The sequence below is a fragment of the Mesorhizobium sp. WSM3873 genome (assembly GCF_001672445.1).
In the GTDB taxonomy this organism is placed as follows: domain Bacteria; phylum Pseudomonadota; class Alphaproteobacteria; order Rhizobiales; family Rhizobiaceae; genus Mesorhizobium.
Genome location: NZ_LYTM01000016.1, coordinates 1 through 110,726 on the forward strand (window position 1 = coordinate 1; position 110,726 = coordinate 110,726).

93 protein-coding genes are annotated in these 110,726 nt (G+C 64.7%); 53 read left to right on the forward strand and 40 right to left on the reverse strand.

What is annotated here, in order from left to right:
- Positions 1 to 95: 95 nt before the first annotated feature.
- The 4 genes from A9K71_RS13390 (at position 96) to A9K71_RS13405 (ending at position 5,684) form a co-directional block, all read left to right on the forward strand.
- On the forward strand, positions 96 to 1,472 hold the full coding sequence (locus A9K71_RS13390; RefSeq protein ID WP_066995924.1) for an aspartate aminotransferase family protein: 1,377 nt from the start codon (positions 96 to 98) through the stop codon (positions 1,470 to 1,472).
- 11 nt (positions 1,473 to 1,483) lie between these two features.
- Positions 1,484 to 2,890 (forward strand): glutamine synthetase family protein, encoded by a 1,407-nt coding sequence (locus tag A9K71_RS13395; RefSeq protein ID WP_082980505.1) that lies wholly within the window; start codon positions 1,484 to 1,486, stop codon positions 2,888 to 2,890.
- A gap of 89 nt (positions 2,891 to 2,979) precedes the next feature.
- Positions 2,980 to 4,215, forward strand: coding sequence for a putative DNA modification/repair radical SAM protein (locus A9K71_RS13400; protein WP_066995928.1), 1,236 nt, complete (start codon positions 2,980 to 2,982; stop codon positions 4,213 to 4,215).
- Positions 4,216 to 4,217: 2 nt separating this feature from the next.
- Positions 4,218 to 5,684, forward strand: coding sequence for a UdgX family uracil-DNA binding protein (locus tag A9K71_RS13405; protein WP_066995930.1), 1,467 nt, complete (start codon positions 4,218 to 4,220; stop codon positions 5,682 to 5,684).
- A gap of 291 nt (positions 5,685 to 5,975) precedes the next feature.
- On the opposite strand, the gene A9K71_RS13410 is transcribed toward A9K71_RS13405, so the two are convergent.
- From A9K71_RS13410 to A9K71_RS13425, 4 genes are all read right to left on the reverse strand, one after another.
- Positions 5,976 to 7,235, reverse strand: coding sequence for a glycerate kinase (locus A9K71_RS13410; RefSeq protein WP_066995932.1), 1,260 nt, complete (start codon positions 7,233 to 7,235; stop codon positions 5,976 to 5,978).
- The gene (locus tag A9K71_RS13415; protein WP_066995935.1) at positions 7,232 to 7,735 is read right to left on the reverse strand and encodes a heme-degrading domain-containing protein; all 504 of its coding nucleotides are present in this window, start codon (positions 7,733 to 7,735) and stop codon (positions 7,232 to 7,234) included. The genes A9K71_RS13410 and A9K71_RS13415 overlap by 4 nt, the downstream gene beginning before the upstream one ends.
- Before the next feature lie 75 nt (positions 7,736 to 7,810).
- Positions 7,811 to 9,124, reverse strand: coding sequence for a guanine deaminase (guaD, locus tag A9K71_RS13420; RefSeq protein WP_066995938.1), 1,314 nt, complete (start codon positions 9,122 to 9,124; stop codon positions 7,811 to 7,813).
- A gap of 2 nt (positions 9,125 to 9,126) precedes the next feature.
- Complete coding sequence (locus A9K71_RS13425; RefSeq protein WP_066995941.1) at positions 9,127 to 10,353, reverse strand: urate hydroxylase PuuD; 1,227 nt, start codon at positions 10,351 to 10,353, stop codon at positions 9,127 to 9,129.
- 151 nt (positions 10,354 to 10,504) lie between these two features.
- Here A9K71_RS13425 and A9K71_RS13430 point away from each other — a divergent pair, with 151 nt between their 5' ends.
- Positions 10,505 to 11,425, forward strand: coding sequence for a LysR family transcriptional regulator (locus A9K71_RS13430; protein ID WP_066995946.1), 921 nt, complete (start codon positions 10,505 to 10,507; stop codon positions 11,423 to 11,425).
- 36 nt (positions 11,426 to 11,461) lie between these two features.
- On the opposite strand, the gene A9K71_RS13435 is transcribed toward A9K71_RS13430, so the two are convergent.
- Positions 11,462 to 12,298: a PhzF family phenazine biosynthesis protein gene (locus A9K71_RS13435; protein ID WP_066996185.1), complete on the reverse strand. Its 837-nt coding sequence runs from the start codon at positions 12,296 to 12,298 to the stop codon at positions 11,462 to 11,464.
- 247 nt (positions 12,299 to 12,545) lie between these two features.
- Here A9K71_RS13435 and dps point away from each other — a divergent pair, with 247 nt between their 5' ends.
- Positions 12,546 to 13,034: a DNA starvation/stationary phase protection protein Dps gene (gene dps / locus A9K71_RS13440; protein WP_066995949.1), complete on the forward strand. Its 489-nt coding sequence runs from the start codon at positions 12,546 to 12,548 to the stop codon at positions 13,032 to 13,034.
- A 32-nt stretch (positions 13,035 to 13,066) separates the two neighbouring features.
- Here dps and xdhC read toward each other — a convergent pair whose 3' ends face one another.
- From xdhC to uraH, 4 genes are all read right to left on the reverse strand, one after another.
- Positions 13,067 to 14,062: a xanthine dehydrogenase accessory protein XdhC gene (gene xdhC / locus A9K71_RS13445; RefSeq protein WP_066996188.1), complete on the reverse strand. Its 996-nt coding sequence runs from the start codon at positions 14,060 to 14,062 to the stop codon at positions 13,067 to 13,069.
- 62 nt (positions 14,063 to 14,124) lie between these two features.
- Complete coding sequence (xdhB, locus tag A9K71_RS13450) at positions 14,125 to 16,488, reverse strand: xanthine dehydrogenase molybdopterin binding subunit (protein WP_066995952.1); 2,364 nt, start codon at positions 16,486 to 16,488, stop codon at positions 14,125 to 14,127.
- Positions 16,488 to 17,966 (reverse strand): xanthine dehydrogenase small subunit, encoded by a 1,479-nt coding sequence (gene xdhA / locus A9K71_RS13455; RefSeq protein ID WP_066995955.1) that lies wholly within the window; start codon positions 17,964 to 17,966, stop codon positions 16,488 to 16,490. The genes xdhB and xdhA overlap by 1 nt, the downstream gene beginning before the upstream one ends.
- A gap of 3 nt (positions 17,967 to 17,969) precedes the next feature.
- Entirely contained in the window at positions 17,970 to 18,344 is a 375-nt protein-coding gene (gene uraH / locus A9K71_RS13460) for a hydroxyisourate hydrolase (RefSeq protein WP_066995957.1), read from the reverse strand.
- 176 nt (positions 18,345 to 18,520) lie between these two features.
- Between uraH and puuE the strand changes: the two genes are divergently transcribed.
- The 14 genes from puuE to A9K71_RS13530 all read left to right on the forward strand — a co-directional run bounded on the left by puuE (position 18,521) and on the right by A9K71_RS13530 (position 33,721).
- Positions 18,521 to 19,945 carry an allantoinase PuuE gene (puuE, locus tag A9K71_RS13465; RefSeq protein WP_066995960.1) on the forward strand — a complete coding sequence of 475 codons (1,425 nt, stop codon included), beginning with the start codon at positions 18,521 to 18,523 and terminating at the stop codon, positions 19,943 to 19,945.
- 10 nt (positions 19,946 to 19,955) lie between these two features.
- Positions 19,956 to 20,816: a bifunctional allantoicase/(S)-ureidoglycine aminohydrolase gene (locus A9K71_RS13470; RefSeq protein WP_066995963.1), complete on the forward strand. Its 861-nt coding sequence runs from the start codon at positions 19,956 to 19,958 to the stop codon at positions 20,814 to 20,816.
- Complete coding sequence (locus tag A9K71_RS13475; protein WP_066995966.1) at positions 20,813 to 21,304, forward strand: ureidoglycolate lyase; 492 nt, start codon at positions 20,813 to 20,815, stop codon at positions 21,302 to 21,304. The genes A9K71_RS13470 and A9K71_RS13475 overlap by 4 nt, the downstream gene beginning before the upstream one ends.
- Before the next feature lie 19 nt (positions 21,305 to 21,323).
- Entirely contained in the window at positions 21,324 to 21,917 is a 594-nt protein-coding gene (locus tag A9K71_RS13480) for a nucleoside deaminase (RefSeq protein WP_066995970.1), read from the forward strand.
- Positions 21,918 to 22,000: 83 nt separating this feature from the next.
- Positions 22,001 to 23,986, forward strand: coding sequence for a CocE/NonD family hydrolase (locus A9K71_RS13485; RefSeq protein WP_066995973.1), 1,986 nt, complete (start codon positions 22,001 to 22,003; stop codon positions 23,984 to 23,986).
- Positions 23,987 to 24,135: 149 nt separating this feature from the next.
- Positions 24,136 to 25,722 (forward strand): ABC transporter substrate-binding protein, encoded by a 1,587-nt coding sequence (locus A9K71_RS13490; RefSeq protein WP_066995976.1) that lies wholly within the window; start codon positions 24,136 to 24,138, stop codon positions 25,720 to 25,722.
- Between the two features lie 17 nt (positions 25,723 to 25,739).
- On the forward strand, positions 25,740 to 26,699 hold the full coding sequence (locus A9K71_RS13495) for an ABC transporter permease (protein WP_066995979.1): 960 nt from the start codon (positions 25,740 to 25,742) through the stop codon (positions 26,697 to 26,699).
- Positions 26,700 to 26,710: 11 nt separating this feature from the next.
- On the forward strand, positions 26,711 to 27,538 hold the full coding sequence (locus tag A9K71_RS13500; RefSeq protein WP_066995982.1) for an ABC transporter permease: 828 nt from the start codon (positions 26,711 to 26,713) through the stop codon (positions 27,536 to 27,538).
- Positions 27,538 to 29,193, forward strand: a complete 1,656-nt coding sequence (locus A9K71_RS13505) for an ABC transporter ATP-binding protein (RefSeq protein ID WP_066995985.1) — start codon at positions 27,538 to 27,540, stop codon at positions 29,191 to 29,193. Before A9K71_RS13500 ends, A9K71_RS13505 begins: the two co-directional genes overlap by 1 nt.
- Positions 29,194 to 29,283: 90 nt before the next feature.
- Positions 29,284 to 30,123: an alkaline phosphatase family protein gene (locus tag A9K71_RS13510; protein ID WP_066995989.1), complete on the forward strand. Its 840-nt coding sequence runs from the start codon at positions 29,284 to 29,286 to the stop codon at positions 30,121 to 30,123.
- A gap of 270 nt (positions 30,124 to 30,393) precedes the next feature.
- Positions 30,394 to 30,960 carry a sigma-70 family RNA polymerase sigma factor gene (locus A9K71_RS13515; protein WP_066995992.1) on the forward strand — a complete coding sequence of 189 codons (567 nt, stop codon included), beginning with the start codon at positions 30,394 to 30,396 and terminating at the stop codon, positions 30,958 to 30,960.
- Entirely contained in the window at positions 30,957 to 31,625 is a 669-nt protein-coding gene (locus tag A9K71_RS13520; RefSeq protein WP_082980509.1) for an anti-sigma factor, read from the forward strand. The genes A9K71_RS13515 and A9K71_RS13520 overlap by 4 nt, the downstream gene beginning before the upstream one ends.
- Positions 31,615 to 33,054, forward strand: coding sequence for a S8 family serine peptidase (locus A9K71_RS13525; RefSeq protein WP_066995998.1), 1,440 nt, complete (start codon positions 31,615 to 31,617; stop codon positions 33,052 to 33,054). Before A9K71_RS13520 ends, A9K71_RS13525 begins: the two co-directional genes overlap by 11 nt.
- A gap of 127 nt (positions 33,055 to 33,181) precedes the next feature.
- Positions 33,182 to 33,721 (forward strand): GNAT family protein, encoded by a 540-nt coding sequence (locus tag A9K71_RS13530; RefSeq protein ID WP_066996000.1) that lies wholly within the window; start codon positions 33,182 to 33,184, stop codon positions 33,719 to 33,721.
- Positions 33,722 to 33,763: 42 nt separating this feature from the next.
- Here A9K71_RS13530 and A9K71_RS13535 read toward each other — a convergent pair whose 3' ends face one another.
- Entirely contained in the window at positions 33,764 to 34,786 is a 1,023-nt protein-coding gene (locus tag A9K71_RS13535; RefSeq protein ID WP_066996003.1) for a substrate-binding domain-containing protein, read from the reverse strand.
- Positions 34,787 to 35,144: 358 nt separating this feature from the next.
- Here A9K71_RS13535 and A9K71_RS13545 point away from each other — a divergent pair, with 358 nt between their 5' ends.
- The 5 genes from A9K71_RS13545 (at position 35,145) to ugpC (ending at position 41,658) form a co-directional block, all read left to right on the forward strand.
- Positions 35,145 to 36,500 carry an ABC transporter substrate-binding protein gene (locus A9K71_RS13545; RefSeq protein ID WP_066996009.1) on the forward strand — a complete coding sequence of 452 codons (1,356 nt, stop codon included), beginning with the start codon at positions 35,145 to 35,147 and terminating at the stop codon, positions 36,498 to 36,500.
- Between the two features lie 173 nt (positions 36,501 to 36,673).
- Positions 36,674 to 37,687, forward strand: coding sequence for a sugar ABC transporter permease (locus A9K71_RS13550; RefSeq protein ID WP_066996012.1), 1,014 nt, complete (start codon positions 36,674 to 36,676; stop codon positions 37,685 to 37,687).
- 1 nt (position 37,688) lies between these two features.
- Positions 37,689 to 38,843: a carbohydrate ABC transporter permease gene (locus A9K71_RS13555; RefSeq protein ID WP_066996015.1), complete on the forward strand. Its 1,155-nt coding sequence runs from the start codon at positions 37,689 to 37,691 to the stop codon at positions 38,841 to 38,843.
- 4 nt (positions 38,844 to 38,847) lie between these two features.
- Positions 38,848 to 40,512 (forward strand): alpha-glucosidase, encoded by a 1,665-nt coding sequence (locus A9K71_RS13560; RefSeq protein WP_066996017.1) that lies wholly within the window; start codon positions 38,848 to 38,850, stop codon positions 40,510 to 40,512.
- A 33-nt stretch (positions 40,513 to 40,545) separates the two neighbouring features.
- Positions 40,546 to 41,658: a sn-glycerol-3-phosphate ABC transporter ATP-binding protein UgpC gene (gene ugpC, locus A9K71_RS13565; RefSeq protein ID WP_066996021.1), complete on the forward strand. Its 1,113-nt coding sequence runs from the start codon at positions 40,546 to 40,548 to the stop codon at positions 41,656 to 41,658.
- 105 nt (positions 41,659 to 41,763) lie between these two features.
- Here ugpC and A9K71_RS13570 read toward each other — a convergent pair whose 3' ends face one another.
- From A9K71_RS13570 to A9K71_RS13600, 7 genes are all read right to left on the reverse strand, one after another.
- Positions 41,764 to 41,994 (reverse strand): DUF680 domain-containing protein, encoded by a 231-nt coding sequence (locus A9K71_RS13570; protein WP_066996024.1) that lies wholly within the window; start codon positions 41,992 to 41,994, stop codon positions 41,764 to 41,766.
- Positions 41,995 to 42,140: 146 nt separating this feature from the next.
- Positions 42,141 to 42,347: a DUF680 domain-containing protein gene (locus tag A9K71_RS13575; RefSeq protein ID WP_066996029.1), complete on the reverse strand. Its 207-nt coding sequence runs from the start codon at positions 42,345 to 42,347 to the stop codon at positions 42,141 to 42,143.
- A gap of 319 nt (positions 42,348 to 42,666) precedes the next feature.
- Positions 42,667 to 42,915, reverse strand: a complete 249-nt coding sequence (locus tag A9K71_RS32560; protein ID WP_066996032.1) for a hypothetical protein — start codon at positions 42,913 to 42,915, stop codon at positions 42,667 to 42,669.
- Positions 42,916 to 42,973: 58 nt separating this feature from the next.
- Positions 42,974 to 44,518, reverse strand: a complete 1,545-nt coding sequence (locus tag A9K71_RS13585; RefSeq protein ID WP_066996035.1) for a DegQ family serine endoprotease — start codon at positions 44,516 to 44,518, stop codon at positions 42,974 to 42,976.
- A gap of 191 nt (positions 44,519 to 44,709) precedes the next feature.
- Positions 44,710 to 45,456: an MBL fold metallo-hydrolase gene (locus tag A9K71_RS13590; protein WP_066996038.1), complete on the reverse strand. Its 747-nt coding sequence runs from the start codon at positions 45,454 to 45,456 to the stop codon at positions 44,710 to 44,712.
- Entirely contained in the window at positions 45,456 to 46,622 is a 1,167-nt protein-coding gene (locus A9K71_RS13595; RefSeq protein WP_066996041.1) for a diphosphate--fructose-6-phosphate 1-phosphotransferase, read from the reverse strand. Before A9K71_RS13595 ends, A9K71_RS13590 begins: the two co-directional genes overlap by 1 nt.
- A gap of 122 nt (positions 46,623 to 46,744) precedes the next feature.
- Complete coding sequence (locus A9K71_RS13600) at positions 46,745 to 47,512, reverse strand: L,D-transpeptidase (RefSeq protein ID WP_066996044.1); 768 nt, start codon at positions 47,510 to 47,512, stop codon at positions 46,745 to 46,747.
- 230 nt (positions 47,513 to 47,742) lie between these two features.
- Between A9K71_RS13600 and A9K71_RS13605 the strand changes: the two genes are divergently transcribed.
- From A9K71_RS13605 to xylB, 3 genes are all read left to right on the forward strand, one after another.
- The gene (locus tag A9K71_RS13605; RefSeq protein ID WP_066996047.1) at positions 47,743 to 48,366 is read left to right on the forward strand and encodes a LysE family translocator; all 624 of its coding nucleotides are present in this window, start codon (positions 47,743 to 47,745) and stop codon (positions 48,364 to 48,366) included.
- A 111-nt stretch (positions 48,367 to 48,477) separates the two neighbouring features.
- A complete protein-coding gene (locus tag A9K71_RS13610; RefSeq protein ID WP_066996051.1) occupies positions 48,478 to 49,803 on the forward strand; it encodes a tetratricopeptide repeat protein in 1,326 nt (441 codons plus the stop codon).
- 82 nt (positions 49,804 to 49,885) lie between these two features.
- Entirely contained in the window at positions 49,886 to 51,340 is a 1,455-nt protein-coding gene (gene xylB, locus A9K71_RS13615) for a xylulokinase (RefSeq protein ID WP_066996054.1), read from the forward strand.
- A 197-nt stretch (positions 51,341 to 51,537) separates the two neighbouring features.
- On the opposite strand, the gene A9K71_RS13620 is transcribed toward xylB, so the two are convergent.
- Positions 51,538 to 51,900 (reverse strand): nuclear transport factor 2 family protein, encoded by a 363-nt coding sequence (locus tag A9K71_RS13620; RefSeq protein WP_066996191.1) that lies wholly within the window; start codon positions 51,898 to 51,900, stop codon positions 51,538 to 51,540.
- A gap of 111 nt (positions 51,901 to 52,011) precedes the next feature.
- Here A9K71_RS13620 and xylA point away from each other — a divergent pair, with 111 nt between their 5' ends.
- The 3 genes from xylA to A9K71_RS13635 all read left to right on the forward strand — a co-directional run bounded on the left by xylA (position 52,012) and on the right by A9K71_RS13635 (position 54,598).
- Positions 52,012 to 53,337 (forward strand): xylose isomerase, encoded by a 1,326-nt coding sequence (gene xylA / locus A9K71_RS13625; protein WP_066996058.1) that lies wholly within the window; start codon positions 52,012 to 52,014, stop codon positions 53,335 to 53,337.
- A 185-nt stretch (positions 53,338 to 53,522) separates the two neighbouring features.
- Complete coding sequence (locus tag A9K71_RS13630; RefSeq protein ID WP_066996194.1) at positions 53,523 to 53,726, forward strand: hypothetical protein; 204 nt, start codon at positions 53,523 to 53,525, stop codon at positions 53,724 to 53,726.
- A 74-nt stretch (positions 53,727 to 53,800) separates the two neighbouring features.
- Positions 53,801 to 54,598, forward strand: a complete 798-nt coding sequence (locus A9K71_RS13635) for a TIGR01458 family HAD-type hydrolase (protein WP_066996061.1) — start codon at positions 53,801 to 53,803, stop codon at positions 54,596 to 54,598.
- A 59-nt stretch (positions 54,599 to 54,657) separates the two neighbouring features.
- Here the strand turns inward: A9K71_RS13635 and A9K71_RS13640 are convergent, their stop codons facing one another.
- Positions 54,658 to 55,638: a GlxA family transcriptional regulator gene (locus tag A9K71_RS13640; RefSeq protein ID WP_066996064.1), complete on the reverse strand. Its 981-nt coding sequence runs from the start codon at positions 55,636 to 55,638 to the stop codon at positions 54,658 to 54,660.
- Between the two features lie 128 nt (positions 55,639 to 55,766).
- Here A9K71_RS13640 and A9K71_RS13645 point away from each other — a divergent pair, with 128 nt between their 5' ends.
- The 12 genes from A9K71_RS13645 (at position 55,767) to A9K71_RS13700 (ending at position 73,524) form a co-directional block, all read left to right on the forward strand.
- Positions 55,767 to 56,684 carry a 3-keto-5-aminohexanoate cleavage protein gene (locus A9K71_RS13645; protein WP_066996067.1) on the forward strand — a complete coding sequence of 306 codons (918 nt, stop codon included), beginning with the start codon at positions 55,767 to 55,769 and terminating at the stop codon, positions 56,682 to 56,684.
- A 95-nt stretch (positions 56,685 to 56,779) separates the two neighbouring features.
- Positions 56,780 to 57,403, forward strand: coding sequence for an HD domain-containing protein (locus tag A9K71_RS13650; RefSeq protein WP_066996070.1), 624 nt, complete (start codon positions 56,780 to 56,782; stop codon positions 57,401 to 57,403).
- A gap of 2 nt (positions 57,404 to 57,405) precedes the next feature.
- The gene (locus A9K71_RS13655; RefSeq protein WP_066996073.1) at positions 57,406 to 58,533 is read left to right on the forward strand and encodes a carnitine 3-dehydrogenase; all 1,128 of its coding nucleotides are present in this window, start codon (positions 57,406 to 57,408) and stop codon (positions 58,531 to 58,533) included.
- A 4-nt stretch (positions 58,534 to 58,537) separates the two neighbouring features.
- Positions 58,538 to 59,701, forward strand: a complete 1,164-nt coding sequence (locus tag A9K71_RS13660; protein WP_066996076.1) for an acyl-CoA dehydrogenase — start codon at positions 58,538 to 58,540, stop codon at positions 59,699 to 59,701.
- A 64-nt stretch (positions 59,702 to 59,765) separates the two neighbouring features.
- Entirely contained in the window at positions 59,766 to 61,844 is a 2,079-nt protein-coding gene (locus tag A9K71_RS13665; protein WP_066996197.1) for an acetate--CoA ligase family protein, read from the forward strand.
- Positions 61,837 to 62,619, forward strand: coding sequence for a carnitinyl-CoA dehydratase (locus tag A9K71_RS13670; RefSeq protein ID WP_066996079.1), 783 nt, complete (start codon positions 61,837 to 61,839; stop codon positions 62,617 to 62,619). The genes A9K71_RS13665 and A9K71_RS13670 overlap by 8 nt, the downstream gene beginning before the upstream one ends.
- A 216-nt stretch (positions 62,620 to 62,835) precedes the next feature.
- Complete coding sequence (locus tag A9K71_RS13675) at positions 62,836 to 63,777, forward strand: alpha/beta hydrolase (RefSeq protein ID WP_066996082.1); 942 nt, start codon at positions 62,836 to 62,838, stop codon at positions 63,775 to 63,777.
- Positions 63,778 to 64,331: 554 nt separating this feature from the next.
- The gene (locus A9K71_RS13680) at positions 64,332 to 66,326 is read left to right on the forward strand and encodes a hypothetical protein (RefSeq protein ID WP_082980508.1); all 1,995 of its coding nucleotides are present in this window, start codon (positions 64,332 to 64,334) and stop codon (positions 66,324 to 66,326) included.
- A complete protein-coding gene (locus A9K71_RS13685; protein WP_066996089.1) occupies positions 66,323 to 70,051 on the forward strand; it encodes a hypothetical protein in 3,729 nt (1,242 codons plus the stop codon). The genes A9K71_RS13680 and A9K71_RS13685 overlap by 4 nt, the downstream gene beginning before the upstream one ends.
- Before the next feature lie 202 nt (positions 70,052 to 70,253).
- The gene (rpe, locus tag A9K71_RS13690) at positions 70,254 to 70,931 is read left to right on the forward strand and encodes a ribulose-phosphate 3-epimerase (protein WP_066996092.1); all 678 of its coding nucleotides are present in this window, start codon (positions 70,254 to 70,256) and stop codon (positions 70,929 to 70,931) included.
- Positions 70,932 to 71,192: 261 nt separating this feature from the next.
- Positions 71,193 to 71,936 carry a GntR family transcriptional regulator gene (locus A9K71_RS13695; RefSeq protein ID WP_066996094.1) on the forward strand — a complete coding sequence of 248 codons (744 nt, stop codon included), beginning with the start codon at positions 71,193 to 71,195 and terminating at the stop codon, positions 71,934 to 71,936.
- A 61-nt stretch (positions 71,937 to 71,997) separates the two neighbouring features.
- Positions 71,998 to 73,524 carry a malonyl-CoA synthase gene (locus tag A9K71_RS13700; protein WP_066996097.1) on the forward strand — a complete coding sequence of 509 codons (1,527 nt, stop codon included), beginning with the start codon at positions 71,998 to 72,000 and terminating at the stop codon, positions 73,522 to 73,524.
- 192 nt (positions 73,525 to 73,716) lie between these two features.
- Here A9K71_RS13700 and nagA read toward each other — a convergent pair whose 3' ends face one another.
- The 4 genes from nagA to A9K71_RS13720 all read right to left on the reverse strand — a co-directional run bounded on the left by nagA (position 73,717) and on the right by A9K71_RS13720 (position 77,700).
- Entirely contained in the window at positions 73,717 to 74,877 is a 1,161-nt protein-coding gene (gene nagA / locus A9K71_RS13705; RefSeq protein WP_066996100.1) for an N-acetylglucosamine-6-phosphate deacetylase, read from the reverse strand.
- Positions 74,874 to 75,905, reverse strand: coding sequence for an SIS domain-containing protein (locus A9K71_RS13710; protein ID WP_066996103.1), 1,032 nt, complete (start codon positions 75,903 to 75,905; stop codon positions 74,874 to 74,876). Before A9K71_RS13710 ends, nagA begins: the two co-directional genes overlap by 4 nt.
- A complete protein-coding gene (locus tag A9K71_RS13715; RefSeq protein ID WP_066996108.1) occupies positions 75,902 to 76,681 on the reverse strand; it encodes a GntR family transcriptional regulator in 780 nt (259 codons plus the stop codon). The genes A9K71_RS13710 and A9K71_RS13715 overlap by 4 nt, the downstream gene beginning before the upstream one ends.
- A gap of 137 nt (positions 76,682 to 76,818) precedes the next feature.
- Entirely contained in the window at positions 76,819 to 77,700 is an 882-nt protein-coding gene (locus tag A9K71_RS13720) for an N-acetylglucosamine kinase (protein ID WP_066996111.1), read from the reverse strand.
- Between the two features lie 201 nt (positions 77,701 to 77,901).
- Here A9K71_RS13720 and A9K71_RS13725 point away from each other — a divergent pair, with 201 nt between their 5' ends.
- The 6 genes from A9K71_RS13725 (at position 77,902) to A9K71_RS13750 (ending at position 84,200) form a co-directional block, all read left to right on the forward strand.
- Entirely contained in the window at positions 77,902 to 78,810 is a 909-nt protein-coding gene (locus tag A9K71_RS13725; protein WP_066996114.1) for an N-acetylmuramic acid 6-phosphate etherase, read from the forward strand.
- Positions 78,811 to 78,862: 52 nt separating this feature from the next.
- Complete coding sequence (locus A9K71_RS13730; RefSeq protein ID WP_066996117.1) at positions 78,863 to 80,122, forward strand: ABC transporter substrate-binding protein; 1,260 nt, start codon at positions 78,863 to 78,865, stop codon at positions 80,120 to 80,122.
- A gap of 228 nt (positions 80,123 to 80,350) precedes the next feature.
- Positions 80,351 to 81,280 carry a sugar ABC transporter permease gene (locus tag A9K71_RS13735; protein ID WP_066996121.1) on the forward strand — a complete coding sequence of 310 codons (930 nt, stop codon included), beginning with the start codon at positions 80,351 to 80,353 and terminating at the stop codon, positions 81,278 to 81,280.
- 8 nt (positions 81,281 to 81,288) lie between these two features.
- Positions 81,289 to 82,128 carry a carbohydrate ABC transporter permease gene (locus A9K71_RS13740; RefSeq protein ID WP_066996124.1) on the forward strand — a complete coding sequence of 280 codons (840 nt, stop codon included), beginning with the start codon at positions 81,289 to 81,291 and terminating at the stop codon, positions 82,126 to 82,128.
- A complete protein-coding gene (locus tag A9K71_RS13745) occupies positions 82,125 to 83,186 on the forward strand; it encodes a Gfo/Idh/MocA family oxidoreductase (protein ID WP_066996127.1) in 1,062 nt (353 codons plus the stop codon). The genes A9K71_RS13740 and A9K71_RS13745 overlap by 4 nt, the downstream gene beginning before the upstream one ends.
- Positions 83,187 to 83,201: 15 nt before the next feature.
- Positions 83,202 to 84,200, forward strand: a complete 999-nt coding sequence (locus A9K71_RS13750; protein WP_066996130.1) for an ABC transporter ATP-binding protein — start codon at positions 83,202 to 83,204, stop codon at positions 84,198 to 84,200.
- A 181-nt stretch (positions 84,201 to 84,381) separates the two neighbouring features.
- Here the strand turns inward: A9K71_RS13750 and A9K71_RS13755 are convergent, their stop codons facing one another.
- From A9K71_RS13755 to A9K71_RS13775, 5 genes are all read right to left on the reverse strand, one after another.
- On the reverse strand, positions 84,382 to 85,227 hold the full coding sequence (locus tag A9K71_RS13755; RefSeq protein ID WP_066996133.1) for a fumarylacetoacetate hydrolase family protein: 846 nt from the start codon (positions 85,225 to 85,227) through the stop codon (positions 84,382 to 84,384).
- Between the two features lie 240 nt (positions 85,228 to 85,467).
- Entirely contained in the window at positions 85,468 to 86,199 is a 732-nt protein-coding gene (locus A9K71_RS13760; protein WP_066996137.1) for an SDR family oxidoreductase, read from the reverse strand.
- A 201-nt stretch (positions 86,200 to 86,400) separates the two neighbouring features.
- Positions 86,401 to 88,776 carry an aldehyde dehydrogenase family protein gene (locus A9K71_RS13765; protein ID WP_066996140.1) on the reverse strand — a complete coding sequence of 792 codons (2,376 nt, stop codon included), beginning with the start codon at positions 88,774 to 88,776 and terminating at the stop codon, positions 86,401 to 86,403.
- A gap of 166 nt (positions 88,777 to 88,942) precedes the next feature.
- The gene (deoC, locus tag A9K71_RS13770) at positions 88,943 to 89,992 is read right to left on the reverse strand and encodes a deoxyribose-phosphate aldolase (RefSeq protein WP_066996200.1); all 1,050 of its coding nucleotides are present in this window, start codon (positions 89,990 to 89,992) and stop codon (positions 88,943 to 88,945) included.
- 140 nt (positions 89,993 to 90,132) lie between these two features.
- Positions 90,133 to 90,960 (reverse strand): ferredoxin--NADP reductase, encoded by an 828-nt coding sequence (locus tag A9K71_RS13775; protein ID WP_066996144.1) that lies wholly within the window; start codon positions 90,958 to 90,960, stop codon positions 90,133 to 90,135.
- A 220-nt stretch (positions 90,961 to 91,180) separates the two neighbouring features.
- On the opposite strand from A9K71_RS13775, the gene A9K71_RS13780 reads away from it, so the two are divergent.
- Entirely contained in the window at positions 91,181 to 93,253 is a 2,073-nt protein-coding gene (locus A9K71_RS13780; protein WP_066996147.1) for a hydantoinase/oxoprolinase family protein, read from the forward strand.
- Positions 93,254 to 93,255: 2 nt separating this feature from the next.
- On the forward strand, positions 93,256 to 94,962 hold the full coding sequence (locus A9K71_RS13785; protein ID WP_066996150.1) for a hydantoinase B/oxoprolinase family protein: 1,707 nt from the start codon (positions 93,256 to 93,258) through the stop codon (positions 94,960 to 94,962).
- On the opposite strand, the gene A9K71_RS13790 is transcribed toward A9K71_RS13785, so the two are convergent.
- Genes A9K71_RS13790 through A9K71_RS13815 form a run of 6 tightly spaced genes read right to left on the reverse strand, consistent with a single transcriptional unit; the run spans position 94,963 to position 102,024 of the window.
- Positions 94,963 to 95,424, reverse strand: a complete 462-nt coding sequence (locus A9K71_RS13790) for a MarR family transcriptional regulator (RefSeq protein WP_066996153.1) — start codon at positions 95,422 to 95,424, stop codon at positions 94,963 to 94,965.
- Positions 95,421 to 96,005, reverse strand: a complete 585-nt coding sequence (locus A9K71_RS13795) for an amino acid synthesis family protein (protein ID WP_066996156.1) — start codon at positions 96,003 to 96,005, stop codon at positions 95,421 to 95,423. The genes A9K71_RS13790 and A9K71_RS13795 overlap by 4 nt, the downstream gene beginning before the upstream one ends.
- Positions 95,998 to 96,879, reverse strand: a complete 882-nt coding sequence (locus A9K71_RS13800; protein ID WP_066996158.1) for a thiamine biosynthesis protein ApbE — start codon at positions 96,877 to 96,879, stop codon at positions 95,998 to 96,000. Before A9K71_RS13800 ends, A9K71_RS13795 begins: the two co-directional genes overlap by 8 nt.
- Positions 96,879 to 98,420, reverse strand: coding sequence for a 6-hydroxynicotinate reductase (locus A9K71_RS13805; protein WP_066996161.1), 1,542 nt, complete (start codon positions 98,418 to 98,420; stop codon positions 96,879 to 96,881). The genes A9K71_RS13800 and A9K71_RS13805 overlap by 1 nt, the downstream gene beginning before the upstream one ends.
- Positions 98,417 to 101,170 (reverse strand): molybdopterin-dependent oxidoreductase, encoded by a 2,754-nt coding sequence (locus A9K71_RS13810; protein ID WP_066996164.1) that lies wholly within the window; start codon positions 101,168 to 101,170, stop codon positions 98,417 to 98,419. The genes A9K71_RS13805 and A9K71_RS13810 overlap by 4 nt, the downstream gene beginning before the upstream one ends.
- Positions 101,167 to 102,024 carry a xanthine dehydrogenase family protein subunit M gene (locus A9K71_RS13815; RefSeq protein WP_066996167.1) on the reverse strand — a complete coding sequence of 286 codons (858 nt, stop codon included), beginning with the start codon at positions 102,022 to 102,024 and terminating at the stop codon, positions 101,167 to 101,169. The genes A9K71_RS13810 and A9K71_RS13815 overlap by 4 nt, the downstream gene beginning before the upstream one ends.
- A 224-nt stretch (positions 102,025 to 102,248) precedes the next feature.
- Here A9K71_RS13815 and pncA point away from each other — a divergent pair, with 224 nt between their 5' ends.
- Both pncA and A9K71_RS13825 read left to right on the forward strand, forming a co-directional pair.
- Positions 102,249 to 102,863 (forward strand): bifunctional nicotinamidase/pyrazinamidase, encoded by a 615-nt coding sequence (pncA, locus tag A9K71_RS13820; RefSeq protein WP_066996170.1) that lies wholly within the window; start codon positions 102,249 to 102,251, stop codon positions 102,861 to 102,863.
- 58 nt (positions 102,864 to 102,921) lie between these two features.
- Complete coding sequence (locus A9K71_RS13825; RefSeq protein ID WP_066996202.1) at positions 102,922 to 104,322, forward strand: sodium:proton antiporter; 1,401 nt, start codon at positions 102,922 to 102,924, stop codon at positions 104,320 to 104,322.
- A gap of 90 nt (positions 104,323 to 104,412) precedes the next feature.
- Here the strand turns inward: A9K71_RS13825 and A9K71_RS13830 are convergent, their stop codons facing one another.
- The 6 genes from A9K71_RS13830 to A9K71_RS13855 all read right to left on the reverse strand — a co-directional run.
- On the reverse strand, positions 104,413 to 105,141 hold the full coding sequence (locus A9K71_RS13830; RefSeq protein ID WP_066996172.1) for an ABC transporter ATP-binding protein: 729 nt from the start codon (positions 105,139 to 105,141) through the stop codon (positions 104,413 to 104,415).
- Positions 105,134 to 105,862, reverse strand: a complete 729-nt coding sequence (locus tag A9K71_RS13835) for an ABC transporter ATP-binding protein (protein WP_066996206.1) — start codon at positions 105,860 to 105,862, stop codon at positions 105,134 to 105,136. The genes A9K71_RS13830 and A9K71_RS13835 overlap by 8 nt, the downstream gene beginning before the upstream one ends.
- Entirely contained in the window at positions 105,859 to 106,821 is a 963-nt protein-coding gene (locus tag A9K71_RS13840) for a branched-chain amino acid ABC transporter permease (RefSeq protein ID WP_066996175.1), read from the reverse strand. The genes A9K71_RS13835 and A9K71_RS13840 overlap by 4 nt, the downstream gene beginning before the upstream one ends.
- Complete coding sequence (locus A9K71_RS13845; RefSeq protein WP_066996178.1) at positions 106,818 to 107,699, reverse strand: branched-chain amino acid ABC transporter permease; 882 nt, start codon at positions 107,697 to 107,699, stop codon at positions 106,818 to 106,820. Before A9K71_RS13845 ends, A9K71_RS13840 begins: the two co-directional genes overlap by 4 nt.
- Before the next feature lie 107 nt (positions 107,700 to 107,806).
- On the reverse strand, positions 107,807 to 109,111 hold the full coding sequence (locus A9K71_RS13850) for an ABC transporter substrate-binding protein (RefSeq protein WP_066996181.1): 1,305 nt from the start codon (positions 109,109 to 109,111) through the stop codon (positions 107,807 to 107,809).
- A gap of 254 nt (positions 109,112 to 109,365) precedes the next feature.
- Positions 109,366 to 110,726: hypothetical protein (locus A9K71_RS13855; protein WP_066996208.1), on the reverse strand; the 1,361-nt coding region annotated here is incomplete at its 5' end.

The window sequence follows — 110,726 nt, forward strand, 5'->3', positions numbered from 1 at the left end:
ATCCCCTACTGCCTGAGCCAACGCCCGCCCCCTGCGCGGCCAATTGCGGTTTTGCCGACCGGTTGGCAGAGTGCCGCGCGAGAAAGAGGGGCTTCATGCATTCAATCGACCGGACTTCCATCGGCGGCATCGCCGCCGCCCGCATAGCCGAGCTGCGCGAGGCCGAGGCGGCCGCCTTCCGCAAGGCGCGGCCGAAGTCCGAGGCCAAGGTTGGCAACGGCATGGCCGGCTTCCTCGGCGGCGTGCCGATGCATTGGATGACCGACTGGCCGACGCCATTTGCGATCCTGGTCGACAGCGCCAAGGGTGCCACGATTACCGATGTCGACGGCAACAAGCTCGACGATTTCTGCCTGGGCGACACCGGCTCGATGCTCGGCCATTCGCCGCCGGCGGTCGCCCGCGCCATCCGCCGGCAAGCAGCACGCGGCTTGACCTATATGCTGCCCAGCGAGGATGCGCTGGCGATCGGTCCGCTCTTGCAGCAGCGCTTCCGCCTGCCGTACTGGCAGATCGCCACCACCGCCACCGATGCCAACCGCTTCGCCTTGCGGGTCGCCCGCGCGGTGACTGGGCGCGAAAAGATCCTGGTCTTCAACGGCTGCTATCACGGCTCGGTCGACGAGACGATGGTGCGACTGATCGACGGCAAGCCGGTCAACCGGCCTGGGCTGGCAGGCGAGTTCCGCGATCTCAAACGGGCAACCAAGGTTATCGAATTCAACGATATTGCAGCATTGGAAGCGGCACTTGTCGACCGCGATGTCGCCTGCGTGATCACCGAACCGGTGCTGACCAATTCCTGCATGGTGCTGCCGGAGCCCGGCTTCCACGACGCGCTGCGGCGGCTCACCCGGGCCGCCGGCACGCTGCTTTTGGTCGACGAGACGCACACCATTTCAACCGGGCCCGGCGGTTACACGCGACGGCACGGGCTGGAGCCGGACCTGTTTGTGCTCGGCAAGCCGGTGGCCGGAGGCGTGCCGGCCAGCATCTGGGGCATGAGCGAGGAGATCGCGACGCGCTACGGCGCCTACAATCGCAGCAAGGAGCCCGGCTATTCCGGCATGGGCACCACGCTGTCGGCCAACCCGCTGCAATTCGCGGCGATGCGGGCGACGCTCGAAGAGGTAATGACCGAGGAAGCCTATGCGCATATGGACCGGCTGGCGCGCCGCCTCGACGCGGGGCTCTCCGACGTCATCGAGCGAAACAAGCTGCCTTGGCATGTCGCGCGCGTCGGCGCCCGCGTCGAGTTCATCTGCGCGCCCGGGCCGCTAAAGAACGGCGGCGAGGCGGAGAAGGCACATGCGCCGGAACTCGAAGCCGCCGTCCATGTCGCGCTGGTCAATCGCGGCGTGCTGATCGCGCCGTTCCACAATATGATGCTGATCTCGCCGGCGACGACCGCGGCGCAGGTAAGCCGCCTGATCGCGGCTTTCGCCGCGGTTGCCGCCAGGCTTACGGCATGAGACAAGCGGCTATGGACAATCCGAGCACAGTTGTGACCTCCCCTTCGGGCTCGACGCCGGCCGAGGCGAAAGCGTTTCTCGCCGCCCATCCCGACATCGAGGCCTTCGACATCGTGCTCACCGACGCCAACGGCATCGGCCGCGGCAAGATCGTGCGCCGGCACGAGCTGATGAGCATTTTCGAGGGCGGAAGGCATATGCCGATCTCGATCCTCGGCCTCGACATCACCGGTGAGGATGTTCACGAGACCGGGCTGATCTGGGACACCGGCGACGGCGACCTCAGGGCATGGCCGGTCCCAGGCACGCTGGTGCCGCTGCACGGCACCAAGCCGCCGCGCGGCCAGGTGCTGATGGCGATGTATCGTCTCGACGGCCAGCCGATGACCTCCGATCCGCGGCTGGTGCTGGCAAGGCAAGTCGAGCTCCTGGCGGCGCGCGGCCTGCATCCGGCCGGCGCCTTCGAGCTGGAATTTTTTCTGCTCGCCAATGAGCGCGACGCCGACGGCAAGGTGCAGGCGGCGCGCGCGGTGCTCGACGGCCGCCGCTCGGGCAAAACGGAAGTCTATTCGGTCGACCACCTGCACGGCATGGAGCCGCTGTTTTCCGACATCTACGCCGCCGCCAGGGCGCAAGGCATTCCGGCCGAGACGGTGATTTCCGAATATGCGCCCGGACAGTACGAGCTGACGCTCAACTACCGCAAGGACGTGATGCGGGCGGCCGACGACCTGGTCATGCTGAAGCGGCTGGTGAGGGCGCAGGCGCGCCGGCACGGCGTCACCGCCTGCTTCATGGCCAAGCCGATCGAGGCCTATGCCGGTTCGGGCATGCATTTCCACGTCTCGCTGCAGGACGATGCCGGCCGCAACGTCTTCACAGAATCTGCCGGCGAGAAATGGTCGCCCAGCCTGCTCAACGCGCTTGGCGGCCTGATCCACACCATGGCGGAATCGATGCTGGTGTTTGCGCCGCATGCCAATTCATGGCGGCGTTTCGTGGCGCAATCCTATGCGCCGGTGGCGCCGACCTGGGGCGTCAACAACCGCTCCGTGGCGTTGCGCGTGCCGGCGGGCGATGCGATGAACCGGCGTATCGAGCACCGGCCGTCCGGCGTCGACGCCAACCCTTATCTTGTGGCGGCGACGGTGCTGGCGGGCATCGTCAAGGGCCTCGACGAGGCCCTTGACCCCGGACCGGAAACGACCGGCAACGGTTACGAGCAGCCAACGGAAGCCTCCACCATGCCCACCGATTGGCGCGCCGCGATCGAGGCCGCACGTGGCTCCGAATTCCTGAAATCGGCGCTCGGTCCCGACCTGCACAGGACCTTCGTGGCGATCAAGCAGGCGGAATATCTGCGCGTCGCACGCACCGTCAGCGAACTCGACTACCACCTCTACCTCCACGAGGTCTGAGGACTTGGCCTCGCAGACGGAGTGATCACGTTTCGCCGCGACACTCAAAAGTTATAGCCAGGCGACTTTCTGGAACATATCATGAACACATGGCTGTGCTTTCCGTCCGCGAGAAACTGGCGATCCTGTCCGACGCCGCTAAATACGACGCCTCCTGCGCATCGTCCGGTTCGGCGAAACGCGATTCGCTGAAATCGGGCGGCATCGGTTCGACCGAGGGCTCGGGCATCTGCCATTCCTACGCGCCGGACGGGCGCTGCATTTCGCTGCTGAAGATCCTGCTCACCAATTTCTGCATTTACGACTGCAGCTATTGCATCAACCGCTCCTCCTCCAATGTGCGGCGAGCCCGCTTCAGCGTCGACGAGGTGGTGCGGCTCACCATGGATTTTTATCGCCGCAACTACATCGAGGGTCTGTTCCTGTCTTCCGGCGTCATCCGCTCGCCGGACGAGACGATGGGCGAGATGGTCGAGGTGGCGCGAAGGCTCAGGATCGAGGAGAAATTCGGCGGCTATATTCACCTCAAGACCATTCCCGAAGCGTCAGCCGAACTGATCGAAAAAGCAGGCCGTTATGCCGATCGCCTGTCGATCAATGTCGAGCTGCCGACCGACGAAGGGGTGAAGAAGCTGGCCCCGGAAAAGAAGCCGGAAACGATCCGGCTTTCCATGGCCAAGCTGCGCCGCAAGATCGAAGAGAAGGCCGAACCAACGTTGCAGAGCCGCAAACGCGAGCGCTTTGCGCCGGGCGGCCAGTCGACGCAGATGATTGTCGGCGCCGACAAAACGTCCGACGACGGCATCCTGCGCGCCAGCGCCCGGCTTTATGGCAGCTACCATCTGCGCCGCGTCTATTATTCCGCCTTCAGTCCGATCCCGGATTCGTCTGCGGCGCTGCCGTTGCAGAAGCCGCCCTTGATGCGCGAGCACCGGCTTTACCAGGCGGACTGGCTGATGCGCTTCTACGGCTTCTCGCAGCCTGAAATCCTGGCCGGCAGCAATGACGGCATGCTCGACCTTGCCATCGATCCCAAACTTGCCTGGGCGCTGCGCAACCGCGGCCGGTTCCCGGTCGACGTCAACCGCGCCGATCGGGAGGCGCTGCTGCGTGTCCCGGGGTTGGGCACGAAGGTCGTCGACAGGATTCTGCAGACGCGCCGCCATCGCCGGCTGCGTCTCGAAGATGTCGGACGGCTCTGCCATTCGGTCGCCAAGGTACGCCCCTTCATCACTGCGGAAGGCTGGTCGCCGGGCGCGCTCACCGACAAGTCGGGCCTGCGCCAGATCATCAGCCGCTCTTGCGAGCAGCTTTCGCTGTTTTGACCATGGCACGGACCCAGCTCAGCCTCGCATCTCATCTCGTCCGGCTTGAAAGCGAGACCGATTTCGCCGGTTGGCGCGATGCGGCGCGCCGGCTGGCCACGAATGATATTCCGCCGGAAGACGTGGCTTGGCAGGTTGGCCACGACGATGATGATCGCGCCAACGATTTGCCGGCTTGCCGACAAGATGCGCGGCTTGTCGTGCCGCGCGACTTCATCGAACGCGCAGAGACGGTCATCTGTCATTCGGACCCCGAGCGTTTCAACTTCCTCTATCGGCTGCTCTGGCGGTTGCGCGTCGAACCGAAGCTGCTGTTGATCGCTTCCGACCCGGATATCCGCAGGCTCGAGTTCATGGAAAAGGCGGTTCGGCGCGACATTCACAAGATGCGCGCCTTCGTGCGCTTCCGGAAGATCGGCGACGGCGCGGAGGAACGTTATGTCGCCTGGTTCGAGCCCGACCATTTCATCGTCGAGCGCAATGCCGATTTCTTCGTGCGCCGCTTCGCCGGCATGCGCTGGACGATTCTAACGCCGCACGCCTCGGCCGACTGGGACGGCGAGCGGCTGTCGATCGGCCCAGGCGCCGGCAAGCGCGACGCGCCGGCAGAAGACGACGCCGAGACGCTGTGGCGGACCTATTTCGAGAATGTCTTCAACCCGGCCCGCCTCAAGGTGAAGGCGATGCAGAAGGAGATGCCGAAGAAATATTGGCGGAACCTTCCCGAGGCCTCGCTCATTCCAGACCTGATAGCAGGAGCGGACAGAGCCGCGACAGCCATGATCGCCCGGATGCCAACCTCCCCAGCGCCGCACCACGCCAAAGTGAAGGCAAAACACTGGCCTTCGCCGGAGCCGGCGGATGTGGTGGCGCCCGAAAGTACGGATATTCCGGCATTGCGCGAAGAGGCGAGCGGTTGCCGGCGTTGCCCGCTCTGGCGCGATGCTACGCAAACCGTGTTCGGCGAGGGACCGGAGAATGCCGACGTGGTGTTTGTTGGAGAGCAGCCCGGCGACCAAGAGGACCTTGCCGGCAAGCCGTTCGTCGGGCCCGCGGGCAAGGTGTTCGACAGCATTTTGGACCAGGCCGAGATCGACCGCCGCAAGGTCTATGTGACCAATGCGGTGAAGCATTTCAAGTTCGAGCCGCGCGGCAAGAGGCGGATCCATTCAAAGCCCAATGCCGGCGAAATTCGTGCCTGCCGCTGGTGGCTCGACAAGGAACTTGACATCATCAAGCCAAATCTTGCGGTGGCGCTCGGCGCGACAGCAGCGCAGTCGCTGCTCGGCAAGGCGGTGCCGATCACCAGGATGCGCGGCGATGTCATCCAGCGCGAGGACGGCTTGCGCGTCTTTGTCACCATCCATCCCTCCTTCATCCTGCGCATCCGCGAGCACGAGGACAAGGAGGCCGAGAGGGAGCGGTTTCTCACCGATATGAAGAAGGTGAAGCAGCTGATGGCTGCTTGACCGATCTGCGCGCCTGAACGGGACTTGCGCGGACGGATGCTGTTGTACGAGTCGTGCGACTGGGGAGAATTGGGCGAGATGCCCGTCGCCTCGTCATCCACGGGCGAAGCAAGGAGCGGAGCGACGCGCGCGCAGACCCGAGGATCATTCCGTTACCTGCAGGCGTCGCAACGATGCACAATTCTGCTCCGCTGCATTCCATGCCCGAGGTCACGGAATGGATTCCAGGGTCTCCGCGACGGAGCTTCGCTCCTGCTTCGCCCTGGAATGACGACTTCAGCGTTTATTGCGCTACCGGACGAGTATCGCCCTTAGATCATTGACGTTGGTCCCGGTCGGACCGGGCACGAACAGATCGCCGACCGCGTTGAAGGCGGTCCAGGCATTGTTGCCGGCAAGCATAGCCTTGGCATCGACGCCTGCGGCACGCATGCGCGCCACGGTCGTGCCGTCGGCGAAGGCGCCGGCATTGTCCTCGGAGCCGTCGATGCCGTCGGTGTCCGCGGCTAAAGCATGGATGCCGCTGACCCCATCGATGCCGATGGCGAAGGCAAGCAGGAATTCGGAATTGCGGCCGCCCTTGCCTTTCGCCCGCAGCGTTACCGTCGTCTCGCCGCCGGAGAGAATCAGCATCGGCTTCTCGAAAGGCCGGTTACGGGTCGCCACCTCGCGGGCAACCGCGGCATGCACGCCGCCTACCTCGCGCGCCTCGCCCTCGATCGAATCCGACAGGATGACGGCCTCGATGCCTTGCCGCTTCGCTTCGGCGGCCGCGGCTTCCAGCGAGACGCCGGCCGAAGCGATGAGATGCACTTCATTGCCGGCAAAGCGCGGATCGTCGGAGTGTGGCGCATCGGCTGCGGGAGACTGAATATGCGCCATGACCGCATCCGGCAGGCTCATGCCGCAGGCGGCGATCGACGCCAGCGCATCCGCGCGGCTGCCGGTGTCGGGGACGGTCGGCCCTGAGGCCACCAGCGCCGGATTGTCGCCGGGAATGTCGGAGACGACCAGCGATACGACGCGGGCCGGATGTGCGGCGCCGGCCAGCCGTCCGCCCTTTATGGTCGAGACGTGCTTGCGGATGGTGTTCATCGCCGCGATCGGCGCGCCGGAAGCGAGCAGCGCCTCGTTGACGGCGATCTCGTCGGCAAGAGTCAGGCCGGGAGCGGGCGACGGCAGCAGCGCCGAGCCGCCGCCCGAAATCAGCGCCACGACCAGATCGTCCGCGGTCAATCCGCGCACCTTCTCGAGCAGCCGACGCGAGGCTTCGAGGCCGGCGGCGTCCGGCACCGGATGCGCCGCCTCGATGATCTCGATGCGCTCGGATTTTGCGCCATAGCCGTAGCGGGTCACGACCAGCCCATCGATCGGACCATCCCAGACCTTCTCGAAGGCCGCCGCCATCTGCGCCGAGCCCTTGCCGGCGCCGATAACGATGGTGCGGCCCTTCGGTTTTGCCGGCAAATGATTGCGGATCGTCTTTTCCGGATCGGCGGCGGCGACGGCAGCGTTGAAGATCGACGTAAGGAAAGTTTTTGGATCGGTCATTGCTCTTCCGGCGGCAACTTGAGCTTGCTCGCATCGACTCCGAGATGGGCGCAGAGCGCATCGACAACGACACCGTGGTCTTCTCGTTCGGGCAGACCGGAGACGGCGATGACACCGATCACGCCTGCACCCTTCACCGCGACGGGAAAGCCGCCGCCGGCCAGCACATAGTCGGCGATGTCGAGCGCTTCGCCGACCTTGAAGGTGCGGTCGGGTCGCTGCTGCTCCAGCACCATGCGATAGGTGCTTGTGAGATAGCGCTTGACGACATTGATCTTGCGCCGCGCCCAATCGGGGTTGGAGGCGTTGGAGCCCGGCATGGCGGCGTAGAATAGCGGACGGTCGAAGGTCCTGATGTCGACGATGATCGGCAAGTTTTCGTTGAGCGCCCGCTCCCTGATCGCCGCGCCTATCTGGAAGGCCACGGCCTCGTCGAAGGCCGGAAAGACCAGCGTGGCTTCCTGTTTCTTGATCAGAGCGATGTCGTCGGCGGCAGCCATGGCGTTTCCCCTGTCAATGTCGACGCACGCTTTGGCCGATGGCTGACGCGGGGTCAAGCGACGAGCACGTTTAATCTATGCGACAATCGCGCTCTTGGCCGGCCGGCCCGCCACATAGACCTCGGTCACGGCGCGGTCGTCGCCCAGCGTCTGCAGCAGGAAGAGCTCTTCCGCCAGGGTCTCCACCGTCTCCATCCTCAGCCGCATCGCCGGCGTGGCGTTGGCGTCGAGCACGACGATGTCGGCATCCGTGCCTTCTTCCAGCGTGCCGATTTTTTCGGCGACAGACAGCGCCTCGGCATTGCCGCGCGTCAGCTGCCAGAAGGACTGGAAGGGGTTGAGCTTCTCGCCATTCAGCGCGATGACTTTGTAGCCCTCGTCCATGGTCCGCAGCATCGAATAATTGGTGCCGCCGCCGACATCGCTGGCGGCAGCGATCCTGAGCGGCTTTTCGCGGCGGCGGTAGCGCTGGTAGTCGAACAGGCCGGAACCGAGGAAGAGGTTGGAGGTCGGGCAGAACACCGCAACCGAACCCGATTGCGACAGCGCATCGGCTTCGCGCTCGGAAAGATGAATGCAGTGGCCGAACAGGCTCTTTTTGCCCAGCAGGCCGTAATGCTCATAGACGTCGGTGTAGTCGCGCGACCAGGGGTAGAGCTCCTGGGTGAAGGCGATCTCGGCGTGGTTTTCCGACAGATGCGTCTGCATGTGGAGATCGGGATGCTCACGGCAGAGCGCGCCGGCCATCTCCATCTGCTCAGGCGAGGAGGTGATGGCGAAGCGCGGGGTGATGGCATAGAGCTGGCGGCCCTTGCCGTGCCATTCGGCAATCAGCGCCTTGCTGTCGTCATAGCCGGTCTGCGGCGTGTCGAGCACGCCCTCCGGCGCATTGCGGTCCATCATCACCTTGCCGGCGATGTTGAGCATATTGCGGTCGTGCGATTCGGCGAAGAAGGCTTCGGCCGAAGATTTGTGCACCGAGCAATAGGCGACGACCGTCGTCGTGCCCTGGCGCAGCATCTCGTCGAGGAAGAGCCTGGCGATGCGGCGGCCATGCTGCGCGTTCGCGAATTTCGACTCCTCCGGAAAGGTGTATTTGTTCAGCCAGTCGAGCAGCTCGGCGCCGTAGGACGCGATGATCTGCATCTGCGGCACATGCACATGTGCGTCGATGAAGCCCGGCAGGATGAGATGCGGGCGATGGTCGATCGTCTCGACGCCGGCGCCGGCACGCTTGGCGATCTCGGCATGCGGACCGGCGGCAATGATCTTGCCGTCGTCGATCAGCAGCCCGCCATCCTCCTCGTAGCGCCAGGCGGAATGGTCGTCGATTGCTTCGGGCCAGCGCAGGAAGGAGAGCGTGCGGCCGCGCAGGAGTTTCGAGGTCATGCTTACTTTCCGGCGCCTTCGAACCAGGCCACCAAAAGGGCCCGTTCCTGGTCGGTTATCTGAGTGACGTTGGCGGGCGGCATGGCATGCGCGCGGCCGGCCTGGAGGTAGATCTCCCGGGCATGCTCGGCGATGCGCGCGTCGGTGTCGAGCAACACGCCCTTCGGCGCATGGTAGATGCCTTCATAGGCCGGCTCTTCGGTATGGCACATCGAACAACGGCCGAGCACGGTGTCGCGCACGGCCGGGAAATGCGCCGAGGCGATGTAGACCTGGGCAGCAGCGGATGCGGCGGAGGTCTTGGGCTCCGCTGTCAGCACCTTGGGCACGGTCGACAGCCAGATGACGATCATGAACAGCACGGCGGCACCCAGCCAGGTCCAGGTCGGGTTGCCCTTCCTCGCGTGCACGGTGTTGAAATAGTGCCGGATCAGCACGCCGATGATGAAGACCAGCGAGGCGATGACCCAGTTGAACTGCGTGCCGAAGGCCAGCGGGTAGTGGTTCGACAGCATCAGAAACAGCACCGGCAAGGTCAGGTAGTTGTTGTGCAGCGAGCGCTGCTTGGCAATCTTGCCGTATTTCGGGTCTGGCTTGCGGCCGGCGATCAGGTCGGCGACGACGATCTTCTGGTTGGGGATGATGACCATGAAGACATTGGCCGACATGATCGTGGCGGTGATGGCGCCGAGATGCAGGAAAGCGGCGCGGCCGGTGAAGAGGTGGGTCAGCCCCCAGGCGATGAAGACGAGCACGCAGTAGAGCACCAGCATCAGGCCGGTATCGCTTTTGCCGAGCGGCGAGCGGCAGAGCAGGTCGTAGACGATCCAGCCGACGCCGATCGTTGCCAGCGACAAGAGGATGCCGACGGGCACCGAGATGTTGAGCACGTTGGGGTCGATCAGGAAGAGGTCGGCGCCGGCATAGTAGACCACGCAAAGCATGGCGAAGCCCGACAGCCAGGTGGCGTAGGATTCCCATTTGAACCAGGTCAGGTGCTCCGGCATTTCGGCCGGCGCCACGAGATATTTCTGGATGTGGTAGAAGCCGCCGCCATGCACCTGCCACTCCTCGCCGAAGGCGCCGGCGGGCAGGCCGGGACGCTGGCGCAGCCCGAGATCGAGGGCGACGAAATAGAAGGACGAGCCGATCCAGGCGATGCCGGTGATGACATGCAGCCAGCGGACGGCGAAGCTCAGCCAGTCCCAGAAAATCGCAAAATCCATCATCGAGTCGCCCCTGGGAAATCGTCCCTGCCGATCAGGCGACTTTACGGTCTGGAGCGCAAACGAAAAGAGGCGGGGCGCGCGATGACTTTCAAAAAAAAATGGAAAATACTAGGGTCGTCCCACGCAGCCATTTGAGAGCCACGACCGTCGCATGGCCTATCTCGACAATATCGCCGTCTTCGTCCGCGTCGTCGAGCTCGGCAATCTGTCGGCGGCCGGGCGCGACATGCGCATCTCGCCGGCGGTCGCCTCCAACCGCATCAAGGAGTTGGAGAAGCACCTCGGCGTGCGGCTGTTCAACCGCACCACGAGGCAGCTGATGCCGACCGAGCACGGCACGGTGTTCTACACCGGCGCCAAGCAGGTGCTGGACGCGATCACCGAGGCGGAGGCCGCGGTCGCAGCACTTTCCGGCCAGCCGCGCGGCACGATCAAGGTGACGGCGCCGCTCGGCCTCGGCCGGCGGCTGATCGCCTCGGGCATTCCGGATTTCCACGACAAATACCCCGATATCGAGGTGCGGCTGAGACTCTCCGACCACAATGTCGACATCATGAAGGAAGGCATCGACGTCGCCTTCCGGCTTGGCATCATCGAGGATTCCAGCCTTCGGATGCGCGGCATCATGGAATGCGAGCGCGTGCTGGTCGCGGCGCCGAAATACCTCGAGGCGCGCGGCGAGCCGGTCGAGCCGCAGGAACTGATCGGCAAGAAACATGATTGCCTGATGCTGCGCTATTCCGGCACGCGCGAATATGTCTGGACGCTGCAGACGCCGAACGGTCCGCAGAAATTCGAGGTGCATGGACCCTACGATACGGACGATGGCGATGTGCTGACAGGCTGGGCGCTGTCGGGGCGCGGCATCATCAACAAGCCGCGCTTCGAGGTCGAGCCGTTCATCCGCGACCAGCGGCTGAGAGTGATCCTGGCAAAGACGCCGCCGACGCCGGTCCAGTTCGCCGCCGTCTATCCGCACAAGAAGCTGCAGGATCCGAAGGTCCGCCTGCTGCTCGACTTCATGGCCGATCGCTGCCAGCGGCTGATCAAGGACATTCTTGCCGGCAAGTAGGCTGGCGGGCACGCGCCTTCGCGTGGGTGACCACACTCAGTCTTCGTCCATCAGGCGGGCTGTGCCGGATACCCGGATCGAGCTGCCCGGGGTGGGCGGAATATCGGCATGCAGCCGAGAGCGCATGCCCATATCCTCGCCCTGAACGATGTCGACCGCGCCGCCATGCGCCCAGCCAATGTCGCGCAGATAGCCGGCAAAGGCGGCGGTGGCAGCGCCGGTCGCCGCATCCTCATAGACGCCGCCGGAAGCGAAGGGATTGCGCGTGTGGAAGAGACGCGGCGTTTCGGCATAGGCGAGCAGGATCGTTACCAGTCCCTCGCGCCGCATCAGGGCCCGGCCCTGTTTCAGGTCATAGGCCATGGCGGCGAGCGCCTTGCGCGACTTCAAGGCCAGCACCAGATGGTCGGCGCCGCCATGAACCAGCGCGGGCGGAATGGCGGGATCGAGATCGCCCTCCTGGTAACCGAACATCGCCAGGGTTTCGCCGGCCAGCTCCGACGGGGCCGCCCGGCTGCGCGTCGGCGGCGACTGCAGGGCGGCGGCAAAATTGGCGCCGTCGCGAAACCCTTCGACGGTGATGGCGGCCTGGTTCAGGAGCAGCTTGAAAATTCCGTCGCCGAACCTTCTGACCAACGCCGCGCCCAGCGCGATGGTGGCGTGGCCGCAGAACGGCACTTCCGATTCGGGCGAAAAGTAGCGGACACGCCAGCCTTCCCCTTCACGTGCGGCAAAGGCGGTCTCGGAAAAGCCGACCTCTGCAGCGACGCGCTGCATGTCTGCGGCGTCGGGCAGAACCTCGCCAATCACCACGCCGGCCGGGTTGCCGCCACTGTTGCCGTCCGAAAACGCCGCTATGCGCAAAACATCCATGTCGCTCGTCCCGTGTTCGTCATTCGTGTTCGTCAGGCGTGCAGAAAACACGGTTCAATCCGGTTTGGGAAACGAAGAAAGCGACGAGCAGCTGTGAGCATCAGTCATACCTTCGCCAGTGTGCGCCCCTCGATCCGATGCGGAACGAAACCCGCTCCGTCCCCGTTCTGGCGATTGGCGGCTGCACGGCCGCCCTTCGAGACCAGTCCCCAGCTTTCGCAGCGACCCAACGCCACAGGAGCCGACCATGGACGCCATTGTCACCAAGAACGACCTCAAATCCGACGCCAAGAAGGAATCGATCGATCTTCTCAATGCCAGGCTTGCCGATGCCATCGACCTAGCGCTGGTCACCAAGCAGGCGCACTGGAACGTCAAGGGACCGCAGTTCATCGCCATCCATGAGATGCTCGACGAATTCCGCGAGGAGATCGACGGCCATGTCGACATCATCGCAGAACGCGCCGTGCAGCTCGGCGGCACCGCGCACGGCACCTCGCAGGACGTGTCGAGGGCAACGAAGCTCCAGCCCTATCCAACCGACATCCACAAGACCAAGGATCATCTGGCGGCGCTGATCGACCGTTATGCCACGGCTGCCAGGCTGGCGCGTGAGGCGATCGACGAGGCGGACGACGCCGGCGATGCCGACACCGCCGACATCTTTACCGCCTACTCGCGTTCGCTCGACAAATTGCTGTGGTTCCTCGAAGCGCATACGCAGGAAAAAGAATAGCCGGCTCAGCGTTCCTCCGATGGCCGGGTAAATCAGCCGGCCATCGCCTTTTCGGGCGCGGCCGAAGCCTGGGCCGCATGCGACACCAGCGCCGTCATGATTTCGGCGGCGGCGAGCGCGGCGATCACCGGCGGGCGCTTGTCCTTCACGGTATTGCCGCCGATCGGCGAGACGAGACGGTTGAACTGGGCCTCGCTGCCCTCGTCGGACTTCAGGAACCAGTTCTTGAACGTCGCCTTCTTGGTCTTCGAGCCGATCATGCCGACATAGGCGGCGTCGTCGCGCTTGAGCGCCTCGGCGACGATCAGGAAATCGAGCGCATGGTCATGGGTGAGGATGGCGAAGGCCGATCCGGCCCGGGCTTCGCGCACCACCGCTTCGGGCATCGGCGTCAGCCGCGTCTCAACCGTTTCCGGCATGCCTTCCAGCGCATCGGCCCGCGTCTCGACGACCTCCACATGAATGGGCAGCAGCGCCAACGACGCGGCCAGCGCCTGGCCCACATGGCCGCCGCCAAAGACATAGACATGCGGCAGATCCGCCTCCTCGGCCTCGGCCTTGGCGATCAGTTCCTGTTCGATCCTAGCGTCAACCAAGCGGATCAGAACCTCGACTCGGCCGCCGCAGCATTGGCCGATTTCAGGACCCAGTGGAACATCCAGGGTCGCGCAGGTTTCGTCGACCTCGATGCGGGCTTCCCTCCCCCTCCAGGGCAGGGTGGCGGCGGAGCCGCCAGGTCGGGTCACCGGGGCAGTGCGCGGCGCTCTCTTGCCTTCTGAGAGCCCCCCCTCTGGCCGCTTCGCGGCCATCTCGCCCTCAAGGGAGGAGAAAAGCATCTGCCGCGCCTTGTCTATCGCCATGAATTCAAGCTGGCCGCCGCCGATGGTGCCGAAAATCGCCGATGACGAGACAAGCATGAAGGCGCCGGCTTCGCGCGGGGTCGACCCCTTCGTGGCCGCGACCTCGACGAGCGCGGCCCGGCCTGCCTGGCCGAGAAACCCCTTCAGGCTTTGCACTTTCGAGTTCATCGTCTGCATTTCCACCCAGGAAATATAGCGTTTTGTGCCCCGAATTGCACGTTTTGGCCGGTTCAGGCCGGCTTTGCGGCTTCCCGCTTCAGCCTTTCGATCGCCATCAGCACCCGTTCCGGCGTCGCCGGGGCATCGAGGCGCGGGCAGATCTTGTGATCGGCGACACTCGCCACCGCGTCGGAGAGCGCATGCAGCACCGACATGCCGTGCGGCAGCGGCGGCTCGCCGACCGCCTTGGAGCGATGGATGGTCGGCTCGTAGGCCGACGACCAGTCGGTCAGCTTGACGTTGAAGATTTTTGGCCGGTCGGAAGCGAGCGGGATCTTGTAGGTCGACGGCGCATGCGTGCGCAGCCGGCCGCCGTTGTCCCACCAAAGCTCTTCCGTCGTCAGCCAGCCCATGCCCTGGATGAAGCCGCCCTCGACCTGGCCGAGGTCGATCGCGCTGTTCAGCGAGCGGCCGGCATCGTGCAGGATGTCGGTGCGCTCGACGACATATTCGCCCGTCAGCGTATCGACCGAGACTTCCGAGCAGGCCGCGCCATAGGCGTAGTAGTAGAAGGCATGGCCGCGGCCCTTGCTGCGGTCCCAATGGATCTTCGGCGTTTTGTAGAAGCCAGCCGCCGAGAGCTGGACGCGGTTCATGTAGGCTTGCTTGACCAGATCGTTGAAGACGATTTCCTGGTTGCCGATGCGCACCCGGTTGGGCAGGAACACGACCTGGTCGAGCGGCACCTGGTATTTTTCGGCCGCGAAATCGGTCAGCCGCTTGCGGATTTGCCGAGCGGCATCCTGCGCCGCCATGCCGTTGAGGTCGGCGCCGGAAGATGCCGCCGTCGGCGAGGTGTTCGGCACCTTGGCTGTGGTGGTGGCGGTGATCTTGACCCGATCGAGATCGATCTGGAATTCCTCGGCGACGACCTGCGCCACCTTGAGATGGAGGCCCTGGCCCATTTCGGTGCCGCCATGGTTCATATGCACCGAGCCGTCTGCATAGACATGCACCAGGGCGCCGGCCTGGTTGGCCTCGGTCTTTGTGAAGGAAATGCCGAACTTGACCGGAGTCAGCGCCAGGCCGCGCTTGATGAAGCGGCTGTTGTTGTTGAAGGCGCTGATCTCGCGCCGCCGCCGCGCGTAATTGGCGCTTTCCTCCAGCTCCGCGACGATGCGGTGGATGATGTTGTCCTCGACCTTCTGGTGATAGGGCGTGAGGCAGCGTTCGCCGATCGCATCCATCGGGTCATAGAAATTGAGCTTGCGGATTTCGAGCGGATCCTTGCCGACCGCGAAAGCCACTTCGTCGATGACGCGCTCCGCGCCGACCATGCCTTGCGGGCCGCCAAAGCCGCGGAAAGCGGTGTTCGAGACCGTGTTGGTGAAAAGCGGCGCCGATTTCGCGTGCACCGCCGGATAGAAATAAGCGTTGTCGCAATGGAAGAGCGCCCGGTCGCCGACCGGACCGGACAGGTCGGCGGAGAAGCCGCAGCGCAGGGCATAGGTGAAATCGACGCCGAGGATGTTGCCCTCGTCGTCGAAGCCGACCTCGTAGTCGATGGCGAAATCATGCCGCTTGCCTGTGGCGGTCATGTCCTCGTCGCGGTCGAGCCTGATCTTCACCGCGCGCCCCAGCTTCTTGGCCGCGATGGCGGCTATGGCCGCGCATTGGTTGGCCTGCGTCTCCTTGCCGCCGAAGCCGCCGCCCATGCGGCGCACTTCCACCGTCACCGCATGGCTCGGCACGCCGAGCGCATGCGCAACCAGATGCTGCGTCTCGCTCGGCCCCTGCGTCGAGCAATAGACGATCACCTCGTCGTCCTCACCGGGGATCGCCAGCGAGACCTGGCCCTCGAGGTAGAAATGGTCCTGGCCGCCAAGCCACATGCGGTTCTTGATGCGGCGGGGTGCCGCCGCAATCGCCGCGGCCGCATCGCCGCGCTTCAGGATCAGCGGCGTGGTGACCTGCTTGTCCTTGACCGGGTCGAGGTCCCAGATGTCGATCACAGCCGGAAGCTCGTCATATTCGATCCTAGCCAGGCGTGCCGCGCGGCGCGCCGCCTCGCGTGTCTCGGCTACCACGGCGAAGATCGGCTGGCCGTAGAATAGCACCTTGTGCTCGGCGAGCACCGGATCGTCATGCATGTTGCTCGGCGAGACGTCGTTCTCGCCGGGCACGTCGGCACAGGTCAGCACATCGACGACGCCTGGCGTTGCGCGCACCGCCGACAGATCGATGCTCTTCAGCGTGCCGTGCGCGACCTTGGCGAGGCCAAGGCCGACATGCAGCGTGCCGGCAGGCTCAGGCATGTCGTCGATATAGACGGCGGCGCCGCTGACATGCTTGTGCGCGGAATCGTGCCGCTGCTCGGTGGCGACGCCGCCGACGATTTTTTCGGCCTTGAGATTGGGAGTGGCGTGCTTGTTCATCAGGCCGCCTCGTTGCGGGTCACTTGGAACGGCGCCCTGGTGCCGGTGGTTTCGACATAAAAGCGCAGCAAAAGATTCTTCGCCGCCAGCGCCCGATACTCGGCGGTTGCACGCATATCGGTAATTGGCGTGAAGTCGCTGGCGTATTCGGCCATCGCGGACTCGACACTCGCTTCGCTCCAGACTTTGCCGATAAGGGCGGTTTCAACCGCAGTCGCCCGCTTCGGCGTCGGCGCCATGCCGCCATAGGCGATACGGATATCCGCCACGGTGCCGTCCTCGGCCTCGGTCAGGAAGAAGGCGCCGAGGGTAGCGGTAATGTCCTCGTCGCGGCGCTTGGTGACCTTGTAGACGGCAAATTTCGTGCCCTCTGCCGGCACGGGCACATGGACGGCCTCGACGAATTCGCCGGGCTGCCGATCCTGCTTGCCATAGGCAATGAAGAAGGTTTCGAGCGGGATCGTGCGCCGGGCATTTCCCTTGCGGAGCGTGAGCTGCGCGCCGAGCGCGATCAGCGGCGGCGGCGTGTCGCCGATCGGCGAGCCGTTGGCGATGTTGCCGCCGATGGTGCCCATGTTGCGCACCTGCTCGCCGCCGATGCGGTCGACCAGCGGTCCCAAGGCCGAGATGCGCCTGGAAAGCGTTGCGAAGGCTTCGCTGTAAGTCACGCCGGCGCCGATCGTAATCACGCCATCGGCCTCCGAGATCGTGCGCAAGCCGTCGAGGCCACCGATGAAGATAGCCGGCGAAATGTCGCGCATATGCTTGGTGACCCACAGCCCGACATCGGTCGAGCCGGCGACGATGGTGGCGCCAGGCTCCTTCTCGAGCACCATGGCGAAATCGTCGACGTCAGCCGGCACGATCAGCCGCTCCTTACCCGAACCGACCTCGACCCTGGCGCCGTCGCGAAGCGCTCCCAGCCGTGCAGTGATATCCTTGCGCTCCACTGCCAGCGGGTCCTTCGCCGCCTTGCCGTAGCTTGATATGGCGCGCGCGGCGCGCATGATCGCCTCGTAGCCGGTACAGCGGCAGAGATTGCCCTGCAGCGCCTTTTCGATCGCCGCGTCGGCCGGGTTGGGCGTCTTCATCCACAGCGCATAGAGCGACATGACGAAGCCAGGCGTGCAGAAGCCGCATTGCGAGCCATGGAAATCGACCATCGCCTGCTGCACGGGGTGAAGCTGTTCGCCATTGCCGCGCAGATGCTCGACGGTGACGACATGGGTGCCGTCGAGCGAGCCCATGAAGCGGATACAGGCATTGACGCTTTCATAGACCAGGCCCTCGACCGACAGCTTGCCGACCAGCACCGTGCAGGCGCCGCAATCGCCCTCGGCGCAGCCTTCCTTGGTGCCGCGCAGCGAGCGGTTCAACCGCAGCCAGTCGAGCAGGGTCGCGTCGGGAGCGATGTCGGTCAGCGCGACATCGGAGCCGTTCAGGATGAAGCGTATCTGGTTACGGGTCTTGTCGGCCATGTCTCAGCTCCCGCGATAGGTCGAGTAGCCGTACGGCGAGATCAAGAGCGGCACATGATAATGCCGCTCCTCCGCCATGCCGAAGCGGATCGGCACGGTGTCGAGGAAAGCCGGCTCCGGCAGGCTGGCGCCCTGCCCGCGCAGATAATCGCCGGCAGCGAAGACCAGCTCGTACTCGCCGGTGCGGAAGTCGGCGCCGGCAAGCAACGGCGCGTCGCAGCGGCCGTCATCATTGGTGGTGACGGTCTTCAAATGCGTGCGGGCCTGGCCTTCGAGGCGGAAAAGCCCGATCGAAAGGCCCTTTGCCGGCCTGCCGGTCGCGGTATCGAGGACATGGGTCGTCAGACGCCCGCCATCGGCTTTCGACGTTTCTGCCACTGGCCGCCTCCCATCCCAAGTAGTCGAACGTTTTCAGGTCAATTGTGCGCCAATTAAAGGCGATGCATAAGCCCCGGTCGAGCGGAGTGCGGCAAAAAGCACTTTCAAAAATTTTCGGGGGAATGCACGAGCACTCCTTTCGATATCTTCATCTCAACATTCGGGCAGGAGCGATCATGCGTTACGAACGGGACATGCGCGGTTACGGAGCCAATCCGCCGGACCCGAAATGGCCCGGCGGCGCCTATGTCGCGGTGCAGTTCGTCGTCAATTACGAGGAAGGCGGCGAGAACTGCGTGCTGCACGGCGACAAGGCTTCCGAAGCCTTCCTATCCGAGATTGTCGGCGCCGCCCCCTGGCTCGGCCAGCGCCATTGGAACATGGAATCGATCTATGAATACGGCGCCCGCGCCGGCTTCTGGCGGCTCTACCGGCTGTTCACGCAAGCTGAGGTGCCGGTGACCTGCTACGGCGTCGCCACGGCGCTGGCACGCTCCCCCGATCAGGTCGCGGCGATGCAGGAGGCCGGCTGGGAGATCGCCTCGCACGGGCTGAAATGGATCGACTACCGCGATCATAGCGCGGAGGACGAGCGACGCGACCTCGAAGAGACGATCCGTCTGCATTACGAAGTGACCGGCGCGCGGCCGACCGGCTGGTACACCGGCCGCACTTCCGTCAACACGGTGCGACTCGTCGCCGAGGAAGGCGGCTTCGATTACGTCTCCGACACCTATGACGACGAATTGCCCTACTGGTTCGACCGGGATGGTTTGGAGAAGCCGCAGCTCATCATCCCCTATACGCTCGACGCCAACGACATGCGCTTTGCCACGCCGCAGGGCTTCAATTCGGGCGACCAGTTCTTCGCCTATCTGAAGGACAGTTTCGACACGCTCTATGCGGAGGGCAAGGCGGGGCGGCCGCGCATGATGAACATCGGCCTGCATTGCCGGCTGATCGGCCGTCCGGGCCGCGTGGCGGCGCTGAAGCGCTTCGTCGACTATGTGAAGTCGCATGACAGGGTGTGGCTGACCCGGCGCATCGATATCGCAAAACACTGGCGCGAGACGCACCCCTACCAGGCGCCGGCGCTGCGCCCGTCTCGGATGGAATTCGAGGAATTCGTGCATGCCTTCGGCGGGGTGTTCGAGCATTCGCCGTGGATCGCCGAGCGGGCCTACGAACTGGAGCTCGGCCCGGCCCATGACAGCGCCGGCGGCCTGCACAACGCGCTCTGCCGCGTCTTCCGCGCGGCGACCGAGGCCGAGCGGCTTTCCGTGCTCAACGCCCATCCCGACCTTGCCGGCAAGCTGGCGGCGGCCAAGCGGCTGACGGCGGAATCAGCCAAAGAACAGGCCTCCGCCGGGCTCGACGCGCTGACCGACAAGGAGCGCGAGCTGTTTTCGAAGCTCAACGCCGCCTATGTCACGACCTTCGGCTTTCCCTTCATCATCGCGGTCAAGGGCAAGACGAAGGACCAGATCCTGGCGGAGTTCGAGGCGCGCATCGGCAACAGCCGCAGCAATGAATTCGACACCGCGTGCAAACAAGTCGAGCGCATCGCGCTGCTTCGGCTGAAAGACATGCTTCCAAAATAGGCTTCAACACATGGACAGGATGAACATGGCCGAGCGAACCTATTACGCGCCGCATGGCGGCCATCCCGGTCAGCACGAGCTGTTGACCGGCCGCGCCGTCTTCACCGAAGCCTATGCAGTCATCCCCAAGGGCGTGATGCAGGACATCGTCACCAGCCCGCTGCCGTTCTGGGACAAGACAAGGGCCTGGATCATCGCAAGACCGCTTTCGGGCTTCGCCGAGACCTTTTCGCAGTACATCGTCGAGGTCCTGCCCGGCGGCGGCAGCGACCGGCCTGAGCTCGACCCCGAAGCCGAGGGCGTGCTGTTCGTGGTCGAGAGCGAGCTTACGGTCTCGCTTGCCGGCAAGAACCATGTGCTTCGCCCAGGCGGCTTCGCCTTCCTGCCGCCGGGCAGCGGCTGGACGGTGCGCAATGAGAGCAGCGGTGCGGTCCGCTTCCACTGGGTCCGCAAGGCCTATGAGGCGGTCGACGGCCTCGACGTTCCGGAAGCCTTCTTCAGCAGCGACAAGGAGGTCGAGCCGAGCCCGATGCCCGGCACGGGAGGCCACTGGGCGACGACGCGCTTCGTCGACCCGGCCGACATGCGCCACGATATGCATGTCACCATCGTCACGCTCAAACCCGGCGCGGTCATCCCCTTCGCCGAGACCCATGTCATGGAGCATGGGCTCTATGTGCTCGAAGGCAAGGCAGTCTATCGCCTCAATCAGGACTGGGTCGAGGTCGAGGCCGGCGACTTCATGTGGCTGCGCGCCTTTTGCCCGCAGGCCTGCTACGCCGGCGGTCCCGGGAATTTCCGCTACCTGCTCTACAAGGACGTCAACCGGCACGCCAAGCTTGGCGGCGCCCTTGGGGCTCGCGCGCGGTGACCCAAATCGTGGCCCAGCCGCTGACACGCGAAAACTTCGCGCCGTTTGGCGACGTGATCGATATGGGCGGCGAGAACCGCTACCCGATCAATGGCGGCAAGGCGATGCGCTACCACGATCTCGCCACCGCCGAGGCCACCGGGCCGAATGCCAAGGTGCTGATCTCGATGGTGCGCGGCACCCCCTACGAGATGCCGCTGAAACTGACCATGGTCGAGCGCCATCCGCTCGGCAGCCAGGCTTTCATTCCGCTGTCGCCGCGGCCCTTTCTGGTTGTCGTCTGCCATGACACTCCGGACGGCCCAGGCGAGCCGCACGCCTTCATCACCGCGCCCGGGCAGGGCATCAACTACCGGCGCAACCTCTGGCACGGCGTGCTGACGCCGATCGGCGAGGAACAGGACTTCCTCATCGTCGACCGCGGCGGCGACGGCGCCAACCTCGAAGAGTGCCATTTCTCGCACCCTTACGAGATCCATCTTCCCTGAAAGCTGCCAGTTTTTCCCGATGACAGACATTTCGCTGATCGACCGCCTGCTCGACGTTATCGAGCACGATATCGTGCCGAAGACCGCTGAAGGCGTTGCCCATGGCAACAAACTCTTCGGCGCCGCCATCCTGCGGAAAGACGACCGCTCGCTGGTGCTCGCCGAAACCAACAACGAAATCGAAAATCCGCTCTGGCATGGCGAGATGCACTGCCTGAAGCGATTTTACGAAATGCCCAGGGCCCAGCGCGTCGACACCAGGGATGCGCTGTTCCTGGCCACGCACGAGCCCTGCTCGCTGTGCCTGTCGGCGATCACCTGGACCGGCTTCGACAATTTCTACTACCTCTTCAGCCACGAGGACTCGCGCGACAGCTTCGCCATCCCGCATGACCTGAAGATCCTGAAGGAGGTCTTCACACTCGATCCCGGCGGCTACAACGCCGAGAACGCCTATTGGAAGAGCTTTTCCATACGCCGGCTGGTGCGCGCTTTGCCCGAGGCGGAACGCAGGCGGCTGGAGGCGCGCATTGCCAAGATCTCCGCACGCTATGACGCGCTGTCCGGTACATACCAGGCGAGCAAGGCCGACAACGACATTCCGCTGAACTGACGCTTTGAACTGACGCTTATTGACCAGCCGATTTCGCCGGCTGGCCCACGACGCCTCAGCGACGGTTCCATCATGTGCCTTGCATGAAAACCGTCACAGAATTCCCTCGCAAGGTCGTCGAATTTCCCGATATGGGCATCGTCATGCCGGATGGCTGCCGGCTGTCGGCGCGTATATGGATGCCTGAGGATGCCGGCGACAACCCGGTGCCGGCGGTCCTCGAGCATTTGCCCTACCGCAAGCGCGACGGCACCATCTTCCGCGATCAGCTGACGCATCCCTATTTCGCCGGACACGGCTATGCCTCGATCCGCGTCGACATGCGCGGCAACGGCGATTCCGAAGGGCTGATGGACGACGAATATTCCGAGCAGGAATTGCAGGACGCCTGCGACGTCATCGCCTGGGCGGCCGCGCAGCCCTGGTGCAACGGCAATGTCGGCATGATGGGCATATCCTGGGGCGGCTTCAATTGCCTGCAGGTCGCGGCAAAGCAGCCGCCTGCGCTGAAGGCGGTGATCAGCCTGTGCTCGACCGTCGATCGCTATGCCGACGACATCCACTACAAGGGCGGCTGTCTGCTGCTCGAGAATTTCGGCTGGGCCTCGACGATGCTCTCCTACTCATCGCGGCCGCCGGATCCGGAAATCGCCGGCGGCAACCGCTGGCGCGATCTGTGGCTGAGCCGGCTGGAGAACCAGGCTTTTCTCGCGCCGCTATGGCTCAGCCACCAGCATCGCGATGCCTACTGGAAACGCGGCTCGATCTGCGAGGACTTTTCGGCCGTTAAGGCGGCAGTGCTGTCGATCGGCGGTTGGCATGACGGCTACCGCAACACGATCTCCAATCTCGTCACCAACATCCAGGCGCCGGTGAAGGGCATCGTCGGCCCCTGGATCCACAAATATCCGCATTACGCGGCACCCAATCCGGCCATCGGCTTCCTGCAGGAGGCGCTGCGCTGGTGGGACCGCTGGCTGAAGGGCGCGGCGACCGGCGTCGAGGCCGACCCGGACTACCGCGCCTATGTGATGGACAGCGTGCGTCCGGCCCGCTGGCATCCCGAACGGCCAGGCCGCTGGATTGCGGAACAGCAATGGCCCTCGCCCAACATCAAGATCAAGGCAACCGGGCTCATTCCCGAGGGCGCCGGGCCGGCAATCGTCGCCTCGCCGCAAAGTTGCGGGCTTGCGGGCGGCGAGTATTTTCCCTTCACCTTCGGTCCGGAACTGCCGGGCGACCAGCGCCCCGACGACGCGCTTTCGGTATGCTTCGACCAGGTCGAACTCGAGGAGGCGATCGACATCGTCGGCGCGCCGGAAGTCGAAGTACGGGTCGCCTCGGACCGCCGCCAGGCCAACATCGCGGTGCGTCTCTGTGACGTGCATCCGGACGGCGCCTCGGAGCTGATCTCCTATGGCGTGCTCAACCTCACCCACCGCAACTCGCACGAGTTCCCGGAAGCGCTGGTGCCAGGCGAGACGGTCTCGGCACGCGTCGTGCTCGATCAGTGCGCCTACCGGGTGCCGGCCGGGCACCGGCTGCGGGTCGCCGTCTCGACGGCCTACTGGCCGATGATCTGGCCGTCGCCGGAGCCGGCGACGCTCGAACTGTCGGCCGCGACGCTCAAGCTGCCGCTGCGCCCGCCGGCGACGGCCGACGAGGTGTCGTTCCTCGAACCGGAAGGGGCTACGCCCTGGGCGACCGAGACGATCAGGCCGACCAATTCCGAACGGCATATCCACCGCAACGAAAAGACCGGCGTCGTCACGCTTGCCGTAACGGACGATTTCGGCGAGGTGCGCGACCTGGAGCACGGGCTGGTCCACGGCAGCATGGTCAGGGAGACATGGGCGATCCAACCCGACGATCCCCTGTCGGCGACGGGCAGCACGCATTGGACGCAGACATTGTCGCGAAATGAATGGTCGGTGCGGACCGAGACCTTCGCCGAGATGCGCTCGGACGCGCAAGACTTCATCCTCAGCGCCAGAATCGAGGCCTATGAGGGCGAAACACTGGTGTTCGAGCGCGATTTCAAACAGACGATTCCCCGCGCTCTCGTGTGAGCGCTGACAAGATTGGTCCAAATGCGACGCGCCATTTACGCCACGGCATGTCGCATTCGGTCTTGCTTACAGCTTTCCGTTGCGCTCATTATCCCTCACAAGAACAAGAACCGACCACATGGTCGTACCATCAGAGTGAGGAACCCGTAATGACAAACGAACTCGACTATCTCAGCCGGCGCGTCGCTGCCGGAAAGCTCAGCCGCCGCGACTTCCTTGGCCGCGCCGCCGCGCTCGGCGTCACCGCGCCCTTCGCCAACTCGCTGCTTTCGAGCGCTGCCCGGGCTGCCGGCCCCGTCAAGGGCGGCACGTTGAAGGCCGGCCTGGTCGGCGGTGAATCCACCAACAGCCTCGACCCCGCGCTGATGATGACCCAGGTGCCCTTCGCCTTCGGCAAGTGCTGGGGCGAAATGATCGTCGAGCTGTCGCCCGACGGCAAGCTCGAGAACCGCATCGCCGAGGAAATCGGCTCTTCCGACGACGCCAAGGTCTGGACGCTGAAGATCCGCGACGGCATCGAATTCCACAACGGCAAGACGGTGACCGCCCAGGACGTGGCAGCCACGCTCGAGCGCCATTCGGACGAGAAGTCGAAGTCCGGCGCGCTCGGCTACATGAAGGGCATCGAGACCATCAAGGCCAACGGCAAGGAAGTGGTGCTGACCCTGAAGGAAGCCAACGCCGACCTTCCCTATCTGCTCAGCGACTATCACCTGATCGTCCAGCCGAATGGCGGCAAGGACAAACCCGATGCCGGCATCAGCGCCGGCCCTTACAAGGTCAAGGTCAACGAGCCCGGCGTGCGCCATGTCGGCGAACGCTTCGCCAACTACTGGCAGGGCGACAAGATGGGCCATGCCGACCAAGTCGAAGTCGTCGTCATCAACGACGCGACGGCGCGCACGGCGGCCCTGCAGGGCGGTCAGGTCAACATGATCAACCGCGTCGAGCCGAAGATCGTCGACCTGATCAAGCGCGTGCGGGGCGTCACCATCCGCAACCACTCCGGTCCCGGCCACTACGTGTTCATCATGCATTGCAACACGGCGCCGTTCGACAACAACGACCTCAGGATGGCGCTGAAGCTGGCGATCAACCGCGAAGAGATGCTGAACAAGGTGCTGCGCGGCTACGGCTCGCTCGGCAACGACTTCCCGATCAACGCCTCCTACCCGCTGTTCACCGAGATCGAGCAGCGCAAATACGACCCCGACAAGGCCAAGTTCCACTACAAGAAGTCGGGTCACGACGGCGCCGTCCTGCTCAGGACGTCGGATGTCGCCTTCCCCGGCGCGGTCGATGCCGCGCAGCTCTATCAGCAGAGCGCGGCCAAGGCCGGCATCAAGCTGGAAATCAAGCGCGAGCCCGGCGACGGCTATTGGAACGAAGTCTGGAACAAGCAGCCCTTCTGCGCTTCCTATTGGGGCGGCCGCTCGACGCAGGACCAAATGTACTCGACCGCGTACCTGTCGAGCGCCGACTGGAACGACACGCGGTTCAAGCGGCCGGACTTCGACAAGATGGTGCTGGCGGCGCGCGCCGAGCTCGACGAGGCCAAGCGCAAGCAGATGTACCATGACATGGCTGTGATGGTGCGTGACGAGGGCGGCTTGATTCTGCCGATGTTCAACCAGTTCATCGACGCAACTGGTACCAAAGTCGGTGGCTGGGTGGACGATCCGCATCAGGAGCTGATGAACGGCTACGCCTTGGCGAAGTGCTGGATGGAAGCCTAAGGTCCGGCCTTGCGGAGATGTCCTCACCCGTCGTGAAACTGGTGGCCCAGCGCGCTGCGCTGGGCATCCTCCTTCTGCTGGCCGTTTCGGTCCTGATCTTCGCCGGCACGCAGATCCTGCCCGGCGACGTCGCCCAAGCCATCCTCGGACAATCGGCGACGCCGGAGTCGCTCGCCAATCTGCGCGAACAGCTCGGACTCAATCAGCCTGCCTATATCCGCTACTTCCACTGGCTGGGCGGCGTGCTCACCGGCGATCTCGGCACTGCCATGTCGAGCGGCCAGGACATAGCGACATCGATCAAGGAACGGCTGTGGAACACCTTGTTCCTGGCCTTCTGGGCGGCAATCGTGGCCATTCCGCTGGCGATCACGCTTGGCCTGATCGCGGTGCGCTACCGCAATGGCTGGGTCGACAAGATGATCTCCGGGGTGGCGCTCGCCTCGACTTCGTTCCCGGAATTCTTCATCGGCTACCTGCTGGTCTTCTACTTCGCGGTCGAGCATCAATGGTTCCCCGCCATCTCGACCGTCTATGACGGAATGTCGTTAGGCGAGCGCTTGCAGGCGATCGCGCTGCCGGCGGCGGCGCTGACGCTGGTGGTGCTGGCCCACATGATGCGCATGACGCGAGCGGCGATCCTCAACGTCATGCAATCGGCCTATGTCGAGACGGCGGAGCTCAAGGGGCTCTCGGCTTTCGCGGTCATCCGCAAGCATGCCTTCCCGAACGCGATCGCGCCGATCATCAATGTCGTCATGCTGAACCTCGCCTATCTGGTGGTCGGCGTCGTCGTGGTCGAGGTGATCTTCGTCTATCCGGGCATGGGGCAATATCTCGTCGACCACGTCACCAAGCGCGACGTTCCCGTCGTCCAGGCGGTCGGCCTGATCTTTGCGGCCGTCTATATCGCCCTCAACATCATCGCGGACATTGCGGCGATCGTCGCCAATCCGCGGCTCAGGCATCCGAAGTAGGGGGCGCCGGTATGCTCGATATCAGACGCACTCCTGTCGCGGCGCTGATCGGCATTGTGCTGACGACACTGTTCGTGCTGGCCGCGGTCTTGGCGCCATGGATCGCCCCGCACGGCAATGCCGAGATCGTCAGCGACGTCCCTTGGGAACCGATGTCATCGGTGCACCTGTTGGGCACCGACAATCTCGGCCGCGATCTCCTGTCCCGCATGATCTATGGCGCCCGCATCACGCTGTTCATCGCCGTGCTGGCCACCGCGCTGTCCTTTTCGCTCGGCGCCATTCTGGGCTTCTCGGCGGCGGTGTTCGGCGGCTGGTTCGACACGATGCTGTCGCGCCTCGTCGACCTGCTGATGTCGATCCCGACGCTGATCATGGGCCTGGTCGTCCTGTCGGTGCTGCCGTCCAACCTGGTGACGTTGATCCTGGTGATGGGCATCCTCGATTCGACCCGTGTCTACCGCTTGTCGCGCGCGGTGGCGGTCGACATCAACGTCATGGACTATGTCGAGGCCGCGAAACTGCGCGGCGAAGGCAGCGGCTGGATCATTTTCCGCGAGATTCTGCCGAACGCGCTGTCGCCCCTGGTCTCGGAACTCGGTCTGCGCTTCATCTATGCGGTGCTTTTCCTGTCGACGCTCTCCTTCCTCGGCCTCGGCGTGCAGCCGCCGGACGCCGACTGGGGCGGCATGGTGAAGGAGAACAAGGACGGCATCGTCTTCGGCATCCCGGCGGCGCTCATCCCGGCGGCGGCGATCGCGGCTCTGGCGATCTCGGTCAACCTTGTCGCCGACTGGGTACTCAACCGCACGACCAGCCTGAAGGGAGGGCGCGGGTGATGGCTGACAGCAAAGCAAACTCCGGCCGACTCCTCGACATCCGCAATCTGCGCATCGAGGCGACCGTCTACCCGCCCGGCGAGGCGCCGAAGACCATCACCCTTGTCCATGATGTCTCGCTGACGCTGGAGAAGGGCAAGGTGCTCGGCTTGATCGGCGAATCCGGCGCCGGCAAGTCGACGATCGGCCTGTCCTCCATGGGCTATGGCCGGGGCGGCGTGCGCATTACGGGCGGCGAGGTGATCCTCAACGGCCGCGACATACTGAAGGGCGGCAAGGAGGGCTTGCGCAAGCTGCGCGGCCGCGAAGTGTGCTATGTCGCCCAGTCGGCGGCGGCGGCCTTCAATCCGGCGCACCGGCTGATGGACCAGGTGGTGGAGGCGACGCTTCTGCACGGCACGGCAACCCGGGCCGAGGCCGAGAAGCGAGCCGTCGCGCTGTTCAAGAAGCTCAGCCTGCCCAATCCGGAAACGATCGGTGAGCGCTTCCCGCACCAGGTCTCCGGCGGCCAGTTGCAGCGCGTCATGACGGCGATGGCGCTTTGCTCCGAGCCCGACCTGATCGTCTTCGACGAGCCGACCACGGCGCTCGACGTGACGACGCAGATCGACGTGCTGGCGGCGATCAAGGACGCAATCCGCGATACCCATGTGGCGGCTTTATACATCACCCACGACCTCGCCGTGGTGGCGCAGGTCGCGGACGAGATCATGGTGCTGCGCCATGGTCGGCTGGTCGAATGGGGCGGTACCCGCCAGATCATCAAGGAGCCGCGCCAGGAATACACCAACGCGCTGGTCTCGGTGCATGAGATCGAGCACAACGAACAGCAGCCCGGCACCACACCGATGCTGTCGGTGAAGAACGTGACGGCCGCCTATGGCGGCGGCCTCGTCAAGGTGCTGAAGAACGTCTCGGTCGACATCTACCCGGGCCAGACGCTGGCCGTCGTCGGCGAGAGCGGTTCCGGCAAATCGACGCTGGCGCGCGCCATCACCGGCCTCCTGCCGCCCGAGCAGGGCAGCGTCTTCTTCGACGGCCGCACGCTTGGCAACAGGCTCTCCGATAGGCCGAAGGAGGATCTGCGCCAGCTGCAGATGATCTACCAGATGGCCGATGTGGCGATGAACCCGCGCCAGACCGTGGGAACGATCATCGGCCGGCCGCTCGAGTTCTATTTCGGCATAAGGGGCCGCGAGCGCGACAAGCGCGTCGCCGAGCTGCTCGACCAGATCGAGATGGGCAAGGGCTTCATCGACCGCTATCCGGCCGAGCTTTCGGGCGGCCAGAAGCAGCGCGTCTGCATCGCCCGTTCGCTGGCCGCCAAGCCGAAGCTGATCATCTGCGATGAGGTGACCTCGGCGCTCGATCCGCTGGTCGCCCACGGCATCCTCAAGCTGCTGCTCAACCTGCAGCAGATCGAGAAAGTGGCCTATCTCTTCATCACCCACGACCTCGCGACAGTGAAGTCGATCGCCGATTCGATCGCGGTCATGTATCGCGGCGAGGTCGTCCGCTACGGCTCCAAGAGCAAGGTGCTGGCGCCGCCCTTCGATGCCTATACCGACCTTCTATTGTCCTCCGTCCCCGAAATGGAGATCGGCTGGCTGGAGAAGGCGATCGCCGGCCGGCGCATGGAAAGCGCCGGCAACTAAGCTGGCTTGCTCTTCTCTGTGCTTCTGGGACTTGGCCGGGTCGGTCAAGCCCTCGATGCTGATCCTCCCGCAAGACCGCATGGAATTGCCGTGGCGCTTAAATCCAAATTGCTGCTCATCATCCTTGACGGCGTGCCCTACCGGAACTGGCGCCGGCTCATGGGCAATCTCGAAGGCTGGGTACAATCGGGTGAGGCGCAAGTGTGGAGAATGCGCTCCGTGCTGCCGTCAACATCGGCCTGCTGCTACGCCTCGATCCATACCGGGGTCACGCCGCAGGTTCATGGCATCCTCTCCAACGAGAACCGGTTCCGGGTCAGGCAGCCCGATATCTTCTCGGAGGTCAGCAAGGCGGGCGGCAGAACCGGGGCGGTGACGCATTCCTACTGGTCGGAATTCTTCCGCTCCCATCCGTTCGATCTGGTCGAGGACATGGAATTCGACGAGCCTGGCGGGCCGATCACGCATGGCCGCTTCCACACCATGACCGGCTACAATCTCAAGAACCAGATGACGCCGAGCGATGTCGACCTGTTCGCGACATTGACCATGCTCACCCGCCGCCACGGCATCGACTACGGCATCCTGCACAGCTGCACGCTGGACTCGATGGGCCATCGCTTCGGCCACAACTGCCACGAGATGGATCATGCCTGCTACGCGATGGACGGTATGCTCGCCGCCTTCCTCCCCGGTTGGCGCGAAGCCGGCTATGAAGTCATCGTCACCGCCGATCACGGCCAGACGGACCGCGGCCATCACGGCGGGCATGACGACGAGATGCAGGATTTCGCGCTCTACTATTTCGGGCCGGCGAAGGGTCCAGAAGCCGACGCGCTGCTCGACCAGCTGCAGCTCGCGCCGACGGTGCTGAGCCGGCTCGGAGTGGAGGTGCCGGCGACGATGAAGGGGAAGGTGTTTTTGATTTAGCTCCCCCTTCTCCCCTTGTGGGAGAAAGGTGTCGCCAAAGGCGACGGATGAGGGGTGTTCCAGTGAACGCCAACGCCTCACTCCGCTGGAACACCCCTCAACTGTCTCGGCGCTCCGCGCCGATCTACCTTCTCCCACAAGGAGAAGGGGGCGCCACCTCTGGCAACGCTCATCTTCTTCGGCTAGCTTCCGAAAATTCCTTGGCGGAGGATGAACCTTTTTGGACCGACCAGCGACAGAGCCACGAGGAGCCAGGCGGCTCGACCGGCCATGAACGCGGCGACCGAAACCGATCGCGCGCTTGTAGACCGGGTCGCGAAGGGCGACCGGGCCGCCGTGCGGCTCCTGTTCATGCGTCACCACGCGCGGATCTACCGTTTCGTGGCGCGCCAGACGGGATCGGAAATGATGGCCGACGATATCACCAACGAGGTCTTTCTTGAGTTGTGGCGCCAGGCGCCAGGCTTCGAAGGCCGCTCCGAAGTCTCGACCTGGCTGCTCGGCATCGCCCGCTTCAAGGCGCTGTCCTTGCTGCGCAAGAAGAAGGAAGACTGGATCGACGACGATGCCGCGGCGCAGGTTCCCGACAGCGCCGACACGCCGGAAGTCGTCACCATGAAAGAGGACAAGGCCGCCGCCTTGCGCCGCTTTGTCGATGCCTTGCCGGAGGAACACCGCACGGTGGTCGACCTTGCCTATTACCATGGCCAGTCGGTGACCGAGATCGGCGAGGTGCTCAACATCCCGGTCGCCACCGTCAAGACCAGGATGTTCTACGCCCGCAAGAAACTCGGCGAGGCCCTCAAGGCCGCCGGTTACGACAGGGGGTGGCCATGAGCGCCGCTGAAAAGATGTCGCGCCGCGACGAGATGGAGACGTTGCTGCCGTTCTACCTCAACGGTTCGCTGGAAGGCGCCGAACTCGAAGCCGTCGAGGAATGGCTGGCCTCCGATCCTGCGGCGATGGCCGCGCTCGGCGAGGCGGAGGCCGAATTCTCTGGCACCGCCGCCGCCAACGAGGCGATCCGACCGCCGGCCGACGCGCTCTCCCGCTTTGCAAGGGCGCTCGACGCCGAGGCCGGTCCGGCGCGCGCGCCCGCCGGCCAGTCATGGCTGGCGAAGGTCTTCGGCCGGGTCACGGCGATCCCCTCGGGCGTCGCCTGGACGGCGGCCGCGGCGCTGCTTGCGCTGGTCGTGGCGCAGTCTTTCGAGCGGCCGGGCGGCAAGGGCAACGACTTTGAAATCGCCGGCGCTCAGGATGATCTGGCGAACCTGCCCTTCGCCCTGGTGAAGTTCAAGCCGGATGCCAAGATGTCGGACATCGCCGCCTTCCTTGGCCAGAACGGGCTGAAGATCGCCGGCGGGCCGACCGCCGCCAATGTGTTTCACGTGACGATCCCGGCCAGCACGGCGGCCGACTACGACAAGCTCGTCGGCCTTATTGCCGCCCAGCCTTTCGCGGAAGCTGTGGTGCAGGGAAGGAAACCGGTCGATGGCGGCTAAGGCGGTCGTTCTTCATGCGGCAATGCTGGCGGCGACATTTGTAGGCGCTCCCGCCGTTGCGCAGACCAACGATCCGAACCTCTCGCAAAAGCAGATCGACTGCCTCAGCCGCAGGACGGCGGCCGGCGCTGACTGCGAGGACGGCGCCAAGAATGGGGGCGGGCAATCCGGCGCGGGCAATGCCGTCGGCGGCGCCGTGTTCCTGCCGTCGCTGATCGTCGACCTGTTCCCGAATCCGCCTGCACGGCCAACGCCTGCGCCAACGCAGCCGGCGCCTCCAAAGAGTCCAACAAGCTCAGCGGCGCCCGCTCCGCCGCCAAGCGGCCCCATCACACCGCCTACCGGGCTCAATCTCGCCGCGCCGCCGCGTGCGGTCAGTGGCGAGTTCGTGCCCGACGAGGTGCTGGTGACGGTCGCCGGCGATGCCGGCGCGGTGCAGCGGATCGCCACCACCTTGGGCCTGCAGGTGCGCTCGCAGCGCCAGTCGCGGCTGCTCGGCACAACGCTGGTGCGCTACGGCATTCCGGACGGACGGCCGGTCGGCGTCGTGCTGGCGCAGCTTGCCGCCGACGGGCGTACGCAGCGGCGTGAGCCCAACCACATCTATTCGCTGCAGCAGGCCGCCGGCATCGTGAACTATGCCTTCGAGCGCATCGCGCTCGATTCGAAACAGGCGAGCGGCGAGAACGTGCGCATTGCCGTCATCGACACCGGCATCGACGACGCCAACCCAGCGCTGAAAGGCGTGATCGCCGGCCAGTTCGACGCCATGCCGAACGTGCCGATCAAAAAGCGCGACCACGGCACCTCCGTCGACGGGCTGATCGCCGGCGTCGGCGTGCTGGAAGGCATGGCGCCGGGCGCCAAGATCTATCACGCACGGGCCTTCGAAGGCGGCAAGTCGAGTATGGACGTCATCCTGTCGGCGCTCGACTGGGCGGCTGAACAGGACGTGCGCATCATCAATATGAGCTTCGTCGGGCCGAAGAACGACCTCCTCGGCACGGCTTGCCGCAACGCCCGCGCGCTCGGCATGGTGCTGGTCGCGGCGGCCGGCAACAACGGGCCGAAAGCGCCTTACGGCTATCCGGCAGCCTTCGACGGCGTCATCGCGGTCACCGCGACCGACGCCAAGGACGGGCTGATGCCGCAAGCCAATCGCGGCGCCTATGTCTTCATCTCGGCGCCGGGCGTTGAGATGGTTGCGCCGAGCGGCACCGGCTCGGACGTGGTGACCGGCACCTCCTTCGCCGCCGCGATCGTCTCAGGCGCGATCGCCAACCTGATCCATGCCGCCCCCGACCGCTCGGCCGATGAGATCGAGAAGGCGCTGGCGGCCACGGCCAAGGATCTCGGCCCGAAGGGGCGGGACAATGACTTCGGCTATGGGCTGTTGGATATCAAGGCGGCCGCAGCGGCGAAGGAGTGAGTCTCGTGTTTGAGGCTCATGCCCCGATGCTCTTCTGTTGCAACTCAATCAATTGGCTATCGCAAATGACCGCGATGAGCGGAGTCGGCCGTTCGACAAATAGGCACGAACATCTTAGCTTCTACAAATGATAGCCGATCTTCCCGAACTTCGGGGCGCTCGCCTCATCCTTCGCAGACCAATTCCCCAAGATGTGGACACGCGGCTAGCGCTTGGTCGGCATCGCGAGATCGTTGAAGCCTATGGTCGGAGATTCGGCCCAAACACAACCTTTACCCGAGGAGAAGCCGAGGCTGCCATTCGCTTCATCGAGCAACAGAACTGTGCCTGGGTCATTGATGCCGGTTCCTTCGTCGGCCATGTCCGCCTGCACAGCATAGATTGGCAGGACAAGAGGGCAGCCTTGGCCATCGGCATCGACGACCAAGCATATCTAGGCAAGGGGTATGGTACCGAAGCGATCAGGCTTGTGCTCGAATATGCGTTCGGTCGTGGCCTGCATCGAGTTTCGCTAAGGGTCTTATCGAGCAATTTCCGCGCGATCGCCTGCTATCGCAAGTGCGGATTTGTGGAGGAGGGGCGCGAGCGCGAAGCCGCATTCGTCGGCGGGGCTTGGCAGGATGACATCATTATGGGGCTGCTGGACAGAGAATTCAGTCCGTTCTGAAGGTCGACCCCCCCGGTCGCTTCAGAAGAATTGAGGTTTGACCTACACCGGCGCGCCGGCCACCGATCCCCGCACCACCAGATCGACCGGCCAGACCTCGCCGCGCGCGCCCTCTTCCAGCCCTGATATGCGCGCCGCCAGCCGCTCGGCCACGCGCGCGCCGGCAAGGCGGATCGAGGAGCGGGTGGTCGAGAGCGGCACCGGGAAATTCTCCGGCCGCAGCCAGGGGAAGACGTCGTCATGGGCGACCAGCGACAGATCGCCCGGAATGGTCAGGCCGAGATCGCGTACGGCGCGGACGACACCGAGCGCCATGATGAGACTGGAGCAGACGATCGCCGTCGGGGCTCCGCTTTCTTCGAGCAGGCGGCGGGCGGCGCGATAGCCATTTTCCTCGGTCATGGTCGTGGAACAGATGTGGCGCTCGCCCAGTGTCAGTCCGCTGGCGGCAAGCGCCCGGCGCACGCCGCGCTCGCGATGGATGGCGAAGGTCTCGCGGTCGTCGCCGTTGATCAGCGCCAGCCGCTTGTGGCCGAGCTGGACGAGAAGCCTGGCCGCTTCGTGGAAGGCGCCCTCGTTGTCGATATCGAGATAGGGATAGTCGAACTCAAAACCCTCGCTGCGGCCATGGACGATGAAGGGGATGCCCAGCGTGTTGACCAGCGCCAGCCGCCGATCGGCGGGGCGTGGCGAGGAAATGTAGACGGCGTCGACCTGCCGGTTGGCGACGATACGCCGATAGGTCGTCTCCTGGTCGTCGGCGTCGGCCGGCGAGAGCACCAGATCGAGCTCGTGCGAGCGGGCATAGTCGCCGAGACCCGAAAGAAACTCGACGAAATGCGGATCGATGTCGACGGCGTTGCCGGTCGGCAGCACATAGCCGATCATTCCCGATTTGCCGGTGGCCAGCCGCCGCGCGCTGGGGTTCGGCCGGTAGCCGTGGCGCTTAGCGGCATCAATCACGCGACGCCGCGTCTCCTCGCTGACCTCCGGGTAGCCGTTCAGCGCCCGGCTTACCGTGGTTTGCGAAAGCGACAGCATGTGCGAGAGTTGCTTGAGGTTCATCGAGGCCTCCAGCCTCAAAGCGCTTTCAATTTGAATCGATCCGAGGATCGCTGGCGCCATGGCCCAGCGTTATGACCTTAGGGGCGGCCACAGGCAGTTTGAAGCCGAAATTGCTGCTGCAGCGCCAAAAAAGCTTGCTGCATTGCACTTTTTCCTTTCTCGCAAGCGGATTTAAATCGATTAGCACGGCGGCCCTCTTGACTTCCGCCCAATTCAATGGCGAGATCAGAGTAGCCAAAGCGCTTTGGAAGACTCTTCGAAAGGTTGCGGTTGCCTTCTCGCTGAGTCACAGTTCCGTGGGCGTCGGCGGACGAGATGGAGGTTTCGTCCGAACTGTCTCAACACTGGGAGGACTGCCATGAAGAAAATGCTTCTCTTGGGTGCTGCGTTCGCTGCGCTCACCCTTGGCCTGCCGGCACATGCCGAACTGAAATTCAAGCCGGGCGAGGATTCGAAGTTTCATTGGGCGAATTACGACGATCTCAAGAAGGTCGACCTCAAGGGCGAAACGCTGACCATCTTCGGTCCGTGGCGCGGCGAGGACGAGACGCTCGTGCGTTCGGTGCTCGACTATTTCTCCGAGGCGACGGGAGCAGAGGTCAAATACTCCTCGTCGGAGAATTATGAGCAGCAGATCGTTATCGACACACAGGCCGGCAGCCCGCCCAACATCGCCATCCTGCCACAGCCGGGACTGATCCAGGATCTCGCTTCCAAGGGTGTGCTGACCCCGCTGGGCGACGACGTCGCCGCCTGGATCAAGGAAAATTATGCCGCCGGCGACTCCTGGGCCAAGCTCGGCACCTATACGGGCAAGGACGGCAAGCCGGGCTTCTATGCCTTTCCCTACAAGATCGACGTGAAAGGTCTGGTCTGGTACTCGCCAGATAATTTCGAGGAGGCCGGCTACAAAGTTCCGAAGACCCAGGAGGAACTGGCCGATCTCGAAAAGAAGATCATTGCCGACGGCGGCAAGCCCTGGTGCATCGGGCTGGGTTCGGGCGGCGCCACCGGTTGGCCGGCGACCGACTGGGTCGAGGACATCATGCTGCGCACCCAGCCGCCGGAAGTCTACGACAAATGGGTGAAGAACGAGATTCCCTTCACCGATCCGGCCGTGGTCAACGCCCTCGATATCTTCGGCAAGATCGCAACCGACGACAAGATGGTCGACGGCGGTGCCAAGGCAGTCGCGGCAACCGACTTCCGCGACAGCCCAAAGGGCCTCTTTACGGTGCCGCCGAAGTGCTACATGCACCATCAGGCATCGTTCATTCCTTCCTTCTTCCCGGAGAATGTGAAGCTCGGCCAGGATGCGGACTTCTTCCCCTACCCGCCCTACGCCTCGAAGCCGGAACTGGGCACGCCGCTGGAAGTGGCCGGAACGCTGGTGATGATCACAAAGGATTCCAAGGCTTCGCGTGAGTTCATCAAGTTCCTCGAGATGCCGCTCGCGCATGAATTGTGGATGGCGCAGAAGAGCTTCGTCACGCCCTTCAAGGGAGCCAACAAGGACGCCTATGGCAGCGACGCGCTGAAGAAGCAGGGCGAGATCCTGGTCGGGGCCACCACGGTGCGTTTCGACGGCTCGGACCTGATGCCCGGCAAGGTCGGCGCAGGCTCCTTCTGGACCGGCATGATCGACCTGGTCGGCGGCAAGTCCGCCCAGGACGTCGCCGCCGATATCCAGAAGAGCTGGGATGCCATCAAGTAGGCCGCCGCGCGCGACCCGAGACTTCCTCATCCTCCTACCGGATCCGGGCTACGGCCCGGGTCCGACCGGCAGCCCACGCCGGAAGCCTTCGCGTCTCGACTGTTCCGAATAACTGAAAGTCGGTGCATGCGGCCGAGCCTTGGCCGGCCGGTCATGCCCAGGGAGAGGGACCCATGGCGGCTCAGATTTTCTCGGCCATATTCGTCATCATCATCGGCGTCGGCGGCTGTGTCGCGTATTTCTGGGGCGCCAACAAGCTGCTCGATCTGATCTTTCCGTCGCGCGGCGTCTCCGGCAGCGCCGCCGTCGACAATCTGCGCCGGCAAGGGCTGGTGCGGCCATGGCTGTTCGTCGGGCCGGCGATGATCATCCTGACCATCTATCTGATCTATCCGGTGATCGAGACGCTGCGGCTCTCTTTTCTCGACCGCGGCGGCGAGCACTTCGTCGGCCTCGCCAACTACCAATGGGCGTTCAGCGACCAGGATTTCCGCAACTCGATCTTCAACAACATCTTATGGCTGGCGGTGGTGCCGGCGGCCTGCACCTTCCTCGGCCTGATCATCGCCGTGCTCACCGACAAGATCTGGTGGGGGACGATCGCCAAGAGCCTTATCTTCCTGCCGCTGGCGATTTCTTTCGTCGGCGCCAGCGTGATCTGGAAATTCATTTACGAGTATCGCGGCGAGGGCCAGGTGCAGATCGGCCTGCTCAACGCCATCATCCAGTATTTCGGCGGCCAGCCGCAGGTCTGGATATCGCTGCCGTTCTGGAACAATTTCTTCCTGATGGTGATCCTGATCTGGATCCAGACAGGGTTCGCCATGGTGATCCTGTCGTCGGCCTTGCGCGGCATTCCGGAAGAGACGCTGGAGGCGGCCGTCATCGACGGCGCCAACCCGTTCCAGATCTTCTGGAAGATCATGGTGCCGCAGATCTGGGGGACGATCGCAGTTGTCTGGACCACCATCACCATCCTGGTGCTGAAAGTGTTCGACATCGTGCTGACCATGACCAACGGCCAATGGAACAGCCAGGTGCTCGCCAATCTGATGTTCGACTGGATGTTCCGCGGCGGCGGCGATTTCGGCCGCGGCGCCACGATCGCCATCATCATCATGATCGCGGTCATCCCGATCATGGTCTGGAACATTCGCCAGGCCAACAAAGAGACGGGAGGACACTGAGATGGCTGCGACCCGCGGAAAGTCCTTCGTCGGCCGATTCGGCGTTCATCTCGCCGTGCTGGTCTTCGTCGTCATCTGGACCATCCCGACACTCGGCATCCTCGTGTCGTCGCTGCGCGACAAGGACCAGATCATCGCGTCGGGTTGGTGGAACTCCTTCTCAAGCTCCAGCCAGACCGAGGCTGGGCGTCTGCCGGCTGCGTCCGCACAAACCCAGAAGGACGGCAAATACGTCATCGAAGGCAACGTCTTCGGCGATGGCGCCAAGCGTGCGATCAGCGCCTTCGGCACCAAGGCGGCGGCGCCGACACAATACAAGGCCGGCACGGCCGCCGATCTCGGCGATGGGGTGTCGCTGCAGGTCAACGCCGACGGCACGTTCGTGCTGTCTTCGCCGAAGGCCTTCGAAGGCGATCGCGGCCAGCGTGTCTATTATGCCTCCTCGGCGCCGCCGAAATTCACCACGGAAAACTACGAGAACGTGCTTCTGTCGCAAGGTATCGGCCGCTCCTTCATGAACTCGCTGACCGTGACCATTCCGGCGACGGTGATCCCGATCCTGATTGCGGCCTTCGCCGCCTATGCGTTGGCCTGGATGCGCTTTCCCGGAAGGGCGCTGCTGATTGCGGTGATCATCGGTCTGCTCGTGGTGCCGCTGCAGATGTCGCTGATCCCGCTGCTCAAGCTCTACAACGGCGTCGGGACCTTCTTCGGTGTGCCGTCGAAAACCTATCTCGGCATCTGGCTGGCGCATACCGGCTTCGGCCTGCCCTTCGCCATCTACCTGCTCAGAAGCTATATCGCCGGCCTGCCGCGCGAGATCATGGAATCGGCACGGATCGACGGCGCCAGCGATTTCGAGATCTTCGTCAAGATCGTGCTGCCGCTGTCCTTCCCGGTGCTTGCCTCCTTCGCCATCTTTCAATTCCTGTGGGTGTGGAACGATCTGTTGGTGGCGATGGTTTTCCTCGGCACGGCGCCCGACCAGATCGTGCTGACGGCGCAACTCAACGCGCTGCTCGGCTCGAGAGGCGGCAATTGGGAAATCCTTACGACATCGGCCTTCATCACCATCATCGTGCCGCTGATCGTGTTCTTCTCACTGCAGCGCTATTTCGTCCGCGGGCTGCTTGCCGGCTCGGTGAAAGGAGGTTGAGACAATGCAATCGGCTTTGAAGACGAGTTCGAGACCGGACCCCGCCGTCGACCGCGACTGGTGGCGGGGCGCGGTGATCTACCAGATCTATCCGCGCTCTTATCAGGACTCGAACGGCGACGGCATCGGCGACCTGCAAGGCATTGTCCGGCGGCTGCCCTACATCGCCTCGCTCGGCGTCGACGCCATCTGGATCTCGCCCTTCTTCAAATCGCCGATGAAGGATTTCGGCTACGATGTGTCGGACTATTGCGACGTCGATCCGATGTTCGGCACGCTGGCCGACTTCGACGCGCTGGTGGCGGAAGCCCATCGTCTGGGCCTCAAGGTGATGATCGACGAGGTGCTGTCGCACACCGCCGACATCCACCCCTGGTTCAAGGAAAGCCGCTCCAGCCGGACCAATCCGAAAGCCGACTGGTATGTGTGGGCGGACGCCAAGCCCGACGGCACGCCGCCCAACAACTGGCTGTCGATCTTCGGCGGCTCGGCCTGGCAATGGGATACAAGCCGCCAGCAATATTACATGCATAATTTCCTGGCCGAGCAGCCCGATCTCAACTTCCACAACGCCGAGGTCCAGGACGCGCTGCTCAACATCACCCGCTTCTGGCTGGAGCGCGGCGTCGACGGCTTTCGCCTCGACACCATCAATTTCTACTTCCACAGCCTGGGGCTGGAGGACAACCCGCCGCTGCCGCCGGAAGAGCGCAACGACCAGACGGCGCCGGCCGTGAACCCCTACAATTACCAGGACCATATCTACGACAAGAGCCGGCCGGAGAATCTCGGTTTCCTTGAGCGCTTCCGCGCGCTGCTCGACGAATATCCGGCGCAAGCCGCCGTCGGCGAGGTCGGCGATTCGCAGCGCGGGCTGGAAGTGGTGGCCGCCTACACCGCCGACGGCAAGCGCGTTCACATGTGCTATTCCTTCGACTTCCTGGCACCGGAAAAGATCAGCGCCGCCAAGGTGCGGGCGGTACTGGAGTCTTTCGGTCGGGTCGCCAGCGACGGCTGGTCGTGCTGGGCCTTCTCCAATCATGACGTGATGCGCGTGGCCTCGCGCTGGGCCGCCAACGAAGTGGACCCGAGCGCTTATCTCAAGGTAATCTCGGCGCTGTTGATGTCGCTGCGCGGCTCGGTCTGCATCTATCAGGGCGAGGAGCTCGGCCTCGGCGAGGCGGAACTCAATTTCGAGGACCTGCAAGACCCCTACGGCATCCGTTTCTGGCCGGAATTCAAGGGCCGCGACGGCTGCCGCACGCCGATGGTGTGGGATGCGGCGGCCAAGAATGGCGGCTTCTCGACCGCCAAGCCCTGGCTGCCGGTGCCCGGCAAGCATCTGGCGCAAGCCGTGAATGTGCAGCAGGGCGATCCGAGCTCGCTGCTCGAGCATTACCGGCGCTTCCTCGCCTTCCGGCGCCAGCATCCGGCGCTGGGCAAGGGCGAAATCGACTTCATCGAAAGCGATGGCGACACCGTCGCCTTCACGCGCCGCGAGGGCAACGAGCGCATCGCCTGCGTCTTCAACCTCGGCAGCAAGCCGGCCGAAGTCGATCTCGGCAAGGGCGCGCTGCAGCCCTTGCCGGGACATGGCTTTTCGGGACAAGGTGGCAGCGGGCCCATCCGCCTTGGCGGCTATGGCGCCTGGTTCGGGCGGATCGACTGAGTTGAGAACAGACAATCACTGGGAGAGGAAACCATGGCCGATGTCACGCTGAACCAGGTGAAGAAATCATACGGCAACCTCAACATTCTCCACGGCATCGACCTCGACATCAAATCGGGCGAGTTCATCGTGTTCGTCGGGCCGTCGGGCTGCGGCAAGTCGACCTTGCTGAGGTCGATTGCCGGTCTCGAGGAAATCACCTCCGGCGTGCTCCAGATCGACGGCGAAGTTGTGAACGACGTGCCGCCTTCGAAGCGGGGCATCGCCATGGTGTTCCAGTCCTATGCGCTCTATCCGCATATGACCGTGTACGACAACATGGCCTTCTCGATGAAGATCGGCAAGGAAAGCAAGGCCGAGATCGACAAGCGCGTGCGCCAGGCGGCCGAGATCCTGCAGCTCACCAAGTATCTCGACCGCCTGCCCAAGGCGATGTCGGGCGGCCAGCGCCAGCGCGTCGCCATAGGCCGTGCCATCGTGCGCAATCCGAAGGTGTTCCTGTTCGACGAGCCGCTGTCCAATCTCGATGCGGCACTGCGCGTCGCCACCCGCATCGAGATCGCCAAGCTGAAGGAATCGATGCCGAACACGACGATGATCTACGTCACGCACGACCAGGTCGAGGCGATGACGCTGGCGGACCGCATCGTGGTGCTGAAGGAAGGCGTCGTCGAGCAGGTCGGCACGCCGATGGAGCTCTACAAGCGGCCGGGCAATCTCTTCGTCGCGCAGTTCATCGGATCGCCGGCCATGAACATATTGCCGGCGAAGATCGAGAAGGCCGGCAATCCGACCGTGGTCAGCCATGTCGGCGACCGCAAGGCGACGGTGCCGATCACAACGCCCGCTTCGGCGAACGGCGCGGCGGTGAGCTTCGGCGTGCGGCCCGAGGATCTCGCGATCGCGACGGGGACGGATTACCTGTTCGAAGGCAAGGTCGATTATATCGAGCAGCTCGGCGAGGTTCAGCTCGTCTATGTCGACATCGGCCGCGCCGATCTGCCGCTGGTGGCCAAACTGCCGGGAAATGTCGAGGTCAAGCGCGGCGAGACGCTGCGGCTCAATGCCGGCGCCGGGGATCTGCACATCTTCGACGCGGAGGGGCATTCCTTCACGCTGCATCGCGACGAGGCGAAGGCGGCCTGACGCTCGGTGCTGCCGTTTCGGCCATGAGGCACGAGGCGGTCCGGATAAAGAAAGAGCGGCGAGGTTTGGCCTCGCCGCTCCTTTTTCGTCAACTGCTTGCGGCTGTTAGCGGCCGAACAGATTGCGGTCGCTGCCCTGCGGGGCCGACTTGTGCACGTCATTCGACGAGTTCAGCAGCTTGTAGACCGGCGAGTCGGTGCCCACCGACGAAGTGCGGGTCGTGTCGACGGCAGGGGCCTGCTGGCTGGCGCCAGCCGAGCCGTAATTGTCGCTGCCTGCGAAAGCTGCGCCGGAGAGGGCCAGAACGGCCGTTGCGGCAAGAACGATCTTCTTCATTTCAATACTCCTGAATTCTTAACCTGATGTCGTTTCCAAAACTGGGGTACACTTTTGGGCGACATGCCTGGGGACGCGGCGGGTGAACCCACCGTCTGTCTCCTGTCGGCCGTGGCCCCTCATGGATCATGGCCAGGTTCGGCAGTTTAGTTGTTGCCGAAGAGGTTGTGGTCCGCGCCCTGGGTGACGGGCTTCTGAGCGGCCGCTTCCGACCTGTGGGTCGAGGCCGTGCGAGAAGTGTCGACCGCGGCGGCCGGCTGATTGGCGGCGTTGGAACCGTAGTTGTCGCTACCAGCGAAAGCGCTGCCGGAAATGGCCAGAAGGGCGGCGGCAGTGAGAACAATCTTTTTCATTTTTGGTACTCCAGTATGTTTTTTCGTCCGTCTAGCGGCGTGTCTTGGGAGTGAAAATCGCGTCGTTCGGACAAGGCCCGATGTGGGTGAGCCGGCTGCCGGATTCCAATCACGAAGTTGTTTCGGCTGGACCATGAATCCCCATCTTGAAATTGTACCAATCGCCCGCCACGATCGGTTTTTACACTGTTGAATCAGTTAGTTATCGCACTTATCCATTTGGCTCACCAAGTGTATACGCGCGCCGATGTTCACCCCGTCCTGCACGCACCGTCAACAGAAACGAACTGTTCGGTTCGATTTTAGAATCTCCTAATAGTCACTTTCCGATACCGCTTAACCATTTTGGACCTACCGGCTTGATTCGGAGCGTTGCCGCCCACGGGTCAAAGGCGTCGGCAACTCTGGGCGCAGCCTCGTCTGAGCGTCCTTCTCTCCGATCTGGAAGGATCGCGCCGGCCGGGCGCCGAGCCTGCTCGCGCGTCAGCGTCAGCACCAGATCGAAGCCGTCGCGACGATCGTCCAGTTCAATCAACTCGTCGCGGAAGTCGACCTCGTTTGCGGGCAACCGAAATCTTGTCGGCGGAGCCTGCCGAAGAGGCCGGCAGGCTCCTTGGAAACCTTTCTCAGCCGGCGGCGAAAGGCACGGCGACGAATATCTGCGCGTCGCCGCGATCGACCAGCAGCAGCACCGACTTCCTGCCGGACTTGCCGGCCTCGGCGATCGCCTGGTTCGCTTGCCTTGCGTTTTTCACCGGCGTGCGGTCGACGGCGACGATGACATCGCCGGGTTCAATGCCGGCCGCGGAGGCCGCCTTGTCCGGGTTGACGCGCTCGACCACGGCGCCGCGCTGATTGTCGGCCAGGTTGAGCTGCTCCCGGATGTCCGGCGTGAGGTCCGTAAGGCCAAGGCCGAGCGAGGGCACGCGCAGGCCCTGTTCGGCAGATGGCTTGCCGCCCTCGTCATTCGAGGCGGTCTTCTGGTCTTCGGCATTGCGGCCGACATCGGCCGAGATCTGCATCGCCTTGCCGTTGCGCCAGACACTCAGCGTTTCCTTGCTGCCGGGGGAGACGTCGGCGACGGCGCGCGACAGATCCTTGGGGTCCTTGATCTCCTGGCCGGCGAAGCCGGTGATGACGTCGCCGGTCTCGATGCCGGCCTTGGCCGCCGGCGAACCGTCGGTGACCGCCGCGACCAGCGCGCCGCCCGGATGGTCGAGGCCGATGGCGCTAGCGACGTCCTGCGTGACCGGCTGGATCTGCACGCCAAGATAGCCGTATTCGATGTCACCGCCCTTCATAAGCTTGTCGACCACTTTTTGTGCCTGGTCCGAAGGAATGGCGAAGCCGACGCCGACGCTGCCGCCATTGGGCGAATAGATCGCCGTGTTGATGCCGACCACATTGCCCTTCACGTCGACAAGCGGGCCGCCGGAATTGCCGTGGTTGATCGGCGCGTCGATCTGGATGAAATCGTCGAACGGCCCGCTGTGCAGGTCGCGGCCGCGCGCCGAGACGATGCCGGCGGTGACCGTGGTGCCGATGCCGAACGGATTGCCGATCGCCAGCACCTGGTCGCCGGTCATCAGCTTGTCGGAATCGCCCCATTTGACGGTCGGCAGCGGCTTGCTCGCCTTGACCTTGAGCACCGCCAGATCGTTCTTTGCGTCGTGGCCGACGAGCTTGGCGGGAAGCTCGGTGCCGTCGTCGAGCGTCACCTTGATCGAGGTCGCGCCGTCGATGACGTGGTTGTTGGTGACGATGGTGCCATCGGACCCGACGATGAAGCCGGAGCCCAAAGCCTCCTGCCGCGGCGCCTGCTGCGGCGGCGTCTTGGGCATCGGGATGCCCTGGTCGCCGAAGAACTGCTGGAAATACTGGTCGAAGGGCGAATTGCCGTCGAAAGGCGAGCCGTCGTCCGTCGCGCCGGGCTGGGCTTTCATCACGGTCGTCACGGTCACGACTGCCGGCTTGGTGGTGGCGACAACCGGCGCGAACGAGCCGTTCGGGGCGGTAATGCCGGCGACCGGCGTCTGTGTCGTCGCGACCACGTTGCTCAGGCCGGCATTGCCGGGATTTTGCGCAAAGGAAACAACGACGGGGGAGATGATCAGCGCAGCGCCCAGCAGGGCCGCGACGCGATGTCTGCGAAGAATGCTAAATGGTGACATGGTCGTTTCTGTCCGGGCGAGAGTTGATCCGGCGCCGCGGACGGCTCTCTCCAAGGACGCGCCCGTCGGCGTGTCGACGGCCGGGATTGCCCGTCTCGCCATGCTTGGCAGCCGGCCGGATCGACAGCCACGCATTTAGGGCGTGGAATGGTCCGAATTAGGGTTTTGGCGCGACCTTACAAAGATTTAATTCAGAGAGCGCTCACGAAGCGCTCTCGGCGGCGTAGGTAGGAAGACGCGATCTCTCCCATCCTCGCGCGGCCGAAACTCGGGCCATGGCCGCCATGGCCGAGGCGTATCGGCAGGTCGAGCAGCCGCTGCATGGTGCGGCAATAGGCGGCGCGGTCCGAATCCGGCAGGTCGTCGATCAGCATGCCGTCATAGATGGCGTCGCCGGCGAAGAACAGGCCGTCGGCCTCATCGAACAGCGCGATCGAATCCGGCGAATGTCCGGGCAGATGCAGCACGCGGAATTTCCGATCGCCGAGGTCGACGATGTCGCCTTCGTCGAGCATTCGCGTCAACGGTGCGGAAGGGATGCGATAGTCAGCCGCCTTCCAGCCGGGCGCCGGCAATTTGGACACCGCGTCATCGAGATTGTGGAACATGTTGGCGTAGGTGACGGCATCATCCATGCCATCGAACTCCGCCGCACTGACCTTCGGCCCCATCCTGAGCGGGAATTCGTGCAGCGAGCCGACATGGTCGAGATGAATGTGGGTGGCGACGACGATCAGCGGCTTGCCGGCCGGGCTGTCGATCTCGGGCGCCAGCGGGCAGATGCCCATGCCGGTGTCGACCAGCAGGTCGGCGTCCCGGCCCTTGAAATGCCACATGTTGGCGCGCACGAAATCGTGCACGAATGGCTCGGTCAGCATCGTCGTTCTGGCATCGACAATGGATTTGCCGAACCAGTCGCCCACCACAAGGTCGCCCATCAGACGAACGGCTTTCCGACCTTGTATTTTTCCGGCACCAGCCGCTTCAGATAGGCCATGCCGGCCTCGGACAATTGGTTGACGTCCGGCTTCATGAAATTGTCCGGCATGTGGCGGGTCTTGCCGGCCACAGCCTCGAGCGGCACCTTCTTCAGCACGGTCTTGGTGCCGTCATATTGCAGCGCCACTGAGCCGCCACCCTCCCCGGCAACGGCGACCGCGAACGCGCCGGCTTCGAAGGCTTCCTTGGCGTCCACGGGGCTGATCGCCCCGACATAGCCGCGCGGCATATAGCCCAGGGCATCGACGCGCGCCCGCTTGCCTGGCAGGCCTTCCGCCAAAGCGCGTTCGAGCGCCGCCGGCAGATCGCTGCCCGACAATTTGACGTTGCCGTGCTGGTCGCGCTCGAGCTTTTCCGGCGGCACCAGGCTCTCGACCAACGCCTTGCCGTCGGCGGTGCTGACGCCTTCCGAGACGGCGACGATGCAGCGCTTGTGGCGGTCGAGCGTCCTGCGGACATCATCGATGAAACGTTCGGCGGAGAAGGCGCGCTCCGGTACATAGACCAGATGCGGACCGCTATCCGGATCGAGCTGCCAGGCGGCGGCCGCGGCAGTCAGGAAGCCGGCGTGCCGGCCCATGACGATGCCGACATAAATGCCGGGCAACGCGCGGAAATCCAAATCGACCGACAGGAAAGCGCCGGCGACGAATTCGGCCGCCGAGATGAAGCCCGGCGTATGGTCGTTCTCCTCGAGATCGTTGTCGATGGTTTTCGGCGCATGCACGAAGGCGATCGCGCCGCCGGCGGCGTCGGTCAGGATCTGCTGGGTGCCCGAAGTGTCGTTGCCGCCGATATAGATGAAGGCATCGGCGCCGGCCTTCTTGAGGCCGTTGAGGATGACCTCGCAATAGGCCGCGTCTGGCTTGTCGCGGGTCGAGCCAAGGGCGGCGCTCGGGGTGCCTGCGATCAGCCGCAGCCGATCTTCGGGGATGGCTGAGAGGTCGACATAGTTGCCGTCGCGGATGCCGCGCACGCCATGGATCGAGCCGAGCACCTTGGCGCCGGGATGCCGCTTGCGGATCTCCAGCGTGGCGCCGACGACCGTCTGATTGATGACGGCGGTCGGGCCGCCGCCCTGCGCGATGACAAAGGTTCCGGCCATGATCGTTCTCTCCCGAGGCGAAGCTTTTCAGAGCACCTTCGCCTGTCTTGCGGCATCACGCAACGGGAGAAAGGAGGAGCATGATCCCGAAAAAATAGTGACCGTGCTGACCGCCGAAAAAATCAGACGACGACGACCGGGTTCTTCTTCGATACCCTGTTGTAGAGGTCGATGATGTCTTGGTTGATCAGCCGCACGCAGCCCGACGACATCGCCTGGCCGATGGTCCACCATTCGGGCGAGCCGTGGATGCGGTAACCGGTGTCCTTGCCGTTCTGGTAGATGTAAAGCGCGCGGGCGCCCAGCGGATTGGTCAGGCCGCCGGGCTGGCCGCCCTGCCATTTCACCAGTTCCGGCTTGCGCTTGACCATCTCCGGCGGCGGCGTCCAGACCGGCCATTCCTTGCCGTACTGGATGTTGGCGCGGCCCGACCAGCGGAAGCCGTCCTTACCGATGCCGACGCCGTAGCGGATGGCGTCGCCGCCGGGCTGGACGAGATAGAGCATGCGCTCCTGCAAATGCACGACGATGGTGCCGGGCGCTTCGCCGGTCTTGTCGACGACGATCTGGCGGCAGAACTCCGGCTTGACCTTCTGGTAGGGCACCGCCGGGACCTGGAAGCCGTTGTCGGTCAAGGCAGCATACATCACGTCGGGACCAGTGATGTTCTTGTCGACGCTGATCGCCGGTCGGATCGGCACCGATCCGGTGGTGGTGTCGTCGATCTGCAATTGCGGCAGGTCGAGCGTGTCGGTGGTGCTGCAGCCGGCCATGCCGAGCAGCGCCATGGCGCCCATGCCTGAAAGCATGGCGCGGCGGGAAAGCGGAACTTCGGTTTCGACAGTTTCGCCGCTCGAAGGCGGCGTCAGACTTTGCGGCAACTCGCGCATACACCAAACCCTACGCTGTCGGCGGGAAGCACGGTCCGGCCGAATGGCTGCAATTTTCGTCAGTCATGGTTGAAAAAGGGTGAAAGAACTTTGCCCGCACTTAACCCTGACAAGGCGTTGTCCGGGCCAGGCGCCAGGGCAGGCCGGCGCCGAAGATTTTCTCCAACGCCTCTTTACAATCTCGCATACCCCAGGATTTATCCTGTTCTTTGCGCTCAAGGAGTAGGGAAATGTCCTTCGAAAACTGGGCTGCCTTTGCCGCCGCCTCCGCCATCCTCCTCGTCATCCCGGGCCCGACGATCCTCTTGGTCGTCTCCTATGCGCTCGGCCAGGGCTGGCGTACGGCGCTGCCGATGGCAGTCGGCGTCGCGCTCGGCGATTTCACCGCCATGACGCTTTCGATGCTCGGCATCGGCGCGCTGCTTGCGGCTTCGGCCACTGTGTTCACCGTGCTCAAGGTGATCGGCGCCGGCTACCTCATCTATCTCGGCATAAAACTGTTCCGCGCCGGCGGCGCGCTGAAGGCCGAACCGCGCACCGACGCCGTGTCGGCGGCAAGGATGATGGCGCATGCCTGGCTGGTCACGGCGCTCAACCCGAAGAGCATCACGTTCTTCGTCGCCTTCCTGCCGCAGTTTCTCGACCGGCATGCCGATTTCTGGACGCAGATGCTGATCTTCGAAGCGACCTTCCTGGCGCTCGCATTCAGCAATGCCTTCGGCTATGCGCTGATTGCTTCACGAGCGCGCGCCATCGTGCGCAACCCAAGGGCGATCCGTATCTTCAACCGCACCGGCGGGACATTGCTTGTCGGCGCCGGCATCGCCACGGTGGCGATGCGTTCGGGGAATTGAGGAGAAGTCCGGTTCGACACAGTCGAAGCCCTCGCCGGTTGGCGGGCCGACGGTCGATGTTCTAGGATTGCATCGGTCCGACCGGACGAATAGGCATCAAAGGACGCGGCTATGGCGCTGAAGGACGCATTCGGCCTGACGCACTCGGGCGCGACCGAAGCCGGGCTTTCGTCCTACGCCAGAGCCGTCCGTGAGCTGCAGTGCTTCATCGGCGACCCGGTCGGCTCCATCGATAGCGCGATCGCCGATGAGCCCAGCTTCGTGATGGCGCATGTGTTCAAGGGCTATCTGTTCGGCCTCGCCACCGAGCGGGAGGCGACGGCGATTGCGCAAACCTGCCATGCGGCGGCGCTGCCGCTCGCCGGCACCGCGCGCGAGCGCGCGCATGTCGCGGCGCTCGGCCATCTTGCCAGCGGCCGCTGGCATGACGCCGCCCGCATCCTCGAGGACGTCGCCATCGACAACCCGCTCGATGCGGTGGCGCTGCAGGTTGGTCACCAGATCGACTTCTTCATCGGCAATGCGCGCATGCTGCGCGACCGCATCGGTCGGGCGTTGCCGGCTTGGGAGAAGGACATGCCGGGCTACCATGCCGTTCTCGGCATGCAGGCTTTCGGGCTGGAGGAAATGGGCGACTATGCGCGCGCCGAAGCCTTCGGCCGGCAGGCCATCGAGATCGAGCCGCGCGACGGCTGGGCGCAGCACGCGGTCGCGCATGTCATGGAAATGCAAAGCCGGCAAAGGGAGGGCATCGCCTGGATGCGCGCCAATCCGGAGGCGTGGACGAAGGACAGCTTCCTCAAGATCCATAATTGGTGGCATCTGGCGCTGTTCCACTACGATCTCGGCGAGACAAACGAGGTGCTCCAGCTCTATGACGGGCCGATCTACGGCGACCGCTCGACGCTGGCGCTCAACATGGTCGACGCCTCGGCGATCCTGTGGCGACTTTATCTCCACGGCATCGATGTCGGCGACCGCTGGGCGGCGCTTGCGGCGAACTGGGCGCCAAAGGCGGCCGCCGGCAATTACGCCTTCAACGATGCGCATGCGATGATGGCCTTTGTCGGCGCCGGGCTGCACGCGCCGGCCCAGACCCTGCTCGAAGCGCAGCGCGAAGCAATGCGCGGCGATGACGATAACGCCGCATTCACGCGCGACGTCGGCCACCCTCTGACCTTGGCGATCAAAGCATTCGGCGAGGGCAACTACGGAGAAGTGGTGCGCCTGATCCGGCCAATCCGCTGGATCGCGCACCGCTTCGGCGGCAGCCATGCACAACGCGACGTGATCGACCTGATGCTGATCGAGGCGGCGCTGCGTGCCGGTGACAGCGCGCTGGCACGGGCGTTGACCGCCGAGCGTCAGCTGGCGCGGCCGGACAGCCCGCTGTCGGCGCTGTTCTCGCGCCGCGCGGCCGATTTGTCAGAGAATTGACCGGAGGCGGATCTTGGCTTAAGAACTGGCCAAGCCAGATTTTTTCGAGACCCGAAAAAATTAATGGCATCGGGAGGAAATCATGTATCTCGGCCTCGACCTGGGCACCTCGGGCGTCAAGGCGCTCCTGATCGATGATCGCCAGACGGTCGTCGGGTCCGGCCACGGCTCGCTGGACGTCTCGCGGCCGCATGCCGGCTGGTCCGAACAGAATCCGGCGCACTGGATCGAAGCCTGCCAGACAGCGATTGCCGAGCTCAAGACTTCCCATCCCAAGGAGCTTGCAGCGGTCAAGGGTATCGGCCTCTCCGGCCAGATGCATGGCGCGACCCTGCTCGACGCCTCGGACAAGGTGCTGCGTCCCTGCATCCTTTGGAACGACACCCGCAGCCATGTCGAGGCAGCGGCGCTCGACGCCGACCCGCGTTTCCGCAAGCTCACCGGCAACATCGTCTTCCCGGGCTTCACGGCGCCGAAGCTTGTGTGGGTGAAGGACAACGAGCCTGCCGTTTTTGCCGCTGTCGCCAAGGTGTTCCTGCCCAAGGACTATCTGCGGCTCTGGCTGACCGGCGAGCATATTTCGGAGATGTCGGATTCGGCTGGCACGTCCTGGCTCGACGTCGGCAAGCGGCGGTGGTCCTCCGAACTGCTTGCCGCGACAACGCTCGACGAGAAGCATATGCCGTCGCTGGTCGAAGGCACGGCGAATGCCGGCGCCTTGCGCGGCGAGCTTGCCTCGAAATGGGGCATTGCTTCAGGCATTCCGGTCGCCGGCGGCGCCGGTGACAATGCGGCTTCGGCCTGCGGCATGGGCACCGTGGGCGCCGGCCATGCCTTCGTGTCGCTCGGCACGTCGGGGGTGCTGTTTGCGGCCAACGCCTCCTATCTGCCCAATCCGGAAAGCGCGGTGCACACCTTCTGCCATGCGCTGCCCAACACCTGGCACCAGATGGGAGTCATCCTCTCGGCCACCGATTCGCTCAACTGGCTGTCGGAGATCACCGGCAAAGGCGCCGGCGACCTGACGGGCGAGCTCGGCGACAAGCTCAAGGCGCCGACAGGCGTCGCTTTCCTGCCCTATCTCTCCGGCGAGCGCACGCCGCATAATGATGCGGCCATTCGTGGTTCCTTCACCGGCCTCGCGCATCAATCGAGCCGCGCCGTGCTGACCCAGGCCGTGCTCGAAGGCGTGGCGTTTGCCTTCCGCGACAGCCTCGAGGCGCTGAAGACAGCGGGCACGACCCTGACCAGGGTGACGGCGATCGGCGGCGGCTCGCGCTCGCGCTACTGGCTGAAGGCGATCGCCACCGCGTTGCAGCTGCCGGTCGACATCCCGGCCGACGGCGATTTCGGCGCCGCCTTTGGCGCGGCGCGTCTCGGGCTGATCGCCGCGACCGGCGCCGATCCGCTTGCCGTTTGCACCGCGCCGGCGACCGATGCGACGATCGAACCGGATGCCGGGCTTGGTGGGGCGTATGCAGATGCTTATCAACGCTATCGTGCGCTCTATCCGGCGATCAGGGCGGTAACCGCGTGAGTATGCGCGAGGCACCCCCCTCTGCCCTGCCGGGCATCTCCCCCTCAAGGGGGGAGATTGGCAACTTGGGCGCCTCGCTCCCTTTTGCAGCGTTGGAGATTGGCGAAATCCTAGATGAAAGCCGATCTTCCCGCTTGCGGGGGAGATGGCCGGCAGGCCACAGGGGGGTGCCTCGCGCCTCCCTTACCCAGTTAGCCTCACTGCGCCGGCACCTTGTCGAGGAAGCCGGTGACGCTCTTCAGGCGGCCATTCTCGATGACGCAAATATCGGTGCCTTCGATGACGGATTCTGCGCCTTCGGGGCCCAGATTCCACGAAAAGCGGATGCGGTCGGCAAAACCGTCCGGCTCACCCTTCAGCGAGAAGCGGAAGCCGGCGAATTGCTGCTGCACGCCGTCGATCAGCGCGGCGATGCCGTCGTGGCCGTCGCCTTGCATGATCGGGTCGCGATAGCTGACGTCGCTGGTGAAGGCGGCCTCGAGCAGGGCCTTGCGGCGCGCCGCATCGCTCTCGTTCCAGGCGGTGATGTAGTTGCGGGCGATCGTGTTGAGGTCGGTCATGGTCTTCATCCTTCATTGGATCGTTTCGACATGACCCTTTTGGACCCACGGAAGCGCCAAACCAATTACGCTTGAGGTAATCGGCGAAAGCAGTTGGAGAGGAAGGAAACCATGAGCAGCGGATTTTTCGGCAACATCAAGACCATCAAGTATGAAGGGCCGGATTCGACCAATCCACTGGCCTACCGATATTACAACCCGGACGAAGTGGTGGGTGGCAAGCGGCTGGAGGACCATCTGCGCTTCGCCGTCGCCTATTGGCATTCCTTCGCCTGGCAGGGCGGCGACCCGTTCGGCGGCCAAACCTTCGACCGCCCCTGGTTCGCCAGGCCCGGCGGCATCGACACGATGGAACTGGCGAAACTGAAGGCCGACGTCGCCTTCGAGCTGTTCTCGCTGCTCGGCGTCCCCTATTTCTGCTTCCACGACGCCGACGTTCGCCCGGAAGGCAAGGATTTCTCCGAAAGCGCGGCGCGCCTCGACGAGATCGCCGATTATTTTTCGGCCAAAATGAACCAGACCGGCGTCAAGCTGCTCTGGGGCACGGCGAACCTTTTTTCGCATCGCCGCTTCATGGCGGGTGCCGCCACCAATCCCGATCCGGACGTGTTCGCCTACGCGGCGGCGACGGTGAAGAAATGCATTGACGTGACCAAGAAGCTGAAGGGCGAGAACTATGTGCTGTGGGGCGGGCGCGAAGGCTATGAGACGCTGCTCAACACCGACCTCGCGCGAGAGCAAGAGCAGGCCGGCCGCTTCCTCAATCTCGTCGTGGACTACAAACACAAAATAGGTTTCGAGGGCACGATCCTGATCGAGCCGAAACCGCAGGAGCCGACAAAGCACCAGTACGACTACGATGTCGCCACCGTCTACGGCTTCCTGAAGCGCTTCGGGCTGGAGAAGGAGGTGAAGGTCAACATCGAGCAGGGCCATGCGATCCTTGCCGGCCACTCCTTCGAGCATGAGCTGGCCTTGGCCAACGCGCTCGGCATCTTCGGTTCGATCGACATGAACCGCAACGACTATCAGTCCGGCTGGGACACCGACCAGTTCCCCAACAATGTGCCGGAGATGGCTTTGGCCTATTACCAGATCCTGCTGGGCGGCGGCTTCAAGACCGGCGGCACCAATTTCGACGCCAAGCTGCGCCGCCAGTCGCTCGACCCGGAGGATCTGCTGATCGGCCATATCGGCGGCATGGACGCCTGCGCGCGCGGGCTCAAGGCGGCGGCCAGGATGATCGGAGACAAGGCGCTGTCGGGTCCGCTTAACGAACGCTATGCCGGCTGGAACACGGCCGAAGGCAAGGCGATGCTTTCCGGCAAGCGTACGCTGGAGGAGATCGCCGAACGCGTGGTGACGGAGAAGATCGAGCCGCAGCCGCGCTCCGGCCGGCAGGAGCTCCTTGAAAACATCGTCAACCGCTACGTCTGAGGCTTTCCTGCGGCGCCCGCATCGAGCGCCGCAGAGCTGAAATTGCATTCCATGCGGGGTGAACCTACACGACAAGGTTTTGCCCCGCGCTGCCTCTCAATCGCCGCGCTCTTGCCTTCAAACAGCCGTCACGAATCGCGTATAGTGTCGACATGCGGCGGGAAGGAAAGAAGGAGGCGAAACGTATGCAGCACGAACGCGAAATCGACGCCCTGCTCTCTTCCGGCGAGGCTGGTTCGATCATCGATCGGCTGATGGCGCTGCCGCATCCGAAGGATGGCGCCGGCGAAGCAAATGAATGGGATCGCGCGGTCGCCGCGCGGTTGGAAACGGCGCTGGCCAAGAGCATGCGCTCGCGCATTGTGCGCGAAGGCCGCGACGCCGCCTGATTCTTCAGCCCCGATGTCCGTGGGCCTATTTTCGGCAGTTTGACGAACGGAGACTGTTTCTCCATCCTGCACCGATGATACGCGCGGTGCTGCTCGATCTCGCGGGTGTCGTCTATGATGGCGACACCCCGATCGCAGGCGCTGTGGCTGCGGTCGAGCGTTTGCGCAAGGCCGGACTGCCGCTCCGCTTCGTCAGCAACACGACACGTTCGCCGCGCCATAAAATCATCGCGCAGCTCGCCGCGCTGGGCGTCGAAGTCAGGGATGAAGAATTGCTGACGCCGGCGCGCGCCGCGCTCGAATGGCTGCGAAGGCATGGCCGCCAACCTCACCTGCTCGTCCATCCCAACCTCGAAGCCGAGTTTACCGGCCTGGACGGCGGCAAGAGCCGCGCTGTCGTCGTCGGCGACGCCGGCGAGGCCTTCGACTATGCCGGCCTAAACCGAGCGTTCCGCGAACTGGTTGCCGGCGCCGATTTTCTGGCTTTGGCCACCAACCGCACCTTCAAGGACGCAGACGGCCAGCTCAGCCTCGACGCCGGCGCCTTCGTGGCAGCGCTCGAATTCGCCTGCGGGCGAAGCCCTGTCGTGCTCGGCAAGCCGTCGCCCGATTTCTTCCTCTCGGCGCTTGCCGGCTTGAATTGCCCGCAGACCGACGCGGTGATGGTCGGCGACGACGCGGAGAGCGACGTCGCCGGCGCGCTCAGCGCCGGGCTTGGCGCGGGGCTGCTCGTGCGGACCGGCAAGTACCGCCCAGGCGATGAAACACGCTTCGACCCGGCGCCCACGGCGCTGGTCGATGACCTTGCGGCCGCTACCGACTGGATCCTCAAAGCGCGCCGCACAGAAACGGATTCAGGCGACGCGCTTTGAATCCCTTGTTTCGATCTGTGCCGCTTCCCAAACCGCTGCGCGTTTTTGGGCGATCTGCATCAGCCGCGCCGCAGCCTGACCGGCGCTTCGCCGAACGCGCGGGAAAACGCCCTGGAAAACGCCGCGGCTGATGAAAAACCCGTACGCCCGGCAATGTCGGCCATGGCGATGCGCGTGTCGACCACCAGACGTCGGGCAGCGGCGAGCCGCAGCCGCAGGTAATAGGCGCCCGGCGTCTCGCCGATGGACTTGCGGAAGATGCTCTCGAGTGTTCGCGCCGTGACGCCGGCGCGCTTGGCCACGGCATCGATGGTCAGCGGCTCATCGACATGCGCTTCCATCAGCCGGATCGCCTGCGCCAGGCGCGGATCGTAGCCGTCGAGCCGGCCGAGCGAAACCAGCGGCTGAGCGTCGGTCGCCGCGCGCGTCTGATCGTAGATGAAGACGCTCGCCACATCGAGCGCGGCCGCCATGCCGAGCCGGGTGCGGACCAGATGCAGCATCAGGTCGAAGGTGGGCGAGGCACCGCCCGAGGTGAAGACCGGCCCGTCGATGACATAGCGGTCGGGGCGCACATCGACGCCCGGAAAGGCGGCGGAGAAATCCTCCATGTCTTCCCAATGCGTGGTGGCGCTGCGGCCTTCGAGCAGGCCGGCGCGCGCCACCAGCCAGGTGCCGGCCTCTACGCCGCCGCAGGCGCGGGCTGCACGCGCCGCGCGGCGCAACCCGGCCAGCAACGCCGACGTCGCATAGTTCTGCGTGCCGAAGCCGGCGACGACGACCAGCATGTCGGTCGGTTCGGCGGCATCGAAGCGGCCGCTGACGGCGACCGGCAAGCCGCAGGTCGTCACCGGCGCCTCTCCGGTGAGCGAGACCAGCTTGAAGTCGAACAAAGTCTCGCCAGAGATGCGGTTGGCGGCGCGCAGCGGGTCGACCGCCGAGGCCACGCACATGATCGACGAGCCCGAGAACACCAGAAACGTCACCTTGAGGGTTTCCCGCTCGGCGCGAAAGATCGTCGGTTTTTCGCTTTTAGTCATGGCGCCTTCGTAAAATGCAAAACAGTTTCCGGCAAGTCGGTCATGCTTGGCCAGCTTCGGCGCAGGTCGTCATAGCAAAGCCGGTTTCCGGCTTCATCAATGGCTGATCGAATTTGGGAGGAAAGACGATGCCGCTCGCGATGAACCGTGAGGTTTTCATCACCTGTGCCGTGACCGGTTCGGGCGGGACGCAGGACCGCAGCCCGAACGTGCCGCGCTCGCCCAAGCAGATCGCCGATTCGGCGATCGAGGCCGCCAAGGCGGGTGCTGCGATCGTCCATTGCCATGTGCGCGACCCCGAAACCGGCAAGCCCAGGCGTGACGTCCATCTCTACCGTGAGGTCACCGAGCGCATCCGCGAGGCGAACGTGGACGTGGTGCTGAACCTCACCGCCGGCATGGGCGGCGACATGGTGTTCGGCTCGCCGGAAGCGCCGCTGCCGCTCAACGAGAAGGGCACCGACATGGGCGGCGCCACCAACCGCATGGAGCATGTGCGCCAGTGCCTGCCGGAGATCTGCACGCTTGATTGCGGCACGATGAATTTCGCCGAAGCCGATTATGTGATGACCAACACGCCCGGCATGCTGCGCGCCATGGGCGGCATGATGACGGCGCTCGGCGTGAAGCCCGAGATCGAGGCTTTCGATACCGGCCATCTGTGGTTCGCCAAGCAGCTGGTCGAGGAACAGGTGCTGAAGCCGGATGCGCTGGTGCAGCTGTGCATGGGTGTGCCTTGGGGCGCGCCGGACGACCTCAACACCTTCATGGCGATGGTCAACAACGTGCCGTCGACCTGGAACTGGTCGGCCTTCTCGATCGGCCGCAACCAGATGGCCTATGTCGCGGCGGCGGTGCTGGCCGGCGGCAATGTCCGTGTCGGCCTGGAAGACAATCTGTGGCTGGACAAGGGCGTGCTGGCGACCAATGCGCAGCTCGTCGAGCGCGCGGTGAGCATCGTCTCCAATCTCGGTGCGCGCGTGCTCGGACCGGAGGAAGTGCGCAAGAAGCTCAACCTCACCAAGCGGGCGCCGATCGCGGCATGAGCATGATCCCGCAAAGTGGGAACCGGTTTTTGCTTCGCTGACCTGCCGTTCGGAAAAGATCATGCTCAATCAACATTGAAAAGCGGGAGGTCGAGATGGCTACCGTCAAATTCACCGCGATGAAGGACGGCGACAAGGAAGACTATGAATTCCTGACCGCCCACGAGATCGACTATGCCGCCAGGACAGGGGATCGGCTGCTTTCCGCCCTGGTGCAGCTCGACGAAGGTTTGTCCGGCTACAAGATCACCCGGCTAGGCCATTCGCTGCAGGCGGCGACGCGCGCCTGGCGCGACGGCGCCGACACTGACTGGATCGTCTCCGCGCTTCTGCACGACATCGGCGACATCTACGCGCCCTACAATCATGACGAATATGCCGCCACGATCCTGAAGCCGTTCGTGCGCGAGCAATGCACCTGGGTTGTCGAAAAGCACGGCGACTTCCAGCGCCTCTATTACGCGCATCATTTGGGCGGCAACCAGCATGCCCGCGACCGCTTCGCCGGCCATCTCTATTTCGACGATTGCGACCGGTTCTGCGAGCGCTGGGACCAGTCGAGCTTCGATCCCGACTACGAGACGCTGCCGATCGAGTTCTTCCGGCCCCTCGTGCTCGAAGTCTTCGCGCGCAAAGCTTACGACCCGGCCGTGATCCGCGCCGGCGAGCGCGTGCCGCTTTCCGATCCCGAAACAGCCAAGACCAGAACCGGAGCCTGACCATGAGCATCATCAACAAGGCGGCCGCCATCGGCGGCGGCGTCATCGGCGCCGGCTGGGTGGCGCGCCTGCTCTTGAACGGCATCGATGTTTCGATCTTCGATCCCGATCCCGAGGCGTCGCGCAAAGTCGGCGAGGTGATGAAGGGCGCACGCCGCGCCTACAAGCAGATGCTGCCCGGCGGCCTGCCTAAGGAAGGCAAGCTCACCTTCGCCAAGACGATCGGCGACGCAGTGGCGGATGCCGATTTCATCCAGGAGAGCGTGCCGGAGCGGCTCGACCTCAAGCACAAAGTGCTGGCCGAGATCGACGCCCATGCGCCAGCCAGTGCCATAATCGGCTCCTCCACCTCCGGCATCAAGCCGACCGACATGCAGGTGGCGATGAAGAAGCACCCGGAGCGGCTGGTCGTCGGGCACCCGTTCAACCCGGTCTATCTTCTGCCTCTGGTCGAGATCGTCGGCGGCCAGCAGACTTTTCCCGAGGCGATCGAGGTCGCCAAGGAGATCTACGCCTCGATCGGCATGAAGCCGGTGGTGGTGCGCAAGGAGATCGAGGCCTTCGTCGGCGATCGCCTCCTGGAGGCCGCGTGGCGCGAGGCGCTGTGGCTGGTCAAGGACGGCATCTGCACCGTCGAGGAACTCGACGACATCATGCGCTATTCCTTTGGCCTGCGCTGGGCTCAAATGGGAATGTTCCAGGTCTACCGCGTCGCCGGCGGCGAAGCCGGCATGCGCCACTTCATGGCGCAGTTCGGACCTTGCCTGAAATGGCCGTGGACCAAGCTGATGGACGTGCCGGAGTTCAACGACGAGCTGGTCGACCTGATCGCCACGCAGTCGGACGAGCAGGCAAACGGCCTCTCGATCCGCGAGCTTGAAAAGATCCGTGACGACAATCTGGTCGCCATCATGGATGCGCTGTCGAAGCAGAACAAGGGCAAGGGCTGGGGCGCCGGCGCGCTTCACAAGGACTATACCAGGCAGTTGGCCAAGCTGGCGGCGAAGCCGGCCGCCAAGGCAGGCGACAAAGCAAAAGCCGCCAAGCCGGCGAAGAAGATGGCGAAGCCCGCAAAGGCCGAGAAGCCCGCAAAGGCCGACAAGGCGAAAACAAGCAAGAAGAAGGGCTGAGGCGATGCATTTCGGTCTTTCGGAAGAACAAAAACTGATCGTCGAGACGACGCGTGCCTTTGTCGAGAACGAGCTTTACCCGCATGAGCGCGAGGTGGAACGCACCGGCGAACTGCGCCGCGAGCTGATCGACGAATTGAAGGCGAAGGCGATCGCGGCCGGGCTCTACGCCGCCAACATGCCGGCCGATGTCGGCGGCGCCGGCCTCGATACGGTGAGCTGGCTGCTCTACGAGAAGGAACTTGGCCGCGCCAATTACGCGCTGCACTGGACCTGCGTGGCGCGTCCCTCCAACATCCTGCTCGCCGGCACGCCGGAGCAGCGTGAAAAATATCTCTTCCCCTGCATCCGCGGCGAAAAGTGGGACTGCCTGGCGATGACCGAGCCCGGCGCCGGCTCCGACCTGCGCGGCATGAAGGCGACCGCGGTTCAGGACGGCTCGGACTGGGTGCTCAACGGCACCAAGCACTTCATCAGCCACGCCGACATCGCCGACTTTGCCATCGTATTCATGGCTTCGGGCGAAGAGGATTCGCCGCGCGGCAAGCGCAAGAAGATCACCGCCTTCTTCGTCGACAAGGGCACCAAAGGGTTCACGGTGCGCGACGGCTACCGCAACGTCTCGCATCGCGGCTACACCAACTCGATCCTCGAATTCGACGACTGCCGGCTGCCGGCTTCCCAGGTGCTCGGCGAAGTGCATAAGGGCTTCGAGGTGGCGAATTCGTGGCTCGGCGCCACGCGCCTGCAGGTCGGCGCCACCTGCCTCGGCCGCGCAGAGCGCGCGCTTTCGCATGCCATCGAATATGCCGCGCAGCGCCAGCAGTTCGGCCAGCAGATCGGCAAGTTCCAGGGTGTGTCGTTCAAGCTCGCCGATATGGCGACGGAGTTGAAGGCCGCTGACCTGATGGTGTTCGAAGCCGGCTGGAAGTACGATCAGGGCACCGTCACCGATCAGGACATGGCGATGGCCAAGCTGAAGGCTACCGAGATGCTGGCTTTCGTCGCCGACGAGGCGATCCAGATCCATGGCGGCATGGGGCTGATGGACGACCTGCCGCTGGAGCGCATCTGGCGCGACGCGCGCGTCGAGCGCATCTGGGAAGGCACTTCGGAGATTCAGCGACATATTATTTCGCGGGCGTTGCTGCGCCCGTTCGGGGCTTAGAGCATGATCCGCCAAAACCGGGATCCGGTTTTGGCAACGATCGTGCTCAAATGAAAAGATGACCATGCATAAACTCGAACGTCTCCTGCGCCCGAAATCGATCGCCGTGTTCGGCGGGGCGCAGGCCGCCGCCGTCGTCGCGCAATCAATCAAGATGGGCTTTGCCGGCGAAATCTGGCCGGTGCACCCGACCAAGGACGAGGTCGCAGGCCGCAAGGCCTACCGTTCCGTCGCCGACTTGCCCGGCGCGCCGGACGCCGCCTTTGTCGGGGTCAACCGGCATCTCACCATCGAAGTGGTCAAGGCATTGGCCGAGCGCGGCGCCGGTGGCGCCGTCTGCTTTGCCGCCGGCTTCCTCGAGACCGAGGCCTATGACGAGGACGGCGAGCGGCTGCAGGCCGAGCTGGTCGCCGCCGCGGGTGAGATGCCGATCATCGGCCCGAACTGCTATGGCCTGATCAACTATGCCGACGGCGCGCTTTTGTGGCCCGATCAGCATGGCGGGATCAGACTGGCCGAGGGCGGCAAGGGCGTCGCCATCATCACTCAGTCGTCCAACATCGCCATCAACATGACGATGCAGAAGCGCGGTCTGCCGATCGCGTTCCTGATGACGGCCGGCAACCAGGCGCAGACCGGCCTTTCCGAAATGGCGCTCGGTCTGATCGAGGACGAGCGCGTCACGTCGCTTGGCCTGCATATCGAGGCCTTCGATTCCGTGGCCGGCTTCGAGCGATTGGCGGCGAGAGCCCGCGAGCTGAAGAAGCCGATCATCGCCATGAAGGTCGGCCGCTCGGAACAGGCGCGGCAGGCGACGGTTTCCCATACCGCGTCGCTTGCCGGTTCGGATGCCGCCTCGGGCGCGTTCCTGAAGCGGCTGGGCATCGCGCGCGTCGATTCCATACCGGCCTTCATCGAGGCGTTGAAGCTCTTGCACATCACCGGGCCGCTGCCCGGCTACAGACTGTCGTCGATGAGCTGCTCGGGCGGCGAAGCCTCCGTGATGGCCGACAGCGCGGAAGGACGCTGGGTGCATTTCCCGACGCTAAGCGCCGAGCATCGCGCGCATGTCAAATCGACGCTCGGGCCGCTGGTCGCGGTCGCCAATCCGCTCGACTACCACACCTTCATCTGGAACAACGAGCCGGCGATGACGGCCACCTTCACTGCCATGGTGTCGGGCGGCTTCGACCTCAACATGCTGGTGCTCGACTTCCCGCGCCCCGACCGCTGCTCGGACACCGACTGGTGGGCGACGCTGCGTGCCTTCGAGGCGGCGCTGAAGACCAACAGGGCGCAGGGCGCGATCGTCTCCTCGCTGCCGGAAAACCTGCCGGAGGAATATACCGCCGGGCTGATGGCGCGCGGCATGGTGCCCTTGTTCGGCATTTCGGAAGCGATGGACGCCGCCCAGGCCGCCGCCTTCATCGGCTGGGCCTGGCGCGAGCCGCAGGCGCAGCCGGTCGACACCACGGCGGCGGGCGCTTCCGACGGCGACCACGTCACACCGGACGAAGCCGAGGCCAAAGCGCGTCTGATCGAGGCCGGGCTGCCGGTGCCGAAGGGCGAGCGCGCCTCGAACGCGGTCGAGGCGGTGATTGCGTCCATGGCGCTTGGTTTCCCGGTGGCGCTGAAGACGCTCGGCGTGACGCACAAGTCGGAGGTCGGCGCCGTGCGGCTGAACCTCAAGGACGCCGAATCCGTCAGCAATGCCGCGCATGACCTGTTGCCGCTCGGCACCGGGCTCTATGCCGAGCGCATGGTGCGCGACGGCGTCGCCGAACTGATCGTCGGCTTCACCCGCGACCCGATGTTCGGCGCGGTGATGACGCTCGGCACCGGCGGCGTGCTGGTCGAGCTGCTGCGCGACAGCGTGACCCTGATGCTGCCGGCGACGCGCGACGACATCGAGGCGGCGCTGCGTGGCCTGAAGCTCTATCCGCTGCTGGAGGGCTATCGCGGCCGGCCCAAGGCCGACGTCCAGGCCGCCATCGACGCCATCGCCGGCATTGCCGACTTCGTGCAGAAGAATGAAGGCGAAATCGAAGAGCTCGACATCAACCCGCTGATCGTCTGCGCCGAAGGCAAGGGCGCCTGGATCGCCGACGCACTGCTGGTGCTTGGAGAAAAGAAGAATGGCTGACGTCATCACCACCCGCCGCGAAGGCACGATCCTGGAAGTCACGCTCGACCGGCCCAAGGCCAATGCCATCGACCTCAAGACCTCACGACTGATGGGCGAGACGTTCAAGGCGTTCCGCGACGATCCCGGCTTGCGCGTCGCCATCGTCAAGACGGCCGGAGACAAGTTCTTCTGCGCCGGCTGGGACCTGAAGGCGGCTGCGGCCGGCGACGCGGTCGACGGCGACTACGGCGTCGGCGGCTTTGCCGGGCTGCAGGAACTGCGCGACTTGAACAAGCCGGTGATAGCTTGCGTCAACGGCATGGCGGTGGGCGGCGGCTTCGAGCTGGCGCTGTCCTGCGACCTGATCTACGCCTCTGACCATTCTTCCTTCGCGCTGCCCGAGATTCGCGCCGGCACGCTGGCCGACGCCGCGACGATCAAGCTGCCGAAACGCATTCCCTACCATATCGCCATGGACCTTCTCCTCACCGGCCGTTGGATGGATGTGGCGGAAGCGCATCGCTGGGGCCTGGTCAACGAGGTGCTGCCCAAGGAGAAGCTGGAGGACCGCGTCTGGGAAATCGCGCGGCTTTTGGCCAGCGGCCCGCCGCTGGTTTTCGCCGCGATCAAGGAGACGGCGCGCGTGGCCGAGGCGCTGACCTTCCAGGAGGCCATGAACAAGGTGACGCGCAGGCAACTGCCGACGGTCGATATCCTCTACGGCTCGGAGGACAATATGGAAGGCTTCCGCGCCTTTGCGGAGAAGCGCGATCCGGTGTGGAAGGGTAGATAGGCCGCAGACGATGGCGTTCCGTCACACCCCCCTCTGCCCTGCCGGGCGTCTCCCCCGCAAGGGGGGAGATCGGATGTCACGGTCGCTTTCGCCAATTGCCAGCGTCGCAGTTGGATCGCCGGCGCCCAAGCTGCCAATCTCTCCCCCTGCGGGGGAGATGTCCGGCAGGACAGAGGGGGGTGCTCAGGCTCGACCTTCGCGATCGGCCCAAGCGCTATGACCGACTACAAGACCCTCATCGACGCCGAGACCTGGGCTTTCATCGAGAAGACCAATTCCTATTACCCGCCCGACACGATCGACTACACGATCGCAGAGCAGCGGGCGATCTACGACCGGATGTGCCGCGAGTTCTTCGCCGGCTATCCGCAAGGCGTGACGGTCGAAACGACCGCCATCGCCACGCCGACCGCCAGCATCCCGATCCGCATCTATAGCAACGCGGAAACGAACAGCGCCGCAATGGTGCTCTATGTTCATGGCGGCGGATTCATCCTCGGCGGGCTGGACAGCCATGACGATGTCTGCGCCGAGCTGTGCGCCCGCACCGGCTACGAGGTGGTCTCGGTCGATTACCGGCTGGCGCCGGAACATCTGCATCCGGCCGCCTTCGACGACGTGCTAAGCGCCTTTGAATGGGCCGCCAAGACCTATGTTTGCCCTGTCCTGCTTTGCGGCGACAGCGCCGGCGGAAACCTCTGCGCCGCCGTTGCCCACGCAACGCGCGGTCACGTCAAGAAGCCGGCCGGCCAGGTGCTGATCTATCCCAGCCTCGGGGGCGACCACTCGCGCGGCTCCTATGTGGCGCATGCTGACGCGCCGATGCTGACCCTGCGCGATATCGAATTCTACCTGAACATTCGCACCGGCGGCGTGGACCGGACCGGCGACCTCACGCTGTCGCCGCTCGCCGACGCCAATTTCGCCTATCTCCCGCCGACAGTGCTGATCACAGCCCAATGCGACCCGCTGTCCTCAGACGGCGAGGCCTATCGCGACCGCGTCGTCGCGGCCGGCGGGTATGCCTACTGGTTCGAAGAACAGGGGCTGGTGCACAGCTATTTGAGAGCCCGGCATACGGTCGGTCGTGCTCGCACGAGCTTCACCCGCATCGTCGAGGCGGTCTCCGTGCTCGGCAGAGGCGAGTGGATCTGGTGATTTTGCCAAGGCGCGTCGCGTCGAGAATTCAAGCGCCGCGCTTCGGGGCTGATGCCAAAATCGCTGCTCTCTTTTCGGCGACTTGCATGAGACGGGCAAAGACAGCTCTACCAGCCGGGCGCCTGGAGCATTTCACCGTTTCACGGAAACGACGAAATGCTCGGGCTTGTTTGTTCTGACGCAATTCCGGACGGAAAACCGCTCACACTTTTTCTCGAATTGCTCTAGACCGCATTGAACCTTTCCGCCTCAGCCTGCGACTGACGGCCAGGCGCCGCATGGCGCCGGCCGGAAAGGGAGCCCGTATGATCAGAAATCCAGAGCCGCGGTGGTCCGAGAAAGCAACAGGAGCTCGGCGCGATCATCGGCTTCGGGATGGAGACGACGCGCTCGGCTTTCGGCTGATTCCGTTGACCCTGCCAGGCACCCGGCGTATCGTGAACAGGCGGAAAACAGACAATTCTATCAGGGACGAACGAGCCGGAACGCTGCGACTTACCTTGTTTTGCGCGGCGAAATCGGAGGGTTCTTCCGAAGACTTCGGGGGGAGCTCAATGTCTCGCGACCGCGGCTCGTTCGTGTCTTTTCGCGGCGGCGGTTTGCGCCGTGCGATCGTGACCACCAGCGGAATGCTTGCCCTGGCACTGGCTGCCGGCTTTTGCCTCGGCGGTGCGGCAAAGGCTCAGGAAACCCAGATCATCTATCCGGGCTCGATGGCGGTGACCGGCTTCCCCGGCACGATCATCCCGGATTTCGGCTCTCCCGATTCCGAAAAGGGCGGCCTGCCGCCCGGCGTCGACCCGGTCGACGAAACCTTCATCGACACTTCGCAGGCCTCGTTGCGCATTTTCAACGTCTCGCAACTCGGCGGCCCAGCTTCGGGCCAGCTCGTCTACACGCCGCCGCCCTTCGAGGTGACAGCCGGCCAGATCGGCGAGGTGTTCGGCCTCACCTATGACGACGGCGTGCGCGATGGGGTGCCGTCGGGCATTCCGAACCTCTATGCGGCGGCGACCTCGCTGCACGGCATCGAGATCGTCACGCCCGACACCGACGAGGACGGGCGGCCTGAGCGACAGCGCCGCGGCGCCGCCGGCGCCGTCTTCATGAACGGCCAGTTCGGCACCGAAAATGGCGGCGGACCGGGCACCATCTGGAAGATCGACGGTATCTCGGGCGCCGTCTCGAAATTCGCCGACATCGATACCAACAGCGGGCCCGGCATCGGCAACCTCGCCTTCGATCCGACCCATCGTGAGTTCTTCGCTTCGGATCTCGATACCGGGCTCATCCACCGCATCGATATCGAGGGCAATCTGATCGACAGCTTCGACCATGGCGTTGCTGGGCGTCCCGCGCATGGGCTGGCCCCGGTCGCCGACGACGGCGCCGTGATGGACATCCACGACACTGCCTTCGATTCGGAAGACCCCCGAACCTGGGGCTATACGCAGGATGCGCGCCGCGTCTGGGCCGTCGCCTACCATGGCGGGCGGCTCTACTATTCCGTAGGCGAGAAAGCCGAAATCTGGTCGGTCGGCATTGCAAGCGACGGGGGTTTTGGCCGCGATCCGCGCTGGGAACTCACGGTCAAGGCCGACCAAGATTATGCCGTCGCCGATATCGCCTTCGACAATCAGGGTTTCATGTATCTCGCCCAGCGCGGCCCGGTCGAGAACCGCTACGATTACAGCCGCTTCGCCGAGACGGGCAAAGGCGCGGTGATCCGCTACCAGCGCGAGGATCCGGACGATCCGGCAACGGAATCGGTCTGGGCCGAGGTGCCGCAGGAATATGCGGTCGGCTTCCCGCAGGGCAACCGTCAGTCGGCAGGCGGCGTCGACCTACAATACCGCTACGACCCCGAAGGCAATCTTGACACCTCGGTCTGCACTGACACGGTCGTGAACACCGGCGACAAATTGCGCGACAATCCGGAGCTTGCCGAGCGCCTCGCCGCCGGCGGGCCGCTTGCCGTGCATGGCGTGCAGCTCACGCCAAGCAAGCTGGTCAAGCCGGCAAACGTGCCGCCCTTCGGCTCATGGTTCGTCGACTTCGACGGCTATTTCGAAGACCCGGACGTCCAGGGCCATGTCGGCGACGTCCGGGTCTGGCGCCCCTGCGAGGGCCGCGCCGGCTATTATGAGGAAATCCCCGGCGGCTTCCTGCCTCCCGTCTATCCGCCGGACTTTCCGCCGCCCGGCAACCTGCCGCCATGCCTCGATGTCGAGGACGTGCAGTATTTCTGCACACCCCGCGGCCTCCAGGCCGACCTCTATCTCCATGACCACGCCGGCTTTGGCGGCGATTCGATCAAGGCTTTGTCCAAGACACCGGGCGTCGCAGTGACCTCACCCATGTCGCATGCGCCGGGCAAGCCCTACACGATCGGCATAACCGGCCATAATCCGGGCGACACCGTCAATGTCGGGCTCTGCTTCTACCGGAAGTCCGACCGGGACAAGGGCGGCTACTATCCTTGCTGCAAGATGACGCTGCCGCTGAGGACGCCGGTCGTCGAGTGCGAAGCGCCGAGGAGGGACAGATGAGCGGTCTCGTCCCTTCCCGCCCTGCCCCGCGCAAAACCGTCATGGGCACGATCATGAAACCCCTGTCATACGCCAGGCGCGGCGCACGCTGGCTGATGGCGGCCGGTGTCGCGATCGCCATGATGCCGGCAGTGCCGGCGCTTGCGCAGGACAAGGCACCGGCTGGCCAGATCGCCAATCCGGAAGTCTCCGCTGGATCGCGCGGCATCAATCCGGAGCTCGGGCGGATCATCCCCTTCTTCACCAAGAAGGGTGGCCTAAGAGGCTGCGATAGCGTCGAATACGTCTTGAGCTTCGGCATCCATGGCGACCCCCAGGACTTCGACCGGCCAAGCGTGGCGGCCCTTCTGAAGGCGACAAGGCTCGACTTCAAGGACCAGTTGCCGCACGGCTTGCAGATCGTCAGCGTCGACGTCGTCGGCGACGGCACGGGCGCTTCCGGCGGACCGCTGCCCGCCGCTTCGATCAGCACATCGGCCGGCCCAAACGATACGGCCAGCGTTTCCAATTTCCGGATCAGCGCTTCGAACCTCGACGGCGTCGGCGCTGCCGACGAGCGCGTGATCACTTTCCGAATCACGGCCAAGATAGACCATGCCGACTTCGCCGCGCCGGCAACGGTCGATAACCAGGGTGAGATGAAGGTGGCCTTCAGGGGCGGCCCGGCAACCACGATCCCCTCGCACGATCCGGACAAGCCCGACGACGCCGATTTCCTCACCGGCGTGAAAACCTCGATCACGATCGACCTGAGCAAGTGCAACCCGCCGCCTCCGCCTCCCAGCAAGGAATGCTTCAAGGTCGAACGCGGCACGGTCGACTGCGTGCCCGGCGGCGGCGCCTTCATCTATCACATGCCGGTCGGTCCGGAGATGGCCGGCAAATGGGTGCAGCTGTCGACGACGACACCCGGCATCACCATCGCCACCGACACCCAGCAGGTACCTGCCGGCGGCGGCGTGTTGAACTGGAAGATCAGCGGCGCCTCGCCGGGCGAGGCCATCCATCTCGTCGTCACCGGCATCGACACCTATGCCGGGCCGAAGGAAGGCTGGGGACTTTGCTGCACGCAGGAGATCGACATTGACATTCCGCGTGATCTCAGGTGCCCGCCCGAAAAGCAGCCCGACCTCAAGGTGGAGAAGTGGGCAGAGGTGCCGCGCTGCACGATGTCCGGCGGCTGCGACTTCACCATCACGGTCACCAATGTCGGCGATGCGCCCTATAACGGCAAGATCGTGCTCGACGAGGTGTCATTGCCGGCCGGGTCGGTGCTGTCGTCGGGACCGAACCCACCCTGGGTCTGCGCGCCCGGGACGACGCCGATGACCTGCACCCATCCGGCAACCACGCTCAACCCGGGCGCCTCCGCCGTCCTCAAGCTCAGCTTCAAGCCGGCCGGCGGCTGGCAGGGCAGCGTGCTGCGCAATTGCGCCGCCTATGACTACCAGGCGAGCGGCAAGCCGCTGTTCGGCAGCCAGCAGAACGATCGCGGCTGCGCCTCGATCCCGGTCTGCCGCCGTGGCGATCGCGATCCCCAGTGCCAGCCTGCGGCCGAGAAGAAGGTCGACCTGATGCTGAAGAAGCGCGCCCGCATGCCGGTCTGCACGCCGGACGGCATCTGCAGCTTCGTGATCGATATCATCAACAACGGCACCAGCACCTACCACGGGCCGCTGACCGTGATCGACACCTATCCGGGCGGCGCGCCGACCTCCTCGGCCTTCGGGCCCAGCCCGCCATGGACCTGCGGGCCGAACGGCCCCGGCCAGTTCCGCTGCGACAATGCCGGCATCTCGCTGCCGCCGGGTGCCTCGACGCCGATCGTCGTCAAAACGGTCATGCCGGCAAACTACCGGCCGGACACGGTCGAGAACTGCGCCGAGGTGAAGGCCATTGCCGGCGAGGTCGACCTCGCCAACAACAAGGCCTGCGCGACCGAGCGCATCCGCCGTCCGAATGGCGCCAAGCCCGGCTTGCGCATCACCAAGGCGTGCGAGAGCTCGCTGGCCGGTGCGTCTTCGGTATCCTGCCGCATCACCGTGACCAATGCCGGCACTGCTGCCCCCACCGGTCCGGTGCGGGTCAACGATGCCGCCACGCTGGTGTCGGGCGGCGCGCCGGTCGCTGTCCGGACCGTGACCCCGGATGGCACCGACTGGAACTGCGGGCCAGTGCCCGCCAACATGCTGTCTTGCCAGATTGCCGGCGCCGTCATGACGCCCGGAACCAGCCGACACTTCGACGTTACGGTCGGCGGCAATGACGCGTTCGAGAACTGCGCGCGCGGCTCTTTTGGGCCGGCGCCCCGCGACGACATCGTCTATCCGATCGGCCAGGCTTGCGCGAAAGGCGGTGGGGCCTCCACGATCCGCGTCGAGAAGACCGGCGACAGCGAATGCCAGCCAGGTGCGCCCTGCTCGTTCGAGATCACCATCACGAATGAGGGGCCGAATGCCTTCTCCGGTCCGGTCCGCATCGGCGATGCGGTCGGCATCGACGGTCTCGGCAGGCTGGAGGGTGTCAAGATCACCGCGATCGACCCGCCTTTCGGCTGCTCGCCGGAGCCGGCGACGCTGCCGGCGTCCTGCATCGCCAATCTGACGCTGGGCGCCGGCGAAAGCCATACGCATCATGTCACAGTGGTCCTTCCCGACGACGCGCGCCTTGCCACTCTGCGGGGTACGGTCAGCGGACAGAACTGCGTCGGGGTGCTCTCGCCAAACACGCCGGTGCAGGGCGGCGGCGATGTGCTGTCACGCGGCCCAGCCAACGCGCAAGGCGACCGCGGCAAGGCCTATGCATGCCACCCCTTCACCATCAAGCGTGAGGTGAAGAACCAGTGTTCGGGCGGCATGGTGCTCAACTCGGCCGGCCGCTGCGCCTGCCCGGACGGCACCACGTTCCGCAACGGTCAGTGCTCGTCCGGCGGCACCAAGCTTCTGCCGCTGCCAGTGCCGCAGCGCTGCGTCCTACTCAAGGGCCAGATCCGGACCGGGGACGGACGCTGCGTCTGCCCGCGCGGCACCGAGCTGGAAAACGGCAGATGCGTTCAGAGCGAGCAGCCGCAGGAGCCTCAGTGCACGCTGCGTCCCGGCCAGTACCGCGACCAGGAGGGCAATTGCGTATGCCGGCGCGGCGAGCTGGTGAACGGCGTCTGCCGGGTCGCTCCGCCGAAATGCACGATCCGCGGCGCCGTGCCGACACCGGATGGCTGCGCCTGTCCCAAGGGCACGCATGTCGACCGCGCCGCCAAGGCTTGCGTGCCCGACAGGCAGCAGCCGCCCAGCCAGTGCCGCATTCGCGGCCAGGTGCGCAATGCCGATGGCGATTGCGTCTGCCCGAGGGGGACGGCGTTGAAGGGCAAAGCCTGCGTGCCGGTCAGGAAGCCGCAAGCATGCTCCATCCGCGGCCAGTTCCTCAACAAACGCGGCGTCTGCGTGTGTCCACGCGGCACCGAAGTGATCGAAGGTAGATGCGGCAGGTTCGAAGACGCTGTATGCGCGCCGGGCTCGGAGATGATCGATGGCATGTGCCAGCCGATCATCAGGCGGCGCTGCCCGGTCGGAACGGCCGGCCGGTATCCGGATTGCTTCCCGATCCGCAGGCGGCCAGGCTTGGAGATCGATCCGGACCTGCTGCTCAATCCGAATATCCTGCAGCAGTTGGTGCCAAGAAGCCAACCAAGGCTGCAGCGGAACCCGGCGACCGACAACCTTCAGTAAGGCAGCCCATCACTACCGCGCCCGCGAACCCGCCGGAGAAATCCAGCGGGTTCTCTCTTTCCCGCATCGCAGCTCGCGTTTTGCGCGCCCGTCGAGCGAAGCGGAAAACACGCTTCCCCTTGGCCGGACGATGGTCTAGGCAGACCCCCGCGTGCCAGCGCGCAGCACAGCGCGCCGATGAGGATGCCGGGAGAAGCCTTTCATGAGCAAGAAGACCCTGATCGCACCATCGGTGCTGGCGTCGGACTTTTCGAAGCTCGGCGACGAGGTCGAAGCGGTCGCGGCGGCCGGAGCCGATTGGATCCATCTCGACGTGATGGACGGCCATTTCGTGCCCAACATCACTTTCGGCCCACCGGTGATCAAGGCGATCCGCAACCGGACAAAAACCTTCTTCGACTGCCATCTCATGATCGCGCCTGCCGACCCCTACCTGGCGGCCTTTGCCGAGGCCGGCTGCGACGGCATAACGGTCCATGCCGAGGCCGGCCCGCATCTCGACCGTTCGCTGCAAACCATCAAAGGTCTCGGCAAGAAGGCCGGTGTCTCGCTCAACCCGGCGACGCCGGAAACGGCGATCGAATATGTGCTCGACCGGCTCGACCTCATCCTGATCATGACCGTCAATCCCGGCTTCGGCGGCCAGGCTTTCATCCCGGCGATCGTCGACAAGGTGCGAAAGGTCAAGGCGCTGATCGGCGAGCGCCCGATCCGCATCGAGATCGACGGCGGCATCTCGCCGGAAACGGCGCCGCTGGTGACGGCCGCCGGCGCCGGCGTGCTGGTGGCCGGCGCGGCCATTTTCAAAGGCGGCACAGTGGAAACCTATCGGGCAAATATCGAAGCGATCCGCTCAGCCGCCGACAAGGCCGCCCGTTAAAGACGTCGACAGTGCGTTCCTAGCAAAGCCGCCTCGCTAACTAAGGGCTGTTCAGTATACCGAGTTATGTCAAGTCTCCCACTGACGTCAGCCTTTTTTCAAGTGGATTTTACTTTATTCGATAATTGACCCCGCCTTGTCTTAAAGTACGAATATCGCCATCATACGTTTTTAGGCGGCAGTGCTCGGCTGCAAGATACATCGTATGAAATTGCTTGGCCGAGGGACCCTGCAAAACAGGGGCCGGCAACAGGAGTCAAATTGCCATACGGGAACGCCGATACGGGCGAAGGCAAGGGTGCCAAGAGCACGCTGGCCAGTTCGGTCTACCATCAGCTCCGCGAGGACTTGCTGCGGGGAGCTTTGGAAGCCGAGGGCAAGCTGCGCGTCGAATGGGTCGTTTCCCGGTATGGCGCCGGCGCCTCGCCGGTGCGCGAGGCGCTGAACCGCCTGGCCGCCGAGGGATTGCTCGGCCGCCACGACCAGCGCGGCTTCTTCGTGATGCCGGTCAACGCGGCCGAGCTGGAGGAGCTCACCCGCACGCGGTGCTGGCTGGAAGAACGCGCATTGCGCGAATCCATTGCGCACCGCACGGCGGAATGGGAAGAACAGCTCGTGCTCGCGCTGCATCGCCTGGCGCGCGCCGAACGCCGCCAGCCCAACGACCCGGCAGCCAACAATCCGGAATGGGAGAAGCTGCACCGCGCCTTTCATCGGGCGCTGATCTGCGCCTGCCGCTCGCATTGGCTGATCGGCTTTTGCGACCAGCTCTCCGACCAGGCTTCCCGCTACCGGCTGATCTCGCAGCGCGGCCCCGGCTCCGAACGCGACGACTTCGGCGAGCACCGCACGATTGCCGAGCGGACCATGGACGGCGACGCCGACGGCGCGGTCGAGGCCTTGCTCAGTCACTACCGGCTGACGGCGGAGATGTGCATGGCGCAGCTCAGCCCAGGCGACGGTCCGCGGGCTCGCGCAGGCAAGGCCGCGCGCGGCCGCAAATAGCTGCCCATCGCTGACAAATCTGATATTCGCTCTGGCCGAGCTTTCGACGCCGGGGGACTACATGACCAATCACCTGTTCGACGCGTTTCGCGCCAGCATGCCGGCGCCTGGCCGAGTGCTGATGGAGACGGATGACGGGCGTTCGATTTCCTATGCCGACATGCTGGCGCGGTCCGCGCAGTTTGCGCACGCGCTGGTCGCCGCTGGTGTGTTGCCCGGCGATCGCGTCGCCGTGCAGGCGGAGAAGATCCCTGAAGCCTTGCTCCTCTATCTCGCCTGTCTGCGCGCGGGCGCCGTCTTCCTGCCGCTCAACACCGCCTATACGCTGCCGGAGCTCGACTATTTCTTCCGCGACGCGGAGCCGCGGCTGGTCGTGTGCGATCCGGAAGAGGTGAAGGATGTGCAACCGCTTGCCGCATCGGCGGGGGCGGCGACGCTGACGCTAGGCCGCGACGGACAGGGCACGCTTGCGGACCGTGCGGCGCTACAGCCAGCGGATTTTGCGGATCTGGAGCGCGGCCCCGACGATCTTGCCGCCATCCTTTACACGTCGGGCACGACGGGCCGCTCCAAGGGCGCCATGCTCAGCCACGAGAACCTCGCCTCCAACGCGCGCGTGCTGGTGGATTACTGGCGCTTCAGCAGCGATGATGTGCTCATCCACGCGCTGCCGATCTTCCACACGCACGGCCTGTTCGTCGCGACCAACGTCATCCTGATGGCCGGGGCAAAGATGCTGTTCGAGCAGAAGTTCGACCCGGCCCGTGTGATTTCGCTTCTGCCGCGCGCGACCGCGCTGATGGGCGTGCCGACCTTCTATGTGCGGCTCCTGCAGCAGCAGGGCCTGACGAAGGATGCGGCCAGCCGCATGCGGCTGTTCATCTCCGGTTCGGCGCCGTTGCTTAGCGAGACGCATAAGGCCTGGCGCGAGCGCACCGGCCACGCCATCCTCGAACGCTACGGCATGACCGAAACCAACATGAACACCTCCAATCCCTATGACGGCGAACGGCGCGCTGGCACGGTCGGCTTTCCGCTGCCGGGTGTCACGCTGCGCGTCGCCGACCCCGAAAGCGGCAAGCCGCTAGCCCAGGGCGAGATCGGCATGATCGAGGTGAAGGGCCCGAACGTCTTTGCCGGCTATTGGCGGATGCCAGAGAAAACCAAGGCCGAATTCCGCGAAGACGGCTTCTTCATCACCGGCGACCTCGGCCTGATCGACACCGGCGGCTATGTCCACATCGTCGGCCGCGGCAAGGACCTGATCATCTCGGGCGGCTACAACGTCTATCCCAAGGAGATCGAGAGCGAGATCGACGCGCTTGCCGGCGTTGCCGAAAGCGCGGTGATTGGCGTTGCGCATCCCGACTTCGGCGAAGGCGTCACGGCCGTCGTGGTGCGCAAGCCGGGCTCGGCAATCAGCGCAGCCGATATCGCCGACGCCATCGCCGGGCGGCTGGCCAAATACAAGCATCCAAAGCAGGTGATCTTCGTCGACGAATTGCCGCGCAACACGATGGGCAAGGTGCAGAAGAACGTTTTGCGCGAGGCGTTTAAGGATATCTACCAATCCAGACCGCAGAGCTAGGACCAGTGCAAACGCCCGGCAGCTTCGTCATTCTAGGGCGGAGCAAGGAGCGAAGCGACCCGGGAAGACCCTGGAAGCCATGCCTTAACGCCAAAGCGTGCAACGATTACAGAATTCTGCACCGTTGCGCCCCACCGCAGAGGTCACGGCAAGGATCCTCGGGTCAAGCCCGAGGATGGCGAAGGAAGAGGCCTACGCCGCAAACACCTTCTCGCCGCCGATCCAGACATTCTTGACGTCCAGGTCTTCCGACAGCCCGACAATGTCCGCTGCGGTGCCGTTGGCGAAACGGCCGAGGCGATGCGCCTGGCCGATCGCTTCGGCGGGATAGAGCGAGGCCATGCGGAGCGCCTCGTCGAGATCGAGCCCGACCACGTGATGGACAAAGCGCACGGCGGAAATCATGTCTAGATCGGCGCCGGCCAGCGTGCCGTCGGCAAGCCTGAGACTCCCGTCCTTGCGGTAGATGGCGCGGCCGTTGAGGGTGAAGGATGTCATGTCGGTTCCGATCGTCGCCATGGCGTCGGTGACCAAAAGGATCTTGCCCGGGCCTTTCTTGGCATTGAGTGCAAGCGTCATGGTGCCGGGATGGACATGGATACCGTCCGCGATGAGGCCGGCGTAGAAGCTGCCGGTGTCGATCGCCGCTCCGGCCAGTCCCGGCTCGCGATTGCCGATCTGGCTCATGGCGTTGAAGAGGTGGGTGACGACCGTGGCGCCGGCCTCGGCGAAGGCCGTTGCCGTGGCATAGCCGGTGTCGGAGTGGCCGAGGCTGACAACGATGCCGGCCGCGGCCAGCGCCGTGACCCGGGCCGGCTCGACCGATTCCGGTGCGACCGTGGTGAGCAGCACCGGCAAGCCCTGACGCGCCGCGACCAGCGCAGCCTGGTCGGCGTCCGTCATTGGCCGGATAAGAGCCGGATCATGCGCGCCCTTGCGCGCGACGGACAGATGCGGACCTTCGAGATGCAGCCCAAGAAAACCCCGCACCTTCTTCCGGGCGGCCTCGGCGCCGGCGGCGACCGCGGCGGCGGTGATCGCCGGCGTGTCGGTGATCAGCGTCGGCAAGAGCGCCGTGGTGCCGAAGGGCGCGTGCGCCCGGCAGATGGTCTCGATCGAGGCGACATCGGGATGGTCGTTGAGCATAACGCCTCCACCGCCATTGACTTGGATGTCGACGAAGCCGGGAACCAAGAGGCCGCCACCGGTCTCGACATGGGAGACGCCCGATGGCACGGCGCCGGCGGGCAGAATGGCCTCGACCACGCCGTCCTTGACGACAAGGGCCGTATCGTCGTGCCAGTCGGCCCCGTCGAAGATACGGGCGCCGGTGAGGGCGAAACGGTCGCTCATACGGTTTCCGTCACCTTGCGCAGATTGCGTGGCGCATCCGGATCGAGACCGCGATGGCGAGCGAAGGCCTCTACGAAGCCATAGAAGGACACGATCAGCGGCAGCGGATCGGTTAAGGGATGGCCGGTTGCGACATACGGCAGCAGCCTGGCTGCCTTCGCATTATCGGAGGTGACGAAAGCGGCCGCGCCTTTGGCCGTCAAGCTGTCGGCGGCCTCGGCCACCGAAGGCTCCGACGCGTCCCGGGCAGCAAGCGCCAGGACCGGGAAGCCCGGCCCGACCAGCGCCAGCGGCCCATGCATGACCTCCGCGGCGCTATAGGCCTCGGCATGCATGGCGCAGGTTTCCTTGAATTTCAGCGCCGCCTCGCTGGCGATCGCGAAGGATGGGCCGCGGCCGAGGATGAACAGCGAGCGCGGCGTCTCGAGCGTCGTGGCGAGCGCCATCCAGTCGCAGGCAATCGACTTCTCGAAATGCTCCGGCAGACGGGCGAGCGCGGCAAGCAGCGCCTCATCGCCAGTGCTGTGCGCCATCAGCGCCAGGGCGGCGACGGCCGAGTTGACGAAGGTCTTGGTGGCCGCGACGCTGCGCTCCGGGCCGGCGAGAATGTCGATGGCGTAATCCGAGGCGCGCGCCAGTGGCGAGTCGGCGGTGTTGGTGATGGCGACGGTGAGCGCGCCGCCGGCTCTCGCGGTTTCGGCCATGGCGACGATGTCGGGACTCTTGCCCGACTGCGAGATCGCCAGGCAAGCCGAGCCGCGCAGCCTCAGCTTCGCGCCATAGATGGAAGCGATCGACGGGCCGACGGAAGCGACGGCGAGGCCGGCCGTCAGCTCCACGGCATATTTCATGAAAGTGGCGGCATGGTCGGACGAGCCGCGCGCCACGGTGACGACGAAATGCGGATCGCGCTCGCGAAGGCCGCGGCCGGCCTCGGCCAGCACCTTGGCCGAGCCGTCCAGCAGGCGGGCGGTGGCCTGCGGGATCTCCTCGATCTCGCGCCGCATGTGGGTGGCGGTTGCGCTCATGGCCGGCTCTCCTCTCCCGGCCCGGTCAGCCGGAGTTCCGCGACGAAGTCATAGGCGTCGCCCCTGTAGATCGAGCGCGTGAACTCGATCACCTTGCCGCTCGCCAGATAGGAAATACGTTCGATGTGCAGGCCGGCAACCCCCGGCGGCACTTCGAGAAGGCGCGCGTCGCCGTCGCCGAGATTGGCGGCCGAAATGCGCTGCACGGCCCGCACCGGGCGGTTGCCGGTTAGTTCCAGCGCCGCGTAGAGCGAGGAGCCGATCGCTTCGGGGTCGGGAAGCACGCTCGCCGAAATCGCGGCGCGCTCGATCGCCAGCGGCGTGTCGTTGGCGATGCGCAGGCGCGCCACGCGCGCCACCAGCTCGCTCGACGACAGGCCGAGCACCATCATCTCGTCCGGCGAGGGCGCATAGAGGCCGCGATCGAGCCAGGCCGAGCGCACGACCATGCCGCGGCGCGCCATATCCTCGGTGAAGGAGGTGAGCCGCGACAGCGACTGCTCGACACGTTCCATGCGCGGGGCGACAAAGGTGCCGGAGCCATGGCGCTGGACGAGGATGCCGCCCTTGACGAGATCCTGCACGGCCTTGCGCACGGTGACGCGCGAAATGTCGGCCTTGCTGGCTATATCGCGCTCTGACGGCAGCGCGTCACCCGGCCCGATCAGGCCGCGATTGACCGCTTCCTCAATGCTTTTCCTCAGCTGCAGGTAAAGCGGCGCGTCGCTTTGCGATGATTCTTTCAGCATAGCGAAGATCTGGTCGGCGGCGCTCATCGCGGCGCCTCCGGCAGCATAGCGAAGATCTGGTCGGCGGCGCTCATCGCGGCGCCTCCGGCAGCATAGCGAAGATCTGGTCGGCGGCGCTCATCGCGGCGCCTCCAGCAGCATGGCGAAAATCCGGTCGGCGGCGCTCATCGGGCGCCTCCGGATTTGCCCGTGAAGATGCGCGCGGCCATCTGCACCGCGCCGCCGAGCGCATCGTCAAGCGGGGCCTTCAGCAGCGCTTGATAGCGCGCCGACAGCCGCGGCGCGTAGAGCGGCGCCAGGCCGCCGAGCAGGCATAGCGGCGCGTCGTCGGCGAGTTCGAGCGCGCCCAGCGAAGCCTCGACATCGGCAACCGCCTTATCGAGGATCCAATTGGCGACGAGATCGCCCTTTTCGGCATGCTCGAAGACTTTTGGCGCGAAACCGCCGAAGTCGCCGGGCTTGGCGTTGGTGGTGAACTCGACCACGTCCTCGGGATTGTTGCGGAAGACGGCAAGCATGGCATCCGTCAGCGGCGAGCCGAGGCGGATGCCGTCATAGGCAAGGAGCGTCTGCTCGAGCAGGTCGCGGCCGATACGGGCGCCGCTGCCCTGGTCCCCGACCTGAAAACCCCAGCCGCCGATGGCGCGCGACTTGCCCGCTTTGCGCGCCATATAGGCGGTGCCGGTGCCCAGGATCGCCATGGCGCCGTCGCCGGAGCCGACGGCGCCTTCGAGCGCGATCTCGGCATCGGTCTCGACGCGGCTTTTGCTGAACGGCAGGATCGCTTCCAACTGCTGCCTGTAGGTGCCGACATTGGCTCCGGCGAGGCCGAGAATGGCAGGCGTCTCAGGGATCAGCTCCGGATCTTCACCGGCGGCCACGAAAGCTTGCCTTGCCGCCTCGACGATGTTTGCGCGCGCACCGGTAAGGTCGGTGCGGATATTGGCCGCGCCGCTCTTGGCGCGGCCAACGACAGCGCCGTCGGCGGTCGCAAGGGCCGCCCTGCAGCTTGTGCCGCCGCCATCGATGCCAAGCACGAATTTCACGCGATTTTCTCCTCGTCGCGGATAATACCAATAAAATACCAATAGCCAAGCGTTAATTTCGGTTCAAAAAAAGATTAAGGCGTATTTGATTGAAAGGACATGGAAATTTGACCCCGGTGCGCTCCGGGGCATGAAAACGCGATGAGGGATGTGGACAAGTGGTATTTTTTTGGTATTGTTCGATCAGTTGGAGGAAAGCGGATGGTCGAGACGCGCACGGAAGCGCTTCATCAGAACGCCGCGGGGCTGGATGTCCAGACCCCGGATGCCATCCTTTCATTTCTCGCCAATGCGCAGATCGAGGCCGCCAAGGCCGTGCACGGCGCCATCCCGGCCATAGCCGAGGCCGCCGAACTTGTCGCCAGACAGTTGAAGGGTGGAGGCAGGCTCGCCTACGCGGCAGCCGGCAGCTCCGGCCTGATGGCTGTCGCCGATGCGCTGGAACTTCCCGGCACATTCGGTATCGCGCGTGACCGCATCGCCATCCTGATCGCCGGCGGCGACGAGGCGTTCCGCACGCTTGCCGGCGGACCGGAAGACGATAGCAAGGAAGCCGCGGCAGCCGTAGCGAATGCCAATATCGGCAAGGGCGACTGCCTGATCGCCATCTCGGCCAGTGGCTCGACGCCCTATGCCGTCCAGGCGATCGGCGACGCGCGGCGCCGGGGCGCGGCGACGATCGCGATCGCCAACAACAAGGGCGCGACGCTGTTCGGCGAGGCCGACGTCGCCATCCTGCTCGAGACGCCGCCGGAGCTGATCGCCGGCTCGACGCGCATGGGCGCGGGTACAGCCCAGAAGATCGCGCTCAACATGCTGTCGACGCTCGCTGCCGTCCATCTCGGCCATGTGCATGACGGCTACATGGTCAACCTCGCCGCCGACAACATCAAGCTGCGCGACCGCGCGGTGCGCATGGTGGCCGCCATCAGCGGACGCAGCCGCGAAGATGCGGCGCGCCTGCTCGAAGAGAGCGGCGGCGGCGTCAAGACTGCCATTCTGCTCGCCGCGGGTGCTGCCAATGCCGATGCGGCCGAGAAGATACTGGAAAAAACCGGCCAGAAGCTCAGGCCGGCGCTTTCCGCGATCGAGGGGAGCAAGGCGCGCTAGCCGCTGTTCTCATCAAAACCGAACCTGAAAAAGGTCAACAGGGAGACTGGACATGACGACCAAACTACTGACGGCGCTTCTCATCGGCACGAGCATTCTCGGCACCACCGGGATGGCCCTCGCCGAAGACGTCACGCTCAACATCGAGAGCTGGCGCGGCGACGACCTGACCATCTGGAAGGACAAGCTGATCCCGGCCTTCGAAGCCAAGAACCCGGGCATCAAGGTGGTGTTCGCGCCCTCGGCGCCGACGGAGTATGACGCGGCACTCGGCGCCAAGCTCTCTGCCGGCTCGGCGGGCGACCTGATCACCTGCCGCCCCTTCGACAAGTCGCTTGAGCTGTTCAAGAAGGGCAACCTCGCCGACCTCTCGTCGCTGCCCGGCATGGACAACTTCTCTCCGGTCGCCAAGGCCGCCTGGCAGACCGACGACGGAAAGTCGAGCTTCTGCGTGCCGATGGCTTCGGTCATCCACGGCTTCATCTACAACAAGGACGCCTTCGACAAGCTCGGCCTCAAGGTGCCGACGACGAATGAAGAGTTCTACGCCGTGCTCGACAAGATCAAGGCGGACGGCACCTATATCCCGATGGCGATGGGCACGAAGGACCTCTGGGAAGCCGCGACCATGGGCTACCAGAACATCGGCCCGAACTACTGGAAGGGCGAGGAAGGCCGTCAGGCGCTGATCAAGGGCGAGCAGAAGCTGACCGATCCGCAGTGGGTCGAACCCTACAAGGAACTGGCCAGGTGGAAGCCCTATCTCGGCGACGGCTTCGAGGCGCAGACCTATCCGGACAGCCAGAACCTGTTCACGCTCGGCCGCGCCGCCATCTACCCGGCTGGCTCCTGGGAGATCGGCCTGTTCAACACCCAGGCGCAGTTCAAGATGGGCGCCTTCCCGCCGCCCGTGCAGAAGGCCGGCGACACCTGCTACATCTCCGACCATACCGATATCGGCATGGGCCTGAACGCAGCCTCGAAGCACCCGGAAGAAGCCAAGAAATTCCTGTCCTGGGTCGCTTCGCCGGACTTCGCCAACATCTACGCCAATGCGTTGCCGGGCTTCTTCAGCCTGAACAACACCCCGGTGAAGATGGAGGACCCGCTGGCGCAGGAATTCGTCTCCTGGCGCGGCAAGTGCAAGTCGACGATCCGCTCGACCTACCAGATCCTGTCGCGCGGCACGCCGAACCTCGAGAACGAGACCTGGGTCGAATCGGCCAACGTGATCAACGGCACCGACACGCCGGAAGCCGCGGCCAAGAAGCTGCAGGACGGCCTCGACAGCTGGTACAAGCCGGCGAAGTAAGGCTTTAGCCATTCGAACCGGCCGGGCGCCGCCCGGCCGGCCTTCGGACAGATTTAATAGCGATTGTCGGCGCCGCCTCTCGGTCTTACGCTCACCCTTGCGGGAAGACGAAGCCGCACTGTCGCTGGCCTTGTTCCCTCGCATCATGGGGACAGTCAGGCCGCCGTGCATCGAGGCATCAGCCAAGCACCATCGACCTGGAACCGAGAGACGGCGGGGACCGAACTCATGGCCGCACAAACACGACCCAAGAAACCGATCCGCTGGCATATCGGCGTCTTCCTGGCGCCGGCGGTGCTCGTCTACACGGCAGTCATGATCCTGCCGCTGTTCGGGACCCTGCAGCTTTCCCTGTTCCGCAACATCAACCAGGCGCAAGTGTTCGTCGGGTTCGACAATTTCCACACGCTGTTCGGCGATCCCAACTGGTCGGTGAATTTCTGGAACGCGCTGCGGAACAATGTCTGGTTCTTCATCATCCACATGCTGGTGCAGAATCCGATCGGCATCCTATTGGCGGCGCTTCTCTCCAGCCCGAGACTGCGGTTTGCCGCCTTCTATCGCACCGCGATCTTCGTGCCGACGATCCTGTCCTTCGTCATCGTCGGCTTTGCCTGGAAGCTGATCCTTTCGCCGATCTGGGGCGTGGCGCCGCATCTGCTCGACTTTGTCGGGCTGAAGAGCCTGTTCACGCCGTGGCTCGGCAAAGAGCAATATGCGCTCACCGCGCTCAGCCTCGTCTCGGTCTGGCAGTTCGTCGGCATCCCGATGATGCTGATCTATGCAGCACTTCTGTCGATCCCCGACGAGGTGATCGAGGCCGCCGAATGCGACGGCGTCACTGGTATGGCGCAGTTCTGGAAGATCAAGCTGCCGCTGATCCTACCTTCGATCGGCATCATTTCGATCCTGACCTTCGTGGGCAATTTCAACGCCTTCGACCTGATCTACACCGCGCAAGGGGCGCTCGCCGGTCCGAATTATTCGACCGACATTCTCGGCACCTTCCTCTACCGCGCCTTCTTCGGTTTTCAGCTGCAGGTCGGCGATCCCAACATGGGTGCCGCGATCGCCACGATCATGTTCCTGATCATCCTCGCCGGCGTCTGCGTCTACCTGTTCCTCGTCCAGACGCGCCTGCGTCGCTATCAGTTCTGAGGCGCGCCATGAGCACCGCAACACATTCGCTTCCCCGCACCATCGGCGCCCATGCGGTCCTTTTGACCTACACGGTGATCGCGCTGTTCCCGGTGATCCTGGTCATCATGAACTCGTTCAAGTCGCGCGCCGGCATTTTTGGCGCGCCGCTGACGCCGCCGACGCCGAAAACCTTCGACCTGATCGGCTACACCACCGTGTTCGGCCAAGGCGACTTTCTGCATTATTTCCAGAACAGCCTCGTCGTCACGGTCGCCTCGCTGTTCTTCGTGCTTCTGTTCGGCGCCATGGCCGCTTTCGCACTGTCGGAATACCGCTTCCGCGGCAACACGATGATGGGGCTCTATCTCGCGCTCGGCATCATGATCCCGATCCGCCTCGGCACCGTCGCCATCCTGCAGCTGATGGTGGCGAGCGGGCTGGTCAACACGCTGACCGCGCTGATCCTGGTCTACACGGCGCAAGGCCTGCCGCTCGCCATCTTCATTCTGTCGGAGTTCATGAAGCAGGTGTCCGACGACCTGAAGAACGCCGGCAGGATCGACGGGCTGTCGGAGTACACGATCTTCTTCCGGCTGGTGCTGCCGCTGGTGCGCCCGTCGATGGCGACGGTCGCCGTCTTCACCATGATCCCGATCTGGAACGACCTGTGGTTCCCGCTGATCCTGGCGCCGTCGGAAGAGACCAAGACGGTGACGCTCGGCGCGCAGCTCTTCCTCGGCCAGTTCGTCACCAACTGGAACGCGATCCTGGCGGCGCTCTCGCTGGCGATCCTGCCGGTGCTGATCCTCTACGTCATCTTCTCGCGGCAGCTGATCCGCGGCATCACGTCAGGAGCCGTCAAGTGAGTGCAGAACAGCCTCTTCGCGTCGTCGTCGCCGGCCTTGGCAATATGGGCCGCAGCCATGCGCTGGCCTATCACGCCAATCCGGGCTTCGAGATCGCCGCGCTCGTCAACCGTTCCGAGGTGCCGCTGCCGGATGGGCTCGCGGGCTATCGCATCAGGCGCTCCTTCGAGGACGTGCTGCGCGACGAGAAGCCGGACGTCGCCGCCATCGCTACTTATTCCGACAGCCACGCCGACTATGCGGTGCGGGCGTTCGAGGCCGGCTGCCATGTCTTCGTCGAGAAGCCGCTGGCGACCACGGTGGCGGACGCCAGGCGCGTCGTCGATGCCGCCAAAGCCAACGGCAGGAAGCTGGTGATCGGCTATATCCTGCGCCACCATCCGTCCTGGATGCGGCTGATCGCCGAGGCGCGCAAGCTCGGCGGGCCATACGTATTCCGCATGAACCTCAACCAGCAATCGTCAGGGCATACCTGGGGCACGCATAAGCAGCTGATGCAGACGACGTCGCCGATCGTCGACTGCGGCGTGCACTATCTCGACGTGATGCTGCAGATCACCGACGCCAATCCGGTCGAGGTGCGCGGCATGGGGGTCAGGCTGACCGACGAGGTCGCGCCCTCGATGTACAATTACGGCCATCTGCAGGTGCTGTTCGAGGACGGCTCGGTCGGCTGGTACGAGGCCGGCTGGGGACCGATGGTTTCGGAGACCGCCTTCTTCGTGAAGGACGTGATGTCGCCCAAAGGCTCTGTGTCGATCGTCATGAAGGAGGGCGTTAAGTCCGACGACATCGACACGCACACCAAGACCTCGACCATCCGCTTGCACAGCGCCGCGACCGGGCCGGACGGAAAGTTCATCAAAGAGGACGAACTGCTGTCGATGGAAGGCGAGCCGGGGCACCAGGAACTCTGCGATCTTGAACAAGCCTTCCTGCTCAAGGCCATCCGCGAGGACATCGACCTGACCCGCCACATGGAGGACGCGGTGAAGTCGCTCGCCGTCTGCCTCGCCGCCGACCAGAGCGTGCGCACCGGCGCGCCAATCAAACTCTAGAACAAGGACGAAGCCGTGGGCTCGCTGAACATCGAGAACGTGAAGAAGGCATTCGGGCCGGTCGAGGTGCTGAAGGGCATCGACCTCGAGGTCAATGACGGCGAATTCGTCGTCTTCGTCGGCCCGTCCGGCTGCGGAAAGTCGACGCTGCTGCGCGTGATCGCAGGGCTAGAGGATTCGACCTCCGGGCGCGTGGTGATCGACGGCGACGACGTCTCCGTCACGCCGCCCGCAAAACGCGGCATCGCCATGGTGTTCCAGACCTACGCGCTCTATCCGCATCTGACGGTGAAGAACAATATGGGGCTCGGCCTGAAACAGGCCGGCACGCCTTCGGCCGAGATCGAGCGCCGCATCAAGATCGCTTCCGCGATGCTGTCGCTCGAGCCCTATCTCGAGCGGCGGCCGGCGGAGCTGTCGGGCGGGCAGCGCCAACGCGTCGCGATCGGCCGCGCCGTGGTGCGCGAACCGAAACTGTTTCTGTTCGACGAGCCGCTGTCCAATCTCGACGCGGCGCTTCGCGTCAACACCAGGCTGGAGATCGCGCAGCTGCACCGGCGGCTAAAGGCAACGATGATCTACGTCACGCACGACCAGGTCGAAGCGATGACGCTGGCCGACAAGATCGTCGTGCTCAATGCCGGCCGCATCGAGCAGATCGGCAGCCCGATGGAGCTCTACAATGCGCCGGCCAATGAATTCGTCGCCGGCTTCATCGGCTCGCCGAAGATGAATTTCATCGACGGCGCCAAGCTTGGCGAGACGGCGAAGACCGTCGGCGTGCGCCCGGAACATCTGACCGTCGATGCAAAATCCGGCGCCTGGAAAGGCACGGTGGTGCATGCCGAGCATCTCGGCGCCGACACCAATCTCTATCTCGACTGCGAGAAGGCCGGGCTACTCACCGTGCGCATCTTCGGCGTCTACAATGCCGAACCGGGCGCGACGCTCTATGCAACGCCGGATCCGGCGAAGACGTACCGGTTCGGGGCAGATGGAAGGGTGTTGAAGTAGCGCCGGCCTCCCCTTCTCCCCTTGCCGGAGAAGGTGGATCGGCGCGCAGCGCCGAGATCGATGAGGGGTGCTCCAGCGGAGTGCGACGCTTACTTCTGCAACGCAGAGATCGTTCCAACACCCCTCATCCGGCCGCTTCGCGGCCACCTTCTCCCACAAGGGGAGAAGGTGAGGTCTGCGCTTACTCGTCCGCCTTGAAGGTCTGCTTCTGCTGGCCCATGCCCTCGATGCCGAGCTCGACGACGTCGCCGGCCTTCAGGAACACCGGCGGCTTCATGCCCAGCCCGACGCCGGGCGGCGTGCCGGTGGAGATGATGTCGCCGGGATGCAGCGACATGAACTGGCTGAGATAGGAAACCAGATACTTCACGCCGTAGACCATGGTCTTGGTCGAGCCGTTCTGCATCATCTTGCCGTTGACCGTCAGCCACATTTTGAGGTTCTGCGGGTCGGCGATCTCGTCCGTGGTCACCAGCCAGGGGCCGATCGGGCCAAAAGTGTCGCAGGACTTGCCCTTGGTCCACTGGCCTTGGCGCTCGGCCTGGAAGGCTCGCTCGGAAACGTCGTGCGCGACGCAATAGCCGGCAACATAATCCAGCGCGTCGTCCTCGCTGACATACTTCGCCGTCTTGCCGATGACGACGCCGAGCTCGACCTCCCAGTCGGTCTTGACCGAGCCGCGCGGGATGAGCACGTCGTCATCCGGCCCGACGATAGCCGAACTCGCCTTCATGAAGATGATCGGCTCCGGCGGCACGGTGGCGCCGGTCTCGGCAGCGTGGTCGGAATAGTTGAGGCCGATGCAGATAAATTTCCCCGTGCCGGCCACGCAGGCGCCGATGCGTGGGCTACCGGAAACAGCCGGCAGCGATTTCGGATCGAGCTTCGACAGCATCTCCAGCGAAGCCGGATGCAGCGCCGTGCCGGCGATGTCGGCGACATAGGCCGAAAGGTCGCGGATCGTGCCATCCTGATCGAGCAGGCCGGGACGCTCGCTTCCCATCTCGCCATAGCGCAGCAACTTCATCTTTTCTCTCCACCTTGCGGCCAAAGACCGATTTGCAAAACTTTCCGCCACGACCTCATGCGAAAATCGGGCGGACCCTAGCCATCAGCCTGGTACCCCGCAAGCGCGGACTCCACGCAGTCGGTCGGCAGGCTGGATTTTTTCAGACTTTTCGATGCTTCCGATGAACGCGTAGCCCCGATCCGATCTTCCTGTTCGCCCACTAGCACTGCGAGCCGCCCCCAATTTTCGAAACGGGCGTCAGATCGACCAGCCGCCATCAATATTGTAGGCCTGCCCCGAAGTGTAGGTGGCGCCCGCCAGATAGACGGCGAGATCGGCGATTTCTTCCGGCGCGCCCAGCCTTCCCATCGGCTGGCGAGCGATGAAGGCGGCGCGCGCCGCGTCATAGTCGCCCTGCGCATGCATGCGGTCCTGCAGCGACGGGCTCTCGACCGTGCCCGGACAGATGGCATTGCAGCGGATGCCCTTAGCCACATAATCGGCGGCCACCGCCTTGGTCAGGCCGACGACCGCCGCCTTGGTAAGGCCGTAGACGAAACGGTTCGGCACGCCCTTCTGCGAGCTTGCCAGCGATGCCATGTTGATGATCGAGCCGTCGCCGCGCTCCAGCATGCCGGGCAGCACGGCGCGGATGGTGCGGATGATAGAGCGGACATTGAGATTCAGGGCGAAGTCGAGATCGGCATCCGTCATTTCGAGGATCGACCCCGAATGGACGAAGCCGGCGCAATTGAACAGAACATCGACCGGGCCGATCTCGGCGAAGGCCGATGTGACGGCCGCGTCATCGAGCACGTCGAGCTTGCGGGTTTTTATGCCGGAAGTCTTGCCGAGTTCGGCCAAAAGCTGCTCGTTGATGTCGGTGGCATGAACGGTGGCGCCGGCCTTGGCGAAAGCCAGCGCGCTCGCCCGCCCAATGCCTTGCGCCGCCGCGGTGATGACGACCACTTTGCCTGCCAGATCCGCCATGCTTCCCTCCGGTGTCGCAAGCTTTCTTAGTGGCGGCCAGACGGGATGCAATGTGCCAGGCGAGCCTGACCACTATTCCGCAGGCCAATTGTTTTTTCTGGTTAAAGAACACATGCCGATGCGTCAAGCCTCGAAGCCTGCGGCAAACGCGCCGAATTTGTGGCGCGAGTGTCGTCAAACCAGACCCGGTCTGGAACGCGCTTAGTCGCCGTAAGGCACCCAGACGTTCTTGACCTCGATGGCGCGGCGCAGGACGGCCTCGCCAGCCGCCTCGCTCGATGTCCAGTCGAGGCTGCGGCCATTGCCGGTCCAGACGCGCTTGAGGTTGCCGATGGAATCGGCCTCCGCCTTGGCGCAGGTGTCGGCATCGGCAAACACCCAGAGCCCATCGACGTCGTCGTGCTTGGCCAGAACGCCGCAGAGCTCGGCGCTGCGGCCGGTGACGATATTGATGGCGCCGGCCGGAATGTCGGAATATTCGATGACCTGGTAGAGATCCGTGGCTAAAAGCGGGTGACGCTCGGACGGGACGGCCACCACGGCGTTGCCCATGGCGAGCGCCGGCGCCACCAGCGAGACGAAGTTGAGGAGCGGCTGATTGTCCGGCGCAACGATGCCGACGACGCCGACAGGCTCGTGCAGCGCAAGCGTCACGGCGCGGGCCGGCGGCTGGTGGACGCGGCCCTCGAACTTGTCGGTGAGGCCGGCATAGAGGAACAGCCGCTCGATGGACTGCTCTACCTCCTCGCGCGCTGCCTTCGCCGTCACGCCGGTGAGTTGGACAAGGCGTGCAGCGAACTCATCGGCACGGCCCGAAAGGTTTTCCGCGAAGTAGTAGAGCACCTGGCTGCGGTTGAAGGCCGTCGCGTCCGGCCAGGCCTTGCAGCCGCGCGCGGCGGCGACCGCGTCGCGGATATCCTTGCGGTTGCCAAGGCCCACTTCGCCGGCAAGCTTGCCCTTGGCGGTGGCGACGGCCAGCGAGTAGTTGCCGTCCGGACGCACCTGCTTGCCGCCGATGAACAGCTTTGCCGTGCGGTCGATGGCCATACCGTCAGCCTGCTCGACGACCTGCGCTGAGCCGGCCACGGCCGGCTTGATGGCGGGGCCGACCGGCAGCTTGGCGGCAAGATATTCGAACATCCCTTCCCGTCCGCCTTCGCGACCGAAGCCGCTTTCGCGATAGCCGCCGAAGCCGCAGGCCGCATCGAACATGTTGGTTCCGTTGACCCAGACGACGCCGGCCTTCAATTGCGGCGCGACATGCAAAGCGAGATTGACGTTCTCGCTCCACACCGAAGCGGCAAGGCCGTAGCGCGTATTGTTAGCCAGTTCGATCGCCTCCTCGGTGTTGCGGAAGCTCATCGTCGCCAGCACCGGCCCGAACACCTCCTCCTGCGCCAGGATATTAGCCGGCGAAACAGAGGTGGCGAGCGTCGGCAAGTGATAGTAGCCCGTCGTCGGCAAGGCAGCGTCCGGCTGCCAGCAAGCGGCGCCCTGCCTGGCGCCCTCGGCGATCAGGCCCTTGACGCGGTCGAGCTGCGTGCGGTCGACCAGCGGCCCGATGTCGGTGTTCTTGTCGAGCGGGCTGCCGACGCGCAGGCGGCTCATCCTGACCTTGACCTTGGCGATGAAGGCCTCCGCGATGCCTTCCTGCACCAGGAGCCGCGAGCCGGCGCAGCAGACCTGGCCCTGGTTGAACCAAATGCCGTCGACCAGTCCCTCGACGGCGCTGTCGAGGTCGGCATCCTCGAAAACGACGAAGGCCGATTTGCCGCCGAGCTCCAGCGACAGCTTCTTGCCCGATCCGGCGGTTGCCTTGCGGATGATCTTGCCGACCTCGGAGGAACCGGTGAAGGCGATCTTCTGCACGCCCGGATGGTTGACGATGGCGGCACCCGCCTCCGGTCCGCCCTGAACGATGTTGACGACGCCTTTCGGCACGCCGGCGCGCTCGCAGATCTCGGCGAACAGTATGGCGGTGAGCGGCGTGAATTCGGCCGGCTTCAGCACCACCGTACAGCCGGCCGCGAGCGCGGGCGCGATCTTCCAGGCCAGCATCAGCAGCGGGAAGTTCCACGGAATGACCTGGCCGACGACGCCGACCGGCTTGTGGCCGGGAAAATCCTTCTCGAGCGTCTGCGCCCAGCCGGCATGATGGATGAAATGGCGGATCGCCAGCGGCACGTCGATGTCGCGGCTCTCGCGGATCGGCTTGCCGTTGTCGATCGATTCCAACACTGCGAACAGGCGCTGATGGCGCTGCATGGCGCGGCCGATGGCATAGAGCACTTTCGCTCTGGCGTAGCCCGATGATGCCGACCATTTCGGCAGCGCCTTTGCGGCCGCCGCAACCGCGGCGTCGATGTCGCCGGCACCCGCATCCGAGATCTTCGCCAGCAGCTTTGCGGAGGACGGCTCGCTGGTATCGAAAGTCTTGCCGCTTGCCGCCGCCTTCCAGGCGCCGTCGATGAACAGCGCCCTGGAGAAATCGCGGCCGGCGAGCCAGGCGTCGGCCTCGTTGCGGGCTTCCGGCGCCGGGCCGTATTCCATGGCGCGATAGCGTTCGAGGATGTTCATGGGGTCGCTCCTTTACCCTCCCCCTTGTGGGGAGGGTCGATCGGCGAAGCCGATCGGGGTGGGGGTAAATGGCTGATGGTCTGGTGCATGGATCAGGCAGATTTGTTTTTCGACCCCCACCCCGCCGCTTCGCGGCGACCCTCCCCGCAAGGGGGAGGGGGGTGGCTCACGCCATCGCGTGGCGATGGTTGGCCGAATAGTGGCCGGTCAAATGATGTTCGAGCTGGCGCTCGATGTCAGTGAGCAGGCTGGAGGCGCCGAAGCGGAACAGCTGCGGCTCGAGCCAGGGCCGGCCAAGCTCTTCCTTCATCAGCACCAGCCAGTCGAGCGAGACCTTCGCGGTGGAAATGCCGCCCGCCGGCTTGAAGCCGATCAGATAGCCGGTCTCCTCGAAATAGGCGCGGATGGCGCGCACCATCGCAAGCCCGACGGGAAGCGTGGCGTTGACGCTTTCCTTGCCGGTCGAGGTCTTGATGAAATCGGCGCCCGCCATCATCGCCACCATCGAGGCCAGCATGACGTTGCGCAGCGTGGCGAGATCGCCCGTGCCGAGGATGACCTTGAGATGGGCGTCGCCGCAGGCGGCGCGCATGGCCACGATCTCGTTGAACAGCTCGCGCCATTTGGCGCCGTAGACCAGGCCGCGCGGAATGACGACGTCGATCTCGTCGGCGCCGTCCTTCACCGAGGCCTCGATCTCCTGCAGGCGGGTCGAGAGCGGCGCAAGGCCGTGCGGGAACGCTGTGGAGACAGCCGCGACATGGATGCCGGTGCCGCGCACCGCATCCACGGCCGTGGCCACGAAGGGATGGTAAACACAAACCGCCGCGGGGCGGATCGTTTCGTCGGCGATGCCGAGGCCCTCGACGATATCCCGGCGCAGCGGATTGATCGCTTTGGCGCAGAGCCGGCGCACGCGCTCGTCGGTGTCGTTGGAATTCAGCGTGGTCAGGTCCATGCAGGCGATCGCGCGCAGCAGCCAGGCGGCCTGGTTGTCGGCCTTGATCGAGCGCCGCTTGGTGAGGGTGGCGACGCGGCGCTCCAGCGCCGAGCGGTTGACGCTGCGCACGGATTCGAGGAAGCCGAGGTCCAGCTTCATGCCAGGATTGCGGGCAATGCCGTGCTCCAGCGGCATCGGCGTGTTGGCGGCGGCACGCGCCGGCAGCGGCATGATCTTGGACGCGCCTGCGCCGGCCTCGCGGATGGTGCTGCTCATCTCCTGCCCTTTCATTCAGCGACGTGCACTGAAGATAGCCCGCGAAGTTGTCCTTCACGAGTCCTTCAGTGGCTCATAGCGGAAAAAGGCGGCAAAAGCAGTAGGTTTTTGACCGCATGGTCAAAACACTGGGAGATGCCTCAGCCGACGAAGGCGCGCTCGACGACGAAGCTGGCGGGATGGCTGAGCGAGCCCTCCTGGAAGCCGAGGCTTTCGGCGAGCTCCTTGACGTCCTTCAGCATGTGCATCGAGCCGCAGATCATGATGCGGTCGGTCTCCGGATTGAGCTTGTCGATGCCGAGGTCGGAGTAAAACTTGCCCGAACCGATCAGGGCCGTGATCCGGCCCATGCGCGCCGACTCCTCGCGGGTCGTCGAATTGTAGAGCGTGACACGCCCGCCGGTCAGCTCGCCGATCAGCGGATCGGTCTCGAGCGCAGCGACCAGTTCCTGGCCGTAGGTGAGTTCGGCGTTGTCGCGGCAGGTGTGGGTGAGGATCACCTGATCGAACTTCTCATAGGTGTCGGGGTCGCGCAGCAAGCTGGCGAAAGGCGCGATGCCGGTGCCGGTCGAGATCATGAACACGCGCTTTGCAGGCGTCAGCGCGTCGAGCACCAGCGTGCCGGTCGACTTCTGGCGCATGATGACGGTGTCGCCGACCTCAATCTTCTGCAACTCGGAGGTCAGAGGACCGTCCGGGACCTTGATCGAGAAGAATTCGAGCTCGTCGTCCCAGGCGGGGCTGGCAACGGAATAGGCGCGGAAGATCGGCTTCTCGGCATTGGGCAGCCCGATCATGACGAACTCGCCGGAGCGGAAGCGCAGCGACTGCGGGCGGGTGATGCGGAACGAGAACAGGCGGTCGGTGTAGTGCTTCACCGACACCACGGTCTCGGCATAGACATTGGCCGGGATCGGGAACTGCAGCGGCTTTGCGCCGGCGAGGTTCAACGCGGATGTCGTGTTCATCAAACCCAACTTTCCGGCGCGGACGCGAGGCGCTGGCGCCAAACTTTCTCATGCGCGCCCGAACGGTCAGGTTCCGACGTGCTCTCTGCACACTGCCAAGCGGTAAACTCTTGTGTCCGGAATTTATTAGTATACAAATGATCTTCAGGTCAAGATGGCAGCGTAAAACGGCTTTCCAAACCGAGGCATATCCGTAGTCCTGGCATTTCGGGTTTCGGCAATGAATGAGAAATTTTCGGCGTCGGCGGGAAGCGTGGTTGCCGGCATCGATGTCGGGGGAACCTTCACCGATCTGCTCCTGATCGACGGCAAGGCCGGCGGCAAGGTGCACATCGCCAAGACCCCGACGACGGTAGAAAATCAGGCCTTTGGCGTGGTCGCCGCACTTGGCGCGACCGGCTTTCCGGTTGAGGGCATCGACCTCATCGTGCACGGCACGACGACCACCACAAACGCCGTGCTGGAGCGCCGGCTGGCCAGGACCGGCATGATCACGACGCGCGGCTTCCGCGACGTGATCGAGCTCGGACGGCGCACGCGGCCGCAAGCCTATGGCATGACGGGCACCTTCGTGCCGGTCATTCCGCGCGATCTGCGGCTCGAAGTGTCGGAGCGCGTCGAGGCCTCCGGCGCGGTTCGCCTGCCGCTCCACGAGGCCGAAATGCGCGATGCCGTGAAAAAGCTGCTCGACGCCGGCTGCGAGTCGCTCGTCATCCATTTCCTGCATTCCTACGCCAACCCCTCGCACGAGCGGCGCGCGGCCGAGATCGCGGCGGAGCTCTGGCCGAACGGCCACATCACCACCGGCCATGCGCTGCTTTCGGAGGCGCGCGAATTCGAACGCGGCGTGACGGCGGCGGTCAACGCCTCGGTGCAGCCGATCCTGGAGCGCTATGTCGAGCGGCTGCGCAAGGAGCTCGCGGCGAAAGGCTATGCGCGCGACTTCCTGATCATGAACGGCAATGGCGGCATGATCTCGGCCCGCTTCGTCACGCAGGAATCGGCAAAGACCGTCATGTCCGGTCCGGCTTCCGGCGTCATCGCCGCCGCTTACACGGGAAAGCGCGCCGGCTTCGCCAACTTGGTGACCTACGATATGGGCGGCACCTCGACCGACGTGGCGCTGATCCGCAACGCCGAGCCCGCGGTCTCGAACGAGATCGAGATCGAATATGCGATGCCGATCCACGTGCCGATGGTGGCGGTGCACACCGTCGGCGCCGGCGGCGGCTCGATCGCGCGCGTCGACGCCGCCGGCCTGATCCAGATCGGTCCGGAAAGCGCCGGTGCCAATCCCGGCCCGATCTGCTACGGGCGCGGCGGCACGGAACCCACCATCACGGATGCCAATCTGGTGCTCGGGCGGCTGGCGCCGAAGAAGCTGCTTGCGGTCGACAATCCGGTCACTGTCGAGCGCGTCACCGCAATCTTCGAGGACAGAATCGGCAGGCACACGGGCCTTTCCGGCGTCGAGGCGGCCGGTGCCATCTTGAGGCTCGGCAACATGAAGATGGCGGGCGCCATTCGCATGGTTTCGGTGTCGCGCGGCCACGACCCGCGCGATTTCGCGCTGTTCGCCTTCGGCGGCGCCGGGCCGCTGCACGCGACGGCGCTGGCCCGAGAACTCGGCCTGCCGAAGGTGGTGGTGCCGGCACGCCCCGGCATTACCAACGCGCTCGGCTGCGTCGTCGCCGACCTCAGGCACGACTTCGTCAATACGGTCAACCAGCCGGTAGCGAGCCTCGACGAAGTAAAGCTTCGCGAGTTGTTGGAACGGCACCGAAACGAAGGCGAGTCGCTGATCGGCAAGGAAGCGGTGAAGCCCGATGCAATCCGCGTCACCCACTCCGCCGACATGCAATTCGTCGGCCAGACGCACATCATCAACGTGCCGCTACCCTCATCCTCGGTTTCACGGACGACGCTGCAGCAGCTGTTCGAAAAAGCCTATTTCGCCCGTTTCAAGGTCGAACTGCCGGAGATCCGCGCCAATCTCGTCAACCTCAACACCTCGGTGACGGGTGTGCGGCCGCAGATCGACCTGTCTCAGCTGATCGACCCGGCAGGACGCGCGGCGACGCTGGAGGAGGCGCGGCGCGAGATCCGGCCGGTCTGGTACAGCGGGCGCTGGCACGACACGCCGGTCTATGCGCGCGAAAGGCTGCCGCTCGACGCAACAATCGAGGGACCGGCGATCCTCGAGCAGATGGACGCCACCACCGTGCTTGAGCCCGGCGATCATGCGCGTTCGGACGCCGACGGCAACATCATCATCGACATCGGCGAGGCCTGACAATGGCAGTCGAAGGGGCAAAGCTCGACACGATCACGCTTTCGGTGCTGCAGGCCGCCCTGCAGCAAGTTTGCGATGAGATGGATTTGACGTTTTCCCGCGCCGCCTTCTCGCCCGTCATCGCCGAGGCCAATGACCGCTCCGACGGCATCTATTCCGCCGTCGACGGCTCGCTCATCGCGCAAGGCAGCCAGGGCCTGCCGGTGTTCGTCGGCGTCATGCAATATTCGACCAAGACGGTGATCGAGATGATCGCCGACGGACGCTGCCTGGCCCCTGAGCCCGGCGACATCTACATCGTCAACGACCCCTATCTCGGCGGCACGCATCTGATGGACGTGCGCTTCGTCATGCCGGTCTACCGCGACGGCAAAATCTTCTGCTGGCTGTCCAACACCGGCCATTGGCCGGACATCGGCGGCGCGGTGCCTGGCGGCTTCTCGGCCTCGGCCACCGCCGTCGAACAGGAAGGTCTGCGGCTGCCGCCGGTGAAGCTGTTCAAGAAGGGCGTGCTCGATCCCGAGATTTACGCCATCATCTGCTCCAACATCCGCGTCGCCGACCAGCGCATCGGCGACATCCGTGCGCAGGCTGCGGCGCTGCTGATCGGCCAGGACCGGCTCAATGAAATCCTCGATCGTTACGGAGACGAAACCGTGGTCGACGCGGTCGCCGAACTGCGCCGCCGCGCCGCCGACCAGATGCGCGCCTCGATCGCCGTCATCCCGGACGGCGTCTACCGCTCACAGGCTTTTGTCGATTCCGACGGCGTGGTGAACGAGCCGCTGACCATCAATCTCGCCGTCGAGAAGAAGGGCGACAGCCTGACCTTCGATTTCGCCGGCTCGTCAAAGCCCTGCGCGGGCCCGATGAACAGCGTGCTGGCGACGACGCTGTCGTCGGTCTATCTCGCCATGCGCCACATCTTCCCCGAGGTGCCGATCAGCGCCGGCGCGTTCGAGCCGCTCAATGTCAAGCGGCCGGAAGGTACCTTCCTCGACGCCAAATATCCGCGGCCGGTCTCGGGTTGCGCGGCGGAGGTTTCGCAGCGCATCGCCGAGGCCGTGTTCGCGGCGATGGTGCAGGCCTTGCCGGAGAAGGTCACGGCAGCGCCCGCCGGTTCCAGCGGCAATTTCGCGCTCGGCGGCAACGACCCGGCACGCGGCCGCGACTATGTCATGTACCAGATTTCAGGCGGCGGTCATGGCGGCAACGCGGGCCATGACGGTTTGAGCAATGGATGCTCGACCATTGGCATTTCGAAATCGCCGCCGGTCGAAATCATGGAGCAGGCGTTCCCGGTACTCTACCGCCATTACGCGCTGCGCGAAGGCTCCGGCGGCGCCGGCAAACATCGCGGCGGCTTCGGGCTCGCCTACGAGGTCGAGATCCTGCGCGGTGAAGCCCGCGCGTCCTTCGTCATGGACCATGGCCGTTTCGGGCCGCAGGGCGCGCTTGGCGGCAGGGACGGCGCGCCGAACACAGTGACCGTGTTCCGGGGCGGCGAATCGCATGTGCCGCCGCATCTGTCGAAGGAGCAGGACATTGCGCTCAGGGCCGGCGACCGCGTGCGTGTCGGCACGCCCGGCGGCGGCGGCTATGGCGATCCGCGCGAGCGTGATCCGAAACAGATCGCCGAGGATGTCCGGCTCGGCTATTATACGCCTGAGCAGGCCAAGGAGATGTTCGGGGTCGATCCGGTGGTTTGATCAGGCCAGCTTCGCCAGCAGCCGCAGGAAGGTTGAGGCCTCCTTGGCCGTCAGCGGCGCCAGCGTTTCCTCGGTGATGGTGCGCGCAAGCGGGATCAGCCGCTCGATCGCGTCGCGGCCTTCAGCCGTCAGATTGACCAGCAGCCGCCTCTTATCCACCTCGTGCTTGGAAAGCTCGACCAGCCCGCGCGCCTTCAGCCGGTCGATGACGCCTTTTACGGTCGCGGCATCCATGGCGATCAGCGTGCCGAGCTGGTTCTGCGAGGTCTCGCCGATGTCGTAGAGCTTGGCGAGAGCGGCGAATTGCGGCGGCGTCAGATCGCCGATGTGCGAGGCGAAGATCGCCACATGGCGCTGATGCGCCTTGCGCAGGATGAAGCCGACCTGGTCCTGCAGATGGTAGTTGTTCTCGTCCAGCTCTTCGGCTTCGACCAGCCGCAGCAGATTGTCCTCGCCGCTCATCTCAAGCCGTCCCAAGCCTTGATGTCCGCGGCCGCAAGACCGCCCATGCGGTTGTGGACTCGCGGGCCGCAGGTCATGGCGAGGCAGAACAGGATCTCATCGGGACGCGGGCCGTCGCTGATGCCGACTTCCATCGCGTCGAAATGGCTGCGCACATAGGCGGCGTTTATGTGGCCGAGCGGGACATCGAGCCGTGCGCCGAAGGCGCCGACCTTCTTCGCCGATGGCACGATCGCCTTGGCGTCGCCGAGCCGCTCGCGCATGGCGTAGCCGCCGGGCACGTGCCAGAGCGCGCCGTGCTCCAGTTCGCCGGCACTGCCGACGATGGCGCCCTTGCCGTAACCGTCGATCTTTTTCACATCGCCGCCAAGGGCTGCGATCAGCCTGTCGGAAAGCAACAGCCCGAGCGGCTTCAGGTCCTCCATCGCGCCCTGCAGGTCCTCGACATATCGACCGGCAAACGGGTTCTTGACCACGGCGAGAGCCGCGGCGCGCAGGCGCGGCTCCTTCGCCGCTGGGCCGCCGTCGTGGAAGATCTCTTCGGTCAGCACCGCGACCTTGCGGATCGGGAATTCAGGCATGGGCAGTTTCCTTCGCTTTATGCTTGTTGGGCGCAGCGAGCGCCACGGAGCCACTGATGCGGGTTTGGCCGGCAAGGAACAGCGCCGACGCGGCGATCAGGCCGCGCCGGCGAAAATTTTCGGCGACGGCAAGGCCGTTGTCCAGCGCCCGGGCCACCTCGCCGGGCGCTAGCCCGCCGACGCCCTGCGTCACCAGCCGTTCGCCGAGATCGCTGTCGGGCGAAAGATCCCGCGCCGGCACGCGATGAACCGCCGGATGCGCAGGCAGGTCGACCGCGTTGGCAATCAGCGTCGCCGCGGCATCCGCCTCGGCGCCGGTCCGCGCCAGCACGGTGACCGCGTCGGCGATGCCCAGCGAAAAGGAGCGGCCGCGCCAGCCACTGGTGGCGACGCCGCGCACGCCGTCTTCGGCGCGGATCGTGATCCGGTCGGCCATGCCGTGCCCGGTGCCGGCGATCGCCAGCGTTATTGTCTCGCCCTTGGCGAGATGAATGGCGCTGTCGCCGCCATTGTTGACGTAGGCGCGCTCGAGCAGGCGTCCGGCGAGAAGCGCGGCCAGAACTTCGTCGGCTACCGAACCGGCGACCGCAGCCATCGGCGTGATGAAGCTTTCCGCGAGCGGTGCGACCGCGGCCTCCATGCGCCGCGCGGTCGGGCCTGCAAAGCCGCACGGCGGCAGAGACGCCGGACGGCGCAATTCGGGAAGCTCCTTGACCAGTTCGGTCAGAATCGTCTGGAAGCGCGCGACGGCCTGCACGCAGCCGGCGCGGCGTTCAGCTGCATCGCCAAAGGCCTCGACGATGAGGTCGATCGGCCCGTGATTGAGATGAAGCCGCCTGCCGTCGGCGAGCCAATGCGCCTGCGGACCGTTCATCAGTCGGCCCCATTGGCCGGGGTGCGGCGCAATTGCGCCAACGGCGGCCAGGGATTGCCGGCCGGCGCGCCGGCATTGCTGCGCGGATTAAGGTACTCGCCGCCTTTGGCGAGGATATCCTCGACGCTGCGAATTTCGTTCTCGTAACCGCCGAGCCGGACGTAGTCGTCGCGGCGCATGGTGAATTCGATCGGCGCGACCAGCGCCGGCGTCGGCACATAGCCGAATGCGCCTTCCGGCACGCGGGTGACATCGACCATCAGGGTGATGCCGCCGCCCGGCCAGACATAGACCGGCGCGCCGCCGACCGTGACATAGGTCTTCAGGCCCTGAACCGAGCGGGTGAGATTGACCGGGTTTTCGGTGACGCCGGCGCGCAGCGAGCCGCCGGCGCCGCCGATGAAGAGCACGGTGCACAGGGCCGGCTCGCAATTGTCCTCGATCAGGCCGACGGATTTCTGCAGCCGCTCCGGGAACGGTTTTTCGACCGGTTTCAACTGATCGTCCAGTTCGTAGTAAGCGAACTGTTCGCCCGTGGTCGAGACCATCAGCAGCGACAGGCCGGGGCGAGCACCCTTCTTGGCGTTCCAATCGCCCAGGATCGACAGCGGATCGGAGATCGTCGTGCCGCCCCAGCCGAGACCGGGCTCCGAAACCTTGAAGTAGCGGCCGGGCGTCGAGCGGCGGCCGATGATCTTTATCCCGGTATCCTCCCAGCCCAATACCTTGCCGGCCTGATGTTCCGACACGACGCCGGTGATATGGTCGTCAACCACCACAACCTCGTCGACGAGCCCGCGCCATTGCGTAGCGAACATGCCGATGGTGGCCGAACCGCAGCCGACGCGCATGCGATGCTCGATCTTGCCGTCGATGACCGGCGCCTTGCCAGCCTCGACAATGACCGTCGCACCGCCGTCGATGGTGAGCTCGACCGGCTTCCTGTTGCAGAGATAGAGAAGCGCGTCGCAAGTCGCGCGGCCTTCAGCCTTGGAGCCGCCGGTCAAGTGATGCACGCCGCCAAGCGACAGCATCTGCGAGCCATATTCGCCAGTGGTGACGTGGCCAATCGCCTCGCCTTCCGAGCGCACGGTCGCCGTCTCGTCGCCGATGTGGCGGTCCGTATCGATCTTCACTTTGACGCCGCAATAGGAGAAGATGCCCTCGGTGACGACGGTGACGAGATCGACGCCCTCGACCTCCTGGCTGACGATGAAAGGTGCGGGCTTGTAATCCGGGTAGGTGGTGCCGGCGCCGATCGCGGTGACGAAGCGGCGGCCGGTGTTGACCAGTTCACCAGCCCACTCCTCGCCCTCGGCGACGAATGGCACGACCGCGCCGCCGGTCTCGGCCGCGTGGTCGAGGATGGTCAGGGGATCCATGCGCACGATGCGCCCGCCGACATTGCCGTAGCGGTCGCAGGCGCCGGTGCGGCCGTCGGCGATGTAGCACATCACCGGACAGGCATCGCAGCGGATCTTCTCCGCCACCTGCTTCTCACCGGGATCGTGGGTTTCGAAACGTTCGGCAAGCTCGCTCACCGGCGCGCCTCCTTCTCGCGGATCGCCGCCAGGATGCGGCTCGGCGTCGCCGGGACTTTAGTGACCAGCACGCCGGTGGCATGCCGGATGGCGTTGAGGATCGCGGGCGCGGTCGGGATCAGCACATGCTCGCCCAAACCCTTGGCGCCGAAAGGTCCTTCCGGATCCGGAACTTCCACCAATATGTGCTCGACCGGCGGCACGTCGCCGATGGTCGGGATGAGGTAGTCGTGCAGGTTCTCGGTGCGGCCGGGGATGTATTCCTCCATCAGCGCCATGCCGACGCCTTGCGCGATGCCGCCCTCGATCTGGCCCTCGACCAGTACCGGGTTGATGGCCTTGCCGACATCATGCGCGGCGGTGATCTTGAGCAGCTTCACCGTGCCCAGCTTGAGATCGACCTCGAGCTCGGCGATCTGGGCGCCATAACCATAGACGGCGTAGGGCTTGCCCTGGCCCTTGGCGTCGAGCGGCAGCGTGGGCGGATCGTAGGTCTCTTCCGCGACGAACACCAAGCCATCGGCATCGATCTTCAGTGTACGCAGATCGATGCGTCGCGTCGCATCCCCCTCGCGGATGGAGATGCTTGCACCGTCGAGCGCGATCGTCGCCTTCTCGGAAACATTGGCGAAGCGCAGGATCTTGTCGCGCAGCGCGCGGCCAGCCTTCTCCGCCGCCTTGCCGGTCACAAAAGTCTGGCGCGAGGCGGATGTCTTGCCGGCGTCCGGCGTGATGGCGGTGTCGGCGCTCTTCAGCCGGAATTTCGCCAACGGCAAGCCGAGCGCATCGGCACAGATCTGGGTGATGACCGTGTTCGAGCCTTGGCCGATGTCGACGGCGCCCTGGTGGAGCACGACATCTCCGGAGGCAGAGATGCCGACCTTGATCGTCGAAGGATTGGGCAGCGAAGTGTTGCCGCAGCCATACCAGCAAGAGGCGACGCCGACGCCGCGCTTGCTTGCCGTGTTGACGGCGTTGAAGGCTTCCGCCTCGCCAAGCGCGCGCGCCCAATGCGGTTGAAGCAACTCCAGGCATTCACCGATGCCCACGCCCGATTCCAGGCGCTGGCCTGTGACCGTTTCGCACCCGTTCCGAAGGCAGTTCTTTAGCCGGAAATCGAGCCGATCCATGCCAAGCTTGCCGGCGAGCTCGTCGTAGAGGGTTTCCTGCATGATGGTCGCTTGCGGCACGCCGAAGCCGCGGAAGGCGCCGGCGATCGGGCCGTTGGTATGGATGGCCCTGCCCGTCGCCCGATAGTTCGGCGTCTGATAGGGGCCGGAGGCATGCACCGGCACGCGGTTGGCAACCGTCGGGCCCCAGCTTGCATAGGCGCCGGTGTTGAAATCGCCCTCAAAGATCATTCCGGTGACGCGGCCCTCGGAATCGGCACCGATGGTCGCCTCCATTTCGGCCGGATGGCGCTTGGTGGTCGACATCATGGATTCGTTGCGCGTGTAGGCGAGTGCCGCCGGCCTGCCGGTCTTCATCGCCACAAGGCCGATCAGAGGCTGCAGCGAGACATCGAGCTTCGAGCCGAAGCCGCCGCCGGTGGCGGTCGGCACGATGCGCACCTTTTCGATCGGGAGGCCTAGCACCTTGGCCGTGTCGTCGCGATCCATGTAGGGCGCCTGGGTGCAGGCGACGATGACGAGCGTGTCGCCATCCATGTAGGCGAAGCCGGCCTCCGGCTCGATATAGGCATGCTCGACGAAAGAAGTCCCGAAGGCGCCGGAGACGGTGACAGCAGCGGCGGCAAGGGCGCCGTCGGGGTCGCCATGTTCGACATAGCCGGAGGTGAGCAGGTTCGCCGGGCGATGCCGGTGGATCAGCGCCGCGCCGTCGGCTTTCGCCTCGCGGGGCTGCAACACATGCGGCAGCTCCGTCCAGGCGATCGGAAAATCCGTCAGGTCGAGGTCGAGGATGGCTTCGCGCTCGCCCGCCACCAGCGCGACCGCCTCGCCGCGAAGGCGCGCGAAACCTTCGGCAAGAGCCGGCTGATCGGCAAAGGGGCCGATGACCCCGAAGCAGTTCCTGCCCGGAATGTCGGCGGCGGTGAAGACGCCGGCAATGCCGGGAAGCGCTTTGGCCCAGGCGTCGAGATCCCCGAAGCTGAAACCGGCATGATAGTAGGGCGAGCGGACGACCAGCACCGACAGCGCGTCGTGCGGAAAGGAATCGCCGCCGAATTTTTCGTCGCCGGTAACCTTCGGCACGCCGTCGAGCCGGATCGGCGAGGCGCCGACGGCGCGGCCGACCTCCGGCAGGCGACGGTCGAAACCGTCCATATGCTGCGAGGCATGCATCACCGCCGCGACGATTTTCCGGTACCCCGTGCAGCGGCAGAGCACGCCGCCAAGCGCATCCTGCGTCTCGGCCTCACTCGGCGTTGGGTTGCGCTCCAGCAGCGCGGTAGCCGCGACCAGCAGCCCCGGCGTGCAGATGCCGCATTGCGCGGCGCCGTGTTCGAGGAAGGAGGCCTGCAAGGCCGACAACCTGCCGTTGGCGAGGCCCTCGACCGTGATGACGGACGCGCCGGAGACCGAGGCCGTCGGCACAAGGCAGGCGCAGACGGGATTGCCGTCGACCAGCACGGTGCAGGCGCCGCAATCGCCGGCGTCGCAGCCGACCTTGGTGCCGGTCAGCCGCAACTCGTCGCGCAGAACCTGCGAGAGCCGCTGCACCGGCGGCACCGACACGCTGACAGCCGCGTCGTTGACCTCGAAGGCAATATCGGTGCGCTCCATTGTCATGCGGCCACCTTGCCTTCGCCAAGGCTGGTCGCAGCGCACACTGCGCGGACAACGATCTCGCGCGCCGCATGCTCCCGGTATTCGGCGCTGCCGCGCACATCGGCGATTGGCGACAGTTCGTCGATCGGCGCGGACAGCACCGCATCGGCGAGCGCGGCGGTAACCGGCTGGCCGCGCAGGGCCGCCTCGACGCCGGCAAGACGACGGGCGACGGCGGAGCAGGCGCCGACAGCGATAGCAGCATCGGCGACCACGCCATCTTCGATCACGAGACGCGCCGCCGCCATGGCGATCGAGATCACGAGATAACGCCGCGCGCCAAGCTTGACGAACGCGGACGAGCCGACAGCCGAACGTTTCGGCACACGAATGGCGGTAACCATCTCGTCCGGCTGCAGCGCCGTGCGGCGATTGCCGAGAATGAACCCGCCAAGCGGCAGGTAGCGCGTGGCTTTCGCCGACCGCAATTCGACTTCGGCATCGACCACCTGCAGCGCCGGCACGCCGTCGGCGGCGGGCGAAGCGTTGCAGAGATTACCGGCGACCGACGCGACGTTCTGGATCTGGACCGAGCCGACTTCGCACGCGGCCGCCTTCAGCGCATCGAACGCCCTGGGCAGCTTGTGGCGCACGACGTCGGTCCAGGTGGTGCGGGCGCCGATCCGCCAATAGTCGTCCGTCTCGGCGATGCCGCGCAGTCCGGCGAGACCATTGATGTCGAGAATGTTGTCGCGGAAAGGTTTCGCGCCCTGCGCCGGATAGAAATCGGTGCCGCCGGCCAGAATGCGCCAGCGGTCCTCGCCAAGCAGAGCGAGCGCCTCGTCGACCGTGGTGGGTTTCGCGTAACGGATCACGCTTTGCCTTCCCAGAAAGGGGCCTTTCCGAGGGAATCTGCCGCCGTCCAGCCGGGCAAATTCATTCGTATGCAAATGATATCAACTTCGCCGCGATTGTCAAAGCGAAGTGGTCGGCCACGGCTTTGTTATACCGGTGGAGGTTGACGCAGCCGGCCATCTGGTCAAGGTTCCGTGTCCGGTCGCGTCAACTGGGGCCCAAGCCGAGAAAGAAGGGAGGCCGCATGGCCGACGAAGCGCTCATCGTCATCGACCTGCAGAACGACTTTTGCCCCGGCGGCGCGTTGGCCGTGGCCGGCGGCGACGAGATCGTGCCGCTGGTCAACGACCTGATCCGGCGGACCGATCACGTGATCCTGACGCAGGACTGGCATCCGGCCGGCCATTCGAGCTTCGCTTCCAGCCATCCAGGCAAGCAGCCCTTCGAAGCGATCGAGATGCCCTACGGACCGCAGACGCTTTGGCCGGATCACTGCATCCAGGGCAGCCTTGGGTCCGATTTCCATTCCGGGCTCGCCTGGACCAAAGCGGAACTGGTCATCCGCAAGGGTTTCCGCACCGCGATCGACTCGTATTCGGCTTTCTTCGAGAACGACCACACGACCCCAACCGGCCTTGCCGGCTATCTCAAGGAGCGCGGCATCGACACCATCACCTTGGTCGGCCTGGCCACCGATTTCTGCGTCGCCTTCTCGGCACTCGATGCCGCCAAGCAAGGTTTCAAGACGACGGTGCGGCTGGATGCCTGCCGGGGCATCGATCTCAACGGCTCGGTCGGCACGATGCTGAAACGGATGCGCGAGGCCGGGGTGATGCTCGAAGATCACCTTTCGGACTGACCGCGCCGTGAGGCATCGAGGGGGCTTTGCGACATTGGCGAAGGCGCTGGCGGCAACCATGACGGCCGCACTCCTTCTCGCCTTTCCACAAGCGGTTTTCGCAGCCGAGGCGCATGAGCTGCCCGGCGCGGCGATGTCGCTCTGGTGGGCGCTGCCCTTTGCCGGCCTGTTGCTGTCGATCGCGACCGGGCCGCTCCTGTTCCATCATGTCTGGGAGCATCATTACGGCAAGATCGCCGCCGCGTGGGCGGCACTTGCCGTGGTTCCGCTGGCGATCGCTTTCGGCATGCCGGCGGCAAGCGAGGCGGTGCTGCACACGCTGCTCACAGAATATCTTTCCTTCATCATCCTTTTGTTCGCGCTGTTCACCATTTCCGGCGGCATCCTGGTCGCCGGCAACATCCACGGCACGCCGCTGGTCAATTCCGGCCTGCTGCTGATCGGCGCAATCCTCGCCTCGGTCATCGGCACGACGGGCGCCTCGATGATCCTGATCCGGCCGGTGCTGCGCGCCAACGACAACCGCCCGTTCAACGCCCATGTGGTGATCTTCTTCATCTTCCTGGTTTCGAACATCGGCGGCTCGCTGACCCCGCTTGGCGACCCGCCGCTCTTCGTCGGCTTCCTGCGCGGGGTCGACTTCTTCTGGACGACCGCGAACCTCTGGCGCGAGACGCTGTTCACCGGCGGGCTGGTGCTGATCATCTTCCTGGCGCTCGACATCGTGCTGCATCGCCGCGAGGGCGGCTTGCCGAAGATCAAGGACCCGACACCGGACACGAAGGTGCGCCTGCGGGGCCTCGCCAACCTGCCGCTGCTGGCCGGCGTGATCGGCGCGATCCTGCTTTCCGCCAGCTGGAAGCCGGGCATCAGCATCCCGATCCTCGGCATCGGCCTGGAACTGCAGAACCTGGTGCGCGACGCGATCATCCTGGCGCTGGCCTTTCTGTCGCTCAAAGTCTCGTACAAAAACCACAGGGAAGCGAACGGCTTCAGTTGGGGGCCCATCGCCGAGGTGGCGAAACTGTTTGCCGGCATCTTCATCTGCATCGTGCCGGTTATCGCCATCCTGAGAGCCGGGCACGATGGCGCGCTGGCGCCGCTGGTTTCGCTGGTCACCTCGGCGGACGGCCAGCCCGACGATCTCGCCTATTTCTGGCTGACCGGAGCGCTGTCGTCCTTCCTCGACAACGCGCCGACCTATCTGGTGTTCTTCGAGCTTGCCGGCGGCGACGCTAGGCACCTGATGACGGAGGCGGCCTCCACGCTCGCCGCGATCTCGGCCGGCGCCGTGTTCATGGGCGCCAACACTTATATCGGCAATGCGCCGAACTTCATGGTCTTTGCTATCGCCAGACATCGCGGCTTCAAGGTGCCGGGCTTCTTCGGCTACATGGCGTGGTCCGGCCTGGTGCTGATCCCGACGTTTTTGATCGCGGGGTTTTTGTTTTTTAGGTGAAGCGGTGCAGAGCTTTACCTCCCCTTGTGGGGAGGTCGGGCCAGGTCCGGGTGGGGGTCGGCGCCAGCTCCCGCTGCTTCGCAGCGACCTTCAGCCCACGCCTACATAGCGCCGAACCGCGGAGGGGTCGGCGCGCAGTTCCTCGACATCGACCGTCTCGCGGTTGCGGCCGTTCTCGATGAATGAAATGCGGTCGGCGACCGACAGCACGGCGTCGACGCGCTGCTCGACCAGGATCGTCGAGACGCCCAGATCGCGCAGCTTCGCCACAGTCTCGCGGATCTTGGCGATCATCGACGGCATCAGCCCTTCGGTGGGCTCGTCGAGAAGAAGCACCTGCGGCTCGAGGCAGAGCGCACGCGCCATGGCAAGCATTTGCTGCTCGCCTCCGGAAAGCGTGCCGGAGCGTTGCTTCAAGCGCTCTCGGAGCAGCGGGAAAAGATCGAGGACGCGTTCCCGCGTCGCCTTGCCCTTGCCGCGGGCCATCAGGCCGATCTCGACGTTTTCCGCCACCGTCATGTCGGCGAATAATCGCCGGCCCTGCGGCACATAAGCGACGCCCGTCTTCGGCACGTCATGCGCGGCAAGCCCGGTCAGCTCCTTGCCGGCCAGTCTGATCGAACCGGCAGCGGCCGGAACCAGCCCCATGATCGCCTTCAGCGTCGTCGTCTTGCCGGCGCCGTTGCGGCCGAACAGGCAAAGCACTTCGCCCTTGTTGAGGACAAGGTCGAGCCCGTAGAGCACCTGCACCTCGCCGTAAAAACAGTCGAGGCCGGAAATGGCGAGCAGCCCGCTCTCGGTGCCGAGGAGATCAGCCATGGGTCGCTCCGAGATAGGCATCCTGTACCTCGGCATTGGCGCGGATCTGATCGGGCGTGCCTTCAGCGAGAATCTTTCCCGAATTGAAGACGGTGATGCGGTCGGCAAGCTGCATGACCACCGGCATGTTGTGCTCGATGAGCAGCACGGTGGCATGCTTGGCGATCTCGCGCACCAGTAGGACGAAATTGTCGATCTCGCTGTCGGCCAGCCCTTGCGTCGGCTCATCGAGGATCAGCAGGCGCGGCCTCAGCGCCAGGCCCATTGCCACCTCCAGCAGGCGCTGGTGGCCGTAGGAAAGCTGGCCGGCCGGCGTGCCGGCGCGGTCGGCGAGGCCGGTGCGTTCCAGCGCCGCCATGACGCCGCTCCTCACCTGCCCCTTCGAGCGGCCGTCGGTCAGCGTGCGCTGCACCGGCAGCGCGACATTGTCGTAGGCCGTGAGGTTGGCGAAGACGCTGGTGATCTGGAAGGTGTAGGCAACGCCGAGGCGAACCCTTTTGTAAGCCGGCATGGTCGTGATGTCGGCGCCGTCGAAGACGATCATGCCGGAGGACGGCCGGATGCGGCCGCTGAGCAGGCTGACGAAAGTTGTCTTGCCGGCGCCGTTGGGGCCGATGATGGCGCGGATTTCGCCCGGCACCAGCGCGAAATCGACGCCGTCGACGGCGCGCAAGCCCCCGAAACGGCGCGAAAGACCCTTGGTGGTGAGCAGCGGCATCACGGCAACCATCCGAGCCAGCGCTGGCGGACGCTGCCCAGAACGCCCTTCGGAAAGAAGAGCACCAGCAGGATCAGCGCCACGCCGACGATCAAAAGATAGGCGGAGGTGAAGCCGCTGGTGATGTCGGTGACATAATACATGAACAGCGTGCCGATGAGCGGCCCGAGAATGGTCGCGGCGCCGCCGAGCAGCACCCAGAGCAGTGGCAGGATCGAATACTGCACCGACGCGAAGCTCGATCCAATATAGCCGAACAGCAGCGCATAAGCCGCACCGGACGCGGCGCAGATGGCGCCCGAGGCAACGACGGCGACGAGCTTGTTGGCGACGGTGTCGTAGCCCAGCATCTTCGTGCGCTCCTCATTCTCGCGAATGGCGACCAGCACGCGGCCGAAGCGGGAGCGAGCGACGGCAAGCGTGATGAGCAGCACGACCGAGAACAGCGCCAGAGCGCTCATGTAGCGCACAGTCGGATTGGTCAGGTCGAGCGATGCGCCGCCGATCGCGATTATTCTCGACGGCTGCTGGATGACCAGGCCCTGGTCGCCGCCGGTCCAGGCGGCGAAATAAAGGATGAGCAGATAGAAGACCTGCGCGAACATCATGGTGACGATCATGAAGGCCACACCCGATGTGCGCAGCGCGAGCAGGCCGATGACCAAGGCAAGCAGGGCGCCGCAGGCAACCCCGGCAACGAAGGCTTCCGGCACGCCCCAGCCCAATTGATAGACAGCCAGCCCGGCACCATAGAGGCCGGCCGAGAAGAACATGGCGTGACCGAGGCTGAGAAGGCCGACATAGCCGAAGAGCAGATTGTAGCCCATGGCGAAGACGGCAAGCGCCATGATGCGCGCGAACAGGCCCTGATGATAATCGGGCAGGACGAAATTCAGCGCGAACAGGAGCGCGATGACGCCGATATGCAGCGCGTAGGTCTTCGCCGGCGAAGCATCCTTCATCGCGCCGCCGTCCCGAACAGGCCCTGCGGCCGGAACACCAGCACCATGGCGACCACCAGCGTGGCGATGATCTTGGCCAAGGTCGGCGAGAAGAACACCGAGACGATGCCGTCGGAGAGGCCGATCAGGATGGCGGCGACCAGGGTGCCGCGCAGCGAGCCGAGCCCGCCGATGATGACGACGATGAAGGACAACAGCAGCGGGTCCTGCCCCATCAGGTAATGCGCCTGGCTGATCGGCACGATCAGCACCGCCGCGATCGCCGCCAGCATGGCGCCGATGGCGAACACGCCGGCATAGACGCGCTCGACCGGGATGCCGAAGGCCTGCGCCGTCTCGCGGTCATACTGGGTGGCGCGCATGATCAGGCCGATTTTCGTCCGTGTCAGCACCAGCCAGGTGATCACCAGCAGAACCGCGGAGGCGGCAATGACCGAGAGCTTGTAGCCTGAATAGCCGAACCACGGCAGCAGGATGCGGTAGTTGAAGGGTGGCTCGACCGGGCGCGCTTCCGGGCCGTAGAAGGTCAGCGCCAGCTGCTGGATGATATAGAGCATGCCGATGGTGGCGACGATGGTGCCTTCGGGATTGTAGTTCAGCCGGCGCAGCACCAGCCATTCGGCAAGAAACGCGACCAGCCCGACCAGCAAGGGCGCAATCACCAGCGCGGCGACGAAGCCGACCGCGGGATGGCCGGAAATCGCCGTCGAGATCGCCCAGGCAAGCACGGCGCCCAGCATGAAGAACTCGCCATGCGCGACATTGACGATGCGCATGACGCCGAACACCAGCGACAGGCCAAGCGCCGTCAGCGCCAGCACGGCGGACGTGACGAGGCCTTCCAGGGCGGCGAGCAGGAGGTGGGGTCCGAAGTGCATGGGCTAGATACCGGCGGATGCGCGAGGCACCCCCCACTGCCCTGCCGGGCTGTCCGGCAGGGCAGTGGGGGGTGGCTTGGCGCTCACGCTCGGTGAAACGTCGAAGCTCACAGCGCTTGCGTCGTGTAATCCCCTTCCGGCTCGTAGAGGCCGTCCTCGATCTTGGTCTTGTGGACGACCTTCAGCTTGCCGCCTTCGACCTTGGAGATGTTCTGGATGCCGAAGCATTGGTGGATCTTGCCGTTAAACGTTTTCGGACCCTGCGGATGCTCCGGTCCTTCGGCGAATTCCTTCAGCGCTTCGGTTGCCTCGACCAGCTTGGCGCGGTCTTCCGGCCCCTTGTAGCCGGCATCCTCCATCGCCTTCTTGATGACATAGAGCGTCTCCCAGCAGCCGAACATGTGGGCGGCGGTGGAGACGTCCTTGGGGTCGCCGACGGCGGCGCCATTGTCGTCGATGCCGACGGCGGCGCGATAGGCCTTCTGCGCGGCGGAGTCATCGGGCTGCGCGTAGCGCGGCGAGCCTTCCCAGAAATGGCTGCCGTCGAGGAATTCGAGGCCGGGGCTGTTGATATCGACGGCTTCGAGGGAGTCGATGAAGCCGAAGAGCTGCGGCCTTTGCGAGCCGTAGAACTCGCCGAGTTCCTTGACGAAGGTGAGCACGGCCGGACCGACCATGACGTGGTAGATCACCTCGGTCTCGGCCGGGATCTGCGGGAAATATTTGGTGAAGGACGACTCCGTCGGCGGGATGGCGATCTGCGCGATCACGTCGGCGCCTTGCGCCTTCAACGCCGGCGGCAGATAGTCGCGATGGTCGTAGCCGAAGGCGAAGTCGGGGAAGATCTGCGTCACCTTCTTGCCGGCATTCGCCGCGATCCACGGCGCCATCGATTGGATCTGGCTCTTCACGTCGGTGATGCCGGGCTGGAAGACGTAGCGGTTGAGCTTCGTCGAGGCGACGTGGTGGCCTTCGCTGACCACGAAATAGGGAATCTTGTTCTCGCCGGCGGCGGGCGCCGAGCCGATCACCACATGCGAGAACAGCGTGCCGAAGACGATGTCGGTCTTATGCTGCGTGGCGAACTTGCCGACCACCTCGGCGCCGCGGGCAGGATCGGTGCCATCATCTTCGATCACCAGCTCGACCTTGCGGCCGCTGATACCGCCGGCATCGTTGATCGCCTTGACGGCGGCGGCGCTCGTCTTCTCGTACCAGCGGCCGTAGGCGGCGCCGATGCCGGTGCGGTGCGACTGGAAGCCGATCTTGATCGGCGCCGAGCTCTGCGCCTGGCTGTAGCGAACGAAGCCGGGCGCGAGCGCCAGGCCGGCGCCGGCGGCGATGCCTTTCAGCGCGGTGCGGCGGGAAAGCGTGCTTTTGGAGAGGTCGAAAAATCCGTTCTTGTCAGCCATGTCCGTTCCCCTGTTTTCAGTTTTTTGACCAGCGATAAGGCGGCTCGATCCTCCGCGCTCGGAGGACCCGAAAATTGCATGTGTACAAACTAAATCACCAAAGCCGTGACGTGGCAAGCGAGCTTCCACTCCAGCGCCGCGCGTCCTCTAGGGACGCGCAAAGGACGCTGGAGCACTTTCATGTTGCGCATGATCCTTTCCGAAAATCGAACCCGGTTTTCGGGGTCATGTGCGCGTCATGACGGGCCCTTGTCTCATCCCACCGTCGGCGTGGCAAGCAGCCATAGGCCGAATATGGTGTAGGCGATCATCAGAAGCGTCAGCGGCAGCTGGCTGAGCGCCGCGCGCGACGGCTGCGGGTGGAGTCGCCAGGCTAGGCCGTGTGCGATCAGGACCGCCAGCACATGGCCGGCGATGATGACGCCGGCCTGCAGATTCCACAGCCACCAGGCCGACTCGGCGCCGGCGACAACGCCCGCCTCGACCATCCTGTCGGCGGTGCCGACCAGGTTCCAGCCGAGCGCGAACGGGTCGGACAAAGCGACCAGCGCGTATTGGCCGTCGACGAGCAGCGCCGTGAGGTAGTGAGCGATGTGGTAGGCGAGCGCGATCGGCACGATCGACCAAACCAGGAGGCCGGCGGCTTTCTCGAACGGTTGCCCGTCGCCGGCAAGGCGCTGGCCGAGTGAAACGGCAAGCGCGAACACGGCCGCCAACAAGATGAATGTCAGCACCAAGCCAAAGCTGCCGATGCCGATCAACGCGGTGCGGCCGGGAAATTCCAGCGGATTGACGCCGAACAGGCCGAGCCAGAAGAAGGTTTTGGAAAGACCGTCGAAGGATACGGACGAGAGCGCCAGCAGCAGGAACGCCGTGCCGCTTGCCGGCAGCGACGAGGCGGAAAGCAGCTTCGCACCGGGCCAGCCGAGGTGGAGCCGGCCTTTCTCGCGCTGCAAAGGCGCGAAGCGGGCGACCATGGAGAAGAAGACGGTCAGGAATTCGCCGCGCCGACTCCAGTCTTCGTAGCCGAAGACGCATATGGCGGCGAAGCTGAGCAGCCAGTAGATGCCGGCGGCGAAGGCCAGGCGCGACGGATCGTCGGGCGCGGGATCGATGAGCTCGAACCAGGCGAAGCCGAAGAACAGGACGAACGCCGGCCAGTAGCCGAGCCATTTGGGAAGGAGCGATGGCTCGGCTTCGTCAGTGCGAAGGCTGAAGACGCGAGATGCAACGCGCCAGGGGCCGTACCACGGGTTGAGCCAGGACCAGAGATCGCCAAGTACCCCCTGCAGCAGCGTGAAACCGGCCCAGAGCAGCGTCCAGATCACCAGAGGCAAGGGGTTGGAGAGTGGATCACGGCTGCCGAACAGGCCGGTGGCGATGAGAAGCACGAAGCCGGCAAGGGAAAGCAGGCTGAGGACGGTGCGCGGGTGGTCGCTGACAGTGAACAACGAGAGGCGCCGGCGCCAGAAGCGGTCAAGAGCGGCGGGCGGCAGCAGCGCCAGCGTCAGAAAGCTGAAAGCCACCGCAAGCGCGCCACCAGCGATGTAGTAGCCCGTGGGAAGAAGCAGGACATGGCCGCGGTCAGAGGCGTGGGCGAAGGCGGGGGTGGGGA

Bases quoted from the DNA above. Each gene is read 5' to 3' on its own strand.
- A9K71_RS13505 (WP_066995985.1), top strand. From the start codon at position 27,538: ATGGCTGACAGCAAAGCAAACTCCGGCCGACTCCTCGACATCCGCAAT.
- A9K71_RS13635 (WP_066996061.1), top strand. From the start codon at position 53,801: ATGATACGCGCGGTGCTGCTCGATCTCGCGGGTGTCGTCTATGATGGC.
- A9K71_RS13555 (WP_066996015.1), top strand. From the start codon at position 37,689: ATGGCTGCGACCCGCGGAAAGTCCTTCGTCGGCCGATTCGGCGTTCAT.
- A9K71_RS13755 (WP_066996133.1), bottom strand. From the start codon at position 85,227: ATGAAGTTGCTGCGCTATGGCGAGATGGGAAGCGAGCGTCCCGGCCTG.
- A9K71_RS13740 (WP_066996124.1), top strand. From the start codon at position 81,289: ATGAGCACCGCAACACATTCGCTTCCCCGCACCATCGGCGCCCATGCG.
- deoC (WP_066996200.1), bottom strand. From the start codon at position 89,992: ATGAGCAGCACCATCCGCGAGGCCGGCGCAGGCGCGTCCAAGATCATG.
- A9K71_RS13515 (WP_066995992.1), top strand. From the start codon at position 30,394: ATGAACGCGGCGACCGAAACCGATCGCGCGCTTGTAGACCGGGTCGCG.
- pncA (WP_066996170.1), top strand. From the start codon at position 102,249: ATGGCCGACGAAGCGCTCATCGTCATCGACCTGCAGAACGACTTTTGC.
- puuE (WP_066995960.1), top strand. From the start codon at position 18,521: ATGCGTTACGAACGGGACATGCGCGGTTACGGAGCCAATCCGCCGGAC.
- A9K71_RS13660 (WP_066996076.1), top strand. From the start codon at position 58,538: ATGCATTTCGGTCTTTCGGAAGAACAAAAACTGATCGTCGAGACGACG.
- nagA (WP_066996100.1), bottom strand. From the start codon at position 74,877: ATGAGCGACCGTTTCGCCCTCACCGGCGCCCGTATCTTCGACGGGGCC.
- A9K71_RS13710 (WP_066996103.1), bottom strand. From the start codon at position 75,905: ATGAGCGCAACCGCCACCCACATGCGGCGCGAGATCGAGGAGATCCCG.
- A9K71_RS13550 (WP_066996012.1), top strand. From the start codon at position 36,674: ATGGCGGCTCAGATTTTCTCGGCCATATTCGTCATCATCATCGGCGTC.
- A9K71_RS13760 (WP_066996137.1), bottom strand. From the start codon at position 86,199: ATGGCGGATCTGGCAGGCAAAGTGGTCGTCATCACCGCGGCGGCGCAA.
- A9K71_RS13560 (WP_066996017.1), top strand. From the start codon at position 38,848: ATGCAATCGGCTTTGAAGACGAGTTCGAGACCGGACCCCGCCGTCGAC.
- A9K71_RS13500 (WP_066995982.1), top strand. From the start codon at position 26,711: ATGCTCGATATCAGACGCACTCCTGTCGCGGCGCTGATCGGCATTGTG.
- A9K71_RS13700 (WP_066996097.1), top strand. From the start codon at position 71,998: ATGACCAATCACCTGTTCGACGCGTTTCGCGCCAGCATGCCGGCGCCT.
- A9K71_RS13495 (WP_066995979.1), top strand. From the start codon at position 25,740: ATGTCCTCACCCGTCGTGAAACTGGTGGCCCAGCGCGCTGCGCTGGGC.
- xdhA (WP_066995955.1), bottom strand. From the start codon at position 17,966: ATGGCCGACAAGACCCGTAACCAGATACGCTTCATCCTGAACGGCTCC.
- A9K71_RS13585 (WP_066996035.1), bottom strand. From the start codon at position 44,518: ATGTCACCATTTAGCATTCTTCGCAGACATCGCGTCGCGGCCCTGCTG.
- A9K71_RS13525 (WP_066995998.1), top strand. From the start codon at position 31,615: ATGGCGGCTAAGGCGGTCGTTCTTCATGCGGCAATGCTGGCGGCGACA.
- A9K71_RS13480 (WP_066995970.1), top strand. From the start codon at position 21,324: ATGACAGACATTTCGCTGATCGACCGCCTGCTCGACGTTATCGAGCAC.
- A9K71_RS13435 (WP_066996185.1), bottom strand. From the start codon at position 12,298: ATGGATGTTTTGCGCATAGCGGCGTTTTCGGACGGCAACAGTGGCGGC.
- A9K71_RS13570 (WP_066996024.1), bottom strand. From the start codon at position 41,994: ATGAAGAAGATCGTTCTTGCCGCAACGGCCGTTCTGGCCCTCTCCGGC.
- A9K71_RS13790 (WP_066996153.1), bottom strand. From the start codon at position 95,424: ATGAGCGGCGAGGACAATCTGCTGCGGCTGGTCGAAGCCGAAGAGCTG.
- A9K71_RS13595 (WP_066996041.1), bottom strand. From the start codon at position 46,622: ATGGCCGGAACCTTTGTCATCGCGCAGGGCGGCGGCCCGACCGCCGTC.
- guaD (WP_066995938.1), bottom strand. From the start codon at position 9,124: ATGACCTCGAAACTCCTGCGCGGCCGCACGCTCTCCTTCCTGCGCTGG.
- A9K71_RS13765 (WP_066996140.1), bottom strand. From the start codon at position 88,776: ATGAACATCCTCGAACGCTATCGCGCCATGGAATACGGCCCGGCGCCG.
- ugpC (WP_066996021.1), top strand. From the start codon at position 40,546: ATGGCCGATGTCACGCTGAACCAGGTGAAGAAATCATACGGCAACCTC.
- A9K71_RS13840 (WP_066996175.1), bottom strand. From the start codon at position 106,821: ATGAAGGATGCTTCGCCGGCGAAGACCTACGCGCTGCATATCGGCGTC.
- A9K71_RS13425 (WP_066995941.1), bottom strand. From the start codon at position 10,353: ATGATGGATTTTGCGATTTTCTGGGACTGGCTGAGCTTCGCCGTCCGC.
- xdhB (WP_066995952.1), bottom strand. From the start codon at position 16,488: ATGAACAAGCACGCCACTCCCAATCTCAAGGCCGAAAAAATCGTCGGC.
- A9K71_RS13630 (WP_066996194.1), top strand. From the start codon at position 53,523: ATGCAGCACGAACGCGAAATCGACGCCCTGCTCTCTTCCGGCGAGGCT.
- A9K71_RS13800 (WP_066996158.1), bottom strand. From the start codon at position 96,879: ATGAACGGTCCGCAGGCGCATTGGCTCGCCGACGGCAGGCGGCTTCAT.
- A9K71_RS13650 (WP_066996070.1), top strand. From the start codon at position 56,780: ATGGCTACCGTCAAATTCACCGCGATGAAGGACGGCGACAAGGAAGAC.
- xdhC (WP_066996188.1), bottom strand. From the start codon at position 14,062: ATGAACTCGAAAGTGCAAAGCCTGAAGGGGTTTCTCGGCCAGGCAGGC.
- A9K71_RS13675 (WP_066996082.1), top strand. From the start codon at position 62,836: ATGACCGACTACAAGACCCTCATCGACGCCGAGACCTGGGCTTTCATC.
- A9K71_RS13490 (WP_066995976.1), top strand. From the start codon at position 24,136: ATGACAAACGAACTCGACTATCTCAGCCGGCGCGTCGCTGCCGGAAAG.
- A9K71_RS13575 (WP_066996029.1), bottom strand. From the start codon at position 42,347: ATGAAAAAGATTGTTCTCACTGCCGCCGCCCTTCTGGCCATTTCCGGC.
- A9K71_RS13785 (WP_066996150.1), top strand. From the start codon at position 93,256: ATGGCAGTCGAAGGGGCAAAGCTCGACACGATCACGCTTTCGGTGCTG.
- A9K71_RS13410 (WP_066995932.1), bottom strand. From the start codon at position 7,235: ATGACCGATCCAAAAACTTTCCTTACGTCGATCTTCAACGCTGCCGTC.
- A9K71_RS13685 (WP_066996089.1), top strand. From the start codon at position 66,323: ATGAGCGGTCTCGTCCCTTCCCGCCCTGCCCCGCGCAAAACCGTCATG.
- A9K71_RS13535 (WP_066996003.1), bottom strand. From the start codon at position 34,786: ATGAACCTCAAGCAACTCTCGCACATGCTGTCGCTTTCGCAAACCACG.
- A9K71_RS13470 (WP_066995963.1), top strand. From the start codon at position 19,956: ATGGACAGGATGAACATGGCCGAGCGAACCTATTACGCGCCGCATGGC.
- A9K71_RS13430 (WP_066995946.1), top strand. From the start codon at position 10,505: ATGGCCTATCTCGACAATATCGCCGTCTTCGTCCGCGTCGTCGAGCTC.
- A9K71_RS13735 (WP_066996121.1), top strand. From the start codon at position 80,351: ATGGCCGCACAAACACGACCCAAGAAACCGATCCGCTGGCATATCGGC.
- A9K71_RS13590 (WP_066996038.1), bottom strand. From the start codon at position 45,456: ATGGGCGACCTTGTGGTGGGCGACTGGTTCGGCAAATCCATTGTCGAT.
- A9K71_RS13795 (WP_066996156.1), bottom strand. From the start codon at position 96,005: ATGCCTGAATTCCCGATCCGCAAGGTCGCGGTGCTGACCGAAGAGATC.
- A9K71_RS13400 (WP_066995928.1), top strand. From the start codon at position 2,980: ATGGCTGTGCTTTCCGTCCGCGAGAAACTGGCGATCCTGTCCGACGCC.
- rpe (WP_066996092.1), top strand. From the start codon at position 70,254: ATGAGCAAGAAGACCCTGATCGCACCATCGGTGCTGGCGTCGGACTTT.
- A9K71_RS13395 (WP_082980505.1), top strand. From the start codon at position 1,484: ATGGACAATCCGAGCACAGTTGTGACCTCCCCTTCGGGCTCGACGCCG.
- A9K71_RS13610 (WP_066996051.1), top strand. From the start codon at position 48,478: ATGGCGCTGAAGGACGCATTCGGCCTGACGCACTCGGGCGCGACCGAA.
- A9K71_RS13520 (WP_082980509.1), top strand. From the start codon at position 30,957: ATGAGCGCCGCTGAAAAGATGTCGCGCCGCGACGAGATGGAGACGTTG.
- A9K71_RS13640 (WP_066996064.1), bottom strand. From the start codon at position 55,638: ATGACTAAAAGCGAAAAACCGACGATCTTTCGCGCCGAGCGGGAAACC.
- A9K71_RS13405 (WP_066995930.1), top strand. From the start codon at position 4,218: ATGGCACGGACCCAGCTCAGCCTCGCATCTCATCTCGTCCGGCTTGAA.
- A9K71_RS13665 (WP_066996197.1), top strand. From the start codon at position 59,766: ATGCATAAACTCGAACGTCTCCTGCGCCCGAAATCGATCGCCGTGTTC.
- A9K71_RS13680 (WP_082980508.1), top strand. From the start codon at position 64,332: ATGTCTCGCGACCGCGGCTCGTTCGTGTCTTTTCGCGGCGGCGGTTTG.
- xylB (WP_066996054.1), top strand. From the start codon at position 49,886: ATGTATCTCGGCCTCGACCTGGGCACCTCGGGCGTCAAGGCGCTCCTG.
- A9K71_RS13485 (WP_066995973.1), top strand. From the start codon at position 22,001: ATGAAAACCGTCACAGAATTCCCTCGCAAGGTCGTCGAATTTCCCGAT.
- A9K71_RS13545 (WP_066996009.1), top strand. From the start codon at position 35,145: ATGAAGAAAATGCTTCTCTTGGGTGCTGCGTTCGCTGCGCTCACCCTT.
- A9K71_RS13645 (WP_066996067.1), top strand. From the start codon at position 55,767: ATGCCGCTCGCGATGAACCGTGAGGTTTTCATCACCTGTGCCGTGACC.
- A9K71_RS13845 (WP_066996178.1), bottom strand. From the start codon at position 107,699: ATGCACTTCGGACCCCACCTCCTGCTCGCCGCCCTGGAAGGCCTCGTC.
- dps (WP_066995949.1), top strand. From the start codon at position 12,546: ATGGACGCCATTGTCACCAAGAACGACCTCAAATCCGACGCCAAGAAG.
- A9K71_RS13725 (WP_066996114.1), top strand. From the start codon at position 77,902: ATGGTCGAGACGCGCACGGAAGCGCTTCATCAGAACGCCGCGGGGCTG.
- A9K71_RS13715 (WP_066996108.1), bottom strand. From the start codon at position 76,681: ATGAGCGCCGCCGACCAGATCTTCGCTATGCTGAAAGAATCATCGCAA.
- A9K71_RS13390 (WP_066995924.1), top strand. From the start codon at position 96: ATGCATTCAATCGACCGGACTTCCATCGGCGGCATCGCCGCCGCCCGC.
- A9K71_RS13830 (WP_066996172.1), bottom strand. From the start codon at position 105,141: ATGGCTGATCTCCTCGGCACCGAGAGCGGGCTGCTCGCCATTTCCGGC.
- xylA (WP_066996058.1), top strand. From the start codon at position 52,012: ATGAGCAGCGGATTTTTCGGCAACATCAAGACCATCAAGTATGAAGGG.
- A9K71_RS13780 (WP_066996147.1), top strand. From the start codon at position 91,181: ATGAATGAGAAATTTTCGGCGTCGGCGGGAAGCGTGGTTGCCGGCATC.
- A9K71_RS13850 (WP_066996181.1), bottom strand. From the start codon at position 109,111: ATGGCTGACAAGAACGGATTTTTCGACCTCTCCAAAAGCACGCTTTCC.
- A9K71_RS13605 (WP_066996047.1), top strand. From the start codon at position 47,743: ATGTCCTTCGAAAACTGGGCTGCCTTTGCCGCCGCCTCCGCCATCCTC.
- A9K71_RS13600 (WP_066996044.1), bottom strand. From the start codon at position 47,512: ATGCGCGAGTTGCCGCAAAGTCTGACGCCGCCTTCGAGCGGCGAAACT.
- A9K71_RS13415 (WP_066995935.1), bottom strand. From the start codon at position 7,735: ATGGCTGCCGCCGACGACATCGCTCTGATCAAGAAACAGGAAGCCACG.
- A9K71_RS13775 (WP_066996144.1), bottom strand. From the start codon at position 90,960: ATGAACACGACATCCGCGTTGAACCTCGCCGGCGCAAAGCCGCTGCAG.
- A9K71_RS13730 (WP_066996117.1), top strand. From the start codon at position 78,863: ATGACGACCAAACTACTGACGGCGCTTCTCATCGGCACGAGCATTCTC.
- A9K71_RS13810 (WP_066996164.1), bottom strand. From the start codon at position 101,170: ATGACAATGGAGCGCACCGATATTGCCTTCGAGGTCAACGACGCGGCT.
- A9K71_RS13530 (WP_066996000.1), top strand. From the start codon at position 33,182: ATGATAGCCGATCTTCCCGAACTTCGGGGCGCTCGCCTCATCCTTCGC.
- A9K71_RS13670 (WP_066996079.1), top strand. From the start codon at position 61,837: ATGGCTGACGTCATCACCACCCGCCGCGAAGGCACGATCCTGGAAGTC.
- A9K71_RS13655 (WP_066996073.1), top strand. From the start codon at position 57,406: ATGAGCATCATCAACAAGGCGGCCGCCATCGGCGGCGGCGTCATCGGC.
- A9K71_RS13620 (WP_066996191.1), bottom strand. From the start codon at position 51,900: ATGACCGACCTCAACACGATCGCCCGCAACTACATCACCGCCTGGAAC.
- A9K71_RS13825 (WP_066996202.1), top strand. From the start codon at position 102,922: ATGACGGCCGCACTCCTTCTCGCCTTTCCACAAGCGGTTTTCGCAGCC.